This is a genomic window from Ureibacillus sp. FSL K6-2830 (genome assembly GCF_038004145.1).
GTDB classification, from domain to species: domain Bacteria; phylum Bacillota; class Bacilli; order Bacillales_A; family Planococcaceae; genus Ureibacillus; species Ureibacillus thermosphaericus.
The window spans coordinates 2087844-2203186 of the sequence record NZ_JBBOQR010000001.1 but is presented as its reverse complement, the minus strand read 5'-3'; the positions used below and the strand labels follow the sequence as shown (position 1 = coordinate 2203186).

General features: G+C 35.2%; 115 protein-coding genes, 9 pseudogenes and 3 riboswitches (1 of these 127 only partly in view). Of the genes and pseudogenes, 42 read left to right on the top strand and 82 right to left on the bottom strand.

Annotated features, from left to right (window positions below; genetic code table 11):
• The first annotated feature begins 388 nt into the window (after positions 1–388).
• Entirely contained in the window at positions 389–529 is a 141-nt protein-coding gene (locus NSU17_RS10795; protein ID WP_340705001.1) for a hypothetical protein, read from the top strand.
• A gap of 157 nt (positions 530–686) precedes the next feature.
• Entirely contained in the window at positions 687–1274 is a 588-nt protein-coding gene (locus NSU17_RS10790; protein ID WP_340705000.1) for a beta-class carbonic anhydrase, read from the top strand.
• Positions 1275–1831: 557 nt separating this feature from the next.
• On the opposite strand, the gene NSU17_RS10785 is transcribed toward NSU17_RS10790, so the two are convergent.
• Positions 1832–2392: a GNAT family N-acetyltransferase gene (locus NSU17_RS10785; protein WP_016837902.1), complete on the bottom strand. Its 561-nt coding sequence runs from the start codon at positions 2390–2392 to the stop codon at positions 1832–1834.
• A gap of 791 nt (positions 2393–3183) precedes the next feature.
• Here NSU17_RS10785 and NSU17_RS10780 point away from each other — a divergent pair.
• The gene (locus tag NSU17_RS10780; protein ID WP_126434551.1) at positions 3184–3522 is read left to right on the top strand and encodes a hypothetical protein; all 339 of its coding nucleotides are present in this window, start codon (positions 3184–3186) and stop codon (positions 3520–3522) included.
• A gap of 161 nt (positions 3523–3683) precedes the next feature.
• On the opposite strand, the gene NSU17_RS10775 is transcribed toward NSU17_RS10780, so the two are convergent.
• Positions 3684–4823 carry an IS110 family transposase gene (locus tag NSU17_RS10775; RefSeq protein WP_340704999.1) on the bottom strand — a complete coding sequence of 380 codons (1140 nt, stop codon included), beginning with the start codon at positions 4821–4823 and terminating at the stop codon, positions 3684–3686.
• 276 nt (positions 4824–5099) lie between these two features.
• Positions 5100–5852, bottom strand: a complete 753-nt coding sequence (map, locus tag NSU17_RS10770) for a type I methionyl aminopeptidase (RefSeq protein ID WP_340434726.1) — start codon at positions 5850–5852, stop codon at positions 5100–5102.
• Between the two features lie 218 nt (positions 5853–6070).
• Here map and NSU17_RS10765 point away from each other — a divergent pair, with 218 nt between their 5' ends.
• Complete coding sequence (locus NSU17_RS10765) at positions 6071–7066, top strand: acyltransferase family protein (protein WP_340704998.1); 996 nt, start codon at positions 6071–6073, stop codon at positions 7064–7066.
• 86 nt (positions 7067–7152) lie between these two features.
• Here the strand turns inward: NSU17_RS10765 and thiT are convergent, their stop codons facing one another.
• The 10 genes from thiT to NSU17_RS10715 all read right to left on the bottom strand — a co-directional run bounded on the left by thiT (position 7153) and on the right by NSU17_RS10715 (position 19715).
• On the bottom strand, positions 7153–7713 hold the full coding sequence (thiT, locus tag NSU17_RS10760; RefSeq protein ID WP_096552303.1) for an energy-coupled thiamine transporter ThiT: 561 nt from the start codon (positions 7711–7713) through the stop codon (positions 7153–7155).
• 94 nt (positions 7714–7807) lie between these two features.
• Positions 7808–7913, bottom strand: a riboswitch (TPP riboswitch).
• Between the two features lie 64 nt (positions 7914–7977).
• A complete protein-coding gene (locus tag NSU17_RS10755) occupies positions 7978–11055 on the bottom strand; it encodes an SMC family ATPase (RefSeq protein ID WP_340704997.1) in 3078 nt (1025 codons plus the stop codon).
• Positions 11052–12227, bottom strand: coding sequence for an exonuclease SbcCD subunit D (locus tag NSU17_RS10750; protein WP_340705505.1), 1176 nt, complete (start codon positions 12225–12227; stop codon positions 11052–11054). Before NSU17_RS10750 ends, NSU17_RS10755 begins: the two co-directional genes overlap by 4 nt.
• A 237-nt stretch (positions 12228–12464) precedes the next feature.
• On the bottom strand, positions 12465–13694 hold the full coding sequence (locus NSU17_RS10745; protein WP_096552307.1) for an aminopeptidase: 1230 nt from the start codon (positions 13692–13694) through the stop codon (positions 12465–12467).
• Between the two features lie 10 nt (positions 13695–13704).
• On the bottom strand, positions 13705–14844 hold the full coding sequence (locus NSU17_RS10740; RefSeq protein WP_016837910.1) for a DEAD/DEAH box helicase: 1140 nt from the start codon (positions 14842–14844) through the stop codon (positions 13705–13707).
• 205 nt (positions 14845–15049) lie between these two features.
• Complete coding sequence (locus NSU17_RS10735) at positions 15050–15748, bottom strand: aspartate/glutamate racemase family protein (protein ID WP_016837911.1); 699 nt, start codon at positions 15746–15748, stop codon at positions 15050–15052.
• Complete coding sequence (locus tag NSU17_RS10730; protein WP_339287926.1) at positions 15748–16989, bottom strand: carboxylate--amine ligase; 1242 nt, start codon at positions 16987–16989, stop codon at positions 15748–15750. Before NSU17_RS10730 ends, NSU17_RS10735 begins: the two co-directional genes overlap by 1 nt.
• A 100-nt stretch (positions 16990–17089) precedes the next feature.
• The gene (locus NSU17_RS10725; RefSeq protein WP_016837913.1) at positions 17090–18559 is read right to left on the bottom strand and encodes an S-layer homology domain-containing protein; all 1470 of its coding nucleotides are present in this window, start codon (positions 18557–18559) and stop codon (positions 17090–17092) included.
• Between the two features lie 152 nt (positions 18560–18711).
• A complete protein-coding gene (locus NSU17_RS10720) occupies positions 18712–18954 on the bottom strand; it encodes a hypothetical protein (protein ID WP_016837914.1) in 243 nt (80 codons plus the stop codon).
• Positions 18955–19016: 62 nt separating this feature from the next.
• On the bottom strand, positions 19017–19715 hold the full coding sequence (locus NSU17_RS10715; RefSeq protein ID WP_016837915.1) for a hypothetical protein: 699 nt from the start codon (positions 19713–19715) through the stop codon (positions 19017–19019).
• A gap of 164 nt (positions 19716–19879) precedes the next feature.
• Between NSU17_RS10715 and NSU17_RS10710 the strand changes: the two genes are divergently transcribed.
• Entirely contained in the window at positions 19880–20440 is a 561-nt protein-coding gene (locus tag NSU17_RS10710; RefSeq protein WP_340704996.1) for an FAD-dependent oxidoreductase, read from the top strand.
• A 990-nt stretch (positions 20441–21430) separates the two neighbouring features.
• Here NSU17_RS10710 and NSU17_RS10705 read toward each other — a convergent pair.
• Positions 21431–22456 carry a pirin family protein gene (locus tag NSU17_RS10705; protein WP_340704995.1) on the bottom strand — a complete coding sequence of 342 codons (1026 nt, stop codon included), beginning with the start codon at positions 22454–22456 and terminating at the stop codon, positions 21431–21433.
• Positions 22457–22575: 119 nt separating this feature from the next.
• Positions 22576–23160, bottom strand: coding sequence for a hypothetical protein (locus NSU17_RS10700; protein ID WP_168412216.1), 585 nt, complete (start codon positions 23158–23160; stop codon positions 22576–22578).
• 238 nt (positions 23161–23398) lie between these two features.
• On the opposite strand from NSU17_RS10700, the gene NSU17_RS10695 reads away from it, so the two are divergent.
• Entirely contained in the window at positions 23399–23968 is a 570-nt protein-coding gene (locus tag NSU17_RS10695) for a YitT family protein (RefSeq protein ID WP_016837919.1), read from the top strand.
• Between the two features lie 19 nt (positions 23969–23987).
• On the opposite strand, the gene NSU17_RS10690 is transcribed toward NSU17_RS10695, so the two are convergent.
• A complete protein-coding gene (locus NSU17_RS10690; protein WP_016837920.1) occupies positions 23988–24869 on the bottom strand; it encodes a DMT family transporter in 882 nt (293 codons plus the stop codon).
• Between the two features lie 237 nt (positions 24870–25106).
• Between NSU17_RS10690 and NSU17_RS10685 the strand changes: the two genes are divergently transcribed.
• Both NSU17_RS10685 and NSU17_RS10680 read left to right on the top strand, forming a co-directional pair.
• Complete coding sequence (locus tag NSU17_RS10685; RefSeq protein WP_340705504.1) at positions 25107–26129, top strand: GGDEF domain-containing protein; 1023 nt, start codon at positions 25107–25109, stop codon at positions 26127–26129.
• 160 nt (positions 26130–26289) lie between these two features.
• The gene (locus NSU17_RS10680) at positions 26290–26787 is read left to right on the top strand and encodes a L,D-transpeptidase family protein (RefSeq protein ID WP_340704994.1); all 498 of its coding nucleotides are present in this window, start codon (positions 26290–26292) and stop codon (positions 26785–26787) included.
• Between the two features lie 211 nt (positions 26788–26998).
• Here the strand turns inward: NSU17_RS10680 and NSU17_RS10675 are convergent, their stop codons facing one another.
• Positions 26999–27661: a hypothetical protein gene (locus NSU17_RS10675; protein ID WP_016837923.1), complete on the bottom strand. Its 663-nt coding sequence runs from the start codon at positions 27659–27661 to the stop codon at positions 26999–27001.
• Between the two features lie 230 nt (positions 27662–27891).
• On the opposite strand from NSU17_RS10675, the gene NSU17_RS10670 reads away from it, so the two are divergent.
• From NSU17_RS10670 to NSU17_RS10660, 3 genes are all read left to right on the top strand, one after another.
• The gene (locus NSU17_RS10670; RefSeq protein ID WP_016837924.1) at positions 27892–28125 is read left to right on the top strand and encodes a glutaredoxin family protein; all 234 of its coding nucleotides are present in this window, start codon (positions 27892–27894) and stop codon (positions 28123–28125) included.
• Between the two features lie 113 nt (positions 28126–28238).
• Positions 28239–29906, top strand: coding sequence for a ribonuclease J (locus NSU17_RS10665; protein ID WP_210730761.1), 1668 nt, complete (start codon positions 28239–28241; stop codon positions 29904–29906).
• A gap of 15 nt (positions 29907–29921) precedes the next feature.
• The gene (locus tag NSU17_RS10660; RefSeq protein WP_096552323.1) at positions 29922–31535 is read left to right on the top strand and encodes a catalase; all 1614 of its coding nucleotides are present in this window, start codon (positions 29922–29924) and stop codon (positions 31533–31535) included.
• Positions 31536–31844: 309 nt separating this feature from the next.
• Here the strand turns inward: NSU17_RS10660 and NSU17_RS10655 are convergent, their stop codons facing one another.
• On the bottom strand, positions 31845–33254 hold the full coding sequence (locus NSU17_RS10655; RefSeq protein WP_016837926.1) for a SpoVR family protein: 1410 nt from the start codon (positions 33252–33254) through the stop codon (positions 31845–31847).
• A gap of 24 nt (positions 33255–33278) precedes the next feature.
• Positions 33279–34439: a sporulation protein YhbH gene (gene yhbH / locus NSU17_RS10650; protein ID WP_026019039.1), complete on the bottom strand. Its 1161-nt coding sequence runs from the start codon at positions 34437–34439 to the stop codon at positions 33279–33281.
• Positions 34440–34686: 247 nt separating this feature from the next.
• On the opposite strand from yhbH, the gene NSU17_RS10645 reads away from it, so the two are divergent.
• On the top strand, positions 34687–35811 hold the full coding sequence (locus NSU17_RS10645) for an IS4 family transposase (RefSeq protein ID WP_340704487.1): 1125 nt from the start codon (positions 34687–34689) through the stop codon (positions 35809–35811).
• Between the two features lie 202 nt (positions 35812–36013).
• On the opposite strand, the gene NSU17_RS10640 is transcribed toward NSU17_RS10645, so the two are convergent.
• The 3 genes from NSU17_RS10640 to NSU17_RS10630 all read right to left on the bottom strand — a co-directional run bounded on the left by NSU17_RS10640 (position 36014) and on the right by NSU17_RS10630 (position 39629).
• The gene (locus NSU17_RS10640; RefSeq protein ID WP_026019040.1) at positions 36014–37909 is read right to left on the bottom strand and encodes a PrkA family serine protein kinase; all 1896 of its coding nucleotides are present in this window, start codon (positions 37907–37909) and stop codon (positions 36014–36016) included.
• Between the two features lie 209 nt (positions 37910–38118).
• Positions 38119–38595 (bottom strand): flavin reductase family protein, encoded by a 477-nt coding sequence (locus NSU17_RS10635; protein ID WP_016837929.1) that lies wholly within the window; start codon positions 38593–38595, stop codon positions 38119–38121.
• Positions 38596–38780: 185 nt separating this feature from the next.
• Positions 38781–39629, bottom strand: a complete 849-nt coding sequence (locus tag NSU17_RS10630) for a DegV family protein (protein WP_016837930.1) — start codon at positions 39627–39629, stop codon at positions 38781–38783.
• A 444-nt stretch (positions 39630–40073) separates the two neighbouring features.
• Here NSU17_RS10630 and NSU17_RS10625 point away from each other — a divergent pair, with 444 nt between their 5' ends.
• Positions 40074–40997 (top strand): ketopantoate reductase family protein, encoded by a 924-nt coding sequence (locus tag NSU17_RS10625; protein WP_172597897.1) that lies wholly within the window; start codon positions 40074–40076, stop codon positions 40995–40997.
• Positions 40998–41409: 412 nt separating this feature from the next.
• Here NSU17_RS10625 and NSU17_RS10620 read toward each other — a convergent pair whose 3' ends face one another.
• Positions 41410–42474 (bottom strand): LLM class flavin-dependent oxidoreductase, encoded by a 1065-nt coding sequence (locus NSU17_RS10620; RefSeq protein ID WP_016837932.1) that lies wholly within the window; start codon positions 42472–42474, stop codon positions 41410–41412.
• 175 nt (positions 42475–42649) lie between these two features.
• Between NSU17_RS10620 and NSU17_RS10615 the strand changes: the two genes are divergently transcribed.
• Positions 42650–43315 (top strand): restriction endonuclease, encoded by a 666-nt coding sequence (locus NSU17_RS10615; RefSeq protein WP_016837933.1) that lies wholly within the window; start codon positions 42650–42652, stop codon positions 43313–43315.
• A gap of 76 nt (positions 43316–43391) precedes the next feature.
• Here NSU17_RS10615 and NSU17_RS10610 read toward each other — a convergent pair whose 3' ends face one another.
• Entirely contained in the window at positions 43392–44570 is a 1179-nt protein-coding gene (locus tag NSU17_RS10610; RefSeq protein WP_016837934.1) for a DHH family phosphoesterase, read from the bottom strand.
• Positions 44571–44821: 251 nt separating this feature from the next.
• A riboswitch (Lysine riboswitch) is annotated at positions 44822–45000 on the top strand.
• A gap of 107 nt (positions 45001–45107) precedes the next feature.
• On the opposite strand from NSU17_RS10610, the gene dapA reads away from it, so the two are divergent.
• A complete protein-coding gene (gene dapA / locus NSU17_RS10605) occupies positions 45108–45995 on the top strand; it encodes a 4-hydroxy-tetrahydrodipicolinate synthase (RefSeq protein WP_016837935.1) in 888 nt (295 codons plus the stop codon).
• Positions 45996–46192: 197 nt separating this feature from the next.
• Entirely contained in the window at positions 46193–47488 is a 1296-nt protein-coding gene (locus NSU17_RS10600) for an arsenic transporter (protein ID WP_016837936.1), read from the top strand.
• A 94-nt stretch (positions 47489–47582) separates the two neighbouring features.
• Here the strand turns inward: NSU17_RS10600 and NSU17_RS10595 are convergent, their stop codons facing one another.
• Entirely contained in the window at positions 47583–47783 is a 201-nt protein-coding gene (locus NSU17_RS10595; protein ID WP_016837937.1) for an alpha/beta-type small acid-soluble spore protein, read from the bottom strand.
• 204 nt (positions 47784–47987) lie between these two features.
• On the opposite strand from NSU17_RS10595, the gene NSU17_RS10590 reads away from it, so the two are divergent.
• Positions 47988–48407, top strand: coding sequence for a DUF1284 domain-containing protein (locus tag NSU17_RS10590; protein ID WP_340435900.1), 420 nt, complete (start codon positions 47988–47990; stop codon positions 48405–48407).
• A 187-nt stretch (positions 48408–48594) separates the two neighbouring features.
• The gene (gene sstT, locus NSU17_RS10585) at positions 48595–49806 is read left to right on the top strand and encodes a serine/threonine transporter SstT (RefSeq protein WP_340704993.1); all 1212 of its coding nucleotides are present in this window, start codon (positions 48595–48597) and stop codon (positions 49804–49806) included.
• Between the two features lie 112 nt (positions 49807–49918).
• Here the strand turns inward: sstT and NSU17_RS10580 are convergent, their stop codons facing one another.
• Positions 49919–50110, bottom strand: coding sequence for an ABC transporter permease (locus NSU17_RS10580; protein WP_340435903.1), 192 nt, complete (start codon positions 50108–50110; stop codon positions 49919–49921).
• A gap of 229 nt (positions 50111–50339) precedes the next feature.
• On the opposite strand from NSU17_RS10580, the gene NSU17_RS10575 reads away from it, so the two are divergent.
• The 4 genes from NSU17_RS10575 (at position 50340) to NSU17_RS10560 (ending at position 54812) form a co-directional block, all read left to right on the top strand.
• Entirely contained in the window at positions 50340–51869 is a 1530-nt protein-coding gene (locus NSU17_RS10575; RefSeq protein WP_340704992.1) for an alpha/beta hydrolase, read from the top strand.
• A 109-nt stretch (positions 51870–51978) separates the two neighbouring features.
• A complete protein-coding gene (locus NSU17_RS10570) occupies positions 51979–52518 on the top strand; it encodes a ribonuclease H-like YkuK family protein (protein WP_340704991.1) in 540 nt (179 codons plus the stop codon).
• Between the two features lie 75 nt (positions 52519–52593).
• A complete protein-coding gene (locus NSU17_RS10565; protein ID WP_340704990.1) occupies positions 52594–53835 on the top strand; it encodes an aminopeptidase in 1242 nt (413 codons plus the stop codon).
• Positions 53836–54002: 167 nt separating this feature from the next.
• Entirely contained in the window at positions 54003–54812 is an 810-nt protein-coding gene (locus NSU17_RS10560; RefSeq protein WP_340704989.1) for a TatD family hydrolase, read from the top strand.
• 782 nt (positions 54813–55594) lie between these two features.
• On the opposite strand, the gene NSU17_RS10555 is transcribed toward NSU17_RS10560, so the two are convergent.
• Positions 55595–56377, bottom strand: a complete 783-nt coding sequence (locus NSU17_RS10555) for an enoyl-CoA hydratase-related protein (RefSeq protein ID WP_340704988.1) — start codon at positions 56375–56377, stop codon at positions 55595–55597.
• 296 nt (positions 56378–56673) lie between these two features.
• On the opposite strand from NSU17_RS10555, the gene NSU17_RS10550 reads away from it, so the two are divergent.
• The 9 genes from NSU17_RS10550 (at position 56674) to NSU17_RS10520 (ending at position 62917) form a co-directional block, all read left to right on the top strand.
• On the top strand, positions 56674–56994 hold the full coding sequence (locus NSU17_RS10550; RefSeq protein WP_016839178.1) for a hypothetical protein: 321 nt from the start codon (positions 56674–56676) through the stop codon (positions 56992–56994).
• Between the two features lie 208 nt (positions 56995–57202).
• The gene (locus tag NSU17_RS10545) at positions 57203–59164 is read left to right on the top strand and encodes a collagen-like protein (RefSeq protein ID WP_340705530.1); all 1962 of its coding nucleotides are present in this window, start codon (positions 57203–57205) and stop codon (positions 59162–59164) included.
• A 163-nt stretch (positions 59165–59327) separates the two neighbouring features.
• A complete protein-coding gene (locus NSU17_RS10540) occupies positions 59328–59459 on the top strand; it encodes a hypothetical protein (RefSeq protein WP_340704987.1) in 132 nt (43 codons plus the stop codon).
• 79 nt (positions 59460–59538) lie between these two features.
• The gene (locus tag NSU17_RS15970; RefSeq protein WP_445684095.1) at positions 59539–59625 is read left to right on the top strand and encodes a transposase family protein; all 87 of its coding nucleotides are present in this window, start codon (positions 59539–59541) and stop codon (positions 59623–59625) included.
• Between the two features lie 109 nt (positions 59626–59734).
• On the top strand, positions 59735–60427 hold the full coding sequence (locus NSU17_RS10535; RefSeq protein ID WP_340704986.1) for a transposase: 693 nt from the start codon (positions 59735–59737) through the stop codon (positions 60425–60427).
• The gene (locus NSU17_RS15965) at positions 60363–60566 is read left to right on the top strand and encodes a transposase (protein ID WP_445684075.1); all 204 of its coding nucleotides are present in this window, start codon (positions 60363–60365) and stop codon (positions 60564–60566) included. The genes NSU17_RS10535 and NSU17_RS15965 overlap by 65 nt, the downstream gene beginning before the upstream one ends.
• A gap of 309 nt (positions 60567–60875) precedes the next feature.
• A complete protein-coding gene (locus NSU17_RS10530) occupies positions 60876–61337 on the top strand; it encodes a hypothetical protein (RefSeq protein ID WP_340704985.1) in 462 nt (153 codons plus the stop codon).
• A 30-nt stretch (positions 61338–61367) separates the two neighbouring features.
• Complete coding sequence (locus NSU17_RS10525; protein WP_340704984.1) at positions 61368–61880, top strand: hypothetical protein; 513 nt, start codon at positions 61368–61370, stop codon at positions 61878–61880.
• 5 nt (positions 61881–61885) lie between these two features.
• Positions 61886–62917, top strand: coding sequence for a glycosyltransferase (locus tag NSU17_RS10520; RefSeq protein WP_340704983.1), 1032 nt, complete (start codon positions 61886–61888; stop codon positions 62915–62917).
• Positions 62918–62956: 39 nt separating this feature from the next.
• Here NSU17_RS10520 and NSU17_RS10515 read toward each other — a convergent pair whose 3' ends face one another.
• The 3 genes from NSU17_RS10515 to NSU17_RS10505 form a co-directional block, all read right to left on the bottom strand.
• Positions 62957–64048, bottom strand: a complete 1092-nt coding sequence (locus NSU17_RS10515) for a tetratricopeptide repeat-containing glycosyltransferase family 2 protein (RefSeq protein WP_340704982.1) — start codon at positions 64046–64048, stop codon at positions 62957–62959.
• 226 nt (positions 64049–64274) lie between these two features.
• A complete protein-coding gene (locus NSU17_RS10510; protein ID WP_340704981.1) occupies positions 64275–65321 on the bottom strand; it encodes an NAD(P)/FAD-dependent oxidoreductase in 1047 nt (348 codons plus the stop codon).
• A 333-nt stretch (positions 65322–65654) separates the two neighbouring features.
• Positions 65655–65939, bottom strand: coding sequence for a phage holin family protein (locus tag NSU17_RS10505; RefSeq protein ID WP_016839171.1), 285 nt, complete (start codon positions 65937–65939; stop codon positions 65655–65657).
• Between the two features lie 613 nt (positions 65940–66552).
• Between NSU17_RS10505 and NSU17_RS10500 the strand changes: the two genes are divergently transcribed.
• A complete protein-coding gene (locus NSU17_RS10500; RefSeq protein WP_096549649.1) occupies positions 66553–68175 on the top strand; it encodes a methyl-accepting chemotaxis protein in 1623 nt (540 codons plus the stop codon).
• A 55-nt stretch (positions 68176–68230) separates the two neighbouring features.
• Here NSU17_RS10500 and NSU17_RS10495 read toward each other — a convergent pair whose 3' ends face one another.
• Positions 68231–68776, bottom strand: a complete 546-nt coding sequence (locus NSU17_RS10495; protein WP_340704980.1) for a hypothetical protein — start codon at positions 68774–68776, stop codon at positions 68231–68233.
• A 93-nt stretch (positions 68777–68869) separates the two neighbouring features.
• Here NSU17_RS10495 and NSU17_RS10490 point away from each other — a divergent pair, with 93 nt between their 5' ends.
• Entirely contained in the window at positions 68870–69937 is a 1068-nt protein-coding gene (locus NSU17_RS10490) for a CotH kinase family protein (RefSeq protein ID WP_340704979.1), read from the top strand.
• 109 nt (positions 69938–70046) lie between these two features.
• On the opposite strand, the gene NSU17_RS10485 is transcribed toward NSU17_RS10490, so the two are convergent.
• The 14 genes from NSU17_RS10485 to NSU17_RS10420 all read right to left on the bottom strand — a co-directional run bounded on the left by NSU17_RS10485 (position 70047) and on the right by NSU17_RS10420 (position 85714).
• Positions 70047–71387, bottom strand: coding sequence for an ArsB/NhaD family transporter (locus NSU17_RS10485; protein WP_340704978.1), 1341 nt, complete (start codon positions 71385–71387; stop codon positions 70047–70049).
• Positions 71388–71522, bottom strand: a complete 135-nt coding sequence (locus tag NSU17_RS10480; protein ID WP_016839166.1) for a hypothetical protein — start codon at positions 71520–71522, stop codon at positions 71388–71390.
• Between the two features lie 29 nt (positions 71523–71551).
• Positions 71552–72970 (bottom strand): hypothetical protein, encoded by a 1419-nt coding sequence (locus tag NSU17_RS10475; protein WP_340704977.1) that lies wholly within the window; start codon positions 72968–72970, stop codon positions 71552–71554.
• Between the two features lie 53 nt (positions 72971–73023).
• Positions 73024–73485, bottom strand: coding sequence for a hypothetical protein (locus NSU17_RS10470; protein WP_016839164.1), 462 nt, complete (start codon positions 73483–73485; stop codon positions 73024–73026).
• 553 nt (positions 73486–74038) lie between these two features.
• Positions 74039–74746: a LutC/YkgG family protein gene (locus NSU17_RS10465; protein WP_340704976.1), complete on the bottom strand. Its 708-nt coding sequence runs from the start codon at positions 74744–74746 to the stop codon at positions 74039–74041.
• Complete coding sequence (locus tag NSU17_RS10460) at positions 74743–76167, bottom strand: LutB/LldF family L-lactate oxidation iron-sulfur protein (protein WP_340704975.1); 1425 nt, start codon at positions 76165–76167, stop codon at positions 74743–74745. Before NSU17_RS10460 ends, NSU17_RS10465 begins: the two co-directional genes overlap by 4 nt.
• A 12-nt stretch (positions 76168–76179) precedes the next feature.
• Complete coding sequence (locus NSU17_RS10455; protein ID WP_168412617.1) at positions 76180–76896, bottom strand: (Fe-S)-binding protein; 717 nt, start codon at positions 76894–76896, stop codon at positions 76180–76182.
• 192 nt (positions 76897–77088) lie between these two features.
• Entirely contained in the window at positions 77089–77745 is a 657-nt protein-coding gene (locus tag NSU17_RS10450; protein ID WP_340704974.1) for a hypothetical protein, read from the bottom strand.
• A gap of 413 nt (positions 77746–78158) precedes the next feature.
• Positions 78159–79142 (bottom strand): tRNA dihydrouridine synthase, encoded by a 984-nt coding sequence (locus NSU17_RS10445; RefSeq protein ID WP_340704973.1) that lies wholly within the window; start codon positions 79140–79142, stop codon positions 78159–78161.
• A 274-nt stretch (positions 79143–79416) separates the two neighbouring features.
• Entirely contained in the window at positions 79417–81408 is a 1992-nt protein-coding gene (locus NSU17_RS10440; protein ID WP_340704972.1) for a methyl-accepting chemotaxis protein, read from the bottom strand.
• Between the two features lie 337 nt (positions 81409–81745).
• Positions 81746–82858, bottom strand: a complete 1113-nt coding sequence (locus tag NSU17_RS10435; RefSeq protein ID WP_016839154.1) for a type II asparaginase — start codon at positions 82856–82858, stop codon at positions 81746–81748.
• Positions 82859–83148: 290 nt separating this feature from the next.
• Positions 83149–83865 carry a hypothetical protein gene (locus NSU17_RS10430; RefSeq protein ID WP_016839153.1) on the bottom strand — a complete coding sequence of 239 codons (717 nt, stop codon included), beginning with the start codon at positions 83863–83865 and terminating at the stop codon, positions 83149–83151.
• A gap of 214 nt (positions 83866–84079) precedes the next feature.
• Positions 84080–85135, bottom strand: coding sequence for a 2,3-butanediol dehydrogenase (locus NSU17_RS10425; protein WP_208649849.1), 1056 nt, complete (start codon positions 85133–85135; stop codon positions 84080–84082).
• 348 nt (positions 85136–85483) lie between these two features.
• Entirely contained in the window at positions 85484–85714 is a 231-nt protein-coding gene (locus tag NSU17_RS10420) for a hypothetical protein (RefSeq protein ID WP_016839149.1), read from the bottom strand.
• Positions 85715–85875: 161 nt separating this feature from the next.
• Between NSU17_RS10420 and NSU17_RS10415 the strand changes: the two genes are divergently transcribed.
• Complete coding sequence (locus NSU17_RS10415; RefSeq protein ID WP_096549664.1) at positions 85876–86625, top strand: glucose 1-dehydrogenase; 750 nt, start codon at positions 85876–85878, stop codon at positions 86623–86625.
• On the opposite strand, the pseudogene NSU17_RS10410 reads toward NSU17_RS10415, so the two are convergent.
• From NSU17_RS10410 to NSU17_RS10365, 11 genes and pseudogenes are all read right to left on the bottom strand, one after another.
• Positions 86539–86859 (bottom strand): annotated as a pseudogene (locus NSU17_RS10410) (IS5/IS1182 family transposase); the annotation flags it as partial. The gene NSU17_RS10415 and the pseudogene NSU17_RS10410 overlap by 87 nt on opposite strands.
• Positions 86860–86915: 56 nt before the next feature.
• Complete coding sequence (locus NSU17_RS10405; protein ID WP_339287873.1) at positions 86916–87179, bottom strand: hypothetical protein; 264 nt, start codon at positions 87177–87179, stop codon at positions 86916–86918.
• Between the two features lie 63 nt (positions 87180–87242).
• A pseudogene (locus NSU17_RS10400) lies at positions 87243–87677 on the bottom strand (DUF4145 domain-containing protein); the annotation flags it as partial.
• 18 nt (positions 87678–87695) lie between these two features.
• Positions 87696–88865, bottom strand: a complete 1170-nt coding sequence (locus NSU17_RS10395) for a restriction endonuclease subunit S (protein ID WP_340704971.1) — start codon at positions 88863–88865, stop codon at positions 87696–87698.
• Positions 88866–90332 (bottom strand): type I restriction-modification system subunit M, encoded by a 1467-nt coding sequence (locus NSU17_RS10390; protein ID WP_340704970.1) that lies wholly within the window; start codon positions 90330–90332, stop codon positions 88866–88868.
• A 212-nt stretch (positions 90333–90544) separates the two neighbouring features.
• Positions 90545–90775, bottom strand: coding sequence for a Fic family protein (locus tag NSU17_RS15960; protein WP_445684094.1), 231 nt, complete (start codon positions 90773–90775; stop codon positions 90545–90547).
• Positions 90776–90796: 21 nt separating this feature from the next.
• Positions 90797–90988, bottom strand: a complete 192-nt coding sequence (locus NSU17_RS10385; protein ID WP_168412794.1) for a hypothetical protein — start codon at positions 90986–90988, stop codon at positions 90797–90799.
• Positions 90985–91371, bottom strand: a complete 387-nt coding sequence (locus NSU17_RS10380) for a hypothetical protein (protein ID WP_340704969.1) — start codon at positions 91369–91371, stop codon at positions 90985–90987. Before NSU17_RS10380 ends, NSU17_RS10385 begins: the two co-directional genes overlap by 4 nt.
• Positions 91372–91777: 406 nt before the next feature.
• Complete coding sequence (locus tag NSU17_RS10375; RefSeq protein WP_016839457.1) at positions 91778–92287, bottom strand: type 1 glutamine amidotransferase domain-containing protein; 510 nt, start codon at positions 92285–92287, stop codon at positions 91778–91780.
• 194 nt (positions 92288–92481) lie between these two features.
• On the bottom strand, positions 92482–93216 hold the full coding sequence (locus tag NSU17_RS10370; protein WP_340704968.1) for a hypothetical protein: 735 nt from the start codon (positions 93214–93216) through the stop codon (positions 92482–92484).
• Between the two features lie 29 nt (positions 93217–93245).
• Entirely contained in the window at positions 93246–93419 is a 174-nt protein-coding gene (locus NSU17_RS10365) for a Fe3+-hydroxamate ABC transporter substrate-binding protein (RefSeq protein ID WP_016839459.1), read from the bottom strand.
• A 604-nt stretch (positions 93420–94023) separates the two neighbouring features.
• Here NSU17_RS10365 and NSU17_RS10360 point away from each other — a divergent pair.
• Entirely contained in the window at positions 94024–94257 is a 234-nt protein-coding gene (locus NSU17_RS10360; protein WP_096549671.1) for a hypothetical protein, read from the top strand.
• A 101-nt stretch (positions 94258–94358) separates the two neighbouring features.
• Here NSU17_RS10360 and NSU17_RS10355 read toward each other — a convergent pair whose 3' ends face one another.
• Positions 94359–94514, bottom strand: coding sequence for a DUF1540 domain-containing protein (locus NSU17_RS10355; RefSeq protein WP_016839462.1), 156 nt, complete (start codon positions 94512–94514; stop codon positions 94359–94361).
• 230 nt (positions 94515–94744) lie between these two features.
• On the opposite strand from NSU17_RS10355, the gene sspO reads away from it, so the two are divergent.
• Complete coding sequence (sspO, locus tag NSU17_RS10350; RefSeq protein ID WP_016839463.1) at positions 94745–94900, top strand: small acid-soluble spore protein O; 156 nt, start codon at positions 94745–94747, stop codon at positions 94898–94900.
• 136 nt (positions 94901–95036) lie between these two features.
• Here sspO and NSU17_RS10345 read toward each other — a convergent pair whose 3' ends face one another.
• Positions 95037–96029, bottom strand: a complete 993-nt coding sequence (locus tag NSU17_RS10345) for a lipoate--protein ligase (RefSeq protein WP_340704967.1) — start codon at positions 96027–96029, stop codon at positions 95037–95039.
• Between the two features lie 300 nt (positions 96030–96329).
• Positions 96330–96674 carry a macrolide transporter gene (locus tag NSU17_RS10340; RefSeq protein WP_340434282.1) on the bottom strand — a complete coding sequence of 115 codons (345 nt, stop codon included), beginning with the start codon at positions 96672–96674 and terminating at the stop codon, positions 96330–96332.
• Here NSU17_RS10340 and NSU17_RS10335 point away from each other — a divergent pair.
• Positions 96628–96771, top strand: a pseudogene (locus tag NSU17_RS10335) (transposase); the annotation flags it as partial. The gene NSU17_RS10340 and the pseudogene NSU17_RS10335 sit on opposite strands and share 47 nt — an antisense overlap.
• A 108-nt stretch (positions 96772–96879) precedes the next feature.
• Here the strand turns inward: NSU17_RS10335 and NSU17_RS10330 are convergent.
• Together NSU17_RS10330 and NSU17_RS10325 are read right to left on the bottom strand one after the other, a co-directional pair.
• Entirely contained in the window at positions 96880–97086 is a 207-nt protein-coding gene (locus NSU17_RS10330; RefSeq protein ID WP_340704966.1) for a hypothetical protein, read from the bottom strand.
• 9 nt (positions 97087–97095) lie between these two features.
• Entirely contained in the window at positions 97096–97377 is a 282-nt protein-coding gene (locus NSU17_RS10325) for a hypothetical protein (protein WP_340704965.1), read from the bottom strand.
• Between the two features lie 262 nt (positions 97378–97639).
• Between NSU17_RS10325 and NSU17_RS15955 the strand changes: the two are divergent.
• The 3 genes and pseudogenes from NSU17_RS15955 to NSU17_RS10310 form a co-directional block, all read left to right on the top strand.
• Positions 97640–97804 (top strand): annotated as a pseudogene (locus NSU17_RS15955) (DDE-type integrase/transposase/recombinase); the annotation flags it as partial.
• A gap of 299 nt (positions 97805–98103) precedes the next feature.
• Entirely contained in the window at positions 98104–98346 is a 243-nt protein-coding gene (locus NSU17_RS10315) for a hypothetical protein (protein ID WP_096549675.1), read from the top strand.
• Positions 98347–98516: 170 nt separating this feature from the next.
• Positions 98517–98666: pseudogene (locus NSU17_RS10310) on the top strand (ATP-binding protein); the annotation flags it as partial.
• Here the strand turns inward: NSU17_RS10310 and NSU17_RS10305 are convergent.
• Positions 98649–98864, bottom strand: coding sequence for a hypothetical protein (locus NSU17_RS10305; protein ID WP_409373621.1), 216 nt, complete (start codon positions 98862–98864; stop codon positions 98649–98651). The pseudogene NSU17_RS10310 and the gene NSU17_RS10305 sit on opposite strands and share 18 nt — an antisense overlap.
• A 92-nt stretch (positions 98865–98956) precedes the next feature.
• Positions 98957–99394, bottom strand: a complete 438-nt coding sequence (locus tag NSU17_RS10300) for a hypothetical protein (RefSeq protein WP_340704963.1) — start codon at positions 99392–99394, stop codon at positions 98957–98959.
• A gap of 375 nt (positions 99395–99769) precedes the next feature.
• Between NSU17_RS10300 and NSU17_RS10295 the strand changes: the two genes are divergently transcribed.
• Positions 99770–99994, top strand: a complete 225-nt coding sequence (locus NSU17_RS10295; protein ID WP_339287848.1) for a hypothetical protein — start codon at positions 99770–99772, stop codon at positions 99992–99994.
• A 384-nt stretch (positions 99995–100378) separates the two neighbouring features.
• On the opposite strand, the gene NSU17_RS10290 is transcribed toward NSU17_RS10295, so the two are convergent.
• The 12 genes and pseudogenes from NSU17_RS10290 to NSU17_RS10235 form a co-directional block, all read right to left on the bottom strand.
• Positions 100379–100603: a helix-turn-helix domain-containing protein gene (locus NSU17_RS10290; RefSeq protein WP_232019879.1), complete on the bottom strand. Its 225-nt coding sequence runs from the start codon at positions 100601–100603 to the stop codon at positions 100379–100381.
• Between the two features lie 8 nt (positions 100604–100611).
• Positions 100612–100908 (bottom strand): transposase, encoded by a 297-nt coding sequence (locus tag NSU17_RS10285; protein WP_340704962.1) that lies wholly within the window; start codon positions 100906–100908, stop codon positions 100612–100614.
• Between the two features lie 146 nt (positions 100909–101054).
• Positions 101055–102059, bottom strand: coding sequence for an ABC transporter substrate-binding protein (locus NSU17_RS10280; RefSeq protein ID WP_232019880.1), 1005 nt, complete (start codon positions 102057–102059; stop codon positions 101055–101057).
• Positions 102060–102104: 45 nt separating this feature from the next.
• Positions 102105–102872, bottom strand: a complete 768-nt coding sequence (locus tag NSU17_RS10275; protein ID WP_096549712.1) for a heme ABC transporter ATP-binding protein — start codon at positions 102870–102872, stop codon at positions 102105–102107.
• Positions 102869–103951, bottom strand: coding sequence for a FecCD family ABC transporter permease (locus NSU17_RS10270; RefSeq protein WP_408647333.1), 1083 nt, complete (start codon positions 103949–103951; stop codon positions 102869–102871). The genes NSU17_RS10275 and NSU17_RS10270 overlap by 4 nt, the downstream gene beginning before the upstream one ends.
• Positions 103952–104260: 309 nt before the next feature.
• The gene (locus tag NSU17_RS10265) at positions 104261–104746 is read right to left on the bottom strand and encodes a CbiQ family ECF transporter T component (protein WP_232019881.1); all 486 of its coding nucleotides are present in this window, start codon (positions 104744–104746) and stop codon (positions 104261–104263) included.
• The gene (locus NSU17_RS10260; protein ID WP_015863803.1) at positions 104743–105027 is read right to left on the bottom strand and encodes an energy-coupling factor ABC transporter substrate-binding protein; all 285 of its coding nucleotides are present in this window, start codon (positions 105025–105027) and stop codon (positions 104743–104745) included. Before NSU17_RS10260 ends, NSU17_RS10265 begins: the two co-directional genes overlap by 4 nt.
• Position 105028: 1 nt before the next feature.
• A pseudogene (locus NSU17_RS10255) lies at positions 105029–105767 on the bottom strand (energy-coupling factor ABC transporter permease).
• The gene (locus NSU17_RS10250; protein WP_340704961.1) at positions 105764–106162 is read right to left on the bottom strand and encodes a (2Fe-2S) ferredoxin domain-containing protein; all 399 of its coding nucleotides are present in this window, start codon (positions 106160–106162) and stop codon (positions 105764–105766) included. Before NSU17_RS10250 ends, NSU17_RS10255 begins: the two are co-directional and overlap by 4 nt.
• Positions 106163–106287: 125 nt before the next feature.
• Positions 106288–106479, bottom strand: a riboswitch (cobalamin riboswitch).
• 49 nt (positions 106480–106528) lie between these two features.
• A pseudogene (rraA, locus tag NSU17_RS10245) lies at positions 106529–107023 on the bottom strand (ribonuclease E activity regulator RraA).
• A gap of 54 nt (positions 107024–107077) precedes the next feature.
• A pseudogene (locus NSU17_RS10240) lies at positions 107078–108571 on the bottom strand (phage tail tape measure protein); the annotation flags it as partial.
• Between the two features lie 259 nt (positions 108572–108830).
• On the bottom strand, positions 108831–109088 hold the full coding sequence (locus NSU17_RS10235; RefSeq protein ID WP_445684098.1) for a hypothetical protein: 258 nt from the start codon (positions 109086–109088) through the stop codon (positions 108831–108833).
• Here NSU17_RS10235 and NSU17_RS10230 point away from each other — a divergent pair.
• On the top strand, positions 109024–109443 hold the full coding sequence (locus NSU17_RS10230) for a transposase (RefSeq protein ID WP_340704960.1): 420 nt from the start codon (positions 109024–109026) through the stop codon (positions 109441–109443). The two genes, NSU17_RS10235 and NSU17_RS10230, sit on opposite strands and share 65 nt — an antisense overlap.
• Before the next feature lie 99 nt (positions 109444–109542).
• On the opposite strand, the gene NSU17_RS10225 is transcribed toward NSU17_RS10230, so the two are convergent.
• The 7 genes and pseudogenes from NSU17_RS10225 to NSU17_RS10195 all read right to left on the bottom strand — a co-directional run.
• Entirely contained in the window at positions 109543–109944 is a 402-nt protein-coding gene (locus NSU17_RS10225; protein ID WP_014097261.1) for an arsenate reductase ArsC, read from the bottom strand.
• A 17-nt stretch (positions 109945–109961) separates the two neighbouring features.
• On the bottom strand, positions 109962–111014 hold the full coding sequence (arsB, locus tag NSU17_RS10220) for an ACR3 family arsenite efflux transporter (RefSeq protein ID WP_340704959.1): 1053 nt from the start codon (positions 111012–111014) through the stop codon (positions 109962–109964).
• Between the two features lie 6 nt (positions 111015–111020).
• Positions 111021–111266 (bottom strand): DUF2703 domain-containing protein, encoded by a 246-nt coding sequence (locus tag NSU17_RS10215; RefSeq protein ID WP_340705503.1) that lies wholly within the window; start codon positions 111264–111266, stop codon positions 111021–111023.
• Between the two features lie 41 nt (positions 111267–111307).
• Positions 111308–111490, bottom strand: a pseudogene (locus NSU17_RS10210) (hypothetical protein); the annotation flags it as partial.
• A 445-nt stretch (positions 111491–111935) separates the two neighbouring features.
• Positions 111936–112028 (bottom strand): ImmA/IrrE family metallo-endopeptidase, encoded by a 93-nt coding sequence (locus NSU17_RS10205; RefSeq protein WP_232019924.1) that lies wholly within the window; start codon positions 112026–112028, stop codon positions 111936–111938.
• Between the two features lie 248 nt (positions 112029–112276).
• Positions 112277–113569: a TIGR02679 family protein gene (locus NSU17_RS10200; RefSeq protein WP_340704958.1), complete on the bottom strand. Its 1293-nt coding sequence runs from the start codon at positions 113567–113569 to the stop codon at positions 112277–112279.
• 12 nt (positions 113570–113581) lie between these two features.
• Positions 113582–115343: the final stretch of a TIGR02680 family protein gene (locus tag NSU17_RS10195; RefSeq protein WP_340704957.1), read on the bottom strand. 2390 nt of this gene lie beyond the right edge of the window; 1762 of the gene's 4152 nt are visible here — the last part of the coding sequence; the start codon falls outside the window, past its right edge; it ends in the stop codon at positions 113582–113584.

Sequence of the window (115343 nt, the reverse complement as noted above, 5' to 3'; positions counted from 1 at the left end):
CTTTTTACTAGATAACTATAATAATGAGTAATTTTTATAGAAAATAAATGGTTCATATAATAATTTTCTATTTTCATTCAAATATTATTTTTTATAATTAATAAATATTTATGTAAGGAAATAAAAAATGATACTTTCACATCAAATTTTGCATACTTCCCATTATTGTCTGTCACAATTTCTACAAAAATAGCAAAATTGCGTAACCACAGATTTTTCATGTAAATCGGTTCCACTACGTAAGTCACAATTTCTACAAAAATAGCAAAATTGCGTAACGTTCCTTGGAATTACTAATCCTATTTTTCTCCTAAAACCTTTATAATTGTCGTATAGTTATAGTATAATTAATTTAAATCATTATTGTTTTTTAGAAAGGAGTCTAGCAATGGGCTTATTTTTAGCAACTGTAACTGGATATATTAGCATTCTTTTAGTTGCAGTTATGATGTTCATTCACTATTTACGTAAAGGTTTAGATTCCACTTCTTCAGTAAAAGTTGACGCAAAACCATCTGAAAAATTTTAATGCCATAGCACTTGAATGAAAAATCGACAAAACAGGTTAACCTGTATTTGTCGATTTTTTTATCACTTTTTGCTATATTTATTCATATTCAATTCATTTGTATCAACCTATTTCTTATTGCTATAATCGTCCTTAACATCAGAAAGGGGGTTAATAAATGGCATCATTAAATGAGATTTTGCGTTTTAACAAAGAATTCGTTGAAAACAAGCAATATGAACCATATAAAACATCAAAATTTCCAGATAAAAAAATTCTTATATTAACGTGTATGGATACACGTTTAATCGAATTATTACCAAAGGCGATGAATTTGCGAAATGGCGATGCAAAAATTATTAAAAGTGCCGGTGCAATGGTAGCCCATCCCTTTGGGGGAATTATGAGAAGCATTTTAGTGGCTGTTTATGAACTACAAGCAGATGAAGTGTATGTAATCGGTCATTATGATTGTGGCATGAGCACTGTTGATCCTTATTTGATGGTTGATCATATGATTGAAAAAGGGATAAGTGAGGAGATAATCAAATCTATTAAGTATTCAGGAATCGATTTGATTGAATGGTTACGTGGATTCGGAGATGTTGAAAAAAACGTATTGAACAGTGTTGACATCATTCGTAACCATCCACTGTTTCCAAAAAATACGCCAGTGCATGGCTTAGTTATGAATCCTGAAACAGGCAAACTTGATTTATTAACAAATGGACATGAATATTTAGAAAACAAACGATACAACGATTGAACATTGAGTCCATCTGCATAGGTCAGGAATTAAACTGGCGAGCGGGTGGACTTTTTGTGCAAGTTTATCTTTTTCAACTTTAAGAAGGTTCTGCACAAGTTGAAGGATTTCCCACACATGTTCGTACATTTCCCGCACGAGCATGGTTTCATCCGCTCAAGTTAAACCATTTCCCGCACATGTTCGAACATTTCCCGCACGAGCATCGTTTCATCCGCTCAAGTTAAACCATTTCCCGCACATGTTCGAACATTTCCCGCACGAGCATCGTTTCATCCGCTCAAGTTAAACCATTTCCCGCACATGTTCGAACATTTCCCGCACGAGCATCGTTTCATCCGCTCAAGTTAAACCATTTCTCGCACATGTTCGAACATTTCCCGCACGAGCATCGTTTCATCCGCTCAAGTTAAACCATTTCCCGCACATGTTCGAACATTTCCCGCTCGAGCTTGACTTCCCTCACACAAGATACACGATTTCCCACACATGCAATATAAAAAATTCGCTCCTAACTAAAATCGCTAATTTTAGGATTTTAGTTAAGAAGCGAACGGTTAACGTTGATTACGAAAATAATCGCTTTGTAAAAGGGCATACATATAATGATCTTCCCAAGATCCGTTAATATACAATAATTCCCTTAATAGACCTTCTCGTTTAAAATTTGCCTTTTCTAAAACCTTCACAGAAGCTATATTTTTGGGTGATACATATGCTTCGATTCTATGTAAATTCACTACATTAAAAGCAAATTGCACAACTTCATTCACTGCTTCTGTTGCAATACCTTGTCCCGTAAATCGTTCGTCGATGGAGTAACCAATAAATGCACTGCTATATGGCAACCTTTTAATCGCATATAAGGAAATATGGCCAATTAATTGTTCCTCATCTTTTGTAAATATCCCAAAGGAATATTCGCGATTTGTACGCTGAAGATGCAATCCTTCTAAAATTTTTCGAAACTGTGCCTCTTCTGTATAATATTCCGCATCATGTAATGGCTCATAAGTTGCCCAAAAATATTTATTTCGCTGTAACAATTCCGCTAATTTTTTTGCATCTGTTTCTACAAAGGTACGTAAATGCAACCTGTCGCTTTCGATTCGAATCACATGATCACCCTTCTTTTTAAATATTTGTAATAGCTTCTTCACCATTGTACTTACCTAATGCCTTTCTTCCATATTTTATAATTCTACTAGCATTTAGTTAGTAGGTTATAAACATGCTAAAGAAACCCAAACTTTACTAGATTGTTTTTGTTCTTGCAGAAACGTAAACTCCATTATTTACCTACTCGATTGTACAGTATTATATGCACGTTGAAAGCTGTGCTTGTTTAGTTTTCATTCCACATTTCGTTCTCTCTATCCATTTAATCTATTGTTTTCAAAAGTACTATTCGAATATTTTCCTCTTGCTATATTTGTCATATATAAAAGTGAAAAATTTAATTCCTCACTTTAAGTTGTTGAAATAAACGTTTATAATTTTATGGAAAGGAGTGCGAAACATGGGTCGAATGATCGTCATTTTTTGTAGCCTTATAGCAGCGACCATCTATACCTTATATTCTTTTTGGCTACCAATCGAAGGAAAATCCACTATAGCAATTATCAATCGCCTACCACTTCTAATATCGCCTTCTACCTATGTATATATATTTTGGTTCTTTCTTTTTATTCTTTTATTTATTTGGGCAATTAATTATTCAAAGGAGCGTAACTCTGAAACCTTTATTTCGCCTATTCAGACAATTTTCTTTTTGCTCGTGATGATCTTCCAAATACTTTCGATATACTTATGGAATAAGGAAGCATTATTCTACTCCTTTATATGCGTTGGAATCCAACTACTGTCCTTATTCGCACTATATCTTACATATCCGATGCAAGGAGAACATTTGAAAAAAAGAATTCCTATTGCTATTTATTTCGGCTGGATTACTTTTATTTTTATTATCAATACCTGTTATTTACTATTGTATAAAGAATGGCACGGGTTCGGCTTGAGTAATGCTTTATGGGTGGTAATTATATTAACATTTGCCACATTAGTTGCATTGCATTTACGTTATCATCATTATGACACCGCATATCCACTTGTGTTTGTTTGGTCTTTTATAGGAATTGCAATTTCAAACGGATTTGATGAACTGTTAGTTACAACTTCATCCCTATTTTTAAGTGGTGTATTAATTGTTGGAGTATTATTTATGAAAAAAAATCCTGTACGTCATTAAACGTTCAGGATTTTTTCTGTGAAAATAATTTAATTCCACTTAGCCCATGAATAGCTTCAATCTATTGAGGGTAATATATAAATAACCTAAAAAAGACAATAAGAAAGCAGAGCTACCTAATGGAAGGTAACTTTGTTTAAACTTATTCTTCTTTGGTTATACTAATTAATTAAAGGTTCTTTATAAGGCTCCTTATTAATTAGCATGGAGTAAATGATTCGAAGCATTCGATGCGATATGGCAACGAGTGCTTTTTTCTTTCCTCTTCTTGCAGCAATCGACCAATATTTAGCAGCTAACCAACGATTCCTACTTCTAGAGATTGCCCATGCTACTTCGCACAGTACAGTTTTGATATGAGGATTCCCTTTAGTCGTTTTAGTTGACTTTCGTTTTCCTGCACTTTCATGATTTCCTGGAGCAACTCCGGCCCAAGACGCTAAGTGTTGAGAGGTAGGAAATTGTTCCATGTTCACCCCAATCTCTGCAATAATAATTGCTGCGGAATCCTTTTTAATACCCGGAATCGTTAGTAATAACTCCACTTCTTCTTTATAATTCTTCAGAATTTCATCTATTCTTTCCTCGATTTGGCTGATTAATGATTCTAAATAAACGATGTGTTGCCAAGATTGTTTGATTAGAAAGATTTGATGATCGTTTAAAGTACCGAATAAAGAGTCTGTAATCATTTGTTTTTTGTGCTTCATTCTTCCGTGAATACTATTTTCTACATCAATGGAATCAACATATCCATTTTGAATTAATTTGGATAGAAGTTTTCTTCCAGAAACACCAAACACATCTGAAATAACTGAATTTAGTTTAACATTTGAGCATTCTAATACTTTCAGAATCCTATTTTTTTCTGAAGTCAAATGGCCGATCCATTTTTTACGAAGCCGAGTTAAATCACGAAGGTTTCGTATATCTTCTGGTGGAACAAAACTTTTTTCAATCAGTCCATAACGCAATAACTTCGCAATCCACTCTGCATCCGAAACATCTGTTTTTCTTCCAGGGACATTCTTGATTCTTTGAGCATTCGCTAATGTAATATCAAAGTAATCCTCCAAAATGTTATAAACAGGTTTCCAATAAACTCCAGTACTCTCCATCGCAATGTGCGTAATGCCATGGTTTTCCAACCACTTTAGTAAACGAAAGAGATCCTTTGTTAAAGTGAGGAAAGTTTCTGTTTCAATGAATAATTCATCGTCCTGTTCGCCAATCATGACACAAGCAACAATTGTTTCAGCATGTACATCTAATCCTGCACAACGTGTCATCAGTACATCCAATATAATCCCTCCCATAAAGTAGATTCACAAACAGCGAGTGAATTTGAAATATAAGCATTTTTCTGTACGTAGTCATCATTCCAAATGAATGAGCTAACAATGGGTTGTTCACCAAATCCACTCAAACAGTTTTTTATTCAGGGTATCATCCACCATAAAAGCCTACGTATTGTTAACTGTTTGTGTTATCTACATTATGGGAAAGAAATATCCATTTTCATGCCAGGGTTGTGAATGAAAATTCATGATTGTTTTTTATGAAATAAAAGCTCATGATTATTCATTAATTTGCGTGATAATTATTGGCTTATCTTTTGTCACAACAATTGTATGTTCAACTTGTGCAACGAGTGATTTGTCAGGTGTAATAAATGTCCATCCATCCCCAGCTTCAATTATATGATCTGCCTTTTCAGAAATGAATGGCTCAACCGCAAGAACCATCCCTTCTTTCAAAATAGTTCCATCCCATGCATCATAGTAATTTAATATGTGTTGTGGGTCTTCATGCAAAGAACGCCCTACTCCATGCCCCGTTAAATTCATAATGACTTTTAATCCATGATCTTTTGCTTCTCGTTCAACGGCTTTCCCAATTTGATTTAATTTAGAGCCTGCTTTCACTTTTGTCATTGCTCGTTCGAAGGCAGACTTAGCAACACGGCAAAGTTTTTCTTTGTCTTCATACCCTTCTCCTACAACAAAAGAAATGCCTGTATCGGCAAAATAACCATCTAATGATCCTGAAACATCAATATTGACTAAGTCACCTTCTCGAATGACTTTATTGCCTGGAATACCGTGTGCAACTTCGTGATTGACGCTAATACATGTATATCCCGGGAAATCATATTCACCTTTTGGGCCAGAAATTGCTCCTGCTTCAGCAAACATGCGGCCGGCAATCTCATCCAACTCTTTCGTTGTGATGCCTGGTTTAGTCGCCGCTTTCATCGCATCCCGAATTTCCGCGCAAATGCGCCCAATTTTTTTTAACGCTTCTAATTCTTCTTGTGTTTTTACAATCATGTAAAAGTTCCTTTCTTCTATACAATTTCTTTTTATAATATAACATACTCTATAAAGTTTTTCGGAAATCCAAGTTTAAATTTAGGAATGTACTACACAATATGATATATGATTTTACTCAAGAAATGATAGAATATATAATGAAAATTTTATTTAGACCTTCAAAGGTATTTTAATCATGTTATAATCAAACATTATAAACATTAGGAGTTTTATCATTGCGAATTAAAGAGTGGGATTTATTAAGAGTTATTGCATGTTTATCAATTTTACTATTACATTCAACTACTTTTTATAACCTAGAATCAGGTCTTTCTGAAAATTCAGTAGTGGTTCATTATATCCGAATACTTCTATGTTATGCTACACCGACATTTATTTTACTTTCCATCATCATTCTTGCAGCAAAATATAAAGATGGAATCCCACAATCGTTTTGGTCAAAACGGCTTCAATTCATTTTACTTCCATATATATTTTGGGCTTTTATTGATGCCCTTGTCATTGAATATAACTACCAAAATGGTCTAATTTGGCAAACCTTTTATAACAATATCGTTCTAGGTGAATTTGTAGGTTGGTTTGTTTTAGTTATTCTTCAATTGTATCTATTGTTTTGGCTAATGATTAAATTTCAATGGCCATCTTTTGTCGTGTTACCTTTATGTGCATTGTTGTATTTTCTGCAGCATCGAATTTTTGATTTACCATATCCATTCTTTCAAGAAAATATGAAGTATGAAAAATTGTATGGAACAGCTTGGTTCGTTTATTTTGTAATCGCATTCATAATCGGTGCAAATTATGAAAAAATTCAGCCACTATTGAAAAAATATCGCATTTTCACTGTAATTTTCACGGCACTATCAGCTCTTTATATTTGGTATGGCTATAAATTCGGTATGGTTGAAATACATTCTAGAAGGATGGATTTGATTCCTTTTGTCGTTGGAATAACAAGCATGATCTTAGCCTATGGACAACTGATTCCATCTTTTAAAATTATTCGAATTATTAGCAAGTATGCATTTATGATTTATTTAATTCATTGGAACATACTATCATTAACCGCAAAGTACTTTGTATCATTTTTCAACAATGGTTATCTAGCAATTTTAGCAATGATGATATCAACGGTAATCGTTGCCATTACCATTTCAAAATGCATTTCGTATTTACCTTTTGGGAAATGGATTGTAGGTAAAATTAGATAAACGTATAAAAATTTATCCATAAAAAAGCGAATTAGGAAAACAATATTGTCTCCCAATTCGCTTTTTATTTTAATTCACAATTGTAATCAATTTTCTTTTTTTATCAATCTTGGGCTTGCAGTAAAGATGAGCACCGCTGCAACTGCAGTTAAAATAATAGCCGGAACCATATATGAACCATTATACCCGATAGAATAAATCCAGGCATTTTGATCGCCTGCATATTCTTTGAAGAAAATAGCTCCTGCAAGTGTATGACAAATAAAGCGCAACAAACCGCCAATAATTGTTCCGATGATAACAAATAATGCAATTTTATTTTTACGATTTTCTGATACTCCATCTAACACTTGTTTACGAACAATTGCCGCAAATCCTACGAAAGTAAATGCAAAAACATAATCAAGCAATGCTTGAGCCCAATGGACAATATAAGGATTAATTGTCATGTTCAATAATCCTACAATCAATCCAGTCATAAGTCCTGCAGATAGTCCCCAACGAATAGCGATTAAAATAATAGGCAGCATTACTAAACTAACGGATCCACCCTGCGCCCAAATAGAAAATTTCAATTGGTCTAACACATAACCAATTGCAGCAAAAATCGCAATTTCAACCATCCATAATAATTTTTGGTTTCTCATTCAATTATCTCCTTTCTCTTCGTTTATAGAACTTGAGAGAAGGATAGAAAACTACAAAATAAAAAACGTCCGGACAGAGCCGAGACGTCTTTGTTTCGGTTTCTATCCACATCCCTACGCAAGTACTAACTTACAGGTTCTAAGGGTTAGTGCATCCGGCACACTCTCAGCTGACTTCATCAGCACCCCTTGTGGTACAAATCTTATATTCTATTGGGAATAATGTCATTTTATCAAATTATATGAAGATTGCAACCTCATTATTTACTTTAATATAATGGATGTTTTACTATAGCCCTCTTTTAATTTTTCTACTTGTAATATAGCAGGCATTGCCGATTTTAATTCCTCCACATGAGAAATAACCCCTATCATTCGGCCGGATTTTTGTAGTTCAATGAGCGTATCAATTGCTTTCATCAACGATTCTTCATCAAGGGAGCCAAAACCTTCATCAATAAACATTGTTTCGATTTGAACATTTCCTTGGAAGCTTTGAATCACATCCGCCATTCCTAGTGCTAAACTTAACGAAGCATTAAATTTCTCTCCGCCAGATAAAGTTTTTACATCTCTTGCTTGTCCAGTGTATGCATCATATACATCTAATCCTAATCCACTTTGCCTACCGTAGGACTCCAATCGGTCAGAAACTTGCAAATAATATTGACCGTTCGATAAATTTTTCAAACGAAGATTGCTTGCTTCTGTAATGAGCTCTAAATACCCCATTTGTACATAGCGTTCAAAGGAAATTTTTTTGCTGTTGTGTCCACGAAGTAAATTATATAAATCTATGATTTGATTCGATTTTTCTTCCATTTGAAATATATTATTGGCAAGTCTTTCAAGCTTCTCTGCAAAGTCGATGCAATGTTTTTCACAAGCTTTCGAGTAGTTTAATTCATCTAATGCTTTTTCATAATTAAACTGCAACGCTTCCAATTCTTTTTCAGCTTCTGTTAAATCGACCTTTTCTTTATCTTTTAATTTTTCTGCTTCCTCTTTCACTTGCACTTGTAAAGAATGAAGCTCCTTTGAATAATTATCATATTGCATTTGTAAAGCTTCAATTTCCTGTTCTGGACGTCTAGCAAGTAGAAAATCTTCCGTCGATGTAAACCTTGCTTGTAGAAGAGCTGAATGGAAATTTTCCTTTGATTGTTGACATTTTACTTGAATATGTTTCACTTGTTCAGTTATTTGTTTAAATGCCTCTTCATTCATTACAACTTGTTTGTTAGCTTCCTGATACTGCTTTTGGGCTGTTTCCCAAGATTGTTTTAATTGTTGCTTATTGCTGATTGCTTGTTGAAGTGCAACTTGTAATTGGGAAAGGTCTTTAATCTCTTCTGGTATTAATTTTTTTTGTTGTTCTAAAATCGTACTATTCTGCGTGTATTGTTCATGTTTTTCATGATACTGACGTTCGATTTCCTTACGAAAATGAACTAATTGTGCATTTTCATCTTGCAGAATTTTTATTTGTTTTTTATTTAATGTAAGTATTTCTTTTTGACGTTCTTTTTCTTTTATAGCAATATTTATATCTTGTAATTGATGAACATATTTTTGATATTCTTTTAATGGCGCGTGATATTGCATTAATTTTTGTTCTATTTCTTGTAATTGATGTCGTTTCGATTCTAATTTCCCTTGAACAGCAAATTTCTTTTGCTGAGCTTCATCTAATGTTGCTTTCAGTTTTTTCAATTCCGTTTGATTAACGGTTTCAGTTGATGCTGTATGTTCGATTCGGTGTACCGTACTACCGCAAACAGGGCAAGGCATTCCAGGCAGGAGACTCTTCGCAAGAATGGCCGCTTGATTATTCAACCATTTTTCCTCTTCCTGAGCATATATATTTTGAACTTCTTCATAGGTAGATGTCGCTTTAAGCCATTCGTTTTCTAGTTTATGGACTTCAGCGTTTACCTCAAAGTATTTTGTGTAGGTATCTACAATTTCTCTTAATAGTCGTTGCTGTTCTAATAGTTCATTCAATGATTCTGTGTCTTCTTCCAGCTTTTCAATCATCTCGCTCAACTGTTGAATAGCCCATTCCTTTTCTTCGATCTGTTTTACTATGTTTTGTAGGCGAGTTTGCAATTGATTTTTTTCATTCAACAGTTTGTCCACGAGCTTTATTTGTTCGTTCATTTGCTCATAAATAGGGACAAGTTTTTCTAATTCATTTACTCGTTCATTCGCTTGTTCCCGTTCTTCCTCTTTCATTGCTTCCATCTTGAACATTTCTTCTGCTTTAGCAAATGTCCATTTTGCTGCTTCTAACTGTTTTGTAACGAGTTCCATTCTCTTTTCGATGGATTGTTTTTCCTTATCCAGTTCCATCAGATAAGAATAGAGTGGGAAAATTCGGCTTGCACGATTTGCTGCATCGATTGTTTGTTTTATTTGTTCATAATGGTCTTTTTGAGATTGTAAAAAGGATAGCTTTTCTTTTTTCCTTTCATATTCATCAATTTGATCATTTAACTTTTTATTCGCAACATAAACTTCATATGCCTCTTGATGTTTTTTGAAAGCTTCTCGATACATTCGTTCATCATCTTTAATTTTTTTCTGATAATATTGCTGTTCTTCTGCCAATCCTTCTAGAATCTGATAAATATTGGAATGTTGACTAAGCATTGTAAACAACAATGATTCTCGTTTTGGTAATGTTCCTTCAATTTGATTAATATAGCTATTTTTTAATGCCTTTGCTTCATTTAGTTGTTGATCCGCTAATCGTTTCTTTTCTTCCAGTTTATCAGCCATTTTTACAAAGCGATCTGTCTTAAAGATTTTTCTTAATATCTCTTCTTTCTCGTCCGATTTAGAAGTTAATAATTTACGAAACTCTCCTTGTGGCAGCATCACGATTTGGCTAAATTGTTCGTAAGTTAATCCAATCAATTCTTCAAGCTTTTCATTAATATCCGTCACTCGTTGCCGTTCCACCGCTGGAATTTCTTCGTTATTTGGCAGTATTTCAAACAACTCATATTTTTCACCAGTTGGTGTTTTTCTTCCTTTTTTCACATGGGACAACCTGCGCAAAACACGATATTTTTTGCCACGTATTTCAAAAACAAATTCAACAGAAGTATGCACATCATCTTCTGCAAAATCACTGCGCAGCATTTTTGTATCTTTCCTGTCTTGACCGCTACCAAAACCATACAACGCAAAACAGATGGCATCAAATATCGTCGTTTTTCCGGCGCCAGTTTGTCCGGAAATCACGAAAAGCTTTCTTTCCTGAAGTTTTGTAAAATCGATCACTTCTTCATTTTTGTATGGTCCAAAGGCGGTCATTTTTAATAAAATTGGCTTCATTTCGTCACCGCCTCCTCTTTCATTTCTCTTTCATCACGCAACATTTCATTCAATACTTCTTCAAATAATTGAAGAGCTTCTTCTGTCGGCTCAAAGCCTAAAATTTCTTTATGGAAAGCTTTAAATAACGTCATATCATCCAATTGTTCTCGCTGAATTTTAATATTCTCTTCAGCACTTTCAATTCTTTGAATCGTTTTTCGTTCCACATGCATGGCATTCGGGTAAACAGTGCGAATTTGTTCCATCGCTCCTACAACTGGTGTTAAATCAGTCAATCGTACGAATACATAATCTTCACAGTAATCATGTTTTAAAATTTCTTGAATGGTGCCTTCAATGATGCGCAAATCTCGTCTCGGTGTGAAATTTCGTTTTTCAATAGAAACTTGTCCATTTTCATCTAAATTGACTATTAAAAATCCTTTTTGATGATTCGCTTCAGATGCCGAATATTTTAATGGAGATCCCGGATATCGTATCGTTTCATTTAATACGTAATGAGCTTTGTGTAAATGCCCAAGGGCTGTGTAATGAAATGCCTGGAAATAATGAGCATTGACACATTCAGATCCTCCAATTGAGAGCGGACGTTCAGAATCGCTTGTATTTTCTCCCTTTTCTCCAGAATGCGTTACAAAGGCATGTCCAACGAACACATGACGCTTCGTTCTATCCATATTTTCTTCTATTTTTTCAACGATAGTTTTCATGGCATCATCGTATGTGTTAATTGATTCGCATTGAAATACATTTTTCACAGTGGAAGGTTCTGCAAATGGTACAAGATGAAAATGCACTTCTCCAAATTCATCCTGTAAAATAATCGGTTTTAATTGGTGATCGAGTTCGCCGACAATGTACAATCCGCTCTCTTTCATCAATTTGCTCCCAAATTCAAGACGTGTAGGGCTATCATGATTTCCTGCTATGCTAAGTACAGGCACGTTTCGTTTCAGCACGATTTCGGCAAAAATTTCATCAAGTAAATCTACCGCTTCCACCGGGGGAAGAGCTCGATCATATAAGTCTCCAGCAATGATAACAACGTCCGGTTTTTCTTCATCAATTGCTGTTATAAATTGATTGAGTACATAACGCTGGTCTTCTGTCATGTACACCCCTTGCACAAGCTTTCCTAAATGCCAATCTGCCGTATGGAAAATTTTCAAATTCAATCGACCTCCGCTTTTTGCTATGCATCTATTTTAACACGAGTTCAATTGAGTGACTACCAAATTTACGAATATATGTTCTTATCGATTTTGGAAAATTCTTCATCAACTTAAAATTTTCGTATTAATACTTGCAACTTCGTTAAACAAAAATTTTCATCCTCAACCTGAAAAACTTTATTCCAAATAAAAAAACCACATCTCTCATAGAGAAAAGATGTGGTCAAACCGAAATTAAAACGCCCAATTCCCTTTTCTAAATATCGGTTCTCTAGTTCCATCTGGCAAAATGCCATCAATATCCATCTCAGCACTGCCAATCATGAAATCCTCATGGGTAACTGAAACATTAATTCCGAGCGATTCTAATTGCCCTTCTTCTAATTCCCGTCCACCTTCGTAACAAGTTGGATAGGCTTCCCCAATCGCTAAATGATTGGAGGCATTTTCATCAAAAAGCGTATTGTAATATAAAATGCCTGACTTTGAAATTGGAGATTCATGTGGGACTAATGCCACTTCCCCTAAATATGCAGCACCTTCATCTGTTTGAATTAACTCCTGCAACAATTCATTGCCATGCTTAGCGTCTGCCTTTACAATTTTTCCGTTTTCGAATGTGAGTGTAAATTTATCGATAATATTTCCTTGATAAACGAGAGGCTTCGTATTGCTTACATAACCGTTAACCCCAAATTTTGATGGGAGAGTATACACTTCTTCAGTCGGCATATTCGCAATAAATGTAACTCCTTCTGGCGTTTTGCTTGAACCAGTGCACCATACATGCTTTTCAGGAAGTTCAATTGTTAAATCCGTACCAGGTGCTTTATAGTGTAACTTCGCATATTTTTTACTGTTTAATTGTTTTGCTCGATGTTCCAACTCGGCAAGATGTTTGCGCCAATTTTCAACTGCATCTCCTTCACCGATGCGAACGGTTTTAAAAATTGCTTCCCAGAGCGCCTTCATTTGTTCGTCTTCCGGTAAGTCTGGAAATACTTTTGCAGCCCATTTTTTTGAAGGCACAGCTATAATTGACCAAGCAATATCATCGTTCATAATTGCTTTTCGATAATTCACGAGCGCCTCTCCACTAGCTTTTTGCTGAGCAGTAATGCGACGCGCTGGAATCCCGCTTAACAAATCAGGATCTTCTGCGTCAATCCAAAGAATAGCCCCTTTCCGTTCAATACATTCATCCCGCTGTGCAACAATCCATTTTGGAAACTTGCTAAATTCATCTTCCGCTCCATATTCATAAAAAGCACGGGTAATTTCTTGGTCAGACAAATTGACATGTACTCTTCCTGCTCCCGCTTCGTACGCTTTTTTCACAACGATTTTAGTAAAATCTAATGTATCTGTCGTTGTATTAATTAATAAATATTGCCCTTTTTGAATGTTTACACCGACTTTGACAGCCAATTCCGCATATTGTTCTAATTTTTCTTCAAATGTCATAAACTTTCCCTCACTTTTTAGCGATGGTTTTTGAATTCCCTTCAATTAATTGACCTTTATAAATTATCTTTTGCACAGGTTTTTGTCCTACTTCTCTTAATAATTTTTTATAATTTTTTTCATCCTTATATGAAAGAAGCGTTATCACTTCTCCATCAGCACCCGCTCGGCCAGTACGTCCAGAACGGTGCAAATATTGTTCAACTGTATGAGGCAAATCAACATGAATCACATGAGTAAGCCCTTCAATATCTAATCCTCTTGCGGCTAAATCTGTTGCGAGCAAAATGCGGGCTTCACCTTTACGGAAATTATCCAAAGATTTTTTGCGCTCTTCTTTATTCATATCTGCATGAAGGGATACTACTTTTGCATCTTTATATTTTAATTTCACTTCTTTTAATAATAATTGATCCAAATTATTGATAAAAGCAAGGCCTCGTACCCCTTCCATATTTGCGAGTCTTCTTAACACATCCGTTTTTTCTCGCTCATCCACTTTCACAAAGGAGTGAACGACTTTCCCCACTTTTACCATATCTTCCGGTTTAATTTGAATGTTGATAGGATCTTTCATCATTCTGCTAGCAACTAACCGAATCTCATCAGTTATCGTCGCTGAAACAAGAACGACTTGTCGGTTTGGAGATGCTCCTTCAATAAAGGATTTCACGATGACCCGATAATCTCTGCTCAATAATTGATCACATTCATCTAATACAACGATTTCGATTTCTCTCAATTTTAATTTATTCGCTCTTACTAATTCATTTAATCGACCCGGTGTCCCTACAACGATGGTCGGTTTTTTCTTTAGTTTCTCAATTTGGCGAGCCATATTCGCTCCACCAATGAGCTGTTGGACGGTAATATCTGTTCCAACAATCCATTCTCGAATCACTTCTACAATTTGCATAGCCAATTCTTGAGAAGGTGCGACGATTAAAGCTTGCGTGCTTTTTTTTGAACCGTCCACTTTATTTAATATAGGTAATACATAAGCTAATGTTTTCCCTGATCCCGTTGGAGATTCGGCAACAATATCTTTTCCCTCCAACATCGCTGGAATCATTTGCTCTTGTACTTTCATTGTTGTTTCAAATTTCCACTTTTTTTGCAATGATTCATTCAATAAATTGATAGCTGACATCAGCATTCCCACCTTCCCAAATTTATTTTACCACATTTCGGAAAATATCAACCGTTGTTACATCCATTCTTTCCTAAAGTGTTCAAGTTATTTATAAATAAATAGCAACCTTATTAGCGTTCACGAAAAAAGAATTCGCTTAAGTACTAGTTATAGCCTCCCCAATTGAGGCTGCCTTCATATAAGCGAATTCTTTCTGTTCATTTTATTTTTTTACTTCATATCCACAGCTACGAATTGCTGTTTCTGCAAGTACGATTAATGAGTCTATGTAACGACTTCCTAATTGCAAGTTTTTATTTACAACGGACAACTCTGTACATCCTAAAATAATGTAGTCACAATTGAGCGCAACAACTGCATCTTCCACTTCATTCCACCGTTCTCTCGTAACTTCTTTACCCGATTTTACATCATCATAAATAATGGACATGACGAGTTTTTGGGTATTTTCATCTGGAATGACTGGCTCTATCCCCTCTTCAATCAGCGCCTCTTGATAAACATTTGATTGAATGGTGCCATCCGTTGCTAATATTGCTACTTTCTTCGCTTCAAGTTTTCGTGCCTGTTTCGCTGTTTCCTTAATCATATGAATAACAGGTATAGGCGAACCTTGTTGTATTTCATCATAAAATGTATGCGCTGTGTTGCATGGTATACATACTAAATCAGCACCATATTCTGCTAACTTTTTCGCATCTTGAATAATAATGGGTACTGGATTTCGATTGGATTTACCTAAAATAAAGGCTGTACGATCCGGAATTGATGTATCATTGTCAATAATCGTATGAATGTGTTCTTGATCTGATGTTGCCTTTGTTAGGCGGACGATTGTTTCCCCAAGAAACATCGTTGCAAGTGGGCCAACGCCGCCAATAATTCCTAAAGTTTTTTTCATTATTCTGCCAAACCTTTTTTATTAAAGTATTTTTTATATTTTCGGTAATAATTTAATTTATTTAATGTTAGTTTCATCCAACGTTTTGCATTCATATCATATGAATAATATAGGGAGTTTGTCCATTTGCCTTCTCGAATTAATTTTTTCGCTTCAATTTTTAATTTTTCATTTGTAGTATATTTAAATAATACGCCTTTAGGAATAACAAGCCATAAATGTTTGTTATCGGCATATGTTAACTCTTGTTTAATATTAAACACATGATCATCCGCAACATATTTCATAAGATTATATCCAGCAGCTGTTACAAAATAACTTGAACGTCCATTTCGCAAATTAATTTCAAATAAATTGTATTCTCCAGTTCTCGGATCTAATTTCATATCGAAATTGGCAAAGCCCGTATATCCGATATCTTCAAGGAAATGACGTACACGATCCATTAATTCCTTATCGTATGTAGTAATGATCGCTGCGTAACTGCCAATCCCTTCAGGTGAATGCTCCTCTAAAATCGGATTGCCTAAACACATTAATTTGACTTTCCCGTCTTTTCCTACATAAGCATTTAAAACGCGCATATAAGAGTCGTCGCCAGGAATGAACTCTTGAATAATTAAATGATCTTTATAAGTAGAGCTGTAAATAGCATCTAATATAGCATTTTTTTCTTTTTCATCGTGGGCAACAAATACCTTTTTCTTTCCCGGGAAAGAACATGCCCAATAGGCTACAGAATTAGATGCTTTGATGATAATTGGATAATCGAATGGAATTTCAAACTCTTTATAATTTTCATAGCTAATAATCGTTGTTTTTGGATATTTAAAGCCATATTTATCGCACATTTTATAAAAGTTTTCTTTTAATAAGATTTGATCCATTAAAGATTCATCAATATATGGTACAATAAAGTGCTTTTGCAATTCAGGCTTATTTTTAATGATTAATTTTGCATAATCGTCTCCGCAAGCAAGAAGCAATAGTTTTATATCTTTATATTTTTCTGCAATGTTCTCTAATGCTGGTAAAAAGGCTTCTTGCTTATTAAAATTGTCCACTTGTTCAAAGATAATGATTTTGCTGTCCTGTGTTGCTGTTAAGTGAGAGCGTCCCACTACGATTGATTTTATTCCATATGCTTCATGGAAGGCGCGTGCCATTCCATAGGCATTCATATCTGAACCACATAATACAGGTAAAAACGGTTGATTCATTGCTTCTTCATCTCTCTTCATCTTTACTTTTTATTTTTACAGACAAATTTCTTGACTAAAATGAAAGTAGCACGAAATGGTATCAAAATCAATTATTTGGATAGGTAAAACCTAACTAATATCATTCGTTTGCAATAAAGAAGTTGATTGTCCAATACGGCCTTGTGCCATCAAAGGCTACCCCCGTAAAAGCGTGTGTATATTGCTTAAATAAAATGTTTTCCCGATGCCCTTTACTATTCATTAACGCTTCATGAGCATAAATCGTGTTATATGCACCTGCTGCTAAGTTTTCTCCTCCACCATGGATAAAATTCATACCGTCAGCAAGCATTCGCTCTAGAGCATTTTTTCCGTCGCTACCTGTATGAGAAAAGAAATGATTTTTGACCATATCCATACTATGTTTTCTCGCCGTTTCCCTATATTGTTGTGCGCTTTTTAGCGGTGGTACTCCAAAAATGACCCGCGCTTGATTCATTAGCTCAACCATTAAATTTTCAAAGCCTTCTTGACGAGCTTCCACGCGATAATTACCATAAAAACCTTCTTTTTTCATCTCGTATTCTTCTTCTATCCAAAGTATTGATCTCACTACATCACTTTGGAATTGATCAAAAAAGAAAGTAACATATTTACCTTCAATTAAGTAGATTGCATGTCCATCATCTTTTGCTAAAATATAAGGCGTATTATTTTTTAATATTGCTTCAATCCCTTTCCCATAAAGCCGTAAGACGTCCTCTTTATCACTTTCTCCAATTGTAATGTCAAATAACTCCTTTCCTATAATTGTGCTGTAGAAACCAACAACTTCATTTTTTTCATTGACTCCCTCCAGCTCTAACTGTTCGTTTTTTCCGATCTGATTCCAAACAAAATCGTACTCTGACGGGAAAGTTGCTAATACATTTTTACTTGCTAGTTGCTTTTTTTCTTTAAATTTAGGTTCTTTGGAGGCTAAAATTTCATCTAATCCTGTAACTTGCATTGTTCGATAAATGAAACTAGCAAATTGGCCATTTGTTACAGGTTGATTTGGCATAAAGTAGCCGTTGCTTCCTTTCGTAATTCCTAGTCCGTATAATGTATAAATATAGTCATATGCCCAATGTCCTTCAGGAACGTCAATAAATGATGGAGTCTTACTAGAAGATTGTAAATTAAATGTATTGACTAGTATTTTTGCTAATTGAGCTCGATTTAATGATTCCTCTCCTTTAAAACGACCATGATCTCCATCAAAAATTCCTACTTCATAAGACCAAATAATAGATTCATAGTAAGGATTCGTTGATAACACATCAATAAATGGTTGCTCCTCATAATCCCTAATTTTCTTTAACTGGTCTTTGAATAATGTATGTATTACTTTTGCAACATCGCTTCTGGATATACTTTGATTAGGATAAAATTGATTCCCTTCTATATAATCATAAACGTTTAACTGATTTAAATAATTCGTGCTTTCATAATGATCATTAAACACATCTGTATCTATAAATACTTTCTCTGCATGGACATTTATAGGACTTAAAATTAATAATCCACACAGAACCAATGTATGAAGTAGAATGATAAAATGTTTCATTAATATCTTTTCCCCTTTCAAAGTCCCCGTCTGACTCTATTATAAGATTAAAAGATTGTGATTTCTGTAAATTTTTATACAAAGTTAAAAGGTAGTAATCTTTACTATGGAGATTTTAAAGTAAATAAAAAAGATGCAGTTTGCCACTGCATCTATGCATTATCAAAATGTTCTTTCTCATCAGGAGATTCTTTTCGAAACACTTCTTCTAAAAGTTCATCTCCTTCAGCTTTTACCCGTTTATTTAATTCGTCCACCGCTATCGCGTCCACCGTTTGCATGTCTTCATGCAAATCAAAAAGGCTGATATTATCTGATGGTACGCGGTCGGGTTTTTCTTCATAAGGCATTTCAGCAAATCTCTTTTTTGATTCTGGAAGCGATTCTTTTTTCATATCAACAACACACTCCTTTTTTGTAGTATGTGTTGATTGTGCTTCTTTATTCAAAATCAACGTCACGCCATTAAATAATCCAATTTTTCAGCAAATGTCACATTATTTGGATTCCATTTTCTAATTGGACATTGATACACTTTATAAGGCAAGCCAATTGCTCTTACGAATTCTACAAATTTCCCATCAAACCAAGGTGGAGTCCATGCTCCCGAACGACAAATATGAATAACATTCGTTTTAATTCCTTCATATAAATCTTCAAACTTCAAATATTGAATATTAAAAGCTTTATTAATTTCATTAAAAAATTCTGGTTTTTCTTTTGTAAAAGGACTGTAAATAATATATGCTTTTTGAATTATTCGATTTTGCAAAAGTTTTCCAAGCCAATTTGCACAGTTAACGTTAAATTGTAAGGAAGCAAGTCCTCCATAGCCTAAGTCAGAATGAGCATCAAATAGATATACTTCATCGACTTCAAATTTTTCTGCAATTTTGTAAGATAACGCATGAGAATCTGACACATATATTCTCACTTGCTGATCCCATCGGAAAATTTGTTTAATTTTATTCCAGAATTGATCGACATCTTTTGAAAGAAAAAAAGACTTTTCAAAATCTTTCCCAAAAGATTTGTATTGGAAGTATTTTTTGTACCATAAGTCATGAATAGTTCTTTTATTTTCAACACTTGAAGTAATTTCTTGATTTTCAGCGGAAATAAAATAGTCCCAATCAATTGACAACAAACTTGCCACTACTATCCCCTCCAAAAACCATATAAGTGTTGACAATAAAATCGTAATACTCAAAAAATTAAATTTCAAACAATCCCTCTATTTTTTGAAAAAATAGACAAATTTTTAGAGAGTATGCTTGTATTTTGATAGAATGATAAATATAGAAAAGGAGGTATCTTGTAATGTATGATGTAGCCATTATCGGTGCAGGACCAGCTGGAGGAAGTGCTACAATTTTTACTGCAAAGGCAGGTAAAAAAACAGTTATTTTAGATAGCGACCAAGGTGTTACAAAACGCGCAATGCTTTACAATCACTACGGCGTTAAAGAAATAACAGGTCCAGAATTAGTGAAAACGGGAATTGAACAAGCGAAAAACTATGGTGCTGAACTAATCGAAGCAAAAGTAACTGGTATTTCCAAAACAGACAAAGGATTTAAATTGCAATATGAGAATGGTGAAGTGGAAGCGAAACATATCATCCTTGCAACTGGATTTTTAACAGACTTAGCTGAAAGTGTTGGATTAGCAACAAAACCTGGCACTGAGCCAAGAGTTAAAACAATTTTTGATGTGGACAATGAAGGCAGAACAAATGTAGAAGGGATTTGGGCTGCAGGTACTTGTGCAGGTGTGAGTGTCCATACAATCATCACTGCTGGCGACGGTGCAAAAGTGGCAATCAACGTCATTAGCGAATTAAACAGCGAACGTTATGTTGATCATGATGTTTTGAAATAAGTTTAAAGAACCCTTTAAGTTAAAGAGGCTGTCTAAAAATTGATGTTTAGACAGTCCCCTTGCAATAAAAATTGTGGAAACTGGTTTCTACACATAAGCAAAGATCATATTATGATGATGTAGAAGTGGAGGAGTCTGGAAAGTTTTCTAGGCTCCTCTTTTTTCTACTAGTTTATATGTAATTTTATTAATCTGCCTATCTGCGGATATTAGTCATTCGCGGGAATTTATTAGCCATTCGGAGCACGATATTAGTCAAGTTCAGCCATATATTAGCCAACGGGAAAATTTTGGGCTTCCAGTTTGCGGATATTAGTCATTCTCGGAAACTTATTAGTCATTCGGAACATGATATTAGTCAAGTTCATCCATATATTAGCCAACGAAAAAATTTTGGGCTTCCAGTTTGCGGATATTAGTCATTCTCGGGAATTTATTAGCCATTCGGAGCACGATATTAGTCAACTTCATCCATATATTAGCCAACGAAAAAATTTTGGGCTTCCAGTTTGCGGATATTAGTCATTCGCGGGAATTTATTAGCCATTTGGAGCACGATATTAGTCAAGTTCATCCATATATTAGCCAACGGGAAAATTTTGGGCTTCCAGTTTGCGGATATTAGTCATTCTCGGAAACTTATTAGTCATTCGGAACATGATATTAGTCAAGTTCATCCATATATTAGCCAACGAAAAAATTTTGGGCTTCCAGTTTGCGGATATTAGTCATTCTCGGGAATTTATTAGCCATTCGGAACATGATATTAGTCAAGTTCAGCCATATATTAGCCAACGAAAAAATTTTGGGCTTCCAGTTTGCGGATATTAGTCATTCTCGGGAATTTATTAGCCATTCGGAGCACGATATTAGTCAACTTCATCCATATATTAGCCAACGATACTCAACCATATTGGTACTTCCGCAAAACTTGATGTATAGATAGAGGGTTTCCTGTAAAGGCTATAACGCCAACAGGAAACCCTTTCTCTATTCCTCTTTAGGCTTTTCTATAGTGCCATCAGCGAATTGGGCAAACCTGCCCGCATTCCTTTCGTTAACGGGATCCGGTCTATCCCATTTCCAGCCTCCAAATTTTGTCTTATTATATTCGGCAAAAGTGGCATAAATCTCTTCTTTTTTATTCATTACAAACGGGCCATATTGGGCAATCGGTTCATTTATAGGTTCTCCTTCTAAAAGGAGTAAGGAGCTGTTTGTATTACCGTTGTGGATAACAATTTCTTCATCTCCAACAAGTTTACAACGGTAAGAAGCTTGAATTGTTGCCCCTTCAATTTGAATTGTATTGCCTTCGTAAAAATATAAGTTCCTGTTAATAGTACTTGATACTTTAGGCAGTGTAAATGTTGCTCCTGGTGCCATATGTATCAAATAAATTCCTACATGATGCGACTCTTCTCTTGCCCATGAAGCTAAATTTGGCTCTAATGCTTTGATGCCGTACATTTCACCCGCAATAATTTTTACTGTTGTTTTGTTGCCATTGTTAAGATTCTCAATTACAGGTATATCTTCTTTCCAAAACATTCGATATTCCGGTTCTGCCTTTTTTCCATTTCGGTCTAGGTTTAACCAAATTTGAAACAATTCAAGTGGATTCGACTGTTCTCTATTCACAAGCGGAAACATTTCTGAATGTTGGCACCCCTTGCCCGTCGTTAGCCATTGAACATCGCCGCTAGCATAGCGACCAAAACAACCTTTAGAATCAAAATGATCAACAACACCTTGAAGAACAATCGTTACTGTTTCAAATCCTTTATGGGGATGAGCGGGAAATCCCGGAACTGATTTTCCATGATACATACGAAATCCATCTTTTAATTCAAAATCTTCCCCTAAGTTTCTTCCTGCTAACCTCTCTTTGTCTACCCCTTGTTCATCGTTGCCTGGTGGATAATGATCTTTGTGATATACGGTTAAAATAAAAGGGCTTTCTGTAGTCCATTGCGTTCCTAATTTTTGTAAACCAATAATTTTTCGTTTTTCCATAAAAATCACCTTACTAATTTTTCCTACTATTCCCATACTAACAAATTTTGTTTTAGATAAATTATTTTATATGGTACAAAATGATGAAAAACGCCTCAAATGAAGAGGCGTTTTTTATTTTATTGATTAGACTGATTCTTTTTGTTACGTTGTTGCGGTTGGAATCCACTTTCCTCTGCAATTTCTTCTCTTACTTGTTGAATATTTGTTCCAGCCGGTGTTTTAGCAGGCGTCGGATTTGGTTGCGAATTTGGAGTTGCAAAACCGCTTTCCTCTGCAATTTCTTCTCTCACTTGCTGAATATTTGTTCCAGCTGGTGATTTCACTGGCGTCGGATTTGGTTGCGAATTTGGAGTTGCAAAACCGCTTTCCTCTGCAATTTCTTCTCTCACTTGTTGAATATTTGTTCCAGCTGGTGATTTCGCTGGCGTCGGATTTGGTTGCGGTTTATTTGGAGTTGCAAAACCACTTTCTTCTGCAATTTCTTCTCTCACTTGTTGAATATTTGTTCCAGCTGGTGTTTTACCTGGTTGACTTGGTTGAGCAAAAGTTTGGTTTCCAAAACCACCTTCTTGAGCTATTTCCTCCCGTACTTTTTGAGGATTAGTACCGAAAGTTGAACTACTTTTTCCTTGTGCATTTTGACGTTTTACTTCTTCAATATCTGTTCCAGTTTGAGTAAATCGTTTATTGTTATTAGCCATAAAAACACCTCCAAGATTGTTATGCCTTTATCATGCTAAATTTGCAGTTAATTATTCGTGTAATGTTCCGTATATTTTTTTCCAAATGGAGCACTTTATATTGAAAAAAATCTTTGTTCGAATGAATATCGTTATTAAAGGCATAGCAATAGAGGGTCTTTTTGCTTTCAACATGATTTATCATTTTCTTTTTTTCCCTTTCATACAATAGTGCATGTCCTAATGTGGAGGAATGTTCATGTACTATTTACAAAAGGGACTAGCTATTATGATTGGCAGCATTTTATTGGCAATTGGCATTAACCTTTTTCTTGCACCTTATGAAATATTGGACGGTGGGATTATCGGGCTATCCCTTATTTTGCATTATCTTTTTAACCTCAAAATCGGATTGATGGTCATTGTGTTAAGCACGCCAATTTTTATTTTGGCATGGTTCAAATATAGACGATATTTTTACAATAGTGTTCACGGTTTACTAACTTCTTCTGTAATTATCGATATTTTCAAGCCCCTTCGTTATCTCTTAGACATAGAAGCCTCTTTTGCTGCAATCATTGGTGGGATATTTGTGGGGCTTGGTATAGGCATAATGCTTAGATATGACACAAGCACTGGTGGAACTGACTTACTAGCTCAATTCATCAGCGACAAAACAAAAATCAATGTTGGATTAATTATTTTATTTATTGACTCCATTATTGTCTTGATCGGAGGGCTTTTACTATCTGCAAGCACCTTGCTGTTATCAATTATGGCCATTGTTACTGTTGGAATCACAACTAGTGCTGTAACCAGCAAAAGATAAAAGGTTTACCTTAAATTCTTTATATGTCCTCCATCGCCTTTCTTTTGAAAAAGTCAGGCTTTGTTTCTGCTAAAATGATGGCCAATAATATTAAAATTGCTCCAATAATCATTCTTCCAGTTAATACTTCACTTAAAATCAAAACAGAGAAAACCATTCCCCATAACGCCTCTGTTGATAAAATAATTGCAGTTTTTGTTTCGCTCGTATATTTTTGCGCCGTCGTTTGAAAACAATACGCGAGTGTCGTCGAGAATACTCCTAAATATAATGTGGATAAAATACCTTCCCATTCCAGTGAGAAATAGATTTCTCCTTTTCCAATGACAAAAATCCATGCAAAGAGTGCTGCTACTCCCATTTGCACAACGGTAAGCAAGATTGGATCTTCATCTTTTACATATTTGGAAGTGTAATAAATTTGATAAGCAAAGCCAAAAGCACATCCCAATGTTAGCAAATCACCTATATTAATTTTCCCCACTGATAATTGCAACGATAAAAAAGCAATTCCGATAATGGCTAAGAACGCTCCGGACATTTCAAATTTATCGATTTTTCTTTTATCCATAATTAATGCAATAAAGGGGACTATCACAACGTTAATAGCAGTAATGAAAGCATTTTTTGACGGTGTTGTATATTGTAAGCCAACCGTTTGTAATAGAAATGCCAAGTATAATAGAAATCCTAATATAAAACCTCTCAATAGAGTCGATTTCTTAATGTTTCTCAGCCTCTTATAAAATATAAAACTTAAAATTAATACACCAACGGAAAATCGAACAGCTAGTATTTGGTAAGGGGTTAAATAGTCTAACGAAATTGCGCTGAACACAAATCCGCTCCCCCAAATAATCGCTGTAGTAAAAAGCATTATTTCTCCAATATATTTACTCATAGCCGCCTCCATAAAGACATTTATAAAATCAAACATTATTTATCCATTTTAGCATGTAAAATGTACTAATTTCTAAATATTTATATTTTTGAAGAATAATGAAAAATTTCAGAACATGCATTTATTAAATAATCATTGTGGTAAAATTATGGATGGTTTATAAAGTTGAGTTCATTATGAAAGGATGTACCCCTTTTGATTCAGTCTGTCCTCTCCAATATAGCTGTAATTTTATTAATGCATTTAACCATGACCTTCATATGGGATTATCAAAAAAAAATCCCGCCTTTCTATAGGAAAGTGATTTCAATCTTTTTAAATTCTACTTGTGTAATTGTACTTTTTTATTTACCAATCCATTTAAATGAAAACTATTTCGTCGATATGCGATTAGTTCCTTTAGCCTTTTTAGCATATTTACAAGGATGGATTGCAATACCAGCATTATTAATTGCTTCTACATGGCGCTTCTTCATGGGGGGAGATGGAATGGTTCCAGGAATTTTGTATGGCATGATATTGCCGACGTTCATCGCCCTTATCTTCCACCATCGCTCAAACATCAAAAAACACTATATAGAAAAAATATTTATTGTTCTTTTATGCTGGTTCGTTTCAGATTTCCCTATTATATTTATCGTGCCGAATGGATGGGAGATTTTTAAAGACACAGCAATATTACGAGTATCCTCCATTGTTGTTACCTCAATCATTCTATATACATTCATTATGCAAGATCGACAACGCAGATTTTTGAATAGTCATCTAGAAAAAATGGCTGATGAAGATCCGCTCACAAAACTAGTAAATAAAAGAAAGTTCTATGAATTAGTAGAAGAGAAGGTAAATACTTTAAAGCCAAATCATTACATAGCGATGATCGACATTGATCATTTTAAAAAAGTAAATGATACTTATGGTCATATATTTGGAGATAAAGTATTAGTAGAAGTGGCTAAAATATTAAGAAAATATGAGTGCAAAAATTTAGTCGTTGGTCGCTTCGGTGGAGAGGAATTTATTGTATATATAGGAGAATCGGATTTGATAACTGCTAAAAATATACTGGAGGACATGCGAAAAGATATTAAATATACTTCCTTCCCTTATAGCACCGTTGAGAAAGTTAACATCACAGTTTCGATTGGCTTATCACAATTTAAGGGCGAAATGAATTTAATAGAAACAATTTATCATGCGGACCAAAACTTATACAATGCGAAAAGAAATGGAAGAGATCGCCTCGTTTACTCAACATAATGACCTGGTAGACATTGCATACCAGGTCGTTTTTATTCTTCAACAATTGTTGAGTTAGCGACAATTCCTATTGTACTTTTTCCTTTTTTTGATTTTTTAGCACCGATTATACCTGGTACGAATAATATGTGTTTAGTTATTAAGGGCTGGAGGTGTTATTGTGATTCATTATGTGAGACCTGGTGAGACCCTTGTACAAATAGCAAGAGATTATCGAATCGAGTATCTAGTACTTTTGGAAAACAATCCTCAAATCACAAATCCGGATTTGTTATACATCGGTCAGCCTATTAATATACCAGGTTTGCAAGATCCAAGTACAATTCCATATGAAATCGATATTTCAATAAATAATCGTACATTATCCTTATATAATAATGGCATCTTAGTAAAAACTTATCCAATTGCTGTAGGACGAATGCTTTTTGAAACACCAACAGGAAATTTTGTCATTGTTAATAGAGCACCTAATCCAGGCGGCCCTTTTGGTACAATGTGGTTAACTCTTTCCAAAGAAAGTTATGGAATTCACGGAACGGATGATCCAAGTTCAATAGGCTATGCTGTTTCAAGGGGTTGTGTTCGGATGTTAAATGCAGACGTGGAAGAATTGGCAAGCATTGTACCAAATGGAACAGCTGTATATATTCATTATTAATTCATTGGGGGCGTCTAAAAAAACCGATGAGATGTCCCCTTATTTTGTACCATAATTAAATTATGTGGCCCGCTTATCAATACTTGTATAAAACTATTATAGTTTTTCAATCTCTAGCTACTTTGTTTCTCATTGCTTTGTTATTCACGCATAATTATCAAGATTACGCATGTTTACATTCTCGTAATTTTTGTTGGAAAAGACGAGAAGATTAATGATGAACCCAACTATTTACCGCTACCTTTTCTCGCTGATCTCGTTTAATGATAATACTAAATTTCTTATGCCAATTTTTACATTCTTCCCAAATTTCCTCAAATTCTTCTGATTCAGTATCAATGCCTCGCTCGTCCTCATAAAACACAAATTCAATAAGCGGATTGGACAAATCATCAACAATTAATTTTAAACTTAATTTATTTATAACATCTTCTTCGTCAACATCATCATCACTATATAATTCTTCATCATCATTTAATATTGACCATCCATGAATACCACCCTTTGATATTAAAGAATAGATATTATCGTTAACACTAATGGCACACTCATAAATTTCATCAAATGCATAACTTTTCTTTTTAAAGTTAGACTCAACATCTTTTCTTTTCACATAGTAAAACGTTTTTGAATAATCGTCTAACAAAATAGCTGATAAACAATCTTCTGATACAGCTCTTCGGTTATGGGGAATTCGTTCCAACTTTTCAATCGTATCCTTTTCGATTTTTTCTTGATAGCGTTTTTCTTCCTCTCGCCTTTCAATAATCCACCAAAGGAAAATTCCTAATGCAACAAAGAAAAAAATATTGTTTCCAGATTCCATCCATAAAAACAAATAAACTATTTCCAACACGCATATTATGAGAGACATTCAATATCACCTCTATTAAAGTCATTAACCAAAACTTCAATCTTTCTATTAGTTATTAAACATACTATTCGCTGAATTCTTATTTATGATTGTTAATTAGAATTTTTATCTAAATACCCCATTCGGTAAACGAAATTTATTTTGAATCCTCCATTTTCATTAGACATATTTCTCGATTAAATATAATATACTCATAGGGGTATTTAAAAATTAAAAAGGGGGAGAATATATTGAAGAATGTCATAGTTTATACGACAAATAGTTGTCCTTATTGTGTGATGGTGAAAAACTTTTTGAATCAACAACGTATTCCTTTCGAAGAAATCAATGTGGAAGCGAAGCCTGAGCTAATGTTAGAGCTAGTAAATAAAACAGGACAAATGGGGGTTCCTCAAATAGAAATCGATGGTCAATGGATTGTTGGATTTAATCCTAATGCCATTATGAATGCATTAAATAAATAAATTTATTGCCTGTATCCTTCACTAAAAGAGGATGCAGGCTTTTTCTTTTTTCTACTGTATATGAAATAAAAGAAAAACCAATACTGTTAAAAGAATTTTAATGGATTGAGGGGATGATTTTGTCATCTAAACATATGCTCTCTATATTTGCATTAGGTGGTATCAATGAGATTGGAAAAAATATGTATGTAATTGAATATGGAGATGATTTGGTTATTGTCGATTGTGGGGGGAAATTCGCTGATCGAACATTTTTAGGTGTTGATTTAATCATTCCTGACTTTACCTATCTGTTAGAAAATGAACATAAAATTCGAGGAATCATTGTTACCCACGGACATGAAGATCATATTGGTGGCATCCCTTATTTATTGAAAAAAATCAATGTTCCTGTATATGCTACACGCTTTACATTAGGATTAATTGAATTAAAGCTGAAGGAACATAAAATTTTACGGGAATCAACATTGATTGAAATTCATTCAGAATCTGAATTGAATTTTGGACAAATCCAAGCAACTTTTTTTAAAGTGAGCCACAGCATTCCTGATTGTCTAGGAATTGTATTCAATACGCCAGAAGGAAAAATTGTCCATACTGGCGACTTTAAATTTGATCTCACACCAGTGAATAAGCAATATTCACAAATTCATAAAATGGCGAAAATTGGAGATGAAGGGGTATTATTACTCATCTCTGAAAGTACAAATGCAGAACGACCTGGATCAACTCCTTCTGAAAAAGAAGTAGGCAAACATATCGAAGAAACATTCTTTAATGCATCAGGAAAAATTATTATCTCTACTTTTGCTTCCAATGTAAATCGAATTCAACAAATTGTAGAGGCAACAATCAAAACAAACCGAAAACTTGCACTTCTTGGCAGAAGTATGGTAAACGTCGTCAGCGTTGCCAAAAGATTAGGTTATATCGATATTCCTGATTGGCTGCTTATTGATGCACGTGACGTTAAACAATGGCCATCTGAAAGGGTGGTTGTATTATGTACCGGCAGCCAAGGAGAACCCCTTGCTGCTCTTTCACGTTTATCGACGAATAGCAATCGAGATGTTCGAATAGATCCTGGAGATACGGTCATCTTTGCAGCATCACCAATCCCTGGCAACGAAAAAGACGTCACCAAAATCGTTGATAACTTATTCCAACTAGGTGCCAATGTTGTTTACGGTGCTGCTAGCAAAACAGGGATGCATGTATCCGGACACGGCTATCAAGAAGATTTAAAACTAATGTTGACATTAATGAAACCGAAATACTTCATTCCGATTCATGGAGAATATCGCATGTTACATCTGCACGCTAAATTAGCCGAAGATGTTGGGGTAGATCGTAAAAATATTTTCATATTGAATAATGGCGATGTGGTGGATATTCAATTTCAGGAAGCTCGCCAGACACGAAAAATACCAGCAGGAGACGCATATGTTGATAGCTTTGGTGAAGAAGGAATTGAAGATATTGTTTTGAGGGATAGAAAACAACTTTCAGAAGAAGGCATGCTTGTCATTGTCATCACCATTAATAAGTCGGACGGTAGCCGAATTTCTGAACCTGATTCAATTTCTAGAGGGTTCGTTTATGCGAAAGAATCGGAACAACTTATTCGTAATATTAACGAAATCGCAAAAGGGGCTGTCGATGCATTTAAAGACCCGAACATTTTTGCGATGAAGAAAGCCATCAAAAAGGAAGTTGGTCAATATTTGTATGATAAAACGAAGAAAAAACCGATGATCTTACCAATCATTATACCAATATAAGGAGTGTTAACCATCATGACTAACAACCAAGAAAAACAACTTACCAATATTGAAAATGATGATACATTAACAAACCGACAAGGTCATCCAATCACAAACAATCAAAACATTCGTACGGTCGGGAATCGTGGTCCAGCTACGTTAGAGAACTACGATTTTATTGAAAAAATTAGCCATTTTGACCGGGAAAAGATACCAGAACGCATCGTTCACGCTCGTGGTGCCGGTGCACATGGTTATTTTGAAGCTTATGGTACAGTAGGTGATGAACCAGCTTCTAAATATACAAGAGCGAAGTTATTCCAAGAAAAAGGAAAAAGAACACCAGTGTTTGTTCGTTTTTCAACTGTTGTTCATGGTACACATTCTCCTGAAACCGTTCGCGACCCTCGAGGTTTTGCAGTAAAGTTTTATACTGAGGATGGCAACTGGGATTTAGTTGGAAACAATTTAAAAATCTTCTTTATTCGGGATGCAATGAAATTCCCTGATATGATTCACGCCTTTCGCCCAGACCCAGTGACAAACATACAAGATGCAAAACGATTCTTTGACTTTTGTGCAAATTCTCCTGAAACGTTTCATATGGTAACTCTTGTCTATTCTCCGTGGGGAATTCCTGCTAACTATCGCATGATGCAAGGTTCCGGAGTAAACACATATAAGTGGGTCAACAGCGAAGGAAAAGCAGTTCTTGTCAAATACCATTGGGAACCAAAACAAGGCATTAAAAATTTAACGACAAAAGAAGCGCAAGAAATTCAAGCGAAAAATTTTAACCACGCAACACAAGACTTATACGAAGCAATCGAAAAGGGAGATTACCCTGAGTGGGAACTGTTCGTCCAAATTATGGAGGACGGGCCGCATCCTGAGCTTGATTTTGACCCACTAGATTGTACTAAGCTTTGGCCAAAAGATCAGTTTCCTTGGTTACCGGTTGGTCGATTAGTATTAAATAAAAACCCAGAAAACTATTTTTTAGAAGTTGAACAAGCCGCCTTTGGAACAGGAGTACTCGTAGACGGATTAGATTTTTCAGATGATAAAATGCTCCAAGGAAGAACATTCTCTTATTCTGATACGCAGCGATATCGCCTGGGAGCTAACTATTTGCAATTACCAATAAACGCTCCAAAGAAGCGGGTTGCAACGAATCAAGAAGGCGGATTCATGCGTTATCATAATGATAAAGGCCCAAATCAAAACTTGCATGTAAACTATGAACCTTCAAGCATGGGAGGCTTAAAAGAAGCAGAGCAAGTTGGAAAAGAATATACGCCTATGATTGAAGGGAATCTCGTGCGAGAATCGATTGATCGAACAAACGATTTTAAACAGGCAGGAGAAACATATCGTAATTTTGAACAATGGGAAAAAGATGAGCTTATTAACAATCTCGTTAATGACCTATCCATCTGTCCAAAAGATATTCAAGAAAAAATGATTTCTTATGCTGAAGCTGCCGATGAAGAATATGGTAGACGTTTAAGAGAAGGTTTAGAAGCCAAAAATAAAGAAAAACATCATGAAGAAATTGCAGAAGAGTTTCATCCACTTGGCGCTTACAACGCGAAAAAAGCGGTAGAACAAGCCATTCAGAAAGGAAAAGATACAAAATCTTATTAGGACATTTCCAAAAAATAATCACCTTTCAATTGTATAGGTGATTATTTTTTCCGTTTTTCGTTTCGTCAGACGTTTTCCGAGGAGCCCATCTTCACACTCCTCGGAGCTTTGTATTGTTTGACGCTTTTCACACAGGAAATCTTTGTGACTGTCACTTATTTTTCATCGCAGATAAATTGCGACTAAGCGTGCGCTACAGAGAATCGCCGCTTTCATTTCAGATAGCCTATGCTCTAAAAGAAAGTTTGCTGAATACTAAAAAAATTAAGCCCATGAATCTAGTTTTTCATGAGCATTTTTTAGAAACCATTATAATGTCTTCCTTGTATTTCGTTTTCCATCATATGAATAGAGAATAGGTTTATTTTCAACAACTGTTTCTAAGTGAACAGAACGGCCCCAAAGTTGATAAATATATGGCAACACATTTTCTAAATAATGAGGGTCTAATTCCATTCCTTCGTAACAATGTTTTAAATACAATTCTCCATTTCTTAAATAATCACCATCTTCTACAACGATGTACGGGAATCCTCCATTCACCCTCATTGAAACTAGTTGATCTCGAATATTTTCATAATCCTTATCGGTAATTTGATACGTATTCCCTTTTTTCTCAAATAAATACATATCTTCTTGATCCACAAGTTCCTTTGTTAAATAATTTCGAATGAAGGAAATATCCGATTCAATTTCTCGCACTTCAAAGATTTTTTCCCGACCTGATCCAGGTTTTACGCCCATCTTTTTCATTTCTTCTGTCGGATTGTCATAACGTCTTTCAATATCTTCAAAGATTTTCAATCCTAAATAGTATGGATTGATTGACGTTCTTGATGGTTGAAGTACACCAGCATTGAGTTTTGCATATTCAATGGTTTCTGCCGTCGTTAAATCTAATTCTCTCATAATTCGTTGGTGCCAGTAGGATGCCCATCCTTCATTCATAATTTTTGTTTCAAGCTGTGGCCAGAAGTATAACATTTCTTCTCGCATCATTGTAAGAATATCCCGTTGCCACTCATCTAACTCTCGGCTGTATTGTTCAATGAACAACAACAAATCCTTTTCCGGCTTCGGTGGGAATTTCTTCTTTTTTATTTTCTTTCGATTTTCTTCTTTTTTCCCTTCTAATTTTTCATCTAAATTCCATAAATCATCATATGGGGTTTGAATAAGGATGCTGCTCTCAACTTCATCTTCTTCCTCTTCGTATATTAAATGTGGACGAACTAAAGAGGGATCAATATGTTCTTGAATGGACAGGACCGCATCTAAAAATTGTTCCACTTCATATTTTCCGTACTCCCTCTCATAGCTAGCAATGCGTTCAGCTGTTGCTGTCATGCTTTCAACCATATCTCTTCTTGTATTAGAAAAGCGAATATTATTTTTAAAGAAATCACAGTGGGCTAATACGTGGGCTACAATTAATTTGTTTTGCGTTAGTGTATTGGACTCTAACAAAAAGGCGTAACAAGGATCCGAATTGATGACCAGTTCATATATTTGACTAAGACCTAAATCATACTGCAATTTCATTTTGTAAAATTGCTTTCCGAAACTCCAGTGGGAAAATCTTGTCGGCATTCCGTATGCACCAATTGTATAGATGATATCCGCAGGGCAGATTTCATAGCGCATAGGGTAAAAATCTAACCCGAATCCAATAGCTATTTCCGTAATTTCATCAATTGCTTTTTGAAGCTCTTTATCCAAGAAAACTCACCTCTCTTTGGAAAATCAAGCATTTGCTTCTTGTTTACGGAACATGCTTTTTAACGCCTCATATACATCGCTTTTTTGACGAATAATATAGTGGCGAAATTTCGGGTTATCGATTTTTTTATACGTATTCATTAAAGTGGAATAACGATTTAAAGCGTTTACTTCCCCATATCCAAACATTTGGGAAACATCCATTAGTTCGTTTACGAGCTTTAAACATTTTTCATTGTCACTGGACATGTTTTCACCATCTGAGAAGTGAACTGGGTAAATATTATATCGACTTGGACTATACTTCATTTTTATAAGTTCAATGGCTTTTGAATAGGCAGATGAACAAATTGTTCCACCACTTTCACCTTTTGTGAAAAATTCCTCTTCTGTCACTACTTTTGCTTCTGTACTGTGGGCAATAAACTCTATTTCAACTTTTTCGTATTTTGAACGTAAAAAGCGAGTCATCCAAAAGAAGAACGTGCGAGCACAATATTTTTCAAAATTCCCCATTGAACCACTCGTATCCATCATCGCTAAAACTACTGCATTCGATTCTGGTTTCACTACTTCGTTCCATGTTTTAAATCGCAAATCTTCATCTGTAATCGGTGCGATTGCTGGTTTCCCTTTTAGGGCATTTCGTTTAAATGCTGAAAGAATGGTGCGTTTTTTATCAATATTTCCCATTAATCCTTTTTTACGAATATCGTTAAATTCAATTTTTTCTGTTGTAATATTCGATATTTCCTTTTGTTGCAAATTTGGTAATTCTAATTCGCTAAATAGGATGTTTTGTACCTCATCAAGACTAACTTCTGCTTCATAGTAATCCTGCCCTGGAAGGTTCCCTGCTTCTTTCCCCTTTCCAGGCCCTAGAGCACCTTGGGAATCCCTTGCAACAATATCACCAATTTTGCTATTCCCTTGCCCTTGACCAACATGTTTAGACTTCCCATAGTTATACCGGATTTTATATTCATCGAGAGAGCGGATTGGAATTTTAATCACTTCACGACCGTTTGACATGATGATGCTTTCTTCACTAATTAAATCTGGTAAATTATTTTTAATAGCTTCTCTAACCTTTTCCATATGACGTTGTTGATCTTGATAACCTTTACGATGTAATGACCAATCTTCTCGAGAAACAATATAGCTTTTATTATCGTTTTTACCCATCTCATCATCACCCATCTTTCATGACTTTCCTTAATCTATCTGGAAAATCACTTTTTTTATCATATGCGGGAGTTTTATGGAATTACCACTTCATTTTGAAAATAAAAAAGTGCACTAGCGTCGCATTAAAATAATTTAACACCTTCAAACAAACCGAATTTTCTGAAATATAATCCAAACAAAAAAAAATCCTTTATAATGGTTGGGTGGTAGTAAACCATCCAAATCCAAAATAAAGGACAATCGCATGGATAAGTCTACACGAAAAACATCATTTGAACAATGGTTTTCACCGATTAATCGTCCATTATTTGACGACCTAGTGAAAACACATCAATTAAATCACTATACCAAGAAGCTTTATATGGCTTCATTTATGAAACTGCTTTTGTATGCCCAACTCCATGAAACCGAGAGTTTACGGGCGTTGAGTGACGCTGTCTTTTTAGAAGAATTACAACGAGCAACGGGATTGGAATCGATTAGTTTTTCACAGTTAGGGAGACGAATCAACGCCATTCCAACGGTTTTCTTTCAATCGATTTTTCTTGATTTAGTGGCTCAAATTCATGAGAAAACACATTTTCAAAAGCGAAGAAAGCTGACAACGCCTTTGAAAATCATTGATTCGAGTACATTACCGCTTAATTTGACCAATCATAAGTGGGCAGAGTTTCGAAAAACAAAATCAGGAGTAAAGCTTCACTTACGACTTGTTTTTATGGAAAAAGGACTCTCCTATCCAGATAAAGCCGTACTCACGAATGCCAACGAACATGATCGTGGTCAACTAGAAGTATTCGTGGATGACAAAGAATGCATGTACGTGTTTGATCGTGGTTACTTGGATTATGGGCGCTTTGATCAAATGACGGAAGATGGCTATTTCTTTGTGACCCGTTTGCGTAAAAACGCTGTTGTCCGAGTGTTAGAATCCTTTTCGTTACCAGAAGATTCACCCGTATTCTCTGATGAAATGGTTGTCATTGGAACACCACAAAATCGTTCTGAAAACGTGTTTCGCTTACTCAAATTGCATGACACAAAAGGAAATGAGCTTCATTTACTGACAAATCGTTTAGATTTAAGTGCAGTTGAAATCGCTGAAATCTACAAGTCACGCTGGGCGATTGAACTGTTCTTCAAATGGATGAAGCAGCACCTGAACATTAAAAAATTCTACGGTCACAGTGAACAAGCCGTCCACAACCAAGTGTACGTTGCGATGATTGTGTATTGTTTAAATGTATTAGCACAGCTGAACGTAAATAGTGACCGAAGTTATTTACAAATTAGTCGTTATCTAAAGGCATCTTTATGGAAATCGGCTCACATTTGGTTACGAAAAATCGAAGGAAACGGCGTCCCATAAAGGTTTGCCAGTCGTTGTTGCACAAGTCATAGGTTATAGTAAAAAAATGGATGTTTACTACCCTCGCTTAGGTGTTTTCGTTTTTTCTCTAAAGTCCAGAAAAAATAAAACTGAAAATTCAGACATCATTTATGCGACGGTAGTGAAAAAAGTGCTAAGAAAAAATCTTAGCACATAAATTAATAGTTTCTTTCTTCATTATTCATCTGTTCAACAAGCTTCCAACATAACGCAATAATTCATTGGCTGAAGTGGAATTATAACCATATTCATCAATTAACCTAGCAATCACTTCATTGATTTTTTTCAATTGTGCCTCATCAGGAGTTTTTGTAGATGTTGTAATTTTTACTACATCTTTCAAATCAGCAAATAGTTTCTTTTGAATTGCTTCCCTTAATCTCTCATGAGAATTGTAATCGAATTTTTTTCCTTTTCGTGCATAAGCAGAAAGTCGAATGAGAATCTCTTCTCGGAATGCTTTTTTCGCATTTTCTGAAATACCGATCTGTTCTTCAATAGAACGCATTAATTTTTCATCTGGCGGCATTTCTTCTCCTGTTAACGGATCTTTAATTTTATTTTTATTGCAATAGGCTTCCACATTATCTAAATAGTTGTTTAATAATGTTTTTGCTGATTCTTCATAAGAATAAACAAAGGCTTTTTGTACCTCGTTTTTCGCGATTTCATCATACTCCCGTCTTGCGATAGCAATATAGTTCATGTATTTTTCCTTATCTTCTGGCGTAATAGAAGGATGTTGATCTAGTCCATCTTTTAATGATCTTAAAACGTCTAATGCATTAATGGATGGTACTTCCTTGCGAATAATAGCTGATGATATACGGTTAATGACATAACGAGGATCTATGCCTTTCATTCCCTCATTAGGATATTCTTTTTTTAATTCCTCTACATCAACTGAATTAAACCCTTCAACAGTTTCTCCATCATACAACCGCATTTTCTTTACAATATCGATGCCTTGTTTTTTCGGCACTTCAAGTCTCGTTAAAACCGAGAAGATAGCAGCAGCTCTTAACGCATGTGGTGCTATGTGTACATGAGCCATGTCGCTTTCCTTAATCATTTTTTCATAGATTCGCTCTTCTTCACTCACTTTTAAGTTATACGGAATTGGCATCACAATAATTCTTGAATGAAGAGCTTCATTCTTTTTATTTGCAATGAATGAACGATATTCCGTTTCGTTCGTGTGAGCAACAATCAATTCATCTGCGCTGATTAACGCAAACCGGCCAGCTTTGAAGTTTCCTTCTTGAGATAATGATAATAAGTGCCATAGAAACTTCTCATCGAGTTTCAACATTTCTTGAAACTCCATAATTCCTCGGTTTGCTTTGTTTAGTTCTCCGTCAAATCGATATGCACGTGGATCGGATTCCGAACCGTATTCAGCAATTGTTGAAAAATCGATGCTACCTGTTAGATCAGCGATGTCTTGTGACTTTGGATCGGATGGAGTAAACGTTCCAATTCCTACACGTTTATCTTCTGAGAAGAAGATTCGCTCCACCATTACATCTTCAATGCGGCCACCATATTCTTGTTCCAAACGTAATTGATTTAATGGCGATAAACTTCCTTCAATACGTATACCGTATTCTTTATAAAAATCTTCTCGCAAGTGATGAGGGATTAAATGCAGTGGATCTTCATGCATAGGACAACCCTTAATTGCATATACCGCTCCTTCATCGGTGCGAGTATATTTTTCCAATCCGCGTTTTAACAAAGTAACAATTGTTGATTTACCACCGCTGACAGGGCCCATTAAAAGCAAAATCCGTTTTCGAACGTCAAGTCTTTTAGCAGCCGGATGGAAATATTCTTCCACTAAACGTTCAATTGTTGATTCTAATCCAAAGATTTCATTGCTAAAAAACTTATAGATTTTTTGTCCATTTTTTTCCTCAATCCCTGCACTTTTTATCATATTGTAAACTCTGGAATGAGCAGTTTGTGCAACTTCTGGGCGTTTTTTCACTATTTCTAAATACTCAGCAAAGGTACCTTCCCACTTCAGCTTTTCTTCTTCTTCTCTGTACTCTTTCACTTTCTTTAAAATGTCGATAGCGCCTTCCCTCCATTCAGGGCTAATTTATAACATAGTATGATTACGTTTTGTTTATGATACCACTGATTTTTAATTAGCTAGTTTTGGAAACGAACATAATGAGATAGAAAAAAGCTCTCCTAAGAGCACTACTGCTTTAGGAAAGCTTTTGAAGATTGTTCAATAATCATGTTATGTTGTTGCATTATAAATATGAATAAATTTTATTATCCGCCATAATAGAAACCTGTTTCTTTCATTGTTAGCGGATCTCCTTCACGGTGTACACCAGCATTAATCACTTCACCAACGTAAATATAGTGGTCACCTTTTTCAATCTTGTCCACCACTTTACATTCAAAAAAGCTTAATGCATCTTTAAAGATTGGACACCCTGTTTCTTCAGTGTAAAATTCGTAACCCGCTAGTTTATTGCCTTCAGGTTGTAATGATTTAAAGAAAGCCGTTACCATATCTTTCTGACCAGTTTCTAAAATATTTACACTAAATACCCCACTTTCAGCAATTTGTTTTTGAGAGCGTGTACCTTCTTTGGCAGCGATGGCAACGAGAGGAGGTTCAAAAGAAGTTTGTGTTAAAAAGTTTCCTGCGAAGCCGTTAACTCCTGAGTCATCTTTCGTTCCAATAATATACAGTCCATATGTGATGCCTCTTAGCGCAGTTCTTTTTGCTTTTGGATCCATTCCAATCCCTCCTATGATTCTTTTTTCTAATTCATATTATACAAACATTAGCAACATTTTTTCCACATTTTAGGACATATATAGCCAGATTACTACTTAAACTAACTTCAATTCCTTAATACAATGAACGGAAATAAAAAGAAAAAAGCTGTCTAGTTTTTAACTTTTCTAGACAGCCCCACATACTACTTTTTACTTTTTCTTTTATATAAGATTCCTAATGTGTTTGGTCCGCAGTGAGTTGAAATGGTACAACCGGCCGTTGTCTCAATAATCTCTTCAAATGATGCATACTGTTCAATTGCCTCTCTTACTTTTTGAACCGTTTCGGGTGAACAATAGGAATGAGTAATAAACACTCTTGAATAATCAATGTCATCATTATTTTCAATCCGGTCTTTTACATAATTAACGATACAGCGATCGAAGTTCCCACGATATTTTTTTCCAACAATCATTTTACCATCTACAACTTCAATGGAAGGTTTAATTCTTAACAATGTAGCACCGAAAGCTTCAATTCCGGAACAGCGTCCGCCTTTTCGTAAGTATTCCATCGTATCAATCACAAAACTTGCATCTACCTTAGGAATAATCTCTTCTAAATGTTTTATGATTTCTTCTGGTTGTGCTCCCTTTTTTGCCATAAGTGCCGCTTCGTAGACAACATGTCCACTTCCAGTAGAAAGGTTGCTTGAATCTACAACGAACACATTATCAAATTGTTCCGATGCAATTTTGGCATTTTGATAGCAAGAGGAAAAACCAGAACCTAAACTAATATGTATCACAGCATCGTAATGCGGTGATAGCTCCTTGAATAAATTTTCATATTCAAATACATTTACCGCAGCCGTTTTACAAGTTTTTCCTTCTTCACTTACATAACGAAAGATATCTTTTGGCGTAATATCAATTCCATCGCGAAAATCTTCCTCGTTAATTAACACATGTAATGGCATTAATGAAATATCTAACTGCTCAATAATTTCAGGAGATAAATCGCAAGTGCTATCGGCTGTTATTTTAATCATACGGCTCACCTCTATTTTCATAATCCCAACAAAATTTCTTCAATTATAACATAATTCTATATTAGAAAAATAATCATTGAGAAATGATCATCAACATTCCGCTGAACTCTTCTTTGTTCTTTATCTGTTCGAAAAGTTTTGAAATATCTTTGAACTCCTTTCTAATGCCTTTTATTTTATGTTTTTTGGAAGTACAATCTCAATAAAGAAATGAATTAAAGCTTTAGCTGATGAATGGCTCAACTATCCCGCTTAGTTGCTCATGTTTTTAAACATGTTCAAAATATTCACAACCCCTTTCTTATCTATAAGGTGCGAGAATAACCCTCGCATCTCTTTTTTTCTAGCTTTTATAACCCTTAATAAGAATTCCTTTTGCCAAATAATTTGATAAACTAAATGAAATGATTTCGTTTGTAAGAAGTTAATGAAAGAGGGATGGTTGTGAGTATAAAGAAGGTATCAATTATCGGTTTAGGTGCATTAGGCATTATGTATGGTCAACATTTTTCTCAAAAACTTCCGAAAGAAAATGTACGAATCATAGCCGATAAAAAACGTATTGAAAAATATCAAACTGAAGGGGTATTTTGCAACGGAGAACGATGTGAATTCCACTTTGTAACACCTGATGAGCATGTAGAACCTGCAGATTTACTTATTTTTACTGTTAAGTTTAACGGTTTAGAAGAAGCCATTCAATCTGTTAAGCACCATGTAGGTGAACATACGATAATCATTTCGGCATTAAATGGCATCATCAGCGAAGAAATGATTGGACAAGTTTACGGCTTTGAAAAGGTACTTTATTGTGTCGCTCAAGGAATGGATGCAGTAAAAATTGATAACAAATTAACATTTGAACATAAAGGAATGCTCGTCTTTGGTGATAGAAAACCAGGAATCCTTAGTGAAAAAACAAAAAGATTAAGCGAATTTTTCAAATCTGTTGAACTTCCACATCAAGTGGATACAAACATGCCCCATCGAATTTGGGGCAAATTCATGCTAAACGTTGGAGTCAATCAAACGGTTGCCGTTTACAATAGCAATTATGGGGAAGTACAAAATGAAGGTGAAGCAAGAAATACGATGATTGCTGCTATGCGAGAAGTTATTGCTATTTCAGATAAAGCTGGTGTTCCATTGACAGAAGATGATTTAAATTACTGGCTTGATGTATTAGATACTCTCAGTCCAGAAGGAAAACCATCAATGGCACAAGATGTCGATGCAAAACGACTAAGCGAAGTTGAATTGTTTGCTGGAACTGTATTAAAACTTGGCAAAAAGTACGGAATTGATACACCGGTAAATAAAATGCTGTATGAAAAGATTAAAGAAATTGAATCTGAATACGTTTATTGATTAGAAATATTCGTGTTATAAGAGAGAGGACTGTGCAAAAGTTGATGACAGTCCTCTCTTTATCATTTCTCATTTGAAATAAGGCTTAGCTATAACACTTTCGATTCATGGAAACTGATAATAGCCAAAATCAATCACTTAATAGTCAAACTAAATTGGATTATAGTCAAATGTGTGAACTTAATTGCCAATCGATTAAATTTCGATTTAGGGAAAACCGATATTAGCCAAAATCGATCACTTAATAGTCAAACTAAAATGGATAATAGTCAAATGTGCGAACTTAATTGCCAATCGTTTCAATTTCGATTCGAGAAAGACCGATATTAGCCAAAATCGATCACTTAATAGTCAAGCTAAAAAAGATATTAGTCAAAGTTTGCAAAATAATAGCCAATATGGATAGTTATTATTAGACTATGATTTGCCCATTACCTTCCGCTTCCCATTTCGCTACTTCTTCACGTACAATTGGTGCAACTTCTTTCCCTAACAATTCGATGCATCTCATCACATCTTCATGAGCCATTGAACCAACTGGGCAGTGGAGCATAAAGCGAGTAACTCCAACATTTTTACGCAAGAAAATAATTTTATCTGCTACCGTTTTTACATCGCCACAGTACAATGCTCCTTCTAAACTTCTAGCATAATCAAATGTCGCTTGCGTATATGGTCCCCATCCTCGTTCTCTACCTAAAACATTCATTGCGTATTGGGTTGGAGGGAAGAACTTTTCAACCGCCTCTTCTGTCGTTTCCGCAACAAATCCATGGGAGTGAGATGCTACTTTTAGTTTGGAAATATCATGTCCTGCTTCTTTTGCTGCACGATAATATAACTTCACTAAAGGAGCAAATTGTAATGGACTGCCGCCGATAATCGCTAAACATAAAGGTAAGCCTAACGCACCTGCTCGAGCTACCGATTGAGGCGTTCCACCACTAGCAATCCAAATCGGAACTTCATTTTCTGGTCTTGGGTATACTCCTCGACCATTAATACTTGGACGATGTTTACCGTTCCAATGAATGATTTCTTGTTTCTGTATTTGTAGTAATAAATCTAACTTTTCCTCGAATAATTCATCATAATCCTGTAAGTCATAACCAAATAACGGAAAAGATTCTATGAAAGAACCCCGGCCTGCCATAATTTCTGCACGCCCGTTCGAAATTGCATCCAATGTAGCAAATTGCTGATACACTCTCACTGGATCATCTGAAGATAATACAGTTACTGCGCTCGTTAATTTAATATTTTTTGTTTTCGTTGCGGCCGCAGCAAGCAATACAGCAGGTGATGAACAAGCATAATCTTTTCGATGATGCTCACCTACTCCATAAACATCTAATCCCACTTCATCAGCTAGTTGAATTTCTTCTACAACTTCTCGAAGGCGCTCCGCATGACTTATCACTTTTCCCGTTCTTACATCTGGCGTCGTTTCTACAAATGTCGTTAACCCTATTTCCATCCTCATTCCCTCCACATACAAAACATATTATCTCGAAATTGAAATATTTTTCTTTGTAATCATACACAAATATTAGGATGATTATCAAATATTCTGTTTTTAATTCTCATCCTTTTTTAGAATATATTCAGCTCCAAAAGTTAAAAATAATATAAAAAACAAGGAATGAATGTAGATGAAAGAAAGAAAATTTGAAAGCAAAGTAATTGAATTTTTAATGATTTTGATGTTCAGTTTTGGTATTGTTATCACATTATTCAGTTTGATTTCTATTGAACTAAATGTATATGATATTAAATTGTATTTCATGATTTTCATTACTTTGGTGATATTCTACAAGCCTTTTAGAACTTCAAGTTTTCGTTTTATTTTTTATTTAATTAATCGTACATTGCATTTAATAAAAACCGTTCACACTGACAACGATCTTTTACAGAAAGAACTTATACAATTGAATAATTTGCCAGAAACGGAGTACATCCATCTATTAAAAAAACTTTTTGAAAAACATCGTTACGTAGCACTTATTACAAAGGACATTGAAACTTTCAATGTGGATCTTATTTTATGGAAAGGTACGAGAAAATATATAGTACAGATTATAAAAGGGGCAAATGCAGTTGACATCCGAAAGGTTCAACAAGTTGCTGTCAATATAAAAACATACAGTGCAGATGGCGCAATGATTATTACAAATCAATCTTTTACACCATCTGCCAAAAAGTTTTCTTCCTTAAACCATATACTTTTAATTGATCACGATGAATTAATAAATATGATGCAGGATGAAAATAAAAAGTTCGTTTTCCAAACCGCATTATATTTATCACAACATAAATAATAATAAGAATTCGCTAGCTAAATTGAAAGGAGCTAGCGAATTTTGCATTCATAAAAAATATTTCAATCATCTACTTCTAATGTTCTTTTTTTACTCGATTCATTAAATACTCAACAAACACTTCATCACGTACTAGATAGGCTTCATACATCCTCTTTAAATATTTTTCTGCTTCTTCAAAACTTGCAAAAGTTGTTTCTATTAATTGTTCTGATTTTTCAATCATCCAAACGCCATCTTTTTGTAATATAAAATAATTGTTATCATCGGCATCAGCATACATCGTACCAAAAGAAGATTCCTTTACATTATACCGATTATATTTCGCATCTTGAGGCATTGGATCAAGCTGAAAAGTATTTTGTACAAATATTTGATATGTTTCCTCTGTTAAGTTACAACCCGCTGCCTTTTGATGTCCTCCTCCGCCATACACTGCTGCGATTTCCGAAACATCCACATGGTCATGAATAGTGCGGAAAGAAATTTTTTTACTTCCCATATTCAATATAGCGATATAGTCAAGATGAGGATGTTCTTTACTTAATTCGTTTCCTAATTCTGAATGATAAGATTCCGCATACACAACTCCAGCAAAATACTCATCATTTTTTATTTGCACTACCTCTCTTTTTTTGCGACGAATATATCGTTCTATCCGATCTTCTTCCATATTCAACAGCTTTTTTTCAAATTCATCAAAATCGAAGTGTTCAGAAGAAGTTAGTCTGTCAATCATCGTTTCTTCAAATTCATCGATGGACACTAAGAAAAACAATGAATTTAAGAAATGGGCTTTATGATTATCGTTTTTTTCCCACTCCCAAGTATCATATTGCCTTACGAGCTTCACAAATTCATCAATTGCCTCTGTTGGCTTTAATAACTCGTTTGCAACTAAAAACTGATAAAATAATGAAGTTGCACTTTCTAGCTTCCCTTCCTCATTTTCGACTAATACCGTTCCCCAATCATATTCATTAAAATGCAACGCTGTTTTATGATGATCAATAAGTTGAATATTTTTATATTGTTTAAAATGTGCATTTAATCTTTTTTCATTTTCTTCACTAGGTGATAAATCTGTAATAAATAAAAAAGTATCAGGCAAATCATTTTCTAAAAAGTATTCAATTTCCCGTTCAAGTGAAGCAATTGAATTATATCGGACTTTTACATCTTGTCCAAAGGCAAGTTTCGCTAAAATGCCACATCCAACCCCATCTAAATCATTGTGGGACAGCAATTTATACATTCTATTTCACCTCAGAAAGTAGTATGGATGCTTTTTATAAAAATAACAGCATTATTATTGCAAAGAAGTTAGAATTCCTTTTAAATTTTCAATTTAACAAAATTTTCGATTGAAAATTCAAAATTTTTCTGCATATTGTATAAAATTCAATCATAAATGATATTTAAATACTTAATTGTTATTGCTTTTCCAAATAAAAGGAGCTACAATTATATACAATTATCCATCGACTTATTTCAATATTGCTTTGAAGTAAGGATAGAGGCGCAAAAACCAAGAGTACACAGTTTGAGGATAATGAGGTCCAATGATAATTGTGGAAAGGGGGATTTGCCGAAGTCTCTAGAAACTCATTTTTCTAGGGGCTGGTTCTGCATTGAATAAGTGTAGGACTGTCATATAGGAAACTATATGGAGGGCTATCTTACGCAAAAAATCTTCCTTTTTGCAACAACGAGGCTCTTCGTTGTTGCTTTTTGCGTTTATAAAGAAATTGCCCTTCTCCATTAAAAAACATTGAAAAGGATGTGGAGAAGAATGAATTTCGGAAGAGTATTAACAGCAATGGTAACGCCATTTGACAAAAATGGTGACGTAGATTTTGAGGCTACGGAAATTCTAATTCAACATTTAATTGCAAACGGTACAGACGGATTAGTGGTATGTGGTACAACTGGAGAATCTCCTACTTTAACAGATGAAGAAAAAGTAGAACTGTTTAAATTTACTGTGAAGACTGTAAATGGTAGAGTTCCTGTAATTGCAGGTACGGGCTCTTATAATACGAGAGCTTCCATTGAGCTTACTAAAAAAGCAGAAGATGCCGGGGTGGATGGCATCATGCTTGTAACTCCATACTACAATAAGCCAAACCAAGAAGGAATGTATGAACACTTTAAAGCAATTGCACAAAATACAAAACTGCCAATTATACTCTATAACATTCCTGGCCGTAGTGTCGTCAATTTATCCGTTGATACGGTAGTTCGTCTTGCGAAAATACCGAATATTGTTGCAATTAAAGAGGCAAGTGGAAATTTAGATGCAATGGCACAAATTATCGAAAACACGCCAAATCATTTCTCACTATATAGCGGGGATGATAGCTTAACATTACCAACATTAGCAATTGGTGGTACAGGAGTAATTTCCGTTGCTTCTCATATTATCGGCAATGAAATGCAATCTATGATTAAAAATTTCTTCATTGGAAATATTCAAGAAGCTGCAAAAGAACATCGAAACCTGTTACCAATTATGAAAGCGATGTTCATTGCACCAAATCCTGCTCCTGTTAAGGCAGCATTAAATATGAAAGGCATAACAGTTGGTGGTGTTCGTCTTCCACTAGTGCCATTAAACGAAGAGCAACAAAAAATGCTAGATTATTTATTAAGAAATACACAATTACAATTGATTTCATAAATATTCTCCTGCCATGAAAATGGCAGGTTTTTATTTTGATAAATAATACTTGGTGGAAAAGTAAATAAAATATTCGATAGGAAAATGAATAGTGATATAATAGCATTTGTGAATTTTAGGCATTTAACTAAATTCATAAGTGCTTATTTTTTTTATCTTCAATATGTCACAATTCAACTTTGTTGGAGGATATGATTTTGCTCAATTTACTATTAGCCATTTTAATATTTATCATCACGCTCATACTCGTAATTCGCCAACCAAAAAATATCAATATCGGTTGGTCAGCCTGCTGTGGCGCAATAGTTGCATTGATTGTTGGAGTAGTGGATATTAATGACGTCTTTGAAGTTGTAAACATTACTTGGAATGCGACATTATTATTTATTGCGATTATAATCATTTCCTTAATATTGGATCAAATTGGTTTATTTGAATGGTCTGCACTGCACATGGCTCGCATAGCAAAAGGGAACGGTATTAGAATGTTCATTTACGTTACAGTTCTTGGAGCTTTTGTTTCAGCCTTCTTTTCAAATGATGGTGCAGCATTAATTTTGACCCCTATTGTTCTTGCAATGGTTCGAAATTTAAATTTTAATGAGAAAATGATTTTCCCTTTTATTATGGCTAGTGGTTTTATAGCTGACACTACTTCCCTCCCTTTTTTAATAAGTAACTTAGTAAACGTAATCGCAGCAGATTTTTTTGGAATCAGCTTTATGGAATACTCTTTACGAATGATTATTCCTAATTTCTTTTCATTAATAGCAACCATTATCGTTCTATTTTTATACTTCCAGAAATCTATTCCATCAAAGTATGATGTAATGATGCTAAAAAACCCACGGGAAGTCATACGGGATGAAAAGATGTTTAAATTAGCGTGGCCGGTAATGGCAATTTTATTAACCGGTTATTTTTCAGCTGAATGGATTCATGTACCCGTTAGTATTATTGGTTGGATTATGGCGATATTCTTATTGGCGATGGCTCGAAAAAGTTCAGCAGTCAATACAAAAGCCGTAATAAAAGGAGCGCCATGGAATATTGTATTTTTCTCCATCGGTATGTATTTAGTCGTTTATGGATTAGGAAATGCAGGTTTCACGAAAGGACTAGCCTATGTTATTGAATGGACAGTGCAAGGAGGATTATTCACTACTACGATTGGAATGGGGTATATTGCAGCCTTCTTATCTTCAGTTATGAATAATTTACCTACAATTATGATTGACTCATTAGCAATAGCGGAAACTTCCACGTCAGGTGTAATTCGCGATTCTTTAATTTATGCCAATGTAATCGGCTCAGATTTAGGTCCCAAAATTACACCAATTGGTTCACTTGCTACGCTTGTGTGGCTACATGTACTCTCAAACAAGGGGATTAAAATTTCTTGGGGAGCTTATTTTAAAATGGGGATTATCCTGACACTTCCAATACTATTCTTCACATTAGTTGGTTTATATTTGACGTTATTATTATTTTGATTCTTTATTTTTATATGAGTAAAATTTAATTATAATGGTTACAATAATAACACACCTAAGAACATTTGAACTTAGGTGTGTTTATTATTGCCAATTATTCTGAGTTTCCTTTCAATTGTTGTTGAGCCATTTGCACAAGACGTTTCGTAATTTCTCCACCAACTGAACCATTAGCTCGGGAAGAAGTATCTGGTGAAAGGTTTACGCCAAACTCTTGTGCAATCTCATATTTCATTTGATTCAATGCAGCTTCTGCCCCTGGGAATACTAGTTTGTTAGAACTACGATTTGTCATGTTGTTCACCTCCTTGTGCCATTAGAATGCTCAAGCTATAGCTTTTAATACTTTAGAAATGTAGGGAACATTGAGATTCACTGGAAAAAACAGATTATTTAAGTTGTAACATTATTACAATAGTGTCATATATTCTAATTTTTTCCTCCTAATCAGTATGTTAATATGTTAGTTAGTTAACGTTAACTTTAGGAGGAGCATTTCATGTATAAAATACGAGGGCATCATTTATTTTGCCTTGTTGGCTTTAGAGGTATGGGATATTCTAAAGAATTTGCGGAAAATATGAAGCGCATTCACCAAGAACTTAGGAAAAACCCCAAGACCTTAATTCACATCATCGAGGGCATCGATCAAATTTGCGAAAAATACCCAAACTGCGGAAAATATCATTGTCAAGATGAAAACATCCACATAAGAGATAAACAAATTTTGGAAAAGTTAGGGATACAGATTGGTCAAACTCTCACTTGGGAAGAAATTGAGTCTCGCATTCAAAAATTCGCAACTCCTGAAGATATAGATATTCTTTGTGAAAGTTGTACATGGCGTTCTTATGGTGTATGTAAAGCAGGCATCCAAAGAATATTAAATGGCGAAGGTTTATGGGAAGTAAATAAATAACCATTTATAAAAATCTCCTGGTGGGGAGATTTTTTATTTTATCTAAATATAAACACTATTTTTATTTTTCTGAAATAACAAATTCCTTTGGATTTTAAAAATTCATGCTAAACTATATCTATCTTAAATGTCCTTTTGGTGTAAACAATTGTATTTGTAAGCAAGATTTTATTCTTTGGAGGTTTTTATGAAAAAACTATTTCATACATGGAGTCAAATTAGCTTAGTCAAACGAATTTTAATCGGTTTAATTTTAGGTATTCTTCTTGCTATTACAATACCTGATACTTTCAGTTGGGTATCCATTTTCGGAAACTTGTTTGTCGGTGCGCTAAAAGCCGTGGCACCAGTACTCGTATTGGTATTGGTTATTCAAGCGATTGCAAACCATCGAAGCGGAACAAAAACCAATATGAAAATGATTTTAATCCTTTATGCTATCGGTACTTTTTCCGCTGGTGCAATCGGTGTCATTGCCAGCTTCCTTTTCCCAACGACACTGACATTAAAAATGAGTGCTGAAGATGTGTCTCCTCCAGAAGGCATCGCAGAAGTTTTTGAAACGTTGCTTTTTAATGTTGTTAGTAATCCGGTAAACGCTCTTATGAATGCAAATTACATTGGCATATTGGCTTGGGCCGTTCTTCTAGGAATTGCGCTTAAGAAAGCAGCAGATTCAACAAAAACCATGATTGACAATCTTTCAGAAGCAATTTCAACAATTGTGAGATGGGTAATTGAATTCGCACCTATTGGTATTATGGGGCTTGTCTTTGATGCGATAGCAACAAGTGGTCTTTCCACATTAGTTGAATACGGAAAATTGCTAATCGTTCTTCTAGGCTGCATGTTCTTTGTTGCATTAGTTATAAACCCGCTCATCACATTTATTTTTACAAAGCAAAATCCATATCCGCTTGTATGGATGACATTAAAAGAAAGTGCAATTTTTGCGTTCTTTACACGTAGTTCTGCTGCAAACATTCCAGTCAATTTGGCATTATGTGAAAAATTAGGTTTAAATAAAGATACTTATTCTGTATCTATTCCATTAGGTGCCACAATTAATATGGCGGGAGCTGCAATTACAATCTCTGTATTAACGCTTGCAGCAAGCCATACACTAGGAATTGAAGTAGATGTAATGACCGCTATCATATTAGTAGTACTTTCTGCACTTTCTGCTGCAGGTGCTTCAGGTGTTGCAGGAGGATCGTTACTTTTAATTCCTGTCGCTTGTAGTCTTTTTGGAATTTCCAATGATATTGCCATGCAAGTTGTAGCTGTTGGATTCATCATTGGCGTATTACAAGATTCTTGTGAAACTGCATTAAATTCATCATCCGACGTACTATTTACAGCAACAGCTGAATGGGCAAAAGAGCGTAAATCAAATTAATAATAGAATATGTATAAATTATTAAGGCACTGCTCTCATTTCTTATTACAGAGCAGTGCCTTTAATCAAATTCGTCTATATCACCATATAATTCAACATGTTTTTCCAATTCCTAAGTTACCTCCCTAAGTAATCTTTTATTATTTTCCAATATCTTAATGACTTGTTGAAGGATTTTTTCTTCTACCATAGGGGTCGAATTAATTTCCTTCCTTATGATTTTGTTTAATTCTAAAATGGTACTAACTTCGAGACGATGCTTTTCAGCTAACTGAAATGCCCGCTCTAACTGACCGGTTATCATCAGCATTCCTCCTATTTTCCTTTTAATTATATTTTATGATGTTTTTTTATTTTTTTCACCTGTAATTAAAAGAATTTTCTTTAATATGAATAAATTATATCAAATTTGTTATAACCATTTAACTCCATTTTCCTAAATAGTTACAGAAAATCTGAATACATCTCATAAATTGCAAGAAAATTGAATATAGAAATAGAGTAAACTCGTTTAATAAAGGGGTGTCCTTACTTTGTATCGAAAACTAATTGGAATTACATTAACCCCATTGCTCTTCTTTGGTGCTCACTCAATTGGTGGAGGTGCAGCAGCCCATGCAAATGAAGAAATTATCCCTGGAGCACATTCTGTAAAAGTTACTTATTTTGATGGACAAGATGATCGTTGGCTCACAACATTGAATCCTGAACAACTTGAAAAAGCTAACCTTTATGGTAACAATATGATAGCTCCCATTTATTGGGGTGACCCAGAAAAGGAAACAGGTTGGTTCCAAATGTATAAACCTGCAAAAATAACAGGCACTCAAGTAACTGGTTCATTTGATGATGCACAATTTGTCATTCGAGTACCTGACCAGTGGAATGGCAAATTAGTCGTTTCAGGCATTCCAGCCACAAGAAATGAAACCTCAACAGATCTTTTATTTAGCGATTTTGTTCTTGAAAAAGGGTATGCTTTTGCAGCGATTGATAAAGGAACTCAAGGCACTGAAGTCGAAGGTGATCCATTGGCAAAAGTGAAAAATGCTTTAGTTGATGAAGATGATTCTGTTCGAGAATGGCATCTTCGTTTTAGACAAATTACTAAAGCTTCACATCAATATTTGATAAACAATTTTAGCGACCGACTTATTAACCCGAATGATGCTTCAAATCCTGCAAGCAAATTAATTCAGCCAGATCATAAAGTGCCGACATATGCCATTGGAATCTCAAATGGAGGTTATGTTGTTCGTTTCGCATTGGAAAATGATAACCCTGAAAAAACCGGAGAACCGCGACTTTTCGATGGCGGTGTAGACTGGGAAGGTGTTCTTTGGACAGAAAAAACCCCTAATCTCATAAGTTCGTTAGTTTCTGTTGTCAACCATGCAGAAGAAGCCCTTTATGGTAGTGGAAAAGCAAAGGAACAAGCAATAAAAGAATTATATAAAGCAGGCGTTCCAAAAGGATCTGAAAAATTATGGGTTTATCATGACCAAATATATTGGTTTGTCACGTTAAACATTTATCGTGACCATTTTGATCCAACTGCACCTAATCGGATAGAATGGCCAAATTACTTAAGATTTGACGAAAACGGCTTACGTGATCGATCCTTTGACCATATTTTCAAAAACTATCAGTACAATCAAAGACGAAAATTAATCAAAGATAATATAAAAGAAATCGAAAATACAGGTAAGATTGAAGTCCCGTTAATCAGTATTACAGGATCATTAGATACGCTTATATTCCCAGAAATTCATGCAAAAGGATATGAAAAATTAGTGAAACGAGCGAAAAGAGAACATTTACATCGATTATATATTATAGAAAATGGTAATCATGTAGATGGACTCGTTTGGAATCCAGCAACAGATCCAGACAAAGAACTTCAACCATTGTTGCCGTATGCGCATCAAGCATTTAATTTGTTGGTGGATTGGGTAGAACAAAATATCCAACCACCAGAAAGCAAGACGATTCCTGCTCCTCTTCATAATGAAAAAGTTATCGATATCAAAACAGGTAATGAAATTGAACCGTGCATAAAATAAGAGACCCAAATGATTGGGTCTTTTTTGTACTATTGGAAAAGCACATTTATGTCCTAATAGTGAATAAACTGTACTAATTCAATAACAACTTAAGAAAGGTAAGATCTCTATGGAGAGCGATCGAATAACAGACGGAACCTTTCAAAATTTGAGTCAAAAGAACATGACTTTCGAGCAAGTTTTCGACGCAATTGTACAGTTTATGAGAAAAGAACCAACCGGTAATTTTGTTTTAATGTTTGGAACAGATTCACAAGTATTTAGTAAAGAAACAAAATTTATTACCGGAATTGTCATTCAGCAAAAAGGAAAGGGCGTTTGGGCATGTTTTCGAAAAGTCATTGTCCCAAGGAGAATGAAAAACTTACATGAACGTATTTCTTACGAAACCTCTTTAACCGAAGAAGTCGTTTCTTTATTTACAGAAGAAAAAATAGAGCAGTTAATAAATATCGTATTACCTTATGTATATAAAGGAGCTAGCTTCACCATTGAAGGACATATCGATATTGGAAGCGGAAATCGAAACAAAACAAGCGTCTTTGTCAATGAAATGATTGCGAGAATGAACTCCCTTGGAATTGAAGCAAAGATTAAACCAGACTCCTTTGTTGCAAGCACCTATGCGAATCGTTTTACAAAGAAATAACCATACAATGTATTCCTTTAATCATTCTATTATGAATATGATAAAATTGGAAAAAACACATGTGGAGGAATAGATATGCTACAAAATTTCCATGAGTTATTAAAAAAATATGCCAAACTTTTAGTGGCAAAAGGAATCAATGTACAACCGGGCGATTGGGTTAAAATGTCCATTTCCGTTGACCAAGCACAACTTGCACGTCTCATCACCGAAGAAGCATACGCACTAGGTGCAGAAAAAGTGATTGTTAAATGGACCGATGATGAAATCACAAAATTACATTATATTCATCAACCAACAAATGTTTTAACGGATATTCCTCCATATGAAATTGAGGAATCCGAAGACCATGTGTTAAATAAGCGCGTTTCAAGACTTTCCATTCTTTCCAGTGACCCAAGCTTGCTTGACGCAGCAGATCCTGCCAAAGTGGCTGCATTCCAAAAAGCTGCTAGTCAAGCCTTCCAAGTTCAACGAAAAGCAACACAAAATAACGATTTGAAATGGACCGTTGCAGCAGCAGCTGGCAGCGCTTGGGCAAATAAAATGTTCCCTCACTTAGAAACTACTGAAGCACAAGTCGATGCTTTATGGAATCAAATTTTTAAAACTTGCCGGGTATATGAGGACGATCCAATTGCTGCATGGGACAAACATATAAGTTTATTAAATGAAAAAGCAACAAAATTAAATGAATACCAATTTGAAGCCCTGCATTTCAAGGCGCCAGGAACTGATTTTAAATTAGGGTTGCCAAAAAATCACATCTGGACAAGTGCAGAAAGTTATAATCCAAAAGGTGAGCAATTTATTGCCAACATGCCAACGGAAGAACTTTTCACAGCACCCGATACTCGCCGCATGGACGGAGTCGTTCGCAGCACGAAACCTTTAAGTTATGCAGGACAATTAATTGAAGGCATTGTAGCTCATTTTAAAGACGGAAAGATTGTGGATATTTCCGCAGAAAAAGGCGATGAAGTTATTAAAAAACTTGTATTTGAAAATGAAGGAGCTACCGGCTTGGGAGAAGTTGCACTTGTACCTGATCCTTCTCCAATTTCCCAATCGGGCGTAACATTCTTCAATACATTATTTGATGAAAATGCTTCAAATCACATCGCGATTGGTTCCGCCTACCCCTCTACAATAGAAGGTGGTACAAAAATGAGCGAAGAAGAATTGCGTGCCCAAGGTTTAAATATTTCAAACGTTCATGTGGACTTTATGATTGGTTCTGCAGAAATGGATATTGATGGAATAACACGAGATGGCTCCATCGTTCCTATTTTCCGCAAAGGCGATTGGGCATTCTAATACAAAAAATGAGACAGGGGAATTTGGGTTTACTCAAGTTCTCCTTTTATTTACTCCATACAATATCCATAGATTTAACTCATTATTCTTGAAATCACCTTTTTGTCAGTATATTGTTTTTATAATGCTTTTCACATTAATTTTGAATACATAGTGGAGGAAATTTAATGCAGCATTTAATCGATATTGGAGTTAATCTATTAGATAAACAATTCCAAAGTGATCGAAGTGAAGTTATTGAACGTGCACTTCAAAATGGAGTAGTTCAAATGATTGTTACTGGCACTAGTTTAAGGAACAGTAAACAGGGTTTAGAAATTGCAAAAGAATATCCAAATGTGTTGTTTTCAACTGCCGGTATTCACCCCCACGATGCCAAAAATTTTACTAATAACACAATCGATGAGTTGGAACAATTAGCACAGTATGATGAAGTCGTTGCCATTGGTGAATGCGGTCTAGATTTCAATCGAATGTTTTCTCCCCAAGATATTCAAGAAGAGTGTTTTGAAGCCCATCTACATTTAGCAAGAAAACTTTCGATGCCTCTCTTTTTGCACGAACGTGATGCTCACAATCGTTTTTGCGAAATTTTTGCAAACTTTATGGATATGACCGAAAAATCGGTGGTCCATTGTTTTACAGGGAATAAAGAGCAAGTGAAAAAATACGTATCGATGGGATTCTATATAGGAATCACCGGCTGGATTTGTGATGAGCGCAGAGGGCAAGCCTTGCAAGATGCAGTAAAATACATACCACTTGACCGATTATTAATCGAAACAGACGCACCTTACCTTCTTCCTCGGAATATGGAAAATAGACCAAAAAATCGGCGAAATGAACCTTCCTTCTTGCCTCATATCGTAAATGAAATCGCTAAATTTATGGGCGTCAAACCGGAAGTGGTTGCGAAACATGCAACAGAGAATACACGTAAACTTTTCAATTTACCGGAACCTTCATTGGATATTTAGCAAATTCAAATTGATTTAACAAACATGATTGAAAAAATCAGTATAATAAGCATCTGTTTTTTAACAAATTAATGAAGATAATCGAGTAGGAGGGAGCGATTAACTCCCGTCCTCTCACACCACCGTACGTACGGTTCCGTATACGGCGGTTCAATTAAGATGATTGACGCAAGTCTTTATAACTTCCGTGAATAGCTGTTCTCTTTATGCCAGTGGTCACTCCACCCTCCAAGAGGTCTCCCACGGGATTCACCGCTTCCTTCCTCAAGTGAGGTACTACGTTTTCTGTGTTCATCATGACTCACTGAATGCCAAGGGCTATTCTCTCTTAATTGTTCGGTCCTTCTTAGTAGTTCTAAACCAACTAATACTATGACCTCTGCTGACTTCTGACGGTTCAGCTACTTATCACTAAGTAGGTTATGAAGCGTACTTCACATATCCGCCAGACCTCCCCGGGTAAGAATGTAATCTTTCCTTCCATCTATCTGCTTCATTTACTCTGTACCACCTTTGGCAGAAAGGACTTTGTTTTGTTTAGCAAACTCATCCAATGATACCTAGCCTTATATGAAGTTCGTGTTCCTCAGACCGGAAGTTTGCCGCTCGCTTCCTTCAGATTCCGCGTCACCACGGACACCCTTGCGTTAAGCTAACTGTTACTTCTGCCTTCACAGTTCGGGACTTACACCCTATAGATTACACCCATGCCAGGCGCACTAAGAAAGGAGAATTTGTTTTTTGTTCAAATTCTCCTTTTTAAAAATGTAAACTTATATTTACTATATAACCGTTTTGGAATCCGTCCATACTGGTTGACGCTTTTCAAAGAAAGCGCGAATTCCTTCTTGAGCATCTGGATGCTTACTATTTAGAGCAATTACTTCTGTAGCATAATTAAGTGCTTGGAAATCTTCCATATTAATTTGCTGATAAAATTGTCGTTTCCCAAGTTCAATGATATTTAAGCTTTGCTTCGTTACTTCTTTTGCTAATTTTTCTGTTTCGATATCTAGTAATTCAGGGGGAACCACTTTATTAACCAACCCATGTTGAAGCGCTTCTTCAGCAGAAATTAAGTTTCCTGTAAACAACATTTCCACTGCTTTTTTCCTTCCAATATTGCGGCTTAAAAATACTGCCGGGGTACTACAAAATAGTCCACTATTTATTCCGGGTGTTGCAAACTTAGCATCTTCACTAGCGATAGCCATATCACTTGCAGCAACTAATTGACAACCAGCCGCAACCGCTGCTTTTTTTACCTTTGAAATAACAAGTTGCGGCAACTCTCGTATTGTTCGCATAACTATTTGACAAGTTTGGAAAAGTTTGAGTACTTCATTCTCTGTCATCGATTCAATCTCTCGCAAGCTATGACCCGCACAAAAAACTTTGTCTGAACCTTCAAAAACTACCACTTTCACCTCACGAGCTTTCGCAATTTGCTTCAAAAGATTGTCCAATTCTTCTAATAATGCCATCGTTAAGGTGTTAAACTCCTGCATATTATCGATGGTAATATAGCCAATCTCCTCTGTTTGGCGGTATTGTAGATACCTCATTTCTCCACCCCTTTTCATTGATATCTTTATTTTGAATCTTCTGATATTTGAGGTCAAGATAAATCAGTTTACTTTTTTCTACAATTTTATTCTGTTACTTAGATTACTATATTGATTAAGCAGAGATGTCCCAGTCCTCGCCTTTTCGCCTCACCACTTCCCCTTTATTCGTGCGTATAAATCGATTACTCCATCAATATCGACAAATGAACCCCTAATCAATTCATGAATATATTACTATTGTATGTATGCCTAATCTTACGTACGTTAGAGTTTATGTGGAGGGAGCGTATTCTATGTCAATGCCTAACATTCCAGACATCTCACCTAAGATTCGTATAGATCGTGAAGATGTCATCAACCTTTTATTAGCTTCTATTGCTTTAGAAGAAATCGGTTTAGCTCACATCATTAATGCAGAAGGTGAAAAAATTCAATTTGCAATTGAAAAGATGAACGAATCATGTTCTCATCTTCCAACTACTGCTGAATTAATCCTGAAAATTAACGACAGTGTTAATCATACTTTAATTACTGCAATCAAGAAGGAACTTTTATTAGATAATAAATTAAAACAAGTAATCGAATTACTGAAGAATAAGCATAGGTGTTATTAATTTTTCAACTTTATTGCAATAAAATCTATGAAATTTGTTTATTGAATTAAGAATTGGGTTTTCAACGCAAATAGGCTTTTATTCCTTATCTCCTTTTCAAGAAAGAATAGATTATTAACGACTGTATTACCAATGGTCATTAACTATTTAAGGTTCTGAGTTAATGCCATGGTGAGACATTTACATTTTAAAGGAAAGGAGTTATGGAATGTCTCAGCCCAATCTACCAAACATTACCCCCAATATAACCATTAGCAGAGCTGATGTTATAAACTTATTGCTTGCTTCCATTGCAATGGAAGAATTAAGTTTAGCTCATATTCTTAATGCTGAGGGTGAAAAAATCCAATATGCGTTAGGAACAATTCCGGGTATTTCTGGGCTATCACCAGCAGCAACGCTTGATGATCTGTTACAAGTTAATAGCAGTGTTCATGATACAATCGCAATGTCAATTAAGAAAGAATTATTATTGGACAATAAACTAAAGCAAGTTACAAAGTTAATTTCAACTGAGGGACCTACGGGACCTACAGGACCGCCTGGACCGCCTGGACCACCTGGACCACCTGGATCACCTGGACCACCTGGACCAACTGGACCTCAAGGCGCTACTGGACCGACGGGACCTACGGGATCTCAAGGTGCTACTGGACCGACGGGACCTACGGGAGTATTTGATCCAAATCAGTTCTTATTCTATGTGCAAGGTAATTCAGGTATTGCCACAATCCGTTTAGGTGAAACCTTAACTATTAGATCTGATACATTGGATATTGAAGTTACTGAAGGTTCTGCAATTGTAGATATTAATTTACCTTCAATTCCTATAGGGCCAACGGGACCTACGGGACCGACTGGACCTCAAGGTGCTACTGGACCGACGGGACCGACGGGACCTCAAGGTGCTACTGGACCGACGGGGCCGACTGGACTTCAAGGTGCTACTGGACCGACGGGATCGACGGGACCTCAAGGTGCTACTGGACCGACAGGATCGACGGGACCTCAAGGTGCTACGGGACCGACGGGGCCGACTGGACCTCAAGGCGCTACGGGACCGACGGGGCCGACGGGACCTCAAGGCGCTACGGGACCGACGGGGCCGACTGGACCTCAAGGCGCTACGGGACCGACGGGGCCGACGGGACCTCAAGGTGCTACTGGACCTACTGGACCGACTGGACCTCAAGGTGCTACTGGACCTACGGGACCGACGGGACCTCAAGGTGCTACTGGACCTACGGGACCGACGGGACCTCAAGGCGCTACGGGACCGACGGGATCGACGGGACCTCAAGGCGCTACGGGACCGACGGGACCGACGGGACCTCAAGGTGCTACTGGACCAACTGGACCGACGGGACCTCAAGGTGCTACTGGACCTACGGGACCGACGGGACCTCAAGGCGCTACGGGACCGACGGGGCCGACGGGATCTCAAGGTGCTACTGGACCTACGGGACCGACGGGGCCGACGGGACCTCAGGGCGCTACGGGACCGACGGGGCCGACGGGACCTCAGGGCGCTACGGGACCGACGGGGCCGACTGGACCTCAAGGTGCTACTGGACCTACTGGGCCGACTGGACCTCAAGGTGCTACTGGACCGACTGGGCCGACTGGACCTCAAGGTGCTACTGGACCGACTGGGCCGACTGGACCTCAAGGCGCTACGGGACCGACTGGACCAAACTTTGCAGATGAAGGATTCTCGGCAGTTAGAACGGCAGCTAGTGTATCCACAGGTACTCAACTTGGCAACTGGAGTGTAGCTCCACCATACTTTAATACAACTAACTTTGATCCTACTACTGGTGTCTTTACAGTTCCAGCTACTGGAAGATACTCAATCGCAGCAACTATCAGTTATAGTACAACTGCAACTTTAACAGGAATCTTTGGTGGCGACCCAGCATTTGTAGTACGCAATATTACTACCGGCGATGATTTAATCGTAGGACTATTCCCAATTTTAAACATTGAACTTGCATTAGGTGTTGGTTTAAGAGCTATTCTTGGTAATGGAACAGTCACAATAGCAGGAGAAATAGAACTTACTGCAAATGATGCTATAGGTCTATTCTATGTGGATGATGGATTAACAATTAGCATAACCCTTGGCGGTGCTGATGCTCCAATCGTTTGGTCTATCCACCGAATCGCTTAAGCCAATCCATTTAAACTGCAGACTCACTTGAATCATCGGCTCTATAATATTTGGTGTTGGTGGATACAACCAGCACCATTTTTTTACACAAAAAAATGAGACATGTGACAAACTCTGGTAAAATGTAATCGACCAAAACCACATTTACAAGGAGTGATGTCACATGTCTCATCATTATTCTATACGTAATTTATTAAATATTAAAGATAAAAATATCACATTTGATGAAAATTTTTGTGCAGAAGAACTCATTAAGGGGGTCCAATCAAAAGTCTTTTATGGCCAATTAACTTAACAACCAAAAGCGTGCTATGCTTGTGGCCATGTCTTTGATGATCAAATCATTAAACACGGTTTAAACGTCTCTCATTAAAATGCCTAGCATTTCAGGTTTTCATACCTACTTAAAATTGCGGAAACAGCGTTATTTCTGTAAACATTGTCATGCCACGTTTACTTGAAAAACGAGCGTCGTGGCTAAAAACTGTTGCATTTCCAACAATACCAAAGTAGCGATTGCTTTAAACGCCAAAGATAAAATATCCGAAAAAGATATTGCGATGAAACATCATGTTTCTCATGCCACTGTCAGTCGAGTTATTGACAGCTTTTATAGCTACTATCAACCAAATTGTTCACTACCTTCCACAGCATTTGTGTTTTGATGAGTTTAAATCAGTGAAATCCGCAGCTGGAGCGATGTCCTTTATTTTCTGCGACTCTGAAACGGGGGAGATGGTGGATATCGTGGAGGACCGAAGATTACATGTCCTCTTCTTACGGTATTCCAAGAAGGCGAGAGATGCGGTAAAAACGATTGTCATCGATATGTACAGCCCTTATATTTCCTTAATTCACGAAGTTTTCCCTAAAGCGGAAATCGTACTCGACAAATTCCATATCCTCCAACTATTTAGCAGCGCTTTAAACAAAACGCGCATCAACGTCATGAATCGGGATAAAAAGAATTGCAATAAATTGAAAACATACTGGAAGCTCCTTCTGAACGATCAAACAAAACTTGATTATAAGAACTATACATATCATCGTTGCTTTAAAAAGCAAATGTGTGAGGTGGAGATTCTCCACTATCTCATTGATGTAGATTCTGAATTAAAAGCGTCCTATGCGTTATATCAATACGTGCAACATTGCATCAAAACCAAAGACTTTGAGCTCTTGAAGAAAACCCACCTATATGAAAACCGCCATCAAGACAATCAACAACTACATCAATTACGTCAAGAACACGTTGAAATATGATTATAACAACGGCATTTTAGAGGGGATTCATAACAAAATCAAAGTGATGAAACGCATTTCTTTCGGTTATCGCTGTTTCCACCATTTTAAAAATCGGATTATGATTACCCAAAATTTAATCACAATGAAAAAAGCTTAAAGGATTCGAAGTTCCTCTAAGCTGTGCGGTTGCATATACCAGGAAAGTCACAAAATTTTTTTCACCAACACTATTTGACAAAGAACCGAATCATTCAAGTGATCTGCAGTTTTTTTATGAAATCACTCATTCCAACACCAATTTTACTTAATTGAGAAACTAGTGATAGGTACTCACAAATTAATGATCCCATCATCAACGAAATCGTTGAAAATAGGCACAAATCTAACTTCTGTTCAATACACTAGAGAGTGTATTAGAGTACATTCGCCACTTTGTATGGTTAAATTTTTAAGGAGGTCACTTTCAATGTCTTTGCCTACCATTCCGGATATTACTCCTGAGATTACATTAGATCGATGTAAAACCATCAATTTATTGCTTTCTTCAATTGCATTAGAAGAAATTGGACTTTCCCATATTTTGAATGCTGAAGCTGAAAAACTTCAAATGTTTATAAAAAAGTCTCCTTGCGATTTTCATGGCTACTTAAAAATCAATGAGAGCGTCAATCAAACGTTGCGCACCGTAGTGAAATCGCAAATCTTGCTCCAATTCAAGCTTGAAGATGTGGTGACACTGAATCAAAAATCTTGCTGTCATCCTCGTAAACATTACAAATGTAAAGAATGCAAGGAAGAGAAAGATTGTAAATGTAAACATCATCATTGTAAAGACCCGTTCGATTCTTCATTATGCTATTGCCCTAACAAGAAGAAGAGGGATTGTCATTGTCCAAAGTGTAAATCCGAAAAAAATTACGATCATTAAGCATTATGCTTTTTACGAGGGGGGTGAACAATGGAAGAAAATCATCAAGTTGAGTTGCTACAATGTTCGCTGAACTTTTCAACATTCATTTATTCTTTTGCCCAATTCCTAATAAACTATTTTGAACGTCGCAATCAAACTCAAGAACTATCGGAAGAAGAACTATTGCAAAGTGAAACACAAGTAATCCAATCATTAGTATTAATTGAAAAATTGCACATGCTGCTCTTTCTTCACTTTTATATTTATCGAACATACTTTTCTTACGAAGTAATAACACCTTCGTTTACGGACTCAAATAGAGAACTATTTGAAAAAATGCAAATGTTATTACAACAATATCCTTTTCTTCTTGAAGAACATCAAATGATTTCAGAAAAAACGGTTGCTCAGATTTTGAACTATTATTACATTCGTATTCATGAAGAAACCTATGAAGAATCAAATGATGACGAATCAAATCTCGTAACAATCATTTTGTCACCCTTACCTCCACCTTGGTTGGCAAACAATATGCAAATACCTCGGAAAAAGGAAGTGTAGGTTTATTGTCTTCCCCTTCAATTTCCCTTTGTATGATTGTTAAAGATGAAGCGGATTTTATTGAACAATGTTTAAAAAGTGTTCAAAAGATTGTGCAAGAAATAATTATTGTTGATACTGGTTCAACCGATAAGACAATAGATATATGTAAAAAATATAATGCGACCGTGTTTTCATATGCATGGAATGATCATTTTGCAGAAGCGCGAAACTTCGCCCTATCCAAGGCAACAGGGAATTGGATTTTATGGCTCGATGCAGATGAGGAATTGGAAACTGGCCATGAACAATTGCTAATGGAAGTTTTAAAGAATTCCACTACTACAATGTATTTAATGCCAGTAATGAATTATTACGGTGAATCGTTTCCAGTTGATCGGGAAAAAGCTTTTATATATTATCAACCACGTTTATTTCAAAACCATAAAGGCATCCAATTCTATAATCGGATTCATGAAACCCCTATTTTTCCTAATCCTCATGATTCCAGTTACACAACCGATTATTTAGAGATTCCAATTCATCATTATGGATATATTGACCAATTAACCACCAAGCGTAATAAAGCAGAACGGAATCTACAACTTATTCAAGAGGAGTATAAAAATCCAAACCATAGTCCCTGGATTGAATACCATTTAGCAAATGAATATTATCGTAGAGGAGATTATAATAAAGCTTTTGATTATTTAAATGAATCCATTTTTCGTTTTTTACTAAACGGAATTAAGCCTCCATCTATTCTCTACCGTTTAAAATATGGGATTCTCGTTGATACAAATAGTTTGGATAATGCATTAGAAGGAATAGAAAAAGCCATTGCTTTATATCCTGATTATGTAGATTTACATTTTTTAAGAGGATTAATATTTTATCAAACCAACAATTATGAAGAGGCTTTAGCATGTTTTGAAAAATGTCTCGAGCTTGGGGAACATAACTCTAAATATTTAATATTAAAAGGAACTGGAAGCTTTAAAGCAGAACATTATAAACAACTTTGTTTAGAAAAATTAAGACAGTCTCAAAAACAATAAATAAAAAATTTAGGCTGTATCGATTTGATACAGCCTGTTTTATTTTTCATTGTTTTGTTCTTCGAAATACTTCTTGAAAAATTCTTCATTATAAAGCACTGATGGATCATTCGGACGATATTCTTTTGCTTTTTTATTATATTCGACTGCCAATTCTTTATCCCCTTTATGCCAATGACAAACGCAAAGCTGTAAGTATGGATACCAAGTAGAATATGGTTTTTGTACAATACCTTGTATGTTTGATGTGTCTACCATTAAAGCAAACTGATACCACATAATCGCTTTATCGTAGAGTTTTCTTTCTAGATACAAATCACCCATTCGACAAGATACTTCTGGTCTTGGTACATCGTATTGTATCGAACGGATTAACGTCTCGATTTCTTTTTCTATGTTTCCTAAGCTTCTATAACAAAAAGCCATATTAATACATGCACGGATTTTTTCTTCTTCCCAACCATCTTTATGATTTATAAATCTTTCGTAATATTCAATTGCTTTTTCATACTGGCCGTGATCTTTTAATTCATTGCTATAATAAAATAGATCTCTTGGTGTGAATTTTTCTCCTTTTTCTAAAAGTTTTTCATAAATTTTTAAATTCCGATCATTCCGTTCTTCCTTTTTTTCTTTTCGATGAGTAATCGCAACATCAGATTGGAGTAATCGCCCTCTAACTTCTAAGTATTCATGAACAGCTCCTTTCCAAACAAAATTTTTCTCTCTTTTGGCTAATCGAAATCTTCTAAAGCTATAGATAGGGTTATTGTACTCATCAAAAGCAAGATGATACACCATTGACACCGCATCAACCTCGCTTGTTAATTGTTCTTTTAATTTTTTAAATTTTTGTCGGTCTTCTTCTAACATGACATCATCGGCATCTAGCCAAAATATATAATCCATTGTGGCATGTTTAAAAGAAAAATTTCTCGCTGCTGAAAAATCATCAATCCACTCAAAATCTAATACTTTATCAGTGAATCTTTTTGCAATTTCCTTTGTGTTGTCGGACGAGCCCGTATCAACAATAACAATCTCATCAACAAGGTCTTTTACGCTATTTAAGCAACGCTCTAGTACGTTTTCTTCATTTTTGACGATCATACACAAGCTTATTGTAACCATGCATCAACCCTCCACATTTACAGAATTCATATTAGTATATGACTGAGTAAAATGATGTGAACAGGCTAATTTTCAATTCTATAGGCATTTGTTACATTTCGTTATAACGAGTTACAGAGGGGTGATGTGGTAAGTATTTTAGAAAGTCACTTTACAAAAATTGTTTCATCTTCATTTCCTTGAAGTATTGCATTTAACGGACGATATTGAGTCAGAAGTTAAAAAATTAAATCAGTTTTTCAATTAGTTCCCGATTTCGTTTATAGAAGACCTCATTATGCGAAGATACCATGCCAATAGCTTCTGCATCCGGTTGAACAAACACTTTCGCCTTATTTACTGCGTTGATTGCATCTTGAAATGCACCAGCGATCATGTGAACTTTTCCTTCATAATCAACTGCATCCCCCAATGCATAAAGCCCTGGGATGTTCGTTTCACAATATATATTCGCTTTAATGTAGTGCTCATTTGCGAATTCAATCTGTAACGGACTATTTTCAAGTAAAGTTTTTTCTCTTACATATCCATGATTCACAACCACTTCATCTACATTTAAATAAGTAATTTCTCCTGTCTGATTATTCGTTAATTCCACTTTCTCAATGGACATACCATCTTGATTTGGAATTAATTTAGTGATTTCTGTATAAAAATAACATTCAACCGAGCTGTCCAATAATTGTGATACTTGTGCTTCATGGGCATTCAATTGACCTTTTCTATATGTTAAATAAACTTTTTTCGCAATCGGCTCCAACTCATTGCACCAATCAACTGCTGTATGTCCTCCACCTGAAACGATTACAATCTTATCTTTAAATTTTTTTAAAGATTTGATTGTATAATTTAAATTGGAACTATAAAATTTAGAAGCTCCTTCCACTTCAAGCTTCTGAGGGTTGATTATGCCACCTCCAATTGCTACGATTACCGTTTTTGAAAAATGAGTATGTCCTTTATCTGTTTTTATTTCGAATATACCTACTTCATTTTTAGAAATTTCCGTTGCTTTTTCTCCTATCACAACAGTTGGATCAAAAGTCGTTGCTTGTTCTATCAATTGTTGAATTAATTTCTCACCTGTAATTGGCGTTAATGCACCAACATCCCAAATTAGTTTTTCAGGATAAACATTTATTTTACCTCCTAAGTAGTTTTGGGATTCAATGATTTTCGTTTTCATTTCTCTTAAACCGCAGTAAAATGCGGAAAATAAACCACTAGGTCCTCCCCCAATAATTGTCACATCATATAAATTGTGTGTTTCCATTATGTATCCTCCTGGTGAAATTAAAAACGATAATGATTATCAATTTCGTTTAGAATTTTATCACACAAAAATAAACTTTTGAATGGATAATTTAAGAGAAAATGAACAAAATTAAAAGGAATTTTCTCCTAATAAATAATCAAACCTTAGTGAGTTCTTGCTTATTTTTTGCATTATTCAATTGTTGATTCCTCTTTTTGTATAATCATTAACTTTTTTTCAACAGGCTACTACCAATAATTTTCCAACATGTCCCTTCATTACAAGTTGTCCGCAATAAAATAGCTGAACCTTTATTGATTCAGCCAATCATCTTTATATTAATAAAATAGATTATTCTTTTCCGTTTTGGTCTCTCTTTGTTAAATAATTGGCTTTATGGAATAAATCCTTTACAATCGCAGCTGCTCCTGCTACTAATATCCCTTGAATCACCGCTTCAATAATAAATCCATAATACCCGATACAAAATGCAATTCCGAGAACAACTTGCACCCAAGGCGTGACCCATGGCGGAACTTTTGGCGTTCGATTCAAAAACAATCCAAGTAGATAAAGTACCGGAATGATAATTACTGACTCAGGATATATATAATTTTCTAATATAATAATATCCATCTTTCATCCCTCTTCTTATTGAAAGTTAATAGAGTAAAACCTCTAAAGTATTCCTCTTATTATTTTATGTGTAAGGCAAAAAAACGGTTTAGGATGATTCACTACTTACGAACCAGAACATAGAAAAGTTATTAATTCGTTAGAAGGATGAAAGTTTTTGAATCAATTTTTATTAGTCAAAATTATAGGTTTCATTAATATAAATTTCTTCCTACTAGGTTATTACTTTTTCAACTATCTCCACACAAATTCACTCCAGAAAATTTACTGAATTTTTCAAATCTATAATACTACCACTCATTGTGACATGATTAAACGAAGGTTACAATGAATTTATGAAGGAAAAATGTAAACGATTCTTATGAGAGGATGACTATTTTCTGGAAAAAATAAACCATAGCAATTTAAATTGATTTAATGCAATAATACTCATTTAATAATACAGATTATCCAAAATTTTTCATATATATCCTTAAAGTTAGTCTAATTTGCTGATATAATAGAATTACAATTTATGACATCTATACTCGTTCAAAGTATAGATGCTAAAAGGGGTATTTTAAAATACATACAAAGGGGATTATGCAAGGATATATATCCAGGGGGAGTGAATATGAGTAAATTATTACGTTCAAATGTTGCAAAAAAGGCACTGATGAAAGTTCAAAATGTCGCATCCAAAGTTAGAAGCGTCTGGGACCATGAAAAAACAATTGAAGAACAAATAAATCAAATTCGTACTGTATTGGATCAAGAACTTGCCCGAGATGAATACCTTGTTATCGTTGATGAAAATGGTTTAGGTTATATTCATACGAACCGCTTAAGAGAAGGTTCATCCTTCACCGATGAAGTGGGTTTGGCTGCTGCCAAAACTAATACAGGGCTATTGCAAATTTATCCAAGAGATACGGGAGAAATACTTATTGATGCATCTTGCCCACTGTTAACAGATAAGAATGGGAAACGCTTTAATCTGAGAATGGGTAGACTAGTTCAACGACCTTTTATTGGGGCAATATTTGGAAGTTTAATTACTTTGTCCAGTATAGTTCCTGCTATCATTGCTTATTTTTTAAGCAATGATTTATCTATGACAACAAGTGTCCTCATTGGAACAGCAATTGTTACGGTTATTTTTAGTTTAATTTTTTATACTATCATAATGAAAAATTTGCGAGAATGGTATAGCGTTACAAAAAAAATATCCTCTGGCAACTTGAGTGCACAAATTGAAAAGGTAGGTCTTCGCAATGAATTTCACCAAATCGGTTATGAAATCAATAAAATTATTTTAGGGATTCGTGCGATAATTGATGAATTTAAACATGCCGCGGAAACTGTGGAACGAATTAGTAAAGAACAAGAAAAAGAAACACAACGCATTTCGACAACTTTTGAAGAATTATCAGCAGCTGTCCAAACTTTCCGTAGTGGTGCAGAAACACAACGTTACTCAATCACTAACGCCAACGAAATGGTAGAAATGATGATGAATCAAGTACAAGAAATGCAAGAAGAAGTTGAGAAAGCTGTGGTAGGTGCAGATGATGCATTACAAGATGCAAGCAAGGGACAAGAAGCCATTCAAATTGCCCACAGCCAAATGGCAAAAATTCAAACTGAAGTTGCAAACTCTGCAGCGAAAATCCGCAAAATCACTCAAGAAGCAAATGCTGTGAAGGATAAAGTTGCCTCCATTACAAGAATTGCCAAACAGACAAATTTACTTGCACTTAACGCTTCCATTGAAGCTTCTCGGGCTGGTGAAGCGGGGAGCGGTTTTGCAGTTGTCGCGAATGAAGTTCGAAAACTCGCTGAAGGAACGAATGAATTTGCAGAAGAAATTATGACATTATTAGAAAAAACATATAAAGATTTAGAAACTACTGTAGCTCAAGTTGAAGATAATGTGAAGGCTATTCATGAAGGGATGGAAGCCGTTTCTCAAACAGATCAAGTCATAGAACAATTAATTCAAACAACGCTTTCAACAAAAAATTTAGTATTAAATAATAGAAAATTTGTTGATCTTGTTCATGAAGACGGAAATAAACTACAGGAGATTATGCAGCAAGTGAATACAATTGCAGAAGATTTTACAAATATGGTTGTAGCTACAAATGAAAGCGTAGATATTCAAGTGGAAGGCATAAATGCACTCGCTCAAAATGCTACAAAACTAGCGGAAGAAGCTATTCATCTTAGCCGCATAATTAATCGTTTTCATTATTAAAAAATGCCAGGTACATGCCTGGCATTCTTCATTTCCTTGCAATCTATTTAGATTGTTAATTCATTTGTTGTTTTTGAACAAATTCCTTTACTTTATCTTGGATTTCTTCTGCTAATGATGAAAGGGCATTATTTTCTTCCTTTTTTCCTTTAGAACCGTTTTTATTCCCCTTCGATCCTTTTCTTCCTTGTTTTTTGTTCCCTTTTGAACCTTTCTCTCTTTGCTTATCTCCTTTAGAGCCGTTTTTATTCCCCTTTGAGCCTTTGCTTCCTTGTTGTTTATTTCCCTTTGAACCTTTCTCTCTTTGCTTATCTCCTTTAGAGCCGTTTTTATTCCCCTTTGAGCCTTTGCTTTTTTGTTTATCTCCTTTAGAACCTCCACTTTTATTTCCTTTTGAACCTTTACTTCCTTTTTTATTTCCTTTGGATCCACCTTTGCTGCCATTCGATTTCTTATTTTTTACCGCGATTGTTGTTTGAATTAACTCTGGGTCTTCAATTGGATTGTTATACATATATTGAATTAAATCATTCTCTTTAGCAATTTCAACTAGTTTCCTAACATCATCAACAATTAAAGTACTAATGATAATCCCCTCCAAACACAATGATTTGTTCTTTATAGTTTATGTAATTTATTTCAAACACTTTAGGTGATTTACCAATATAAAGAGGCATTTTCAGGAGGCATTTGTGTGGAAACTTATTTTATTGAAATATCAAAAAGCGATTTGAAAAAACTATATAAAAATATTTGGACAGAACATTATTTTTTTGCCCAACTAACAATCAATAGCCAAAGTTATGACATTCAAATTAGTTTGAGAGGAAATCAACTTCGAAAACATAAAAAAAAGTCTTATCATATCATATTTGAACATCCCCATCTAATGGACGGTCAACATGAAATCCATTTAAATGCGGAGTTTAATGATCCTTCTTTGATTCGAAATAAATTATCTTTTGATTTCTTTCAAAAAATCGGTGTTCTCTCTCCAAATTCCAACCATATTCAATTGTTCATCAATGGGAAAAGTGAAGGAGTATATCTAGCCATTGAGTCTTTTGATGAGCACTTCTTAAAGAAGAGAAATTTGCCGGTTGGTTCAATCTATTATGCTACGAATGACGATGCCAATTTCTCTTTATATACGCCTGAAGGATATATAAAAAAATCATTAATGGATGGTTATACAACAAAATATTCCTTTCAAGAAGAAGAACATCTAATAAAAATGTTAGTCATTATTAACACTTATCCTAAAGATAAATTTGATGAAGAAATAGTGAAAGTATTAGATATTGAAAAATATTTATTGTGGCTTGCTGGGGCAGTTTGCACGCAAAATTTTGATGGATTTATTCAAAATTATGCTTTATATCATAATAGTGAAACTCAACTATTTGAAATCTCCCCATGGGATTATGATGGTTCATGGGGAAGGAACTTACACGGAGAGCCCCTTGAACTTGAATATGTACCAATTTGGGGATACAACACATTAACTGCTCGTATATTAGAAAACGAGCATTTTAAACAAAAGTATCGTCGGATTTTAGAAAGCATACTACACAAACAATTTATTCCTTCTGCAATTAAACCCCAAATTGAACAACTGCAAGCTCTAATTCTGCCCTATATCGAAAAAGATCCATATATAAAACATAACGAAAAAATTTTCATGAGTGAAAAAGAATATATTCTACAATTTATTGAAAAGCGTAATCAATTTTTATCGGACCAACTTGAATCACTATTATAAGCATTTCTCCTCCTCTAATTAGGATGAATTCCTTAGCAACTAGAGGAGGAGCATGAATATGAGTGTAATTTTTAATTTCCTACACCTCACCAATTCATTCAGAACGCTATTATAAGATAAGAAGTATCCACAAATATAAACTGAGCAAGCTCACCATGAGTGTAACTGGTATGATTAAAATTGTAACGCTAATATATTTTCCCCAAGTCATTTTAATTCGATGTTTTTTTAATAAAAACATCCAAAGAAGTGTAGCTAATGTACCGATTGGAGTTAATAATGCACCAATGTCGCTTCCCATAACATTAGCTAGATATGCAACTTGCATTAATAATGGATTCAATTCCATTTCTGTAATCGAAAGTGTTCCAATCATCACGGCAGGCAAATTATTAAAAATATTGGAAAGAGCAGTAGTTAATAATCCCATAATCATTGTTGCATTAAATGAACCTTGTTCAATAAACTCTTTAAAATTTAAAATAATCAATGTGTTTAATCCTACATTTTTCAATCCATATACGAGTACATACATGCTAAAGGCAAAAATTAATATATGCCACGGAGAATTGATAATTACATCTTTTATTCCGACTCTCATTTTTAACCAACGAATCGTAATTAATATGAATGCTCCAAATAATCCAATCAACTCTAATGGAATACCAAATGGTGAAAGAACAAAAAATGCCACTCTTGTAATGACGACTACGGCAATGCATATTTTAAATAAATTTTTGTCTAATTCAGATTGAGCTGATGGATCAAGGGGATGAGTAAAGATATTCGACGGTTTATCATTGAAAGTTAGTAATCCTAATTGTTTCGGAATATGGTTTCTAAAAAGTAAATACAATAATAAACTCATTGTTAAAATGCCTATCATCGATGGAATAAACATAATTTTTACGTAGCTATTTAAATCTAAACCAACTATTTTTAATGCGATTAAATTCGAAATATTGCTTACAGCAATCGGCGCACTAGATGCTGTTGCAATCAGCGCCCCAGAAATTAAATAGGGGATATACTGATGTGGTTTAAGTGCTAAATACTTGATGATGTGGATAATGATAGGAGTTGTTATGAGTATGCTTCCATCATTATTAAATAACATAGTCATAAAAAAACATAACAAATTGGTATATATATAAAGCCTAAGCCCTGAATTATTCGATTTTAATATGATATTTTGAGCAATCAACTTAAAAAAACCAATACTCTCCAATACAATGGACATCATAATAGTAGAAAGTATTGTAAGTGAGGGGCCACTTACAATACTTATTATACTTTTAAGATCTTCATAGCTTACAAATCCTAGTATGACAATAATCGCAGCCCCTATTGTTATGGGAATCGTTTCATTGATTCCTCTAGGTCTCCATAGCATTATACCTATGGAGATTAAAAAAATGGTTAACATTAATATTGTAGAATAATCTACCATTTAAACAGCCGCCTTCGATTGTTCATAAGTTGATTGATCTGTTTCTATCACTGTTTCTTCTTTTACTGGCGAAGGTGGTTGCAAAAATAATTTATAAAATAAGACACCCACAATTGAGAAGTAAAGGAGCATCATATTCGTTTTCCCTCCTTCCCCTATCAACCTTAATAATAACTTCTCTCCTTTAACTGCAAATACATCTTCTCAGCATGTTTCATGATTGCTCGATATTGGTTTTCGATGTGATACATTCTTTCTGCAAATTTCATTAATGCATAGTACTGATATTTTAAAAGTCGCTTATTATCTTCCATTAACATTTTTACAGGTTCGTGTATGAATTCTGATTCTTCACTGGAAGATGTACACTCAATTGGTCCCATGATTTCTTCAACGATTTCTTCTGCTTCATCTATTTGTTGGGCTGCCATTATCTTTCCGGATGCTGGTTGAATTTCATACACATATTCAGATGATTGTTGTATTTCTTCCGACGGTTCTAATAAATTTTTGATTTCGAAATCTTCTTTTTCTGCAATCTTTACAGTATTTTCGATTAAACCCATTTCTGTTTTTTTTAATTCTTGATCTTCATAAAATAATTCAGTTTGTTCCTTTTCTTTACTTGGACTATGTGATTCCATCGTCATATCTTCCCAAGTACATTCTTGTATTGGAGAATTGAATTTTACCTCATGGAAGAATGGTCTTTTTTGGGTTTTTTCGGAGTTTTTGTTTGAAATAGCTAATGTGTTTTCTTGCTGTTTTGTTGGATTGTTTTCGATATTTTGGAGGGTCGCTTCTAGTTTTGATGGTGGTTCTTGGAGGATATTTTTCGATGTTGCAGTGATTTGTGCTAACCTTTCGTCTTGGAGGGTTTCTTCATTTTGTGATGGAGATGATTCTTCAAGTTGATTTTCTTGTGTTATTGTCGCCGTTAAATTGTCTATATTCATATCTGATGTTGTATCTTGCTGTTCATCTTCATTTGTCTTTGGAAAAAGCTGTATTACCTTTTCTTTAATTGCATCTGATATAGCTTTCTTTTGCTCCTCAGTTAGTTGCCCATCCCCTGAAGTCAAATTGGATGTTGGTAAATTAGTCAATGCTGTATTGGCAATTCCATTAGCCTCTAGATTTATAATTTGGTTTTCATCGATTTGTTCATTGAGAATACTTGTAATCTGTGACTTTAAAATATAGTATTGATTCTCTCCGTTAATCAACACGATATAATCTTCATAAACATTGCTGAGCACTCCTGAAAAGCTTTTATTGCCAAAACTATTAACAGTAATCCATTGTAAATACATTGTTTTTAATATTTCTTCCAACTTAAATCTGTTAAGTGAAGCGTTACTAAATCCCTTATTTATGACACTTGATTCTTTTGCGTTTTTCGATAATGCCTTGATATGGTTGATAGGGAAATATATTACATTTTCGTTGACTTTAACAATTAAATGGTCTTCTTGAACACTTAATAAAGTACCTTGAATGGATTGATTTTCAGCTAAAAATAAGCCAATCTCTAAACCTTCAAGACCTTTTATTGTATCTAACAAAAATTCAGCATTCAACATTAGGGCCTCCTTTTTAATGCAATCCGCACGAAGTCTCCCCTTTTAATTTGTTATTAGTTATTTTCTTCATCTTGCTTTTCAGGTTTCTTTTCTGGTTTTGGTCCATAACTCACATTTCGAATATGGAACATTGCCACGCGGATTACTTCTTCATTTTTTACGATTGTTATAAAATCATCAAATACTTCTTCTAATACACCTTCCACTGACTCAGGACCACCGCGGTTAATTTTAACCCATTTATGACGTAATTCATTTAATACTGATCTGAAATCCATGAAACTAGCAAATGGATAATCTTCAGGAACTTCAACATTCAACTTCATGCCATTTCTTGAATCTTGAGTAATACTCTTGATATGTTGATATTTGTAAAACACTATTCCATCTTCTTCTGTCAACAATGCGAAATAATCAGATTGAGCAGAAAATACTTTACCAACCCTAGACTCAGGCCCACCGCGATCTACTCTAACCACTTTGTTCAATAAAGAAAGCATTAACTCCCTATTCATTCTTGTTCCTCCCATTATAAAATTCATTATTATTTATACGTGTAAACGTAAAAAGGTATTTAGTTATCCGCCTAAACATCGTTAATTTATTGGGGATTTGCGTTATGTTATTGTATGAAAGAACATGTAAATCTGACAAAACAAATTCAAATTAATTAAAGAAGCTGAGACAAAACTTAAAAACATCATTTTCTCCTTTTGAGAAGGGTAGTGACCCCTAAAAGTTAGAGTCAAAATCTAACGCGAAACCATGGTGAACGAAAAGGACATCGGGTAGTGACCCCTAAAAGTTAGAGTCAAATTCTAACTTTTGGATGCAGAACCTTTCTCTTTTAGAAAATGATGTTTTTTATTCTCTTCTAGTAATTTCTATAAGAAGTCAATTAACTTTCAATTATGAAAATAAACAAAAACTCGTAATATTTACCCAAGTGAATCAATTTCATATATAAAATGAAAGTGCAGCACTTTGCTAACACCCGCAAAAGCTGCACTTATTTATTGCAAGTGAATAGAAAGAATTTACTTCAAATGGGTGAAGTTAAAAAACGGTTTACTGATCTTCAATTATGATATAAGTTGCTTTTATAGGTCCGTGTACACCAACAATTAACACCATTTCAATATCGGCTGAATTGCTTGGGCCCGACATAAACAATATACACGAAGGAATTTGTTCCCCCTGTTCAACTTGTTTATGAAAAATTTGTGCCGCTTGTGTTATCCGTGGAACAATTGTACTTTTTGGTACAAGCACGATTGTTTTTTCTGGCAATAAATTTAATGAACGTCCTCTATTTGGATAACTATATAGTACGACAGATGCGCTTTCAGCTAACGTCATTTCACTAATTAATATCGCTATATTCGCTTTTTCTGCTAGTTGGATATTTTGTTCGCGATTTTGAGGATGCCATTCGTATATTTCGATTCCCTTAGACTGCCATGACTTAAACACTTCTGTTAAACCAAAATATTTGAGTCGGTCATCTTTTGGGATCATTACTGAAATACCACCATAATCCTCTACTACTTGCTGCAATGTGCTTGCTAAATTCGCAGTCGTCGTTTGCAAACAAACTGTATGGATATTATGGCATTGTTGTTTTAACACGTCTATTAGTTCTTCTTGAGTTGCATGATTTAAGATTTGAAATTGTGGCAAGTGTTTCCATATTGGCCGTTCTACTTTCGTTTTCATAGGACGGCCAAGATGTTTAGCAATATTCATTAAAAATGATTTTCGATTAGTTATAGTCATCCTTGCTCCCCCTTTTGTCTTTCTTTTAGCCAATTGCGAAAGCTTTCTTTATTTGGTGCAGGAAAATCCCGATCTTCTGTCCATGCTTTCAATGGTCTAGGGCCGCTAGGAATTTTATCTTCCTTTACAAAGGGAGACATCATTGACGATGCAATTTTTGTTGCTGTACTAAAGAGATGAGGGCTAGAAGCACCAAAACCAAACGCTCTCATTAATAATCGTTCCGAGATGGGAGCCTTTCCTTCTTGTTCCACTATTTTCTGACGATGTAAATGCAATAGTTTGTGTAATGGAATTTTTACAGGACATACTTCCGTACAAGCTCCACAAAGAGTTGAAGCATATGGCAATTCTTTGAAATCGGCATAGCCTCCAAGAAGCGGTGTTAATACAGCTCCAATTGGACCTGAATAAATTGAACCATAACTATGCCCTCCAATATGTCGATATACAGGGCAAACATTGACACAGGCTGCACATCGAATGCACTGTAAAATCGGTTGAAAATCTGTACCTAATATTTTGGAACGTCCATTATCAACAATGACCAAATGAAATTCTTCTGGTCCATCAGATTCTTCTTCCCCTTTTACGCCGGTAATCATTGTTACATAACTGGATATTTTTTGGCCAACTGCACTCCTTGTTAATAAACTGACTAACACATCTAATTCTTCAAAAGTAGGTACAATTCTTTCCATTCCCATAACAGTAATTTGGATTTTTGGTAAAGCCGTAACTAAATCGGCATTCCCTTCATTTGTCACAAGGGTCACCGTTCCACTTTCCGCTACTGCAAAATTGCAGCCGGTGATCCCGATATCAGCAGTTAAAAATTCTTTACGTAACTTTTCACGAACGTAAAGAGCCATTTCTTCAGGTTTTTCGGAATTTTTATAACCGATTTTTTCAGCAAAGATGTCTCGAATTTGATATCGGTTTTTGTGTAGTGATGGCGCAATAATATGGGAAGGAGGTTCATGATTTAATTGAATAATATACTCTCCAAGATCCGTTTCAATTACTTCACAGCCTGCTTCTTCAAGCGCCGCATTTAAAAGAATCTCCTCAGTCACCATGGATTTCGATTTTACAATTTTTTTAGCCTGTTTTTGAATTGCAATATTCTTTATATATTGGGATGCCTCTTCAGCTGTTTCAGCAAAAAATACATGTCCACCACGTTTCATGACATTTTCACTTAATTCATATAGATAAGCATCTAAATTATCAAGCACATGTTTTCGTATTTCTTCACCATGAGCTCGCCATTCTTCCCAATTTTCTAATTCATTCACTCGTTCTTGTCGACGGGATTGAAATCTATTTTGTGCAGATGAAATTGCCCCGCGCATAAATGAATCATTTAAATTGTTTTCTACCCGATCTTTAAATTGTTCAGCGCTTGTTTTCATTGCCATTTCTAAATCCCCCTATCGACAATTTAATACTTCTGCTATGTGCATAATGCGAATCGGTTTTCCTAGGCGACTCATACGACCACCAATATTCATAAGGCAACCAGCATCCGCACCGACTAATATATTTACTTCTGTCTCTTCAATGTCACGTACTTTTTCATCTACCATTTGTGTAGAAATGTTCCCCATTTTCACTGAAAATGTCCCGCCAAAACCACAACATCGCTCTTTTCCAGAAAGCTCAATATACTCCAACCCCTCTACATTTTTTAACAGTTTGATAGGTTCTTCTCTAACGCCAAGCAATCGAGTCATATGACAAGAAGTATGATATGTAGCTTTACCTTTCAATCGTGCACCGACATTTTCAACTTTTAACACATTGACAATAAATTCCGTTAATTCAAAGGTTTTATTTGCTAATTGTTGAGCTTTTTCTTCCCACTCTTCATCTCCTTTAAAAATGTGGGGATACTCTTTAAACATGTATGCACACGAACCGGATGGGGCAACGACATACTCAGCTTGCTCAAAAGCTTTAATCATATTTTTCATTGCATTCTTGGATTGTTCAACATAACCGCTATTATAAGCAGGTTGACCACAGCATACTTGTTCAGTCGGAAATTTTACTTTACAACCAAGTCTTTCTAACAATTCCACTGTCGATTTCCCAACATTTCCTTGAAACATATCGACAAGGCAAGTAGCAAATAAGGAAACTTCCATATTCATCCCCCCAAAAAACTGCTTTTCATTCTTTCATCTAAAACTTTCTATTAATAGAAAAAGCTATATTTTATAATAGATATGCTTTCAACACCTATAAGTATGACTATTTCAACGATTGAGAGAAATCAATTGTTGCCTCAAATTATGTAAAAAAAAAATCGGGATAAACCCGAAAAACAAATTGATATATTAACGCAATGTGAGTGAATAGCTTTCTATGACTGGAACATTTAATTGTTTATCAAGATGTTTTGCAACTGAAGCAGTACCTAATACTTTACCGTAAATCTCCACCTGATCGTTTATACTGACCATATGATCCTGTTCTTTTCTTTTTACATAAACCACTTGATTTTTGTATGGTTCCAGTGACATGTCAATCAAAATATAATCACTGCCATCTAAAAGAAACACTTTTCCAGAGAATTTAACTAATTGATTCCTTTGGCTGCCATAACGTTCAAAAGCAATGTGATACAACTTGTCATAATCTACTTCAATGGCATTATTTTTTAAAAAGTTAAGAGAGTACGAATCAATAACTGTATGATCACTCGACTCATTCGTCAATGCAATCATCATTAGCATTCCTATCAATAGTCCACCTTGAATTAAAATAGATTTCATTGCCTCTCCGAAACCACTTTTTGAAAATGTCAACATGATATAATACATTCCAAAAAATAAATGAATCAAAAAGATGGTTGTGATGACCCCATTGACACTTCCTTCTTCTCCTCCAATAGAAATAAAACATGCAATTCCCATTATGATAAGTTCTAGGATTACAATAACTTTTACATTTTCAGTAAACTTCTTCCATTTAGAAGCACCATTATTGTTCATATTAAGTGTCGTTGATTGACTATCTTGGTATCGATGGCCACATTTTATACAATAAAAAACATGATTGCTATTTTCTTCATGACAAGAAGGGCATATCCAATACATTTTATAATTTTTGATATCCTTTTTAAAAAAACCACATTTAAGGCAATATGTCGCATGACTATTATTAGAATGATTGCATTTTGGACAATTCCATTTAGGCAAAGCCAACACTTCCTCATAATCATTTATAATATAAACACCTAGAATTTACAGATAAATCTGACATTCTCCACTAAAAGAAAAAGGCAAGAATGAATAGAATCCTTGCCTCTTTACATCTTTACTTCAGTTTATTTATTTTCAATACATCTTTCAACAAATTCCCATCAGAAGGAGATTGTATTGCCCAAACCTATTCATAACCCTAATTATTTTACAATATCTATAAAATCAATTTGTTTTTCAAATTCATCCAGCAATTGCCGCACCTCATTTGAAGATTTCGTGTTCATTAACCGATTTCTTAATTCACTTGCTCCACGGAAACTTTTTACATAAATTTTAAAGAAGCGATGAAGAGCAGTAATGGAGCGCGGAATTTCTTCAATGTATTGATCATGAAGATCTAAATGGTATCTTAGTAAATCTAAATATTCCTGAACACTATGCTCTCTCGGCTCTTTTTCAAACGCAAAAGGATTTTTAAAGACTCCTCTCCCAATCATCACCCCGTCTACTCCGTAGCGTTCAACGAGTTCAAGGCCTGTTTGACGATCAGGAATATCTCCATTGATTGTTAAGAGCGTCTCAGGAGCAATGCGATCACGAAGCTTCTTAATTTCAGGAATAAGTTCCCAATGGGCAGGAACTTGACTCATTTCCTTTCTTGTCCGCAAATGAATCGAAAGGTTTGCAATATTTTGTTTGAGGACATGAGTTAGCCATTCTTCCCACTCGTTCACATTTGTATATCCTAGTCTTGTTTTAACACTAACAGGAAGTCCTCCCGCTTTAGCAGCTTCGATTACCTGACTCGCCACATCTGGACGTAAAATCAGTCCGCTTCCTTTTCCTCGGGAAGCTACATTCGGGACAGGACATCCCATGTTAATATCAACACCTTTAAATCCTTGTTCCGCCATACCTATACTCATTTGTCGGAAGTATTCAGGCTTATCTCCCCAAATATGGGCTACGATTGGTTGCTCATCTTCGGTGAATAATAAACGCCCACGTACGCTTTTTTGACCATCTGGATGACAATAGCTATCTGTGTTTGCAAACTCTGTAAAAAATACATCCGGTCTACCTGCTTTAATAATAACGTGGCGAAACACAACGTCCGTTACATCTTCCATTGGCGCTAACACAAAAAAAGGCCGAGGTAAATCCAACCAGAAATTTTCTTTCATTTAATACTCAATTCCTCTCATGATGAATAATCTTTAAATAGTTATATTTACTCTTATATCATGATTTTAAACTGATTAACAAACATAAGAATATAATTAAACGTTCAATATATAAATGGATTCATATAAAAATATAACTCTTAATACATCTCTGTTAAATAAATATAATATAAATTACATGAAAGAAAAAAGTCTGTCTATTTAACCTTTCATTGAAAGCAATTGAAAAAAGAGCTTCTCATAGTGCAACACTACAAGAAACTCCTCTTAATTTTTAATATTTAAATGTAGATATAGCATTTTTTAATTCTTCTGCCATGGATGAAAGGGATTGAGCTGAAGCCGAAATTTCCTCCATTGAAGCCAATTGCTCTTCTACTGAAGCTACTACTTCTTCTGATGTCGCAGTGTTGTTTTGTGCCACAAGTACAATATCATCTAATTGTGCCGTTACATCTTGTATAGCACTTGACATTTCTTCAACTGCCACAGAAACTTCCTCCATTTGTGGCGAAATATCTTTCGTTGTTTGGAGTATATGATTAAATTTCTCAACTGCTTCGCTTGTAATCTCTACTCCGTTCTCTACGTCAGTCGTAATTCGCTCCATCATTTTTACGGTATTATCTGTATCATCTTGAATCTTCTTAATAATTGTATATATTTCCTTCGCTGAAGCTTGTGTCTGTTCAGCAAGACTCCTTACTTCTTCCGCTACAACTGCAAATCCTTTACCATGCTCACCTGCACGAGCCGCTTCAATGGCAGCATTTAATGCTAATAAATTCGTTTGGTCCGCAATATTTGTAATGACGTTCAAAATTTCACTTATTTCTTTCGAGCTTTCATATAAAGATTGAATTGTATCTTGTGATTCACTTACAGATGAATGAATCGATTTCATTTGTGAAACGGTTTTCGCTACCGCCTTACCGCCTTCATCTGCCTCAACAATTGCTTGGCGGGAAAGATCTGTTACTTTTGATGAACGTTCAGCAATGTTACTAACTCCGTTCGATACTTCCTTAAAAATAAGGGATACCTTATCAACGGAATTTGTCTGTACTTCCGCATTTTTTGCTACATCTTGGATGGAAACAGATACTTGCTCAGACGCTGCATTTGTTTCTTGTGAACATGCAGATAGTTGTTCTGCAGTGGCCGCAACATTTCCAGCCGTATCATCTATTTTTTGAGTTAGTGTACGAAGACCATCTATCATTTCGTTAAAAGCATTTCCTAACTTTCCGACAATATCATTGGTTTGTATTTCTGCGTACTGTGTTAAATCTCCGCGACTAACATTAACAGCTAATTGGCCTAATTGTTTAATCGGTTTTGCAATTGATTTAATAACCAACATTAAAGCAACTAGCCCAAATAATATGGAAAGAATCCCCACAATCAACGACGTATGTAAAATAGGTGAGTTTGCTTCGTTAATCTCTTCTGTATAGATAACTCCGCCTATTTTCCATCCAGTCAAATCATTAGTTATGTAGTCCAAAATAATGGATTTTCCATTAAAAACTTCATTTAATTGTCCTTTACTTTCTTTGTATAAGTTGTCATACAGTGTGCCTTCTGCTACGCTGCCTAATTCAGCGGTAGGATGTGCTAAATATTTTTTATTTTGGTCTAATATAAATCCATATCCTTCTTTACCAATTCGAATGTTCTGCACTACTTCTTGCAGTTTATTTAGGTTAATATCAATCCCTACAACGCCGGTACCATCATCTATTGTTTTTGAAAGAGTGATTACCATTTCACCAGTACTTGCAGCAACGTATGGTTCAGAAATTATTACTTCCCCTTTCCGTTCCATTGCCTGCTTATACCAATCTCTTTCTCTAGCATCGTACCCTTCAGGCACCCCTAGCTCAGCCGGCTCCATTACATATACTCCATCTTCATTACCTGTATAGACAATATCTACTTCTGGATGTGTCACTTGATAAAATTTTAATAATTTTTGAATTTCAGGGCTACTTGTTTCCCCGTATTGATTAGCTGTAATGCGATCAGCCAATGCTTCGATATCAAGGATTTTCGGTTGAATTGCATCTTCAATTGCACTATTCAGTATTTCTACATTTTCATTCACACTATTTAATATTTGATGTTCCAACTCATCCTTAGCAGTTTTAAAAGAAAATAATCCAATCAATAAGACTGAAATGATTAATATTGTAGTAAAAGAAGTAAGTAATTTCACATGAAAATTGCGAATACTAAACTTACTTATTTTTGAAATATCTTTCACTTTGCTACCTCCTTTATATTTATTTAAAAAAATAAGGAAAGCAGAATAGGTTTTGAAATCACTAAACTTATTCCATGTATTTAAACCTATCAAGGCTATCCATCACATTATGAACTCATTTAGTAGAACTGGGAGGAAATAATCACTTAGAGCTGTAATAATTAAATTATTTTATTAAAATAATTCTTGATATCTACCATGTGTAAACAAACTTTATAAAAATTGGATATTTTTAATAAAAAAATAAACGAAATAGTAAACTGGGACAAGGTAATGGTTCCTTGTCCCAATGCAAATATTGGCTCAATTGGATTTATTAAAACCTACAAATACCGTATTAGTATTTGTCAAAGAAGGATTGAATCTCTTGAGGATCATTCGTCACAGTTAAAGCAAGCATTAATAAAATACGTGCTTTTTGAGGATTTAAAGAGTCAGAAGTAATATATCCTTCTTTTGGTGAAACCGTTCCTGTACCAACACGAGAAGATAGTACTACTTTTACACCTTTATTCATTGCATATTTTACACCTTCAACGGACTTTGCTGATAATGTTCCATCTCCAGGTGCTGCAACAATAATCCCTTTTGCTCCGTTTTGTACAGCAGCTTTGTACATGTAAGTTGGGCTGTTTTGATATCCATAAATAATATCAACTTGTGGCAATTTTTTAATTTTTGAAATATCGAATGGTGTTTCAGTTGTATGTAGACGTTCTACATTATTATAGTAATAAGGTTTTCCAGCAACGATTGCTCCTAAATATCCGTTTTCAAAAGATTTAAATGCGTCAGTTGCTGTCGTATTTGTTTTCGTAATATTTCTTGCAGAAGCAATACGATCGTTAAGTGTTACAAGAACACCTTTTCCTTTTGAACTTTCATGACTAGCTAATAAAACAGCATTATACAAGTTGAAAGGACCGTCTGCACTCATTGCTGTTGCAGGGCGCATAGCAGCTGTTAAAACTACTGGTTTATCACTTTTTACTACTAAGTTTAAGAAGTAAGCAGTTTCTTCTAGTGTATCAGTACCATGCGTAATTACGATTCCATCTACATCATCGGAAGCTAATAATTCATTCACTCTCTTACCTAATTTAAGAAGAATCTCATTTGTGATATCTGTGCTGTCAACTTTTACAATTTGTTCACCTGTAATATTTGCAAGCTCCTTCATTTCAGGAACTGCTTCAATTAAAGTTTCAATACCTAAATCACCAGATTTATATCCAGTCGTCTGTGTTGATGAAGAACCTGTACCTGCAATCGTTCCCCCAGTTGCAAGAATCACGACATTTGGAAGTTCTTCTTTTTGTTCATTATTATTTTCATTATTGACTGTTACATTTTCGTTATTTGCTTTTGCAGAAAAACTAGATGCAATAGCAGAGATTGCAACAATAGCTGCTACAAATAAAGCAACATAAAGATAGAAATTTTTCTTCATTTGCTTAACCTCCAATAAAGTTATCTAACTTAAATCCCTATAATGACCCAAAAAAAGATTAATTTAAATAAGGTCACAGTTAGTAAACAGTAGCCTCCAAAATTAGCACACCCTATTCAAATTAATCTCACTCATTATTTCGACAAAACAATAAAATTATTTAGTTATAATATTATATTTTCAATTTTTACTAACTTCTAAATTTTCCTAATCTTCTTTTTTTCTAATAATACATTTTTCCCCAAAAATAATAACGACGAATCTGCTTGGAGAGTCGTCGTTTAGTCGATTTAATTCGATAATTCAATTGGTAAAAAATCAGGCAATCTACGTGGAGGTTTGTCGAGCATAATCTGTTCCGGTTTAATACCTTCCTCTAACAACACCTGAATGTTTTGTTTAAGGAAATCATCACTGCCGACAACATAGTATAGGCCATTTTTATCTGTAGAAAGCTTTTTTATTCTATCATAATATTCTTCACGGTTATCTACAAAATGAGCGGTGAAATTTTTATCATGATTTGTTTTAAAAATATTAGTAAATAAATAGTTTTTTGAAGAGTCAATGTTCAAGGAATGAATTTGCGGAACATTTTCTGGTTGCTCAAAATATTTCAACACGATTGGTCTGAAAGTTGCTAAACCTACCCCTGATGACAATAGGTAAATGTTTTTATTTTCCCGTCTAAGCGGCACATTGGAATGAGTTTTAAAAATCGCCACTTGATCTCCAACTTGTAGATTTCTTAAAATCGCTTTAAACTCTGAGCACTGTTGTCTAATACGTGTTGTAATACCAATCGCATTTTCATTCGGCAAAGTAGATATTGACATATGACGGACTAGACTTTTGTTTGGCTTTTCTCCGACATTAAAACCTTCAAGAGCTAAGTGAAGATGAGCCCCTTCTTCCCAAGAATATCCTTCAGGAATTTCAAGGAAGTAGGTTTTTATATCAGGTGTTTCATCAACGATTTTTTTAATTTTGATCCAATGAATTTGCATTTAAATTCTCCTTACTCATAAAATGTTTGCTATTTTAAATATACAACAAATGAAAATCATTCTCAATTAATCTTTCAATAGAAAATGTTTACTATATAAGTTATGAATATATTCAGCTTTTTTTGTAAAAAAATAGTAGTAAATTCCGTTTATAAAGATGTGCATATCAAAAAAACATCATTTTCTCAAAAGGAGAAAATGATGTTTTTTAGTCTTATTTTGGAGAAACAAGGATTTTTATTTGCTGTTTATCGTTAACTAATGTTTCGAATCCTTCTTTCACGATATCATCAATTTTAATACGTTTTGTAACTAATTGTTCAGCAGGGAAGTATCCTTTTGTCATTAAATTCATAACCGCTGGGAAAATGTCTCGATATGCGATAATTCCTTTTACAGTGCGTTCTGATAACACAATATTATTTGGTTGGAGTGATGCTTCTTTTTCCCAAATAGAAACAATTACTGTTTCACCCTCAAATGTTGTTGAATCAATTGCTTGTTTTAATACTGCTGGTACACCTGTTACTTCAAAGGCAACATCTACCCCACCATTTGTAAGCTCTTTAATTTTAGCTACTACATCCTCTTCTTCAGCTGGATTCATTACAGCAGTTGCACCAAGTTCTAAAGCTTTCTCTCTGCGCTCTTTTGAAAGTTCGACTGCATAAATCTCTGATGCACCTGCTACTTTTAATGCTTCAATTACTAATAAACCAATTGGCCCTGCACCAAATACAACCGTTTTATCTCCCGCTTTCAATTTGCTCATGCGAACTGCATGTAACGCCACTGCAGCTGGTTCTACTAAAGCACCTTGCTCAAGTGATAACCCTTCTGGCATTTTGTGCACCCAACGTTCATCCACTACAGTATATTCCGAGAAGCCTCCGCCGCCTCCGGATAGACCATGGAACCCCAAATGTTTACAAATATTATATTTTCCTTTTAAACATGCTGGACATTGACCACAAGCTAAAATGGGTTCTACTACAACTTTGTCTCCTACTTTTACCTTTGTAACCCCTTCACCTACTTCGACAACTGTTCCAGAAAATTCATGCCCCATTACAATTGGAGCCATTTCTTTACTTATTGGGTGAGGTTTTTCAACAGGAATAAAAATTGGACCCGCCACATATTCATGAAGATCGCTTCCACAAATGCCTGTCCACGCAACTTGGATTTTTACACGTCCTGGTGTTACTTTAGGTTCATTAATGTCTTCTACACGAATGTCTTTTGCATTGTACCAAAGTGCCGCTTTCACGAGTATCACACTCCAATTCAAATATTTACTACCAAAAAGTAGTAATTATATTTTACAAAACATTCCTATGATTATCTGTGGATAGAATGTTAAATTTTTTTAATATTTTTTAAAAACTTAAAATAACTGGTAAAAAATTACATTCAAACAGCTCCATATTTCCTTGCTATAATTTAAATCTAACCACGAAAACTCATTCTTTTTTCATAAGACCACCCCCAACTTATGTATTAGATGAATTTCAAAATAATAAAGCTTCAAATCCACACGTTTGGACTTGAAACTTTAAGTTAATAAATTCCAATAGTGCCATTTTATAAATTGGACTCTTTAAACCATGTAAAAGTTTCAAAAGAAATTGGCTAAAACAAAAATAATTGCACAATATAAATCAGCTGATATAATCATCAACCAATTATAAATAAAGATTAACTTTGCATTTATATCCGTTGTTAATACAGATTCATCTTTAATTTGTGTCTTCGATGAAGCAGCATCAACAGTCTTGTTCCTTTGCCTTAAATTAGGATTTAGATAATCAGCCTTTAAAAATCCATATTGAGGATTGACAATCGACAATATTTCCCTCCTCTGTAAAAGCCTCATTCATATAAATATGTTTGTTTAAATTAAAGCATTCTACATGTGACTAATTGTTTTTATTATTGGGAGTTCTACGGTGTTCACTTTTTGTGCTACCTTAAATATGGAGAATTTTTCATTAAGGATGTGTAAAAAACATGGATTTTTTAAATAAGACGGTGATTGTAACCGGCGCTGGACAGGGCATTGGAAAAGGAATCGCTTTGCTTTATGCAGAAAAAGGTGCAAATGTTGTGATAGCGGATATTGATGAAATAGCCGGATCAAAAACAGTTGATGTAATTAAAGAAAAAGAGGGAAACGCGCTTTTTGTAAAAACCGATGTAAAAGTTGAGGATGACATCATCCGCTTAATGGAAATTGCAAACCTTACATTCGGTCAAATTGATATTTTAATCAATAATGCAGGGAAATCAGTATTTAAGTCCCCTTATGAATTGTCAATCGAAGAATGGGACGATATTATCAACACCAATTTACGAAGTGTTTTCTTAGCATCAAGGGAAGCCGCAAAATATATGCGAAATAATAAAGAAGGCGGCTCCATCGTTAATATTGCTTCCACACGGGCCATTATGTCTGAACCGAATTCAGAAGCCTATGCAGCAACAAAAGGTGGAATTGTTGCATTAACTCATGCGCTTGCAGCATCATTTAGTGCAGATCGAATTACCGTGAACGCGATTTCCCCAGGTTGGATTGAAACAGGCGATTATTCCAAATTACGTAAAATTGATCACGAGCAGCATTTATCAAAACGTGTCGGAAGACCAGACGATATTGCGCGCGCTTGTCTCTATTTAACAGCGAAGGAAAATGATTTCGTGACAGGCATTAACCTTGTTGTGGATGGTGGAATGACAAGAAAAATGATTTATGAGGAATAGCAAAAACGAAAAACAGGCTGGGACAAAACTAGCTTCAAGATAGGAAAACGAGAATTTGATCCAACTCAAATTCTCCTTTTTCCATTTCTCTCCATTATTTTTGGTCAGTTGATCTTTGTTGGCCGTGTATTTTCGTAAATTCACAGCCATTAAGGCAATTCCGATTTCATTTTCCACCTTCGATTTTCCTAGTACGGAAAATCGAGTGAAACGCAAATTAGCCTTCAAGAATCCGGTCCTTTTGCACATTTAATAAATAAAATAACAGAATGAAACTGTCGAAACCAATCTTATTTTAAATTAAAGGTTTTTTTCTTTAAATGTTTTTCAGGATTCAAATCTTCTAAATACCATGTAAGAGGAACTGCGAAATTGTCTTTCTCTAATTCTGTTACATTATTGTCTCCACTGGCATCAACTAAGAAAATTTTTTCCTCTGATTCTAAACCAAAAATATTTTCTGATGAAACATATCCCTGTAAACTAGTATATCCTATGAAATTACTTCCATCTTGAGATAATGACTTGTTCAATCCTTTAATAGAATTTCCCACCTATCATCCCTTGCCTAAACTCTTCTTTTCAGCAAAGTATCCCCTTTTAAAATTGCTAATATCTTGTTCTTCACCGACAGGAAGTAAAGATTCATCAAAGTCCCCTGCAGTAAATTCATCGGAATAGCAGTAATCAATCCACGCAACAAACTGGAATAGATGATGTAGGGACAAAATCGCTTCATCACGCGTTAGCAGTGCATTCGTATGAACCGCTTGATTGCCGAGCTTCACTACATACTTCATCATTGGTAATAAGTCTTCATCAATAATCCCTAAAAATTCTCGATCATGAATTAAACTGGATAGATTATCTTGATAAGGAACTTTTACCGCACTGTCAAAGCTATAAACCCATTTCATCGCAAGCTCCAATGCACGTCGAGACTGAATGGCGCTGACAGCAGGGCTTACAACCAATCCTTTTTCTGCTTCAAAACAAGCCTCTGCAAAACTTTGATACTGTTTCTTATCTTTTAAAAAGCCAAAATTGGAAATATTGGCACTTCCCTTTTATTAAATAATTGACACTTCCTCTTCTGAAAATAATTCGCCTCTAAATGATTTTTGCAACAATACATGATATAAATTTTCTAATTCTAGTAAGCTAGATTCAAATACCTTCCTTTGTTCTTCAATTTTTTCCACTTTTTCATAAAACTCATTTTGTAATTCTAGCGGTGGATATGGAACCATACATGAATTTAAATTTTTTTGATTTAGTTTAGGTTGGGCAGATCCAGTAATCAAATGTGAAATATCTTGTAAATTGATAACGTATTTAATAAAACGCTGGGTGGATAAATGTTCAAACTTCAATACGTGGGCATGATTATTAACCCAAATTTTTCCTTTCACTTCAAATGCTATTGGCGTTACTCTAGATAACAGATTGGCTCCATCTTCTGAAACTAGTAATAAATTGTCATCAAAAATATAATCATCAACATAATCTACGATACCTGAAGCTCCATAATATGGATAAATACCTTTTTTGCGTTCTGATGAAGTAATTGGAACCCTCTTACTATCTAAATTTTGACAAATCTCACTTAACTTTTTATATTCCCATCCATTAGGGTTTGTTTCCGGATCCCCAAACATCTCGAAAAATATGCTTTGCGTTAATTGATCTAATAAATCGATTTGGGCTTTGCGACATTTAATTACATCTTGAGTCTTATTTAATAATGCCGCTATTTTGCTTTGTATCTCTAATGATGGAATGGGAATCATTAAATCGTCTATATGTTCATTTCTTAAATTATTAATATTTGCCCCATTAATAGACTGTAAGATTGTTCGAGAATAATAATCTGTATTAAAAAAGTGTCTTAAATAATCCGCATTAATATTTTGTTTTGGCCTAATTAATTTACAAAAGGCTCCAAAAGTATATTCACAATCTTCGTTTGCTTGTCCCGACTTTCCAACAACTTCTTTACTGCCGCTCGATGCTGCAATTAAGATATCGCCTTTTCTTAATTTTTGTTCCAATTTTACGAGAGAAGAATCTACATACAACACATCCTGATAGATTATTTCTCCATTTTGAATATTTGTGGCTCTTAACAATGGTATATATCCATCGATTGTTTTTTCTGATATTTGATTTTTTTTGTAAGATACCCCTCTAATTTGATTGATAAAATTTTTAAGGGGATAACATTTATATTTCGAAATCATTCAATTAGCCCCTTTTATTAAATTTTCAATTTCTTTTAAACCATCCATTATTTCTTTTTCATAAGTTCCAATTTTTTCGAGTATTTCCATAGGATTCTCATATTCAATTTCCTCATACTCGATTTCTTTATATTTATTAATAGACAAGTCATATTCATTTTCTCGTAGCTCTTCTATCGGTACAAAAAAAGATTGTTCTGTTCGCTTCCGTTCCTTTTCTGCTTCCAAATTGTTAAAGCGTGAAATAATATCCGGAATATCATTTTCTTCAATTGGAGTGCGTTTGTCGTCTAGAGAGAATCCGTCTGCTTTCATGTCATAGAACCAAACGTGATTTGTACCACCTGCACCTGTTTTTGTAAAAATGATAATCGCCGTAGATACTCCTGCGTACGGTTTAAACACTCCGCTAGGCATGGAAATAATGGCTTCTAATTTGTGATTTTCAATAATTTCCTTGCGTATAGCTTTATGGGCTGTCGAACTTCCAAAGAGCACACCGTCTGGAACAATAACTGCTGCACGTCCACCTGGTTTTAAAATTCGAATAAATAAAGATAAGAACAATAATTCCGTTTTCTTCGTTTTAGCAATTTTCAATAAGTCGTTTGATACTGCTTCATAATCTAATGATCCTTTAAATGGCGGATTTGCTAGCACTAACGTATATTTATCTTGATCTTTATTCATTTCAGATAAGGAATCCCGATATTCAATATTCGGATTATTTACACCATGCAGCATCATGTTCATGGCACCAATTCGAAGCATTGTTCGGTCCATATCATTTCCGTAAAACATCGTGTTATGATAATGTTCTTTTAACCCTTGAACGAGAAATAAATCCTGATGATGTTTCCGTAAATATTCACTTGCTGCAACTAAAAATCCAGCAGTCCCCATAGCAGGGTCAATAATAATATCCTCTGGCGTTGGTTTCATCAATTCAACCATCATTTGAATAATGTGTCTTGGTGTGCGGAATTGCCCGTTTGTACCAGATGTTGATAATTTGGAAAGCAGATACTCATATAAATCCCCTTGTACATCCCGATCATCTAAAGGAAGATTGTCAATTCCTTCGACAATTTTTGCCAACATGTTCGCTGTTGGGATTAAAAACATTGCATCGCTCATGTATTTTGAGTATGCAGAATCTTCTTGACCATGAAGATTTTTAATGAAAGGGAAAACCTCATCCGATACGATACGATACATTTCTTCTGGGGAACCAAGATTTTTAAAACGATGCCAACGTAAATGTTGTTTATCTTCTGGAAAGATTCCTTCAAAAGGAATACCAAGAATTTCTGCTTCCTTCTCTTTAATGGTTTCTGCTTCATCCAAACTTTTTATAAATAAAAGGTAGGTAAATTGTTCGATTACCGTTAATGGGTTGGTGATTCCACCCGTCCAGAACGTCTCCCATATTTTATCTACCTTATTTTTGATTTCACCTGTAATCATCTAGCTTCCTCCTACTTCTACACATATAACTTCATTATATCTAAATATATCTCTATATTAATATGGAAATATTGGGTACCCATCATATTGAAATTAAAACTCCCTAAATGAATAAACGGCTTAAGCACCACAGTGGCTCAAGCCGCATAAATACGCAACAATCAACATGTTACTTCATGTTTATAGATTTCTATTTTGTAAAATGCTTACTTTTAATAATTTGTTTTATATTTATTACAGCCTCTAGATAGCGAAAGAGCAAGAATATTACCTAAAGTCTTTGATAAATATAAACTACTAATAAATCGTGATGTTCTTCCATTTCCATCATAAAAAGGATGTATATAACCAAAGAAGTAATGTCCTATTGTCACTTTAATAATCTCTGGAACTTCATTAGGTTGATTCATAAAAACTAATAATTTTTCTAATTCATTAATTATTTTTTCTTCGGGAGTTATACCTCAGTGTATAACTTTACCGGTACCTGACTTTTTTAATACGTGTGTTACTTCCTTTCTGAAAATTTCACCATCTGGCAATTCACTTTCTTCAATTTCACCCTCAGTAATTTCATCATATACTTTTCTAATATTAACTGGATTAATAGGAAGTGATGTAATTCCATTAATTAGATTCATGTATGACTTAATCATACTATTAAATCTCTTTTTATCATTTTCTTCATTTTAACAGTTTTAACACTTCTAGCAATTTCCTCTTTTGAACATTTTACACCTTCAAGTTCATTTGTATTGAATAATTCTTCTACTAAACATTCTAAAATGAAATGATCTTTTGCTACTTTAGATAATTGATTGAAGATAAAGTTTAATTCTCCAGATAATTTGTAAATTTTTGCTACCATATCAATAATATTATTAGTTGGAACATAATACAGTTCAAAAGATTCTGGCTGATCAATTGGTTTTATGAATAACATCAATCGTTTAACTGCATCCGAATTGATTCGTTCGAAATATTTATTATGAAATTCATTTTTATCTTTCTCATAGAATAATTTATACAAATACCTCACAATCCCGCCCCCTAAATATAATTATTAGATTATTTTTTCATATCAATAAAAAAATCTAGTATTAAATATAAATTTTATATTTAGGGATTAGGTAAATTATCTATTAATTATTTTTACATAAGCACCACATTTGCATCTTCCATGACCATTTTTCTTTTTACTTTTCTATTACATGAAGGTCATTTAATTATCATGACTTTCCTCCAAATAAGTTATTAACACCCCCATTTTTGACTTGGAATAATAAAATTATACTAGGACACAATGTCACTTGGAATTTTATACATTATAAATAAAAATATGTCTTTTTCCATTCAAATTTTCTGTTATTGTTAACAAAATTGTTTATTTATTAAAGAAAAAAACGACTTCCGTAATTTGGAAATCGTTTTTTCTTTATCCTCTATTAATTTAATTTCGCTAAAATCTCACGAATAAATGCAGGTTCATCTTTCGGAGTACGGGATGTGATGATGTTTTCGCTCACAACGACTTCTTCATCACGATAGTCTGCACCAGCTAGCTTTACATCATCTCGAATGCCGATATAGCATGTTGCCGCTTTTCCTTTTAAAATGTCCGCACTAATCATCACTTGAGGTCCGTGGCAAATACCCGCAATTAATTTGCCTTGTTCATTGGCTTCTTTTACAAAGCGAACGATATCATCATTGACGCGCAATGCTTCTGGAGAACTTCCGCCTGGAATTACAACAGCATCAAATTCATCTGCTTTTGCATCTTTCGCACCGATCTCTGCTGTATATGAAACTGTTCCTTTTTTACCTTTGCACTCTGCTCCTTTTTCCAAACCAATGATGACTGCTTGGTGTCCAGCTTCTTTAATTGCCTCATATGGATTTTTCATCTCAGAATCCTCAAAATTACTTGCTAGTAAAAATGCAACCTTTGCCATAACAAATACCTCCTATGCAATAAATCTTACAGGATTAGTATAATTGATATGCAGATAGAATAGCAAAATATGTGATTTTTTCAGTTATTTATAAATTTATTGAATCATCTATTTTTTCTTTATAAATATAAAATCCTTTACTATGTTTAATATAAAAACACATAAAGGATTTGGAGCATTACAGCTATAAAATGTTACCCATTACAAATTTTCCACTGCTTATTTTTATGTTCTAAAAACCGACTTAATTTCGCTTTACGCTTATTACGTTCAAGATTGTTATACATTTCATCCATATCTTCGTAGTGACCTATTACATAAAATCTTAGCCCAATTGATCGACTATCCCGGTAAATATTCGAAAAATCGATTAATAAACCTTCTTTTGTCAATTCAAATAGTTGATTTTTTATTTCCTCAGCCATTGGATAGATTTTTCTTCTTTTATTTGTGGAAACAGTTCCAATGATTTTATTTGCGAGTATTTCCTTAAACACTAAAATATCTCTGCAATATAGTTTGCAATACCATCCATCATCGTGGGCGAGATAAACAAATTGATTTTTGATTCGATCAAAAAATGGCGAATTTAATGGCTTGCCAAAATGAGACAAATACAATACTTCCGCTTTCTCTTCCGGGGTACATTGGTTTAAATCTTCTTCATTGTTGTAATCAATCCAATGAAAATTACCTAAACCGTAAATATCTTCTCTTGCTAACTCTAAAATTCCCTCTTTCCCCACTGCCGTTTCAAAAAACCAATGATTATTAAAACCGTTGGCAATATATTGCCCATCTGTAATTAGTAAATTTTCTAAGTTTACCGGGCAATACTGAATAAATTCATGAAATTCCATTCCATAGTAAATAAAATATTGTTCTTCTAAATTGGCATTGATATAAAATACATCTCTTAATCTTCTCATATCTTAAATTTCCTTAACTTCACACAGATTTAGATATTCATTTTCTTTGAACAATTGCTGCAAATAAATTTGCCTTCAAGATTTAAATACGCTTTAATTTCAGTGATTCCTTTTCTCTTAGGATATCGAAGTTGTATTAATACTTCTTCATCATCTTCTATTACTTTATTGCATTTCATACATTTTGGAGTAATTAATGACATTTTATATCCTCCTTATTCGGAAATTCCCCAAATCGAATCAAACAATTCGTTAAAATCATCATATATCAAACTTGGTTCTTGCTTTTATCTTAGAAAACTACAAAAGTAGAAAACATATAAAATAAGCAATACATGGAGCAAAAAATCAATGGAAGATTCCTGGTGTTCCCAGCATATACAGGCTTATTGGCAAAGACCAAATAAAAGCGATTAGCATAAGGTAGTCTTTTTGAATTATTAAAGCAATTATTGCTTAACAGGCTGGGAGGCATAACGACAGAAAAGTATTAATTGCTGGACCGGCTTCAATAACTGTAGACGAATAAGGATTATAAAAAACAAAGACAATCCACAAACCGATGCTGAAAATCCCAGCGATTCCCCCTAAGACTAATCCAGTCATCCTCAATTATCGTTTCCTCCTTTCATAAATCATACCATTAATTTCCGCTATACGAAAACTTATCGTTCATTTCGGATGTACTTCTTTTTATGCATTAATTAATCCTGCTCCCCAAGAGAGAAAATCGTCTTGAAACATTTTCATGTACTTTACACCTCTACCATATAATGTTTTGTGTATGCTGAAAAAAGGGGGAAATCTGTGCTGATAAAAGAAATGCGTTTACAGCGTATACAACGTTTAGCTCATGAAATTATGTATGAAATAAATTCACAAGCAGAACAAAAACAATCTGAAGATTTGAACTTTGTGATTGACAACCTTTCTCGTGCTATTGGAGAATTAGCGGATCCATTCGGTTGTTATTCGTTAGACTATATTGAAGATAAAGTGGAGAAATCCTATTTTATGCTTATTAAAAAATTTAACAATTAGAAAAGCTAAAAATAATTCAATAAAAACGAATGAAAATGAGAGTTATTATCAATACTATAACTATAAAAGGTAACCAATTTTCATTGGTTACCTGATAAAAATTAATTCTCTGGTGTAAATGTTTTGCAATCTGTTTCTTCACTATTGGATGCTTCTTTTCCTTTTTGACTTACTACATAGATTCTTTCAGCACTACATTTGTTTCCATCAGCCCAATACTTGCAGTTATTTACTTCGCAAAGAATCTCTTGTTGCATTATCTCACACCTCCTCTTTTGTTATCATTGACAGATTTGAATTGGTTAATACTATCTTTGTCATACTAAATTTCAAATATTTTACACAAACATTGATTGGTTTCTATATATTTTCTTCTTCAATACCCTTTCAATTATGAAATAAACCAACAGATGAAAAAGGACTTTATCTCTTTTCAAATGCATAGTTAAGACACCTAATGACACACTAATGTCATGGAGGTGTGATGATGAGTAACAGAGAAAAGAAAAACTTAAGTGGCAACTTCAGCGATGAGCAGGCAGTAAGAAAAGAACTATCAAGAGAATTTGATCATGAACTTGCAAACGAACCTTTAACACCGCAAGAAAAACATAATAATAAGAAAACGAAGAAGCGACAATAAGTTATCCTCGGCTATTCATTCAATAAAAATAATTGTTGAACACATGAAAAAGAACGAATTTCTTTAACCGGAAATTCGTTCTTTTTTATTTCAGCCTTTGCTGTTAATATTCAACTGTTAGCTTAACTTTAACTACTTAATAAATTAATTGTAAGAAATCGTCCATCGTTACACCGCCGAAATATCTGGAAATATCAACATCCGCCAAAGCTTCTTCAATATCTTTATAAGCATAGCGTACACAAACTAAACGTTGCTCGATTTCTTCTACGTCTTCCATGCCAAAGAAATCACCAAAAATCTTAATTTCTTCAATCATTCCTTTGTTCACTTCTAAACGAATATCAATTTCCCCAGATGGGAAGCGCTTTTGCTTTTGCATATTGAAGCGCGGTGATTTTCCATAGTTCCATTCCCATTTTTGGTAGCGTTCTTTCGATATCGTATGAATATTTTCCCAATCTTGTTCTGACAGCTCGTAATATCGGATATTCTCCTCGCCACCGAAAATCGATTTCAAAATTTCCATTCGGAACTGTTCTACCGTAATTTTTTCCGGCAAGAAATCAATGATGTTTGCTACACGTGAACGTACGGATTTAATGCCTTTTGATTCAATTTTGTCTTGCTTTACTTTTAATGAATTTACCACCGCATCAAGATCTAGATTGAACATCAATGTGCCGTGGCTAACCAAACGGCCGCGCGTTACATATTGCGCGTTTCCTGAAACTTTTCGCCCTTCCACTAAAATGTCATTGCGGCCAGAAAGTTCCGCGTTCACCCCTAATTTTGCCAACGCATCTACTACAGGCTGGGTGAATCTTTTGTAATTGTGGAAGCTGTTTCCATCGTCTTTTGTGATAAAGCTGAAGTTTAAATTATTTAAATCGTGATACACTGCTCCACCACCAGAAAGTCGCCGAACGACGATGATTCCATTTTCTTCAACGTAGTCTGTGTTAATTTCTTCATATGTGTTTTGATTTTTACCGATAATAATGGACGGTTGATTGATATAGAACAGTAAAAAATCATCCTGCTCAACATCCATGTTTCTTACAAGATATTCTTCAATTGCCAAGTTCACTCTAGGGTCTGTAATGCCTTTATTATCAACGAAATACATGTGCATATCCTCCTTTATGTCCATATTTATTTTACACGAAAAAAGGATCATTTTGATTTTTTTAGTACGATAGAATTTTTCATCAAAATAAAAAATGACAACTATTATCGTTGTCATCAAATTAAAGTAAGCTCGAATCAAGTGAGACGAATAAAAAACACCTGCTCTTTTAGGACACATGACAAATAGCCCTTCAATCACGATTTTTTCGGACTGAGGGCTATTTTTTATGATTGGCGTAGATTTTGTATTTCATTTTATTGAAGGAGATTTTTCAAACGATGGATTTCTCCTAAAATCTCATTGTACCTCTAAAAGCTTAGGATCATCCTTTTTGGAAGGCATAAAAATTTTACTTATTACCTCCGTCAACCGAATTTCTAATCGTAAAATTTCTCCCTTAATCTGCTCTTTTTTCCTATCTTTAACTTCAGTCTTGCTAGCCATATATTCATCATAGCTGCCCTTGAAAGTTTTAAGTTTGCAGTCTTCGATAATCATAATCTGATTCGCTACTGAATTTATAAAGCGCCGATCATGAGAGACAAAAAGTAAGGTGTGTTCATACTCCCGAAGAACCTCTTCCACCACTTCCAGAGAGTTAGAAACAGTTTTTGGATTTCTGAAGGCTATTTTGGGATTCACACGATTTTCCGTTCGAGGAAAATTCAAAGTAAAAATTGAAATGGGAATTGCCCTAATGGCCACAAATTTAAGAAAATATGCACTACGAGGGGTGTAAAACTCTCATAAATTGGATGAAATTGTAAAATAGTTGAGCTTTTTCAAACAACTCACCCCTTATTTTTGAGGTTGAAAAATACTTATGTCCCAACCTCTTAATTACATATTATTTTATAGGTTGAGTCCATTCTACAAACTTAGTCGGTTCCTCATATGATCCATTGTATGGTCCATATTCATCGCCTGATGGAACTCCTGTACCTTTTGCAGTCCAAGTACCACGATTTACAAATGGAGTTAGCCAAAAAACATACGAAACATATCCAGAATCAATTGATGGTCCTGTGTAGGTTTTTTCGATAGTGTAAGTCAAATCACCAGTTTAATTACTTTCTACAGCAGCAGTTAGACCCTTTTCCTTTGTAGAACCACTAACAGTAAATGAGGATTTTGTTGTATATTTAGTAGATATTTTTTTAGTACCACCTGTTGGAACAGTTGCGATTTGTTTGGCTTGTAATGGGGTATCTGTTTGTTTTACAAATTTTGTTACAGACCATTTGATTGAAAGATCATACCAAGCATTAGGAGAAATTACATTATTATTTTCTCTTTCTGGTGAAACTCCTCCTAATCGTAAATTATTATCATGAAGTATATACATTATTAATAATGATTTCGTCGCTAGTAGCTTGCATTGAAATTGCTTCTAGTTCTTCATCAGTAATTTGTCCTTCCGCACTAGGAGAAATAATAAATTTTTTTCCATAAGCATCTATTACGTATTGTCAAAAATTACTTAATAAAAAATTACGTTTTTGTTGATATAACTAGTTTTATATAAAAAAAACTTGCCACCCCCTTAAAATTAGGGTATTTATGAGGTAACCACACACTCAAAAATCCCTAATAAAGGAAGTGACAAGTTGTTACTTCAATTATTAACCTATTTGCTTGAATATATCAAGTACCAAGATCAAATGATTCGAACATTACTTACCCTTCTGATTGGAAAAAACGCGTTTGATAAGCCAACTGAAAAGCCTGTCAATAAGCCTTATCAAAAACTCCAGGTGGATGAGCTGCCAATCACCAGTCAATGGTTTAAAATGGGAATTGGCAAGGGCTTCTTTGGTGTGCCTTCTTTTTGTTCCCTTCGCCCTTGTTGGTTCGAAATCAAACCATTGACGTGTTTGTCAAGAGCGATTGCGGCGGCATTTCCTCTAGTTTCGCTAGATCACATCCCTCCAAAACTAAGTTTTCATAGATTTTTTGACATTATCATCTATTATTAGTAATATTTTACTTTATACGTTAATTATTGTAAATATGTTAAAAATTGTATTTTTTCTACTTTTTATTATAATACAATTGAATGGAGGGATACACATTGAAATTTATCTATTTAGGATCTATCTTAATGATGTTTGGGGGTTTACTTTATACTTTGGAGAGAATAAACGCTTATTTATCAACGTATGTTATGTGGATTGGAAGTGCATCTGGAGCTGACCTTACCGTTTTTTATCCAAAATTTCTAGACAATTTTTTTGTCCCATTCTTTTTATTTTTAGGCATTTTTGTATGTAGCATAGGATTTTATCAATTGAAAATTATCAAACAATCTGAATGAATATGGATTTTAGTAAATGAGTTTTCGACAATAATTCTGTTCGGGAAAATATCAATATCCATTAACATTTGATAATGCAATAATTAATGCTACGTTTGAATTAGAATCCTTATCTGGTGAGAATCAAAAAGAATCCATTTTTGAAAAAAGAGTGAACAAAATGGATTCTTTTCATTCCTTTGCATAAACAAGGGGCAGAATTGTTATTTCAGGTTATCTCCATGTGTTATGAAACCAAAAGTATCATTGTCACAACAAATTTACAGTTTAGCCAGTGGAATAATGTCTTTGGTGATCCAATCTTAACGGAAGCAGTAATCTGAAACAATTACTCCCCACTTTTCCTCATACATCATCCCTTTCTTTTTAAATGATTTCTGTTTAGGGAGTTGATCTTCATCCGCATACTTTTTAGCTGTTCGCCAATTAATTCCCATTGTTCTTTGTATTTCTGAAATAGATAAACCTTTGTTATTTCTTAAATGTTTGATATAATTAATATCAGACATTGCTAGCATCCCTTCTTACCTCCACTACCAATTGCTTGACACAATTACTGTAGTGGGACTTGGGGTGACTGGCAAGTCTTTTTTTGTTTATGCACAAAAATTTAGTGCAGGACACTGCATTTTTCCTTTGCAAAGCTCTGCACTTTTATTTTGCCATACACAAGTGAGTTTTGAACAAAAATAAATTCAACATTTTCAGATTCCGTTGTTAATTCATTAATCTCTTTTTTTATTTTTTCAATTGTTGATTTTGGAGTACCTACTGTAATTCCCAAAATTAGTTTTCCGTTATTTTTCTGATCAATGTAAAATGAACCAATGTTATTCTCATTAATTTTTTCAAAGACCTTCTGCTTAATCTTCGGTACTTCATCTTTTTGGAATTTCATTCGTCTATCAAATTCTTTTGCTTCTTCTTTTGTAAATCCATAAGAAAAGCGTTCTTCTTTGTTTTCATCATTTAAAATTGATAATACATGATTTCTATTTATATCAAATCCAAGGGTTTTCCTTAATTTAATGTTTTTCTCCAATTCCATTTGAGTCGGATTTCTATTAATCTCGGAAGCCATTACAAAAGATGTACTAGTGAAAAAAAGAAAAAAGTAACAAAAAATACTAGTAAATGATTAATTAATCTCATCTCAAATACCTCCCTTTTTTTACCTAAGTGGTATAATATTGGTATATAGAAATCAACAAAAAATTTGAAAATAGGGTGATTAAATGAAAAAAAATTTTATTTAATTATCATTATATTTTTTATTTTATTTTCTAGTAAGCTTCTTCATAAGGAATATGTATATTTAGGTGAAGAGAATGGGGTTTTAGTTGAAGTAAAAATTAATAATTATTTACTATTTATCACCACATTTCAAACAAGAATTTATAATCAAACCGATGATGAAATTAGGGTGGCTAAGCCTATCACAAAATTATATATTAGTTCTGGAATTAACGTACCGAGCGGAATCCAAAATGATGTAATTAGATATGTGACAGTGAAACCAAATAGTAAAATAAATGGAAAAATCCATTTAAAGCTGATTTATCCGAAAAATAGACATTTTGCAACAAGTGTTAGTTATCAAATAAATAGTGAAGGATATACAATTCATATTGCTGATAAAATAAAATAATCAAGTGATGGAACTTTTCAGACACACCTTTCAAAAAGAAAGATCTTGGAGGAAGTGAAACATAAGAAAAGCATCTACCCGATTACAATGTAGATGCCTATTTTTTATTACGTCAAATAAAAATATTAATTACTATTCTTAATAAACGTTGCTACTATAATCTAATAATAGAATAATGCCATTTGCACATCTGAAAATAAAGTTCATTTTTCTATCGTTATTTAAGTTTAATTTAAAAGTTTCCACTGTTGTTGGATATCCTTTTCCTAACAATATCTTTTCGAATATGGCCTTTAAAACGAAATAGCGCTTCCCTTTATTCTTCAAGGAAAGAGCCATTTTCATCAACTTTTATTATTGGTTCATCTTGATTTGGTTGGCGGACTAAACACACAGTATTCCTTTCACTTCTTCATGGCACTCTTTGATTTTTTCCTTTAGCTGCTCGTCTTCCAAGTGCTTCTGAGAAGGGTGTTCCTGTCGTTTTACCCATTTGTAATATCTGCTTCGAGACACGCCTGCAATCTCACATAATTGTTGAATAGAACCATAACACCCGGCCATTTCTTGAATGATCGCGAACTTCTTGTGGGCTGGTACTGCTTCCATTCCCCCTTTCACCTCTTTAAGAGCTTTTTTAGCATCTCTACTTCCGCCTCAAGATGCTTGATTTTCGTTTCAGGATCTTCCAGACGAGTTCTCGGTCTTCCTTTATTTGGTCCTTTCGCTTTACCACATTTTTCCTCCAGACCTTGTATTCCTTCCTTTTCATAGCGTTTCACCCATCGATCTACCATGGAATGACTAATCCCTAATTCTTTCACCACCGTTTTGTATCCCATGCCCTCTTTCAAATATAAATCCACAGCTTTCTTTTTAAACTTTGCATCATATGTTTTTCGTATTTTCCCCATAGAAAAATCCCCTCCATAGTAGACAGATTAATTGGCTTTCTTTTTTCTGTCTATTATAAGGGGATCATATCAAAAAAGCTTAGCCTTCTTACAACATCATATCATTTCATGAAACATAGATAGGTTTGTGCCTTATTATTCCATTGTTATTTCCTGAATTTTTCTGGATATAGCCCTTCAGCTAGTGTCTTTAATGCAATTGGAGCACGAATTCCTTCTGCTGCTGCTGAAAGAGGAAGAATAATAAATCGCTTGTTTTTAATAGCAGTAACATCAGCAAGTTCCTTTTTAGAAAGCAATAAATCTTGTTTCTGTTTGACTGTTGTATCTCCATAGTCAATGATGACAATTACATCTGGATTACGGTTTACAACTTCTTCCCAGCTGACGTCGGCCCATCCTTTTTGAATATCATCAAAGATATTTTTAGCGCCTGCTATTTTGATTAAATGAGTTAAATAGTTGTTAGCTGCTGTGAACGGTTTATCAACTCCACTATCATACACAAACACCTTCAGCGGTTTTTCAACTGTTCCAATTTGCTTTGTTATTTCTTCTATGTCTTTTTTCATTTGATTTATCACTTCATTTGCTTTTGCTTCCACTTGAAAAATACGTCCGATATTTTCGATATCTTTGTACACATCTTCTAATGTTGGTGCTACCTTATTTGAAGATTCTTGAATATACCTTTTAATGCCTAACTCTTCGAGCTCTTCAACTGTTCCTAACGTTTTCTCTGTAAAAGCACTTTTCCAACCTGCATACGCAAAATCTGGTTCTTTTGCTAAAAAGACTTCCTTTGATGGGTACTGCTTTGAGAGCACAGGAATTTTTTCATAAGCATCCTTGAACTTTGGTAAAATTTGATCATCCAAGTAAGCTGTTCCAACCATCGAATCTTGCAATCCTAATGCAAGCATAATTTCTGTTGCATGTTGATTTAATGTAATCGCTCGTTTTGGAGGTTCTGTAAACTTAACAGTACGCCCCATGTTATTGATCACTACTTCACTGTATTCACTGTTGTCTTTTTGTTGCTTTTCTTCTTTGGCAACAGATTCATTTGAGCTGTTACAAGCTGCCAACATCATCATTACAAGTAAACAAATACTTAGCCAAAACATGTGGTTGTTTTTCTTTTTCTCCATAATTTTCCTCTTCTTTCCAAATTTATATATGTTTCATTGCCATGTTTAAACGTGTGTTAAAAAAGTGATATAAGGTTTTTTAGTTAAAGGATGAATAATGATTTCTGTTTCTACTCCAAATACCTCTCTGATTCGATCTTTTGTTAGCACGCTTTCTGGTGTGCCAGACATAACAACTTGTCCATTTTGTATTACATATAAATAATCACAATAATTGGATGCAAGGTTTAAATCATGCAATGCCGCTAAAACAGTGACATTAAGTTTTTTTACAAGGTCCATTAATTGAAGTTGATGACGGATGTCAAGGTGGTTTGTCGGTTCATCTAAAATGATAAGTTTCGCCTGCTGAGCAAGCGCCCTTGCGATCAAAACTCGTTGTTTCTCACCCCCTGATAAACTCATAAAACTTCGCTCCTCATATCCTTGCATTCCAACACGCTCCAAAGCTTCGTTGACAATGCGAAGGTCCTCATCTGTATCCGATTGAAATAACCGCTTATGTGGATTACGCCCCATTAAAACGATTTCTTGAACAGAAAAATCAAATGTTAAGGATGTTTCTTGACTAACCACCGCTATTTCTTGAGCTGCTTTTTTAGGTGACAGTTCATATAAATGTTGACCATCTAATCGAACGGCACCAGCATTTGGTTTCAAAATACGTGAGGCGATTTTTAAAAGTGTTGATTTTCCACTGCCATTTGGACCAATTATGCCAACAAACTGTCCATCCTTTATATGAATGGAAATATCCTGAATAATTGATGTTTCCATAATGGTACAGGATACATGTTCAATGGCTAGTTTCATTTACTGTCACCTCCAAATGAATACGTACTGCGACGTAAAAGCCAAATGAAAAAAGGGCCACCAAAAAGCGCTGTCACTACACCAATAGGAAGCTCTTGAGGGGCAAGTACCAAGCGGGCAAATACATCAGACCAAATAACGACAATCATTCCAATTAATATACTCGTAGGAAGCACTCGTTTATGGTCAGATCCGACTAGCAAACGTGAAAGATGTGGAACAACTAAACCAATAAAACCAATTGAACCACTGACTGCTACAACTGTTCCTGTGATAAGCGATGTGATTATGATGAGTCCTTTACGAAGCGTATCGATATTGACTCCAAGTGTTGCTGCAACGTCTTCTCCCATTAATAAAATATTTAAAGAGCGATATTGAAATAATAGATATACTAAGCCAACTATCACCACAACACTTGGAATAGTTAAGTACTCCCATTTAGCTCCAGCTAAACTACCCATAATCCAAAACGTTGCTTCACGAATGCCCGATTCTTTTGGTGCGAGCGTCACAATAAAATTTGTTAAAGCTGACATGATGAAAGAAACAGCAACCCCAGCTAACAGAAGGCGTGTTGTCTGAATTCTTCCTCCAACTTGAGCTAACAAATAAACAGCCACCAACGCTAACATTGCACCGAAAAAAGCTCCAAGCGACAAGGCATACTGACCGAAAAATGGTAGTGCGCCAAATAGAATTACAAGTGTTGCTGCAACAGAGGAACCAGAAGAAATGCCAAGTATGTACGGATCAGCGAGTGAATTACGTACTAATGCTTGAATGACTACTCCTACAACGGAAAGTCCAGCTCCTACAACAGCTCCAAGTAAGACACGAGGTAATCGAATATCCCAAATAATTCGTTCTTGTGCTTTGCTCCAATTTACTTCAATGTGATCACCCAAAAAAGAAAGATGTGATAGAGCAATTTTCCATACTGTGAAGGGAGACATTTTGACCGGACCAAGTGTAACAGCAAATGTAATGGACAATAAAAGCGCACAAAAAAGAAACAAAAAAATCAAACGAAACCCTCGTTTATGGTGGTAATCTGAAAATGGAACTTGTGGAACAATTTTTTCTTTTTTCTTTAAATGATTCTGAAGCAAACGAAGCAAACCTCCCTATCTGTAATCCTCTTAAACATAGAGTACCTTCATACACATAAAAAATCCTCATTCCTATGGATAAGAACAACGAGATCGTACAATACAAAATAAGATAAGAATCATCTTTTCATCTCTCGTACACCCCTCCTTCCCAAATATTATAAATATTTCCCAGCAACATACTCTTACAAAAAGGGGCAAAGCCCCTTTACTTATGACTTTTAAAACCGTTTTCTTTTAGACTCACGCTATACATGTAACAATCACATGGTAAAGTCATTGCTCTTCTGCTGCTTTCTCGAAAACAAATACAAACCGATACATAAAAAACAACAACTCAATGATAATGGATGGTACTTTCATTCGTTTGAGCACATACAATATCTCTGGAAACGGGGTAGTCATCAAGAGGAAAAATAAGCAAGACCATGCCGCGACCGAACGAGAGAGCAAAGACATTGCGATGAAAATTTTCGAACGGTCAATGGAAACATGAAAAGATTTGTCTATCGAAACAAGCAAAGCTGGAAAACTCATCATCAGAAACAATGCCACGACTCCGAGGGCTTTGGCGTACACCTTCCACGAAACACGCGCATAACCGATAATCCAAATGGCAAGCCAAATCGTCATCATTACTTGCGTTTTCCAGTTTCCTGTGATGGCCATCATTAATAACAGAAGCGCAAATATCACTTTTTGTTCGGGGCGTATTGTCCGCAGGCGGTTATCGTAAGCGATGGTGTCAAACTGCCGGATCATTTTGCTTCCTCTTTTCGGTTCGCCCGGCCTTTATAGACGCCGATAATATAGCCAATAATTCCGGCACCGATTGCCGCCTGCACAGAAAACAGCAACGTTTCCACCTCTCCGCCTGGCGGCTCAAATATGGTTTCCATCCAAGGTTGATAATGAGGAGCGAGCTTCTGAATCATTTTTTCCGCCTGGCCATCCGTGCCGCCAAAATCAGAGTGATGAATGAACAATAACGGCGCTACTACCAGTAAAACAGCAATAGCAAGAAGAAAAAGACTTCGCTTCATATTACACTCCCCTCTCTAACTGATTTAGTTCGCCGCTACTGTAAGTGGTTAAGAAATTCCAAACGACGACCGTAAGCAGCCCTTCTGTAATCGCCAGTGGTAGTTGCGTGATAGCAAAAATGCCGGCAAATTTGGCAAACGAAGCGAAAACCCCACCTGTCGCATCCGGGAACGCCAGCGCTAATTGCAATGAGGTGACAACATATGTGCCAAATCAGAGAAAAATGCAGCGAAAAAAATCGTCCAGCGTCGCGATATATTCCATTTTTTTTAAAACGATAAATGCCGTAAGCCACAAGCGGGCCGACGACTGCCATGGACATGGCATTTGCCCCTAATGTCGTCAATCCGCCATGTGCCAGCAATAACGCTTGAAACAGCAATACAATGCTTCCCATCACTACCATCGTTCATGGGCCAAACAGCACCGCACCGAGTCCTACCCCCGTTGGATGTGAGCTGCTCCCAGTAACGGTTGGAATTTTTAAGGCGGACAGCACAAACGTAAATGCCCCGGACAGCGCAATGAGCAGCTTTAGTTCCGGATGCTCGCGTGTAATCCGAATTAGTAAACGCATACCGATGATCAAAAATGGCAAAAAAACAAGCCACCAAAAAATCGCCCATCCAACAGGCAAAAATCCTTCCATAATATGCATCGCAAATGCCGATGTGCTGCCGGTAAACGTAAAATAGACGACTAAACCGCAAAGGAAAAGGGCGACTTTCCATTTTTTCATGCTTTCGTTCCTCGCGTTGCTTTACATAATTTCGAGATTCCTAGAGAGGCGTTTGATTGTTTTGTCATCATCAATCCTTGCTTCTCTTCATAACGGTACGTTATCGTTTCTTCCAACCATTCCCCATCTCGCAAATGCCTTTGCACAAGCTCCCTTGCTTTTTCCGGCGTCACACCGTTGTACCATACGCCTTCAGGGTAAACGATGACTACACACGCGTCTTGGCAACGGCCATTGCAGCGAGTCCGCGTCGTATGTACAATGCCATCTAACTCCAGCATCGCGATTTCTTCGCGGATGGCAAGCGTTACTTCTTCTCCCCCTTTACGCATGCAGCTGCCTCCATTGCAAATCAGCACATGATGTTTCATTCCGATTAAGTTCCATGTTGTCATGTTGAGTCTCTCCTTTTTTGCAAAATAAAAAGCACCTCTATACGCAGAGGTGCAGAAAAATGCATACAAATATAGCAAAAAAAGTATACCATTCTCCCGCACGTCTACCTATAATCCCGTAGGTATCCGTCCGAACAAATAAGGCAGGTCTCCTGACTTAGGATCATCGCTTTATTGCGCCTTCCCGAAGTTTCCTTCAGTGACATGATGCAACAAAGCTCCCCATCACAGTGGCGGGTACCGTGACGGATTTTCACCGTACTTCCCTTTTAAGCCTATTCTCTAATGAGAAAGGCACCTTATTTGTTTGGCATATAATGTCGATTTTTCAAAGAACATTTCTGTTATTCATAGTAGTACAAATTTTCAAACATCGTCAACCACTTTTTTAAATAAGTCCGTTTTCGCCAATACAATCCCGTCTTGATCAGTGTACACATAGGCGCCTGGCTCCCAACGAACGCCGCCAAATTCGAGCGCAACGTCCCGTTTTCCCTTTCCTTCTTTTTTGCTTTTCACCGGGCAAGTGCCAATCACCATCACCCCAAGCGGCATATTGGCGATTTTTGCGGAATCGCGAATGCATCCGTGAATAATCACCCCGGCAAACCCGCGCTCACAAGCGATCTGGGCAAGACGGTCTCCGAGCAGCGCGCAATTTCGCGAACCTTTTCCGTCTACGACCAATACGGTGCCCGCTGGAACAGTTTCGAGCGCCTCACGAACGAGCACATTATCTTAAAATACATCGACCGTCGCGATCGGTCCGGAAAATTTCGCTTTGCCGCCGTAAGATTGCATCGGCAGCTGGCATACTTGCAATTCACTTAAAAATTCATCGCATAAATCAGCTGTTTTCATCACAATCTCCTCCTTGCCATGTCTTATATTTGACATCCTTTGTCAAAACTCCTTCTGCTGGACTCCACGGTATCGTGTGAAACGAAGACCGTGGAGTTCTTTGCTTTCGGCGAAACTTCGCTCAATCGTCGATGGACGTACCGATCGCAACACTTTTCCTCTCATCGATAATCGTTGTTTCCGCATTCGTTCGTAGATATCTTGATGAACGGAAACTCGAAATACACGATCCTTTGCGCCTTTTGCGGCAGGACATCCCACACAACTTCCTTTTACTGCTGGTTTGTACTCATGATATCCAGAACGGGTGGACGTGGAATACGTGAACTTTACACCACAGGGACACGCATACACATCGTCTGTGACTTGCTGGAACTTTACGGAACGACAATCGGGATGTTCCTTTCGATGAAAACGTCGATACGACATATACGCCAAAATCCCTTTTTTCTCTAATTCTCTTGCTAGTCGGGCGTTATAATAGCCAGCGTCTAACACGATTTCTTTAGGAGAATATCCTACTCGCTGTTGAACACGCTCGATTCGCTCCATCAAAATACGATGACCAGGCACGGTGGCGGCAGTCACGTAAGCTAAATCTTGCCCAGCATTTTTCATTGTTGCACCTGCAACAAGTATACCTTCCCCTAATTGCTGTACATCTGTGTTGGACTTTTGTGATGTCTTTGCCATTTTGTCCATATACAAATCCATATCAGCAATTTCAAGACCTAAGGCAGCCATCGAGTCTGTCACTAAATCAGATGCTCTTGCTAAATCCATATCACCCGCGGCAGAAAGTGTAAGCACACCTGGAAGTTCTCCTATCGCCTGTTCTGTATCATATCCCGCTAAAGCTAGATAATTTAACGCTTCGGCTGATTCATATGCCGAGAAGCGTGTACTTGCTCCCGCATCTTTTGCTGCTTGAGATAATTTATTAAAGGCTTCTTCCCCTTCTTCGCCTGTAAGTCCCATTGTTGCCTGAACTTGCTTCATGGCATCTTCATATTCACCGTAAACATTTAAAGAGTCCTTAATAAATTTACCTGATGCGACTGCCCCAGTTCCAATTGCCGCCATGGCAGCCGCAGCTGCTTTTAAACCTGCCACCAATACTTTACCCGCAATTTCACCAGCTGTTTTTAAACCATTCACAATTTTTTCTACTTTTTCTCGATTAAGATTCTTTACTTCTTCTTGTGAGTCCTTCAGTTCACGTTCTAAGTTATTTAACTCAGCATTCGCATTATTTAACTGGGTTTGCCAAGAAAGTGTTCTTCTATCATTTTCTCCAAAGGATTCAGCAGCATTGGCAAGGGCCTTTTCTAGCGTTGATATTTTTTCCTTTTGTGCATCAATTTCTTTATTCAATACTGCATTTCTTGCTGTTATTGCTTTAATAGATTTATCATTTCTATCGAATTCTGATGTCACTAATTTCATTTCTGAGCCTAACACTCTGAAACATTGGTTAATTTCCCGTAGAGATTTCTTAAATTCTCGTTCCCCTTCAACACCAATTTTAAGACCAAAATTGTCTGCCATACTGCCACCTCCTATCCATAACAAGTAAAAAAGCACCTCTTTGATTTGAGGTACTAGTAGAAACTTTATATTTAAATACCATATGGAATAACTTCATCAATTGAAAGTTCATTTTTAGGTTTTGTGAGACCTGTGAATTGTTTGTGGATTTCCCATTGATCAAGTAAATGGCCAATAGGCATTAACCACACTTCTTCTTCAGTCCTTTTTAGTTGCGTGACTCCATAATAAATAAGTCGAGCAAACATTTCTTCATCGTTTACTCGACCACTTCGTTTTTTGTATCGGTTTCCTCCGACTCAATATATCGTTTTGTCCCTTTAAACATTGCTTCCATAATTGCATCTTTAAAAGTTGCCATCTCAGCAGGAGATGTTAACAGTTCCACATCATCTTCCGTTAACAATTCTTTCTTTTCTTCGTTCAATCGATTATGGATATAAATACTTTGATTGGCAAGTAAGGTAATTAACCAGACAATTTCATCTAAAGCCATCTCAAAGTTTTCAGCTTTCATTAACTTTTCACCTAAATCTTCTAAGCCCCCATACCTTTTTGCAATTTCCCCCTATGAGTTATATCAATACGTGCAACATTGCATCAAAATCAAAGACTTTGAGCTCCTAAAGAAAACATTAGAGAATAAACAAAATATCGTTTCCAGCTATATGAAAACCGCCATCAAGACAATCAACAAATACATCAATTACGTCGAGAATACGCTAAAGTACGATTATAATAACGGCATTTTAGAGGGGATTCATAACAAAATCAAAGTGATGAAACGCATTTCTTTCGGTTATCGATCCTTCTATCACTTTAGAAACCGAATATTCATTACCCAAAACTTAGCGAAAATCAAAACAGCTTAGGGGAACCTCGAATTTCCCCTAAGCCATCCGATTACATATTACCAAATAATGTCACTAACATTTATTCACCAACACCATTTGACAAAGAACTTATAATTATTACGACTTTAGTTTTGCTTTTAACTCTTTTATTTTTGTTTCTATTGTTGATATTACTTTTTTAAATTCCTCATCACTCTTACCTGTAGGATCATCCAACCCCCAATCTTCCCTGTGTTTACATGGAAGGTAAGGGCATTCCACATTACACCCCATTGTAATAACAATATCTACTGGAGGTATTTCATCAAGCAACTTTGAATGTTGAGTTTTCTCCATATCTATATCATAAAGCTCTTTCATTAGGCGCACAGCATCCTGGTTAATTTGAGGTTTTGTTTCTGTGCCAGCAGAGTAGCTTTCAAATATATCTCCTGCAAAGTGCTTACCAAGTGCCTCGGCTATTTGGCTTCGACATGAATTATGAACACATATAAATGCGACCTTTAGTTTATTACTCATTAAGCATTACCTCCTTTCTAGCTTTTTTCTGGAAACCAGTGCCTTGTATTATTCGCTATCTTTACTAATATCAACATAACAGGCACTTCTGTTAGAACCCCTACAATGGTAGCAAGTGCAGCTGGGCTTTGTGTTCCAAACAATGCAATCGCAACGGCAACTGCCAGTTCAAAAAAGTTAGAGGCACCAATCATACTAGCAGGCGCTGCTATCTCATGAGGTAGTTTTATAACCTTGCTTGCTAGATATGCAATGAAAAAGATTAGGAAAGTCTGAATAATTAATGGTATAGCAATTAAAACAATATGAAGTGGATTATTCAGAATTACATCGCCCTGGAATGAAAAGATTATTATTAATGTTAACAATAGACCTATGGTAGTGATATTCCCAAACTTCGGTATAAAACTCTTTTCAAAGTAATCGAGTCCTCGCTTTTTTGTGATGTAATTACGGGTAATTATACCACCAGTCAGCGGGATAACAACAAACAATACTACAGATAAAACAAGAGTGTCCCAGGGTATGGTTACACCGCCCACACCTAGAAGAAACGCAACTATGGGCGTGAAAGCTATGAGAATTATAAGATCATTTGTTGCCACTTGCACGACGGTATAAGCCGCGTTGCCTTTGGTCAAATAACTCCATACAAATACCATCGCTGTACACGGTGCAGCTCCAAGAAGTATTGCTCCCGCAAGATAGTCTTGTGCCAATTCTGCCGGAATTAGAGATTTAAAAATTACAAAGAAAAACAGCCATGCAATGCCGAACATAGTAAATGGCTTTATCAACCAGTTAGTTATCCATGTAACAAAAAGTCCCTTGGGATTTTTGCCTACATTTCTTATACTTTGAAAATCTACTTTTAACATCATTGGATATATCATAAGCCAGATTAAAATAGCCATAGGTATTGAAACATTTGCATATTCAAAACGCCCTAAAAACGCTGGGATTCCGGGTAAAAACTTTCCAATCAATACCCCTGCAAACATACATAAAATAACCCATACGGTTAAGTACTTTTCAAAAAATCCAATTCCACTATTTTGTTCCTTACTCATGTTAAATCAATCCTCCTTTCTTTCCAAGCTATCAAAAAATGTAATTAAGTTTTGTGGGATTTCATATTTCTCATTTGATAAAGGGATTGAACCATGGCCACTATAAACTTCTTTCAAAATTGCGTTGATAATCATGGATTTTGGAGGTTCCGTATACTCTATACCATCCTGCACCCAAACCCTGCAATCCACAGAGTCACCACACAGATTCCCACATTCTTTGCAGGAAGATTCCTTAACCTCAAGAGCAATATCCCTGGCATTTACACGAATTGTTGAAGAACTTAAAAATGATCAGTTCTACGTTCTTCCTTTATTTCTTCTAACGCTAAAATATATTTTGTTATAGTTTCAGCAAATTTTCTAAGCTCACTTATCGCCACATTGGGATTTTGATAGACATTTCGTTCTGCCGTTTCCCCAACACGGGCGAGAACTTCCCATTTTTCTTCTAAAAAGCGAAAATTTTGCGACATATACACACCTCACCCATAAGAACATGTATATAGTGCTATTTTATCATAAATTTTACAATATATATCATTTCCAGTCATACATCTATTTAATAGAGTTAAGTCCGTATAATTGTGTAAAAATGGATGGGTTAAAAATACTAGCCAATTTCAAATCCGATCCTTTCAGATGCTTGAGCTTGTAAAATCTGGTTTATTTTAACCGCGAATTTTTTGAATTTCCTTGAAAGAGTTGATGCAAAATTTCTAAATCTAGATTAATCTTGTTTTGGTACTTTCAAATCTTTTCTCCATTAGAGTTTGGCGGTCCAACTTAATTTCAACTGAGTGTTTTTATTTCCTTTTGTACATTTGCTTTTGCTGGCATTGGTATTGAATTATAACTTATTAAACATATATGATAACTTCTTACAATCATCGCATTTATAGAAACCATCCAAAATTTCTTTCAATTAATAAACCCCTCTAACTTATATAAGTATAGGAAGAGCTTCCACGGCAATATTAGAGCAGCTGCAAAATAATTCGCTTGTCTTTCCATTTCAACATAGGAATTATTGACCACTTGCACCAAAATGAGCAAGCTCATCATAATAAAGAAATAGACATTCGAGTTAATTTAAAACCAACAAGAAGCTTAAAACCTCAAATAATGAAATATGTTAATATAAACTCGAAAAGTAAGCACGTCTATCCAAACGTGTATTTTCTTTACTATGTAACCACCTGTCCCATTCGCACATTGTTAGCAAATCGAATGGGAACAGACTCGCAAATCATGCTTCCAGCCTAATCCCACATGTGGCGACAAATACCTTCATAAAGCTTCTTCAGGATTTCTTCTTGATACCCAGCTTTTTTGATTTCCCGTATTTTCTCTTTGATCGGCTGCAATTCTTCGATCGTAACAGTTTCTAGTTTCGCTACTCGGTCATCCGACAGCAAAACCTCTGGAGATGACGCTAAGTAATCTTCTAATTGGAAATGCCATAAATGAATATGCTCCTGATTCCGCTCCTTTAATCGCTGCGCCATTTTTAGTCCTTCAGGATCAAAATCTCCAGAATAATATATTTGACAACCTTCTTGGATGATTAAGTCTATTAACATCAGTGACGCTAGTTTAAATTGCCCATTTGTGCAAATCAGCGGCGGGAAAGCGTCAGGAAATAAATCCAACAAAGCGGAAAATACGCCTGAGTTCTCAACGACAAATACGGTCTGCCCCTTAGCAGGATATGCACGCTTTAACTTCAATATTTCCCGCAATGGCACATTGAGTACTGTATTGGTTTTTACAGCAGAAGCAAACACAGAATGAATTCCCTGTTCCGTTTCTGTCAAAATTCCCGCACATGTCACAAAGTTTAAAATATCTTCCCGTAAAATGCCAAATGATTGCAGGAGCTCATTGACTTCCTCGACTGAGGATAAGTCATAGTCTTGATCAGAGTAAAATTGAAGTGCATGAAGAAATACTTTTCCTTGAAACGTATGTAAGTCAAATGCGTGCGGATCTTTTAGCACTTTTTGTGAAAAAATTGAAAGACGTTCATAATCACCTTTTTTCGGCAAATGTTGAAGCGCAGTGCACACATTCTTTAAAACAGTCTCCAAATGTTCCCGATCTTGCGAATAGGCGATATGAATAAAGCGGTTTTGGGGAGCTGATTCAGTTATAAAAGAGAGAAGCCTTGCTTGTTCGGGATATTGATGAATAAGGTTTTGAAAAAATTCTTCTTTTTTCTTCCGATCTGTTTCCCTCTTCTCTTGATTGGTTGTAATGTCTTCACCAAAATAATTCTCAAGTAACGTAACGAGCGATATACCGGCAAAGCGCGTTTTCTCTAATTGTTCGGCAAACATTTTTAATGAAACCGAAGGAGTAGATTCTTGATGAAAATCCTTCCCAAAAAACGCCCCGAGCGCTTCTTTTTCTTCAAATGAAAAACCGTCTAATTTGACCGTTCCGCCGATTCTCCCAAGTGATTGATATTTCTTTTTCATCAGCAAAAAAAGGCGGTGAAAGCCGGGTTCACCGCGAAAAAACTCAACAGCATCCGCTACTTTTTGTTCCAACATGAACCATCCTTCCTATATGGATGATGTAAAAGTAAATTCTTCATCCAGATTTGACGCAAGTCGTTTCACTTTTCCATCCCAATGATAACGAATAACCGTAACGTACGGTGCATTTTTCGGACGAACTAGCTCGCAAATAGAAAGCGATGGTACCGTGTCGTAGTCTCCCCAAAGCGCCTGAGAGTTCATGATATAGTTAAAACCAAGCTCTTCGACTAAAGCAAACATATCACGAATGTTATTTTCATCAACGCCGGCAAACGCTTCATCTAACGAAATAATATATGGAGCATCCTCTGCAGCCTCTTGATATCGTGAATATGCCGCGGCAAAAAGAGGAATATACATCGCCATCGCCTTTTCTCCGCCGCTAAATTTATAAAACTTTTGGTTCGTTAATTCCCGCTTTGGTTCATTTGTTTTTTGGTAATAAAGCGTAAACGAGAACCACTTTCGGTAATCGAGCACTTCTTTAATGACTTGGTGAAGCGTATTGCCCTGCCCACTTTCTTCAAGCATTTCTCTCGCTCGGTTGATTTTTGAGCGGAAATGCATCGTAACCCGCTGCAAATCTTCTTCCTTTAGCAGCCGCGAATTCATTCGCAACAATTCGACTAAATCTTTCGTGTCCATTTCTTCTTCGGTTTCCGCGGTCTTCGGCTTCCATTGAATTGAAAACGTCAGACCTGAAGAAGTATCACGTTTTTCCATTAATGCGTTCATATCTTTTACCCAGCGTTCGGCACGCTGTATGCGGCTTCGCAATATTCGCCCGATCGTTTTCAAAATAATATCTTCATACAATTCGCGGTCCTGTTCGTTAATATATTCTTTTTGCAGCAATATATCTTTTTCAATCTCTTTTAATACATAATATGGTGTGACGCGTTGTCCTTTGTAGTCTAGTAAAATGATGATACGTCCTGCTTTTTCCTTCCAATCGTTCGCTTTTAGCTCCGATTCCTCATCTAATGAAAGCTCGACGAACGGATTTTGTTTGTTCCAATCGGCAGGTTCCTGTGTCGGACGATATTCGATTAAATTCGGTTGTTCTTGGAAAAATATTCGGTTTAATCGTTCGGTGACAGAAAGTCGTGTATTCTCTTTTAATACAGAACCATATTTCTTGGAAATGTCTATTGCTTTGTCCAAAAGTGAGCCTGTTTCATTTTCGTCAACAAACACTAGCCCTCGTTCCAATTCTTTGGCAAATAGCTCTTCCCATGCTTGGACAAGAACCTTTGCAAATTCCAGTTTTCTCTCTAAACTGCTTAATTTGTTTTCCATGTTTGAAAGTTGATTCCTTATACCTTCTTGCTTCTTAATTATCTCAGGAATTTCCGTTTTTAAAAACGTTAATCGTTCTCGAATCTGTTGAATCTCTTGGCGAATATGTTCCGCTCCCATTTTCGTTAACATCGATTCGATATGCTCAAGTTCAAGTGATACCCGCTGTTGTTGATCGAGAAGAACATTGATTTCGCCTTTCGCTTCGTCTATTTCGTTTTGTAATGTTTCAAGCTGATCATTTAGATTTTTGATCATTTCATCGGTGTGCACAATGTTTCCATGAGTAATTTGTACGTCATTTAACTCTTTTAAATATGATTTCATATAAGACAAAGCATCTTCGTACCCTTTTTTTGAAAACTTAAGGTCCAGTCCTTCTGTCTTGTTGCGCAAAGTATTTTTCACTTGCTGCCATTCTCTAGCGATTTGTCCGAGTTTTTCATTTTTCCTTACTGTTTCTTGTTCTTTGCTTGCTGCCAGGAGT

Excerpts from the sequence above, each read along its gene's own strand:
- NSU17_RS10695 (WP_016837919.1), top strand. The coding sequence starts at position 23,399 with ATGTACTATTTACAAAAGGGACTAGCTATTATGATTGGCAGCATTTTA.
- NSU17_RS10500 (WP_096549649.1), top strand. The coding sequence starts at position 66,553 with ATGAGTAAATTATTACGTTCAAATGTTGCAAAAAAGGCACTGATGAAA.
- NSU17_RS10565 (WP_340704990.1), top strand. The coding sequence starts at position 52,594 with ATGCTACAAAATTTCCATGAGTTATTAAAAAAATATGCCAAACTTTTA.
- NSU17_RS10480 (WP_016839166.1), bottom strand. The coding sequence starts at position 71,522 with ATGATGCTCCTTTACTTCTCAATTGTGGGTGTCTTATTTTATAAATTA.
- NSU17_RS10375 (WP_016839457.1), bottom strand. The coding sequence starts at position 92,287 with ATGGCAAAGGTTGCATTTTTACTAGCAAGTAATTTTGAGGATTCTGAG.
- NSU17_RS10465 (WP_340704976.1), bottom strand. The coding sequence starts at position 74,746 with ATGACTATAACTAATCGAAAATCATTTTTAATGAATATTGCTAAACAT.
- NSU17_RS10535 (WP_340704986.1), top strand. The coding sequence starts at position 59,735 with ATGTTTCTCATGCCACTGTCAGTCGAGTTATTGACAGCTTTTATAGCT.
- NSU17_RS10690 (WP_016837920.1), bottom strand. The coding sequence starts at position 24,869 with ATGAGTAAATATATTGGAGAAATAATGCTTTTTACTACAGCGATTATT.
- NSU17_RS15965 (WP_445684075.1), top strand. The coding sequence starts at position 60,363 with ATGAAAACCGCCATCAAGACAATCAACAACTACATCAATTACGTCAAG.
- NSU17_RS10665 (WP_210730761.1), top strand. The coding sequence starts at position 28,239 with ATGATTTTGTCATCTAAACATATGCTCTCTATATTTGCATTAGGTGGT.
- NSU17_RS10450 (WP_340704974.1), bottom strand. The coding sequence starts at position 77,745 with ATGAACAATAATGGTGCTTCTAAATGGAAGAAGTTTACTGAAAATGTA.
- NSU17_RS10260 (WP_015863803.1), bottom strand. The coding sequence starts at position 105,027 with ATGAAGCGAAGTCTTTTTCTTCTTGCTATTGCTGTTTTACTGGTAGTA.
- NSU17_RS10265 (WP_232019881.1), bottom strand. The coding sequence starts at position 104,746 with ATGATCCGGCAGTTTGACACCATCGCTTACGATAACCGCCTGCGGACA.
- NSU17_RS10460 (WP_340704975.1), bottom strand. The coding sequence starts at position 76,167 with ATGGCAATGAAAACAAGCGCTGAACAATTTAAAGATCGGGTAGAAAAC.
- NSU17_RS10560 (WP_340704989.1), top strand. The coding sequence starts at position 54,003 with ATGCAGCATTTAATCGATATTGGAGTTAATCTATTAGATAAACAATTC.
- NSU17_RS10630 (WP_016837930.1), bottom strand. The coding sequence starts at position 39,629 with ATGATTAAAATAACAGCCGATAGCACTTGCGATTTATCTCCTGAAATT.
- NSU17_RS10550 (WP_016839178.1), top strand. The coding sequence starts at position 56,674 with ATGTCAATGCCTAACATTCCAGACATCTCACCTAAGATTCGTATAGAT.
- sstT (WP_340704993.1), top strand. The coding sequence starts at position 48,595 with ATGAAAAAACTATTTCATACATGGAGTCAAATTAGCTTAGTCAAACGA.
- NSU17_RS10645 (WP_340704487.1), top strand. The coding sequence starts at position 34,687 with ATGGATAAGTCTACACGAAAAACATCATTTGAACAATGGTTTTCACCG.
- NSU17_RS10740 (WP_016837910.1), bottom strand. The coding sequence starts at position 14,844 with ATGTCAGCTATCAATTTATTGAATGAATCATTGCAAAAAAAGTGGAAA.
- NSU17_RS10430 (WP_016839153.1), bottom strand. The coding sequence starts at position 83,865 with ATGCAAATTCATTGGATCAAAATTAAAAAAATCGTTGATGAAACACCT.
- NSU17_RS10635 (WP_016837929.1), bottom strand. The coding sequence starts at position 38,595 with ATGGATCCAAAAGCAAAAAGAACTGCGCTAAGAGGCATCACATATGGA.
- NSU17_RS10675 (WP_016837923.1), bottom strand. The coding sequence starts at position 27,661 with ATGTCTCTCATAATATGCGTGTTGGAAATAGTTTATTTGTTTTTATGG.
- NSU17_RS10795 (WP_340705001.1), top strand. The coding sequence starts at position 389 with ATGGGCTTATTTTTAGCAACTGTAACTGGATATATTAGCATTCTTTTA.
- NSU17_RS10530 (WP_340704985.1), top strand. The coding sequence starts at position 60,876 with ATGTCTTTGCCTACCATTCCGGATATTACTCCTGAGATTACATTAGAT.
- NSU17_RS10685 (WP_340705504.1), top strand. The coding sequence starts at position 25,107 with ATGCATTTAACCATGACCTTCATATGGGATTATCAAAAAAAAATCCCG.
- NSU17_RS10370 (WP_340704968.1), bottom strand. The coding sequence starts at position 93,216 with ATGAGAAGATTAAGAGATGTATTTTATATCAATGCCAATTTAGAAGAA.
- NSU17_RS10285 (WP_340704962.1), bottom strand. The coding sequence starts at position 100,908 with ATGGGGAAAATACGAAAAACATATGATGCAAAGTTTAAAAAGAAAGCT.
- NSU17_RS10745 (WP_096552307.1), bottom strand. The coding sequence starts at position 13,694 with ATGACATTTGAAGAAAAATTAGAACAATATGCGGAATTGGCTGTCAAA.
- NSU17_RS10385 (WP_168412794.1), bottom strand. The coding sequence starts at position 90,988 with ATGATTAAGTCATACATGAATCTAATTAATGGAATTACATCACTTCCT.
- NSU17_RS10395 (WP_340704971.1), bottom strand. The coding sequence starts at position 88,865 with ATGATTTCGAAATATAAATGTTATCCCCTTAAAAATTTTATCAATCAA.
- NSU17_RS10725 (WP_016837913.1), bottom strand. The coding sequence starts at position 18,559 with ATGAAACATTTTATCATTCTACTTCATACATTGGTTCTGTGTGGATTA.
- NSU17_RS10290 (WP_232019879.1), bottom strand. The coding sequence starts at position 100,603 with ATGGAAGCAGTACCAGCCCACAAGAAGTTCGCGATCATTCAAGAAATG.
- NSU17_RS10705 (WP_340704995.1), bottom strand. The coding sequence starts at position 22,456 with ATGGAAAAACGAAAAATTATTGGTTTACAAAAATTAGGAACGCAATGG.
- NSU17_RS10365 (WP_016839459.1), bottom strand. The coding sequence starts at position 93,419 with ATGTCATTAATTACTCCAAAATGTATGAAATGCAATAAAGTAATAGAA.
- NSU17_RS10225 (WP_014097261.1), bottom strand. The coding sequence starts at position 109,944 with ATGAGTAATAAACTAAAGGTCGCATTTATATGTGTTCATAATTCATGT.
- NSU17_RS10610 (WP_016837934.1), bottom strand. The coding sequence starts at position 44,570 with ATGTATAAATTGCTGTCCCACAATGATTTAGATGGGGTTGGATGTGGC.
- NSU17_RS10755 (WP_340704997.1), bottom strand. The coding sequence starts at position 11,055 with ATGAAGCCAATTTTATTAAAAATGACCGCCTTTGGACCATACAAAAAT.
- NSU17_RS10470 (WP_016839164.1), bottom strand. The coding sequence starts at position 73,485 with ATGAATAGGGAGTTAATGCTTTCTTTATTGAACAAAGTGGTTAGAGTA.
- sspO (WP_016839463.1), top strand. The coding sequence starts at position 94,745 with ATGAGTAACAGAGAAAAGAAAAACTTAAGTGGCAACTTCAGCGATGAG.
- NSU17_RS10720 (WP_016837914.1), bottom strand. The coding sequence starts at position 18,954 with ATGAAAAAAGAATCGCTTCCAGAATCAAAAAAGAGATTTGCTGAAATG.
- NSU17_RS10730 (WP_339287926.1), bottom strand. The coding sequence starts at position 16,989 with ATGAAGAGAGATGAAGAAGCAATGAATCAACCGTTTTTACCTGTATTA.
- dapA (WP_016837935.1), top strand. The coding sequence starts at position 45,108 with ATGAATTTCGGAAGAGTATTAACAGCAATGGTAACGCCATTTGACAAA.
- NSU17_RS10435 (WP_016839154.1), bottom strand. The coding sequence starts at position 82,858 with ATGAAGAAAAATTTCTATCTTTATGTTGCTTTATTTGTAGCAGCTATT.
- NSU17_RS10555 (WP_340704988.1), bottom strand. The coding sequence starts at position 56,377 with ATGAGGTATCTACAATACCGCCAAACAGAGGAGATTGGCTATATTACC.
- NSU17_RS10570 (WP_340704991.1), top strand. The coding sequence starts at position 51,979 with ATGGAGAGCGATCGAATAACAGACGGAACCTTTCAAAATTTGAGTCAA.
- NSU17_RS10580 (WP_340435903.1), bottom strand. The coding sequence starts at position 50,110 with ATGATAACCGGTCAGTTAGAGCGGGCATTTCAGTTAGCTGAAAAGCAT.
- thiT (WP_096552303.1), bottom strand. The coding sequence starts at position 7,713 with ATGAGAAACCAAAAATTATTATGGATGGTTGAAATTGCGATTTTTGCT.
- NSU17_RS10275 (WP_096549712.1), bottom strand. The coding sequence starts at position 102,872 with ATGAAACTAGCCATTGAACATGTATCCTGTACCATTATGGAAACATCA.
- NSU17_RS10345 (WP_340704967.1), bottom strand. The coding sequence starts at position 96,029 with ATGTATTTCGTTGATAATAAAGGCATTACAGACCCTAGAGTGAACTTG.
- NSU17_RS10415 (WP_096549664.1), top strand. The coding sequence starts at position 85,876 with ATGGATTTTTTAAATAAGACGGTGATTGTAACCGGCGCTGGACAGGGC.
- NSU17_RS10505 (WP_016839171.1), bottom strand. The coding sequence starts at position 65,939 with ATGGATATTATTATATTAGAAAATTATATATATCCTGAGTCAGTAATT.
- NSU17_RS10590 (WP_340435900.1), top strand. The coding sequence starts at position 47,988 with ATGTATAAAATACGAGGGCATCATTTATTTTGCCTTGTTGGCTTTAGA.
- NSU17_RS10700 (WP_168412216.1), bottom strand. The coding sequence starts at position 23,160 with ATGGCTAATAACAATAAACGATTTACTCAAACTGGAACAGATATTGAA.
- arsB (WP_340704959.1), bottom strand. The coding sequence starts at position 111,014 with ATGAGTAAGGAACAAAATAGTGGAATTGGATTTTTTGAAAAGTACTTA.
- NSU17_RS10250 (WP_340704961.1), bottom strand. The coding sequence starts at position 106,162 with ATGACAACATGGAACTTAATCGGAATGAAACATCATGTGCTGATTTGC.
- NSU17_RS10280 (WP_232019880.1), bottom strand. The coding sequence starts at position 102,059 with ATGGAGAAAAAGAAAAACAACCACATGTTTTGGCTAAGTATTTGTTTA.
- NSU17_RS10525 (WP_340704984.1), top strand. The coding sequence starts at position 61,368 with ATGGAAGAAAATCATCAAGTTGAGTTGCTACAATGTTCGCTGAACTTT.
- NSU17_RS15970 (WP_445684095.1), top strand. The coding sequence starts at position 59,539 with ATGCCTAGCATTTCAGGTTTTCATACCTACTTAAAATTGCGGAAACAG.
- NSU17_RS10710 (WP_340704996.1), top strand. The coding sequence starts at position 19,880 with ATGTATGATGTAGCCATTATCGGTGCAGGACCAGCTGGAGGAAGTGCT.
- NSU17_RS10355 (WP_016839462.1), bottom strand. The coding sequence starts at position 94,514 with ATGCAACAAGAGATTCTTTGCGAAGTAAATAACTGCAAGTATTGGGCT.
- NSU17_RS10510 (WP_340704981.1), bottom strand. The coding sequence starts at position 65,321 with ATGGAAACACACAATTTATATGATGTGACAATTATTGGGGGAGGACCT.
- NSU17_RS10515 (WP_340704982.1), bottom strand. The coding sequence starts at position 64,048 with ATGGTTACAATAAGCTTGTGTATGATCGTCAAAAATGAAGAAAACGTA.
- NSU17_RS10660 (WP_096552323.1), top strand. The coding sequence starts at position 29,922 with ATGACTAACAACCAAGAAAAACAACTTACCAATATTGAAAATGATGAT.
- map (WP_340434726.1), bottom strand. The coding sequence starts at position 5,852 with ATGATTGTAAAAACACAAGAAGAATTAGAAGCGTTAAAAAAAATTGGG.
- NSU17_RS10205 (WP_232019924.1), bottom strand. The coding sequence starts at position 112,028 with ATGGAAAGACAAGCGAATTATTTTGCAGCTGCTCTAATATTGCCGTGG.
- yhbH (WP_026019039.1), bottom strand. The coding sequence starts at position 34,439 with ATGGGTAAAAACGATAATAAAAGCTATATTGTTTCTCGAGAAGATTGG.
- NSU17_RS10200 (WP_340704958.1), bottom strand. The coding sequence starts at position 113,569 with ATGTTGGAACAAAAAGTAGCGGATGCTGTTGAGTTTTTTCGCGGTGAA.
- NSU17_RS10790 (WP_340705000.1), top strand. The coding sequence starts at position 687 with ATGGCATCATTAAATGAGATTTTGCGTTTTAACAAAGAATTCGTTGAA.
- NSU17_RS10455 (WP_168412617.1), bottom strand. The coding sequence starts at position 76,896 with ATGGAAGTTTCCTTATTTGCTACTTGCCTTGTCGATATGTTTCAAGGA.
- NSU17_RS10620 (WP_016837932.1), bottom strand. The coding sequence starts at position 42,474 with ATGGAAATAGGGTTAACGACATTTGTAGAAACGACGCCAGATGTAAGA.
- NSU17_RS10475 (WP_340704977.1), bottom strand. The coding sequence starts at position 72,970 with ATGTTGAATGCTGAATTTTTGTTAGATACAATAAAAGGTCTTGAAGGT.
- NSU17_RS10305 (WP_409373621.1), bottom strand. The coding sequence starts at position 98,864 with ATGCTAGCAATGTCTGATATTAATTATATCAAACATTTAAGAAATAAC.
- NSU17_RS10485 (WP_340704978.1), bottom strand. The coding sequence starts at position 71,387 with ATGGTAGATTATTCTACAATATTAATGTTAACCATTTTTTTAATCTCC.
- NSU17_RS10595 (WP_016837937.1), bottom strand. The coding sequence starts at position 47,783 with ATGACAAATCGTAGTTCTAACAAACTAGTATTCCCAGGGGCAGAAGCT.
- NSU17_RS10300 (WP_340704963.1), bottom strand. The coding sequence starts at position 99,394 with ATGGAATTGGAGAAAAACATTAAATTAAGGAAAACCCTTGGATTTGAT.
- NSU17_RS10390 (WP_340704970.1), bottom strand. The coding sequence starts at position 90,332 with ATGATTACAGGTGAAATCAAAAATAAGGTAGATAAAATATGGGAGACG.
- NSU17_RS10445 (WP_340704973.1), bottom strand. The coding sequence starts at position 79,142 with ATGAAAGAAAATTTCTGGTTGGATTTACCTCGGCCTTTTTTTGTGTTA.
- NSU17_RS10545 (WP_340705530.1), top strand. The coding sequence starts at position 57,203 with ATGTCTCAGCCCAATCTACCAAACATTACCCCCAATATAACCATTAGC.
- NSU17_RS10235 (WP_445684098.1), bottom strand. The coding sequence starts at position 109,088 with ATGAAAGCTGAAAACTTTGAGATGGCTTTAGATGAAATTGTCTGGTTA.
- NSU17_RS10735 (WP_016837911.1), bottom strand. The coding sequence starts at position 15,748 with ATGAAAAAAACTTTAGGAATTATTGGCGGCGTTGGCCCACTTGCAACG.
- NSU17_RS10615 (WP_016837933.1), top strand. The coding sequence starts at position 42,650 with ATGAAAGAAAGAAAATTTGAAAGCAAAGTAATTGAATTTTTAATGATT.
- NSU17_RS10540 (WP_340704987.1), top strand. The coding sequence starts at position 59,328 with ATGTCTCATCATTATTCTATACGTAATTTATTAAATATTAAAGATAAA.
- NSU17_RS10325 (WP_340704965.1), bottom strand. The coding sequence starts at position 97,377 with ATGTATATACTTCATGATAATAATTTACGATTAGGAGGAGTTTCACCA.